The sequence below is a fragment of the Kribbella sp. NBC_01484 genome (assembly GCF_036227145.1).
Classification (GTDB): Bacteria; Actinomycetota; Actinomycetes; order Propionibacteriales; family Kribbellaceae; genus Kribbella.
Genome location: NZ_CP109437.1, coordinates 5255709 through 5366626, shown reverse-complemented (window position 1 = coordinate 5366626; position 110918 = coordinate 5255709). Strand labels below are relative to the sequence as shown.

General features: G+C 67.7%; 119 protein-coding genes, 1 tRNA gene and 2 pseudogenes (2 of these 122 cut by a window edge). 45 read left to right on the top strand and 77 right to left on the bottom strand.

Going from position 1 to position 110918, the window contains the following annotated elements; all coding sequences use genetic code 11:
• Together OG555_RS26515 and leuS are read right to left on the bottom strand one after the other, a co-directional pair.
• Positions 1 to 602: the 5' portion of a class I SAM-dependent methyltransferase gene (locus tag OG555_RS26515; RefSeq protein WP_329475258.1), read on the bottom strand. Its footprint begins 178 nt before the window's first position; 602 of the gene's 780 nt are visible here — the first part of the coding sequence; it begins with the start codon at positions 600 to 602; its stop codon lies off the left edge, out of view.
• 26 nt (positions 603 to 628) lie between these two features.
• On the bottom strand, positions 629 to 3052 hold the full coding sequence (gene leuS / locus OG555_RS26510; protein ID WP_329484873.1) for a leucine--tRNA ligase: 2424 nt from the start codon (positions 3050 to 3052) through the stop codon (positions 629 to 631).
• A gap of 332 nt (positions 3053 to 3384) precedes the next feature.
• Here leuS and OG555_RS26505 point away from each other — a divergent pair, with 332 nt between their 5' ends.
• The gene (locus OG555_RS26505; protein WP_329475257.1) at positions 3385 to 3738 is read left to right on the top strand and encodes an iron chaperone; all 354 of its coding nucleotides are present in this window, start codon (positions 3385 to 3387) and stop codon (positions 3736 to 3738) included.
• Positions 3739 to 3774: 36 nt separating this feature from the next.
• Here the strand turns inward: OG555_RS26505 and OG555_RS26500 are convergent, their stop codons facing one another.
• The 3 genes from OG555_RS26500 to OG555_RS26490 all read right to left on the bottom strand — a co-directional run bounded on the left by OG555_RS26500 (position 3775) and on the right by OG555_RS26490 (position 6510).
• Positions 3775 to 4665, bottom strand: coding sequence for an AraC family transcriptional regulator (locus OG555_RS26500; protein ID WP_329475256.1), 891 nt, complete (start codon positions 4663 to 4665; stop codon positions 3775 to 3777).
• A complete protein-coding gene (locus OG555_RS26495) occupies positions 4662 to 5429 on the bottom strand; it encodes a phytanoyl-CoA dioxygenase family protein (RefSeq protein ID WP_329475255.1) in 768 nt (255 codons plus the stop codon). Before OG555_RS26495 ends, OG555_RS26500 begins: the two co-directional genes overlap by 4 nt.
• Positions 5430 to 5589: 160 nt before the next feature.
• Positions 5590 to 6510, bottom strand: a complete 921-nt coding sequence (locus OG555_RS26490) for an endonuclease/exonuclease/phosphatase family protein (RefSeq protein WP_329475254.1) — start codon at positions 6508 to 6510, stop codon at positions 5590 to 5592.
• A 232-nt stretch (positions 6511 to 6742) separates the two neighbouring features.
• Here OG555_RS26490 and OG555_RS26485 point away from each other — a divergent pair, with 232 nt between their 5' ends.
• Together OG555_RS26485 and OG555_RS26480 are read left to right on the top strand one after the other, a co-directional pair.
• Complete coding sequence (locus tag OG555_RS26485; RefSeq protein WP_329475253.1) at positions 6743 to 7354, top strand: hypothetical protein; 612 nt, start codon at positions 6743 to 6745, stop codon at positions 7352 to 7354.
• A gap of 69 nt (positions 7355 to 7423) precedes the next feature.
• The gene (locus tag OG555_RS26480) at positions 7424 to 7972 is read left to right on the top strand and encodes a dihydrofolate reductase family protein (protein ID WP_329475252.1); all 549 of its coding nucleotides are present in this window, start codon (positions 7424 to 7426) and stop codon (positions 7970 to 7972) included.
• On the opposite strand, the gene OG555_RS26475 is transcribed toward OG555_RS26480, so the two are convergent.
• The 6 genes from OG555_RS26475 to OG555_RS26450 form a co-directional block, all read right to left on the bottom strand.
• Positions 7969 to 8565, bottom strand: a complete 597-nt coding sequence (locus OG555_RS26475) for an iron-siderophore ABC transporter substrate-binding protein (protein ID WP_329475251.1) — start codon at positions 8563 to 8565, stop codon at positions 7969 to 7971. The genes OG555_RS26480 and OG555_RS26475 overlap by 4 nt on opposite strands.
• A 134-nt stretch (positions 8566 to 8699) precedes the next feature.
• On the bottom strand, positions 8700 to 11009 hold the full coding sequence (locus OG555_RS26470; protein WP_329475250.1) for a glycoside hydrolase family 95 protein: 2310 nt from the start codon (positions 11007 to 11009) through the stop codon (positions 8700 to 8702).
• A 116-nt stretch (positions 11010 to 11125) separates the two neighbouring features.
• Positions 11126 to 12787 carry an ABC transporter substrate-binding protein gene (locus OG555_RS26465; RefSeq protein WP_329475249.1) on the bottom strand — a complete coding sequence of 554 codons (1662 nt, stop codon included), beginning with the start codon at positions 12785 to 12787 and terminating at the stop codon, positions 11126 to 11128.
• 27 nt (positions 12788 to 12814) lie between these two features.
• Complete coding sequence (locus OG555_RS26460) at positions 12815 to 13759, bottom strand: carbohydrate ABC transporter permease (protein WP_329475248.1); 945 nt, start codon at positions 13757 to 13759, stop codon at positions 12815 to 12817.
• Positions 13756 to 14757, bottom strand: a complete 1002-nt coding sequence (locus OG555_RS26455) for an ABC transporter permease (protein ID WP_329475247.1) — start codon at positions 14755 to 14757, stop codon at positions 13756 to 13758. Before OG555_RS26455 ends, OG555_RS26460 begins: the two co-directional genes overlap by 4 nt.
• A 482-nt stretch (positions 14758 to 15239) precedes the next feature.
• Positions 15240 to 15563, bottom strand: coding sequence for an ArsR/SmtB family transcription factor (locus tag OG555_RS26450; RefSeq protein WP_329475246.1), 324 nt, complete (start codon positions 15561 to 15563; stop codon positions 15240 to 15242).
• 330 nt (positions 15564 to 15893) lie between these two features.
• On the opposite strand from OG555_RS26450, the gene OG555_RS26445 reads away from it, so the two are divergent.
• Positions 15894 to 17150: an MFS transporter gene (locus OG555_RS26445; protein ID WP_329475245.1), complete on the top strand. Its 1257-nt coding sequence runs from the start codon at positions 15894 to 15896 to the stop codon at positions 17148 to 17150.
• A 103-nt stretch (positions 17151 to 17253) separates the two neighbouring features.
• Here OG555_RS26445 and OG555_RS26440 read toward each other — a convergent pair whose 3' ends face one another.
• Positions 17254 to 18240 (bottom strand): TerC/Alx family metal homeostasis membrane protein, encoded by a 987-nt coding sequence (locus OG555_RS26440; RefSeq protein WP_329475244.1) that lies wholly within the window; start codon positions 18238 to 18240, stop codon positions 17254 to 17256.
• A gap of 601 nt (positions 18241 to 18841) precedes the next feature.
• Here OG555_RS26440 and OG555_RS26435 point away from each other — a divergent pair.
• The 3 genes from OG555_RS26435 to OG555_RS26425 are packed head-to-tail and all read left to right on the top strand — an operon-like array spanning position 18842 to position 20526.
• Positions 18842 to 19075 (top strand): hypothetical protein, encoded by a 234-nt coding sequence (locus OG555_RS26435; RefSeq protein WP_329475243.1) that lies wholly within the window; start codon positions 18842 to 18844, stop codon positions 19073 to 19075.
• Between the two features lie 13 nt (positions 19076 to 19088).
• Positions 19089 to 19691, top strand: coding sequence for a cell wall protein (locus OG555_RS26430; protein WP_329475242.1), 603 nt, complete (start codon positions 19089 to 19091; stop codon positions 19689 to 19691).
• A gap of 13 nt (positions 19692 to 19704) precedes the next feature.
• Positions 19705 to 20526 carry a MauE/DoxX family redox-associated membrane protein gene (locus OG555_RS26425; protein ID WP_329475241.1) on the top strand — a complete coding sequence of 274 codons (822 nt, stop codon included), beginning with the start codon at positions 19705 to 19707 and terminating at the stop codon, positions 20524 to 20526.
• Positions 20527 to 20598: 72 nt separating this feature from the next.
• Here the strand turns inward: OG555_RS26425 and OG555_RS26420 are convergent, their stop codons facing one another.
• The 4 genes from OG555_RS26420 to OG555_RS26405 form a co-directional block, all read right to left on the bottom strand.
• Positions 20599 to 21456, bottom strand: coding sequence for a haloalkane dehalogenase (locus OG555_RS26420; protein ID WP_329475240.1), 858 nt, complete (start codon positions 21454 to 21456; stop codon positions 20599 to 20601).
• Between the two features lie 11 nt (positions 21457 to 21467).
• Positions 21468 to 21914 carry a MarR family winged helix-turn-helix transcriptional regulator gene (locus tag OG555_RS26415; RefSeq protein ID WP_329475239.1) on the bottom strand — a complete coding sequence of 149 codons (447 nt, stop codon included), beginning with the start codon at positions 21912 to 21914 and terminating at the stop codon, positions 21468 to 21470.
• Positions 21915 to 21984: 70 nt separating this feature from the next.
• Positions 21985 to 22494 (bottom strand): NUDIX hydrolase, encoded by a 510-nt coding sequence (locus OG555_RS26410; protein WP_329475238.1) that lies wholly within the window; start codon positions 22492 to 22494, stop codon positions 21985 to 21987.
• 111 nt (positions 22495 to 22605) lie between these two features.
• The gene (locus tag OG555_RS26405) at positions 22606 to 23145 is read right to left on the bottom strand and encodes a GNAT family N-acetyltransferase (RefSeq protein WP_329475237.1); all 540 of its coding nucleotides are present in this window, start codon (positions 23143 to 23145) and stop codon (positions 22606 to 22608) included.
• Positions 23146 to 23276: 131 nt separating this feature from the next.
• Between OG555_RS26405 and OG555_RS26400 the strand changes: the two genes are divergently transcribed.
• On the top strand, positions 23277 to 23729 hold the full coding sequence (locus tag OG555_RS26400) for an iron chaperone (protein WP_329475236.1): 453 nt from the start codon (positions 23277 to 23279) through the stop codon (positions 23727 to 23729).
• Between the two features lie 82 nt (positions 23730 to 23811).
• Here OG555_RS26400 and OG555_RS26395 read toward each other — a convergent pair whose 3' ends face one another.
• The 9 genes from OG555_RS26395 to OG555_RS26355 form a co-directional block, all read right to left on the bottom strand.
• Positions 23812 to 24357 carry a GNAT family N-acetyltransferase gene (locus OG555_RS26395; RefSeq protein ID WP_329475235.1) on the bottom strand — a complete coding sequence of 182 codons (546 nt, stop codon included), beginning with the start codon at positions 24355 to 24357 and terminating at the stop codon, positions 23812 to 23814.
• A gap of 66 nt (positions 24358 to 24423) precedes the next feature.
• The gene (locus OG555_RS26390; RefSeq protein WP_329475234.1) at positions 24424 to 24912 is read right to left on the bottom strand and encodes a DUF1269 domain-containing protein; all 489 of its coding nucleotides are present in this window, start codon (positions 24910 to 24912) and stop codon (positions 24424 to 24426) included.
• A gap of 193 nt (positions 24913 to 25105) precedes the next feature.
• The gene (locus OG555_RS26385; protein ID WP_329475233.1) at positions 25106 to 25654 is read right to left on the bottom strand and encodes an SRPBCC family protein; all 549 of its coding nucleotides are present in this window, start codon (positions 25652 to 25654) and stop codon (positions 25106 to 25108) included.
• Positions 25655 to 25657: 3 nt separating this feature from the next.
• On the bottom strand, positions 25658 to 25972 hold the full coding sequence (locus OG555_RS26380; RefSeq protein WP_329475232.1) for an ArsR/SmtB family transcription factor: 315 nt from the start codon (positions 25970 to 25972) through the stop codon (positions 25658 to 25660).
• A 182-nt stretch (positions 25973 to 26154) separates the two neighbouring features.
• Positions 26155 to 26889 (bottom strand): Type 1 glutamine amidotransferase-like domain-containing protein, encoded by a 735-nt coding sequence (locus OG555_RS26375; protein ID WP_329475230.1) that lies wholly within the window; start codon positions 26887 to 26889, stop codon positions 26155 to 26157.
• An 80-nt stretch (positions 26890 to 26969) separates the two neighbouring features.
• A complete protein-coding gene (locus tag OG555_RS26370) occupies positions 26970 to 27317 on the bottom strand; it encodes a YciI family protein (protein ID WP_329475229.1) in 348 nt (115 codons plus the stop codon).
• Between the two features lie 164 nt (positions 27318 to 27481).
• The gene (locus tag OG555_RS26365; RefSeq protein ID WP_329475228.1) at positions 27482 to 28030 is read right to left on the bottom strand and encodes a GNAT family N-acetyltransferase; all 549 of its coding nucleotides are present in this window, start codon (positions 28028 to 28030) and stop codon (positions 27482 to 27484) included.
• A 92-nt stretch (positions 28031 to 28122) separates the two neighbouring features.
• Positions 28123 to 28644: a nucleotidyltransferase domain-containing protein gene (locus tag OG555_RS26360; protein ID WP_329475227.1), complete on the bottom strand. Its 522-nt coding sequence runs from the start codon at positions 28642 to 28644 to the stop codon at positions 28123 to 28125.
• Between the two features lie 142 nt (positions 28645 to 28786).
• A complete protein-coding gene (locus OG555_RS26355) occupies positions 28787 to 29266 on the bottom strand; it encodes a VOC family protein (protein WP_329475225.1) in 480 nt (159 codons plus the stop codon).
• 456 nt (positions 29267 to 29722) lie between these two features.
• On the opposite strand from OG555_RS26355, the gene OG555_RS26350 reads away from it, so the two are divergent.
• Both OG555_RS26350 and OG555_RS26345 read left to right on the top strand, forming a co-directional pair.
• Positions 29723 to 30649: a patatin-like phospholipase family protein gene (locus tag OG555_RS26350; protein WP_329475224.1), complete on the top strand. Its 927-nt coding sequence runs from the start codon at positions 29723 to 29725 to the stop codon at positions 30647 to 30649.
• Positions 30650 to 30915: 266 nt separating this feature from the next.
• A complete protein-coding gene (locus OG555_RS26345; RefSeq protein ID WP_329475223.1) occupies positions 30916 to 31185 on the top strand; it encodes a hypothetical protein in 270 nt (89 codons plus the stop codon).
• Positions 31186 to 31446: 261 nt separating this feature from the next.
• Here the strand turns inward: OG555_RS26345 and OG555_RS26340 are convergent, their stop codons facing one another.
• The gene (locus OG555_RS26340; RefSeq protein ID WP_329475222.1) at positions 31447 to 32400 is read right to left on the bottom strand and encodes a cyclase family protein; all 954 of its coding nucleotides are present in this window, start codon (positions 32398 to 32400) and stop codon (positions 31447 to 31449) included.
• A 483-nt stretch (positions 32401 to 32883) separates the two neighbouring features.
• A complete protein-coding gene (locus OG555_RS26335; protein WP_329475221.1) occupies positions 32884 to 33261 on the bottom strand; it encodes a winged helix-turn-helix transcriptional regulator in 378 nt (125 codons plus the stop codon).
• 341 nt (positions 33262 to 33602) lie between these two features.
• Here OG555_RS26335 and OG555_RS26330 point away from each other — a divergent pair, with 341 nt between their 5' ends.
• On the top strand, positions 33603 to 34049 hold the full coding sequence (locus OG555_RS26330; RefSeq protein ID WP_329475220.1) for a hypothetical protein: 447 nt from the start codon (positions 33603 to 33605) through the stop codon (positions 34047 to 34049).
• 76 nt (positions 34050 to 34125) lie between these two features.
• Positions 34126 to 34248: a hypothetical protein gene (locus OG555_RS26325; RefSeq protein ID WP_329475219.1), complete on the top strand. Its 123-nt coding sequence runs from the start codon at positions 34126 to 34128 to the stop codon at positions 34246 to 34248.
• Between the two features lie 251 nt (positions 34249 to 34499).
• On the opposite strand, the gene OG555_RS26320 is transcribed toward OG555_RS26325, so the two are convergent.
• Positions 34500 to 35171, bottom strand: coding sequence for a DUF998 domain-containing protein (locus OG555_RS26320; protein WP_329475218.1), 672 nt, complete (start codon positions 35169 to 35171; stop codon positions 34500 to 34502).
• Positions 35172 to 35345: 174 nt separating this feature from the next.
• Positions 35346 to 35729 (bottom strand): VOC family protein, encoded by a 384-nt coding sequence (locus OG555_RS26315; protein ID WP_329475217.1) that lies wholly within the window; start codon positions 35727 to 35729, stop codon positions 35346 to 35348.
• A 272-nt stretch (positions 35730 to 36001) separates the two neighbouring features.
• Between OG555_RS26315 and OG555_RS26310 the strand changes: the two genes are divergently transcribed.
• Together OG555_RS26310 and OG555_RS26305 are read left to right on the top strand one after the other, a co-directional pair.
• The gene (locus tag OG555_RS26310; RefSeq protein WP_329475216.1) at positions 36002 to 36976 is read left to right on the top strand and encodes an NAD(P)-dependent alcohol dehydrogenase; all 975 of its coding nucleotides are present in this window, start codon (positions 36002 to 36004) and stop codon (positions 36974 to 36976) included.
• Positions 36977 to 37155: 179 nt separating this feature from the next.
• Positions 37156 to 37644 carry a WapI family immunity protein gene (locus OG555_RS26305; protein ID WP_329475215.1) on the top strand — a complete coding sequence of 163 codons (489 nt, stop codon included), beginning with the start codon at positions 37156 to 37158 and terminating at the stop codon, positions 37642 to 37644.
• Positions 37645 to 37959: 315 nt separating this feature from the next.
• Here the strand turns inward: OG555_RS26305 and OG555_RS26300 are convergent, their stop codons facing one another.
• From OG555_RS26300 to OG555_RS26290, 3 genes are all read right to left on the bottom strand, one after another.
• On the bottom strand, positions 37960 to 38625 hold the full coding sequence (locus OG555_RS26300) for a Type 1 glutamine amidotransferase-like domain-containing protein (protein WP_329475214.1): 666 nt from the start codon (positions 38623 to 38625) through the stop codon (positions 37960 to 37962).
• Between the two features lie 655 nt (positions 38626 to 39280).
• The gene (locus OG555_RS26295; RefSeq protein WP_329475213.1) at positions 39281 to 39640 is read right to left on the bottom strand and encodes an alpha/beta fold hydrolase; all 360 of its coding nucleotides are present in this window, start codon (positions 39638 to 39640) and stop codon (positions 39281 to 39283) included.
• A gap of 3 nt (positions 39641 to 39643) precedes the next feature.
• Positions 39644 to 40072 (bottom strand): hypothetical protein, encoded by a 429-nt coding sequence (locus tag OG555_RS26290; protein WP_329475212.1) that lies wholly within the window; start codon positions 40070 to 40072, stop codon positions 39644 to 39646.
• Positions 40073 to 40640: 568 nt separating this feature from the next.
• Here OG555_RS26290 and OG555_RS26285 point away from each other — a divergent pair.
• Both OG555_RS26285 and OG555_RS26280 read left to right on the top strand, forming a co-directional pair.
• Positions 40641 to 41126 (top strand): hypothetical protein, encoded by a 486-nt coding sequence (locus OG555_RS26285; protein WP_329475211.1) that lies wholly within the window; start codon positions 40641 to 40643, stop codon positions 41124 to 41126.
• A 564-nt stretch (positions 41127 to 41690) separates the two neighbouring features.
• A complete protein-coding gene (locus OG555_RS26280; protein WP_329475209.1) occupies positions 41691 to 42104 on the top strand; it encodes a nitroreductase family deazaflavin-dependent oxidoreductase in 414 nt (137 codons plus the stop codon).
• Between the two features lie 470 nt (positions 42105 to 42574).
• Here the strand turns inward: OG555_RS26280 and OG555_RS26275 are convergent, their stop codons facing one another.
• The 4 genes from OG555_RS26275 to OG555_RS26260 all read right to left on the bottom strand — a co-directional run bounded on the left by OG555_RS26275 (position 42575) and on the right by OG555_RS26260 (position 47187).
• Positions 42575 to 43594, bottom strand: coding sequence for an SRPBCC family protein (locus OG555_RS26275; protein WP_329475208.1), 1020 nt, complete (start codon positions 43592 to 43594; stop codon positions 42575 to 42577).
• Positions 43575 to 44498: a hypothetical protein gene (locus OG555_RS26270; protein WP_329475207.1), complete on the bottom strand. Its 924-nt coding sequence runs from the start codon at positions 44496 to 44498 to the stop codon at positions 43575 to 43577. Before OG555_RS26270 ends, OG555_RS26275 begins: the two co-directional genes overlap by 20 nt.
• 410 nt (positions 44499 to 44908) lie before the next feature.
• The gene (locus OG555_RS26265; RefSeq protein ID WP_329475206.1) at positions 44909 to 46261 is read right to left on the bottom strand and encodes an IS110 family transposase; all 1353 of its coding nucleotides are present in this window, start codon (positions 46259 to 46261) and stop codon (positions 44909 to 44911) included.
• A gap of 533 nt (positions 46262 to 46794) precedes the next feature.
• Positions 46795 to 47187: a hypothetical protein gene (locus OG555_RS26260; RefSeq protein WP_329475205.1), complete on the bottom strand. Its 393-nt coding sequence runs from the start codon at positions 47185 to 47187 to the stop codon at positions 46795 to 46797.
• A gap of 254 nt (positions 47188 to 47441) precedes the next feature.
• Here OG555_RS26260 and OG555_RS26255 point away from each other — a divergent pair, with 254 nt between their 5' ends.
• Positions 47442 to 48161, top strand: a complete 720-nt coding sequence (locus tag OG555_RS26255; protein WP_329475204.1) for an HNH endonuclease family protein — start codon at positions 47442 to 47444, stop codon at positions 48159 to 48161.
• Between the two features lie 22 nt (positions 48162 to 48183).
• Here OG555_RS26255 and OG555_RS26250 read toward each other — a convergent pair whose 3' ends face one another.
• A complete protein-coding gene (locus OG555_RS26250; RefSeq protein WP_329475203.1) occupies positions 48184 to 48324 on the bottom strand; it encodes a hypothetical protein in 141 nt (46 codons plus the stop codon).
• A 500-nt stretch (positions 48325 to 48824) separates the two neighbouring features.
• Here OG555_RS26250 and OG555_RS26245 point away from each other — a divergent pair, with 500 nt between their 5' ends.
• Entirely contained in the window at positions 48825 to 49514 is a 690-nt protein-coding gene (locus OG555_RS26245) for a hypothetical protein (RefSeq protein ID WP_329475202.1), read from the top strand.
• 225 nt (positions 49515 to 49739) lie between these two features.
• A complete protein-coding gene (locus OG555_RS26240; RefSeq protein WP_329475201.1) occupies positions 49740 to 50333 on the top strand; it encodes a hypothetical protein in 594 nt (197 codons plus the stop codon).
• Between the two features lie 225 nt (positions 50334 to 50558).
• Here the strand turns inward: OG555_RS26240 and OG555_RS26235 are convergent.
• Positions 50559 to 51916: pseudogene (locus tag OG555_RS26235) on the bottom strand (IS3 family transposase); the annotation flags it as partial.
• Positions 51917 to 52454: 538 nt separating this feature from the next.
• Positions 52455 to 52733, bottom strand: coding sequence for a hypothetical protein (locus OG555_RS26230; RefSeq protein ID WP_329475200.1), 279 nt, complete (start codon positions 52731 to 52733; stop codon positions 52455 to 52457).
• Between the two features lie 34 nt (positions 52734 to 52767).
• Between OG555_RS26230 and OG555_RS26225 the strand changes: the two genes are divergently transcribed.
• The 3 genes and pseudogenes from OG555_RS26225 (at position 52768) to OG555_RS26215 (ending at position 53901) form a co-directional block, all read left to right on the top strand.
• Positions 52768 to 52956 carry a site-specific integrase gene (locus tag OG555_RS26225; protein ID WP_329475199.1) on the top strand — a complete coding sequence of 63 codons (189 nt, stop codon included), beginning with the start codon at positions 52768 to 52770 and terminating at the stop codon, positions 52954 to 52956.
• 116 nt (positions 52957 to 53072) lie between these two features.
• A pseudogene (locus tag OG555_RS26220) lies at positions 53073 to 53255 on the top strand (ArsR/SmtB family transcription factor); the annotation flags it as partial.
• Positions 53256 to 53265: 10 nt separating this feature from the next.
• Positions 53266 to 53901: an SRPBCC domain-containing protein gene (locus OG555_RS26215; RefSeq protein WP_329475198.1), complete on the top strand. Its 636-nt coding sequence runs from the start codon at positions 53266 to 53268 to the stop codon at positions 53899 to 53901.
• Between the two features lie 62 nt (positions 53902 to 53963).
• Here the strand turns inward: OG555_RS26215 and OG555_RS26210 are convergent, their stop codons facing one another.
• The gene (locus tag OG555_RS26210; RefSeq protein ID WP_329475197.1) at positions 53964 to 54497 is read right to left on the bottom strand and encodes a hypothetical protein; all 534 of its coding nucleotides are present in this window, start codon (positions 54495 to 54497) and stop codon (positions 53964 to 53966) included.
• Between the two features lie 276 nt (positions 54498 to 54773).
• Between OG555_RS26210 and OG555_RS26205 the strand changes: the two genes are divergently transcribed.
• Positions 54774 to 55616 carry a tyrosine-type recombinase/integrase gene (locus tag OG555_RS26205; protein WP_329475196.1) on the top strand — a complete coding sequence of 281 codons (843 nt, stop codon included), beginning with the start codon at positions 54774 to 54776 and terminating at the stop codon, positions 55614 to 55616.
• Between the two features lie 14 nt (positions 55617 to 55630).
• Here the strand turns inward: OG555_RS26205 and OG555_RS26200 are convergent.
• From OG555_RS26200 to OG555_RS26175, 6 genes are all read right to left on the bottom strand, one after another.
• A tRNA-Ala gene (locus OG555_RS26200) sits at positions 55631 to 55706 on the bottom strand.
• A 483-nt stretch (positions 55707 to 56189) separates the two neighbouring features.
• Positions 56190 to 56834, bottom strand: a complete 645-nt coding sequence (locus tag OG555_RS26195; RefSeq protein ID WP_329475195.1) for a histidine phosphatase family protein — start codon at positions 56832 to 56834, stop codon at positions 56190 to 56192.
• Positions 56831 to 57214 (bottom strand): ribosome silencing factor, encoded by a 384-nt coding sequence (gene rsfS / locus OG555_RS26190; RefSeq protein WP_328522431.1) that lies wholly within the window; start codon positions 57212 to 57214, stop codon positions 56831 to 56833. Before rsfS ends, OG555_RS26195 begins: the two co-directional genes overlap by 4 nt.
• A 7-nt stretch (positions 57215 to 57221) precedes the next feature.
• Positions 57222 to 57797 (bottom strand): nicotinate-nucleotide adenylyltransferase, encoded by a 576-nt coding sequence (gene nadD / locus OG555_RS26185; protein ID WP_328527030.1) that lies wholly within the window; start codon positions 57795 to 57797, stop codon positions 57222 to 57224.
• 56 nt (positions 57798 to 57853) lie between these two features.
• On the bottom strand, positions 57854 to 58009 hold the full coding sequence (locus OG555_RS26180; protein WP_329475194.1) for a hypothetical protein: 156 nt from the start codon (positions 58007 to 58009) through the stop codon (positions 57854 to 57856).
• 89 nt (positions 58010 to 58098) lie between these two features.
• Positions 58099 to 58227: a hypothetical protein gene (locus tag OG555_RS26175; protein WP_329475193.1), complete on the bottom strand. Its 129-nt coding sequence runs from the start codon at positions 58225 to 58227 to the stop codon at positions 58099 to 58101.
• Between the two features lie 144 nt (positions 58228 to 58371).
• Here OG555_RS26175 and OG555_RS26170 point away from each other — a divergent pair, with 144 nt between their 5' ends.
• Positions 58372 to 58821: an Lrp/AsnC family transcriptional regulator gene (locus OG555_RS26170; protein ID WP_329475192.1), complete on the top strand. Its 450-nt coding sequence runs from the start codon at positions 58372 to 58374 to the stop codon at positions 58819 to 58821.
• On the opposite strand, the gene OG555_RS26165 is transcribed toward OG555_RS26170, so the two are convergent.
• The gene (locus OG555_RS26165) at positions 58754 to 59953 is read right to left on the bottom strand and encodes an MFS transporter (protein ID WP_329475191.1); all 1200 of its coding nucleotides are present in this window, start codon (positions 59951 to 59953) and stop codon (positions 58754 to 58756) included. The genes OG555_RS26170 and OG555_RS26165 overlap by 68 nt on opposite strands.
• A 56-nt stretch (positions 59954 to 60009) precedes the next feature.
• On the opposite strand from OG555_RS26165, the gene OG555_RS26160 reads away from it, so the two are divergent.
• The gene (locus tag OG555_RS26160; protein ID WP_329475190.1) at positions 60010 to 60897 is read left to right on the top strand and encodes a winged helix-turn-helix transcriptional regulator; all 888 of its coding nucleotides are present in this window, start codon (positions 60010 to 60012) and stop codon (positions 60895 to 60897) included.
• Here OG555_RS26160 and OG555_RS26155 read toward each other — a convergent pair.
• A complete protein-coding gene (locus OG555_RS26155; RefSeq protein ID WP_329475189.1) occupies positions 60884 to 61771 on the bottom strand; it encodes an alpha/beta fold hydrolase in 888 nt (295 codons plus the stop codon). The two genes, OG555_RS26160 and OG555_RS26155, sit on opposite strands and share 14 nt — an antisense overlap.
• 67 nt (positions 61772 to 61838) lie before the next feature.
• On the opposite strand from OG555_RS26155, the gene OG555_RS26150 reads away from it, so the two are divergent.
• Both OG555_RS26150 and OG555_RS26145 read left to right on the top strand, forming a co-directional pair.
• Entirely contained in the window at positions 61839 to 62411 is a 573-nt protein-coding gene (locus tag OG555_RS26150; protein WP_329475188.1) for a PadR family transcriptional regulator, read from the top strand.
• Positions 62408 to 63082 carry a 4'-phosphopantetheinyl transferase family protein gene (locus tag OG555_RS26145; protein ID WP_329475187.1) on the top strand — a complete coding sequence of 225 codons (675 nt, stop codon included), beginning with the start codon at positions 62408 to 62410 and terminating at the stop codon, positions 63080 to 63082. Before OG555_RS26150 ends, OG555_RS26145 begins: the two co-directional genes overlap by 4 nt.
• On the opposite strand, the gene OG555_RS26140 is transcribed toward OG555_RS26145, so the two are convergent.
• The 11 genes from OG555_RS26140 to OG555_RS26090 form a co-directional block, all read right to left on the bottom strand.
• Positions 63067 to 64311, bottom strand: coding sequence for a glutamate-5-semialdehyde dehydrogenase (locus tag OG555_RS26140; RefSeq protein ID WP_329475186.1), 1245 nt, complete (start codon positions 64309 to 64311; stop codon positions 63067 to 63069). The genes OG555_RS26145 and OG555_RS26140 overlap by 16 nt on opposite strands.
• Positions 64312 to 64375: 64 nt before the next feature.
• Positions 64376 to 64783 carry a spore germination protein GerW family protein gene (locus OG555_RS26135; protein ID WP_329475185.1) on the bottom strand — a complete coding sequence of 136 codons (408 nt, stop codon included), beginning with the start codon at positions 64781 to 64783 and terminating at the stop codon, positions 64376 to 64378.
• 29 nt (positions 64784 to 64812) lie between these two features.
• Positions 64813 to 64998: a hypothetical protein gene (locus tag OG555_RS26130; protein WP_329475184.1), complete on the bottom strand. Its 186-nt coding sequence runs from the start codon at positions 64996 to 64998 to the stop codon at positions 64813 to 64815.
• Positions 64999 to 65068: 70 nt separating this feature from the next.
• A complete protein-coding gene (gene proB, locus OG555_RS26125) occupies positions 65069 to 66181 on the bottom strand; it encodes a glutamate 5-kinase (RefSeq protein WP_329475183.1) in 1113 nt (370 codons plus the stop codon).
• A complete protein-coding gene (obgE, locus tag OG555_RS26120) occupies positions 66181 to 67752 on the bottom strand; it encodes a GTPase ObgE (protein ID WP_329475182.1) in 1572 nt (523 codons plus the stop codon). Before obgE ends, proB begins: the two co-directional genes overlap by 1 nt.
• Positions 67753 to 67951: 199 nt before the next feature.
• A complete protein-coding gene (gene rpmA / locus OG555_RS26115) occupies positions 67952 to 68212 on the bottom strand; it encodes a 50S ribosomal protein L27 (protein WP_328522445.1) in 261 nt (86 codons plus the stop codon).
• Between the two features lie 11 nt (positions 68213 to 68223).
• Positions 68224 to 68541: a 50S ribosomal protein L21 gene (gene rplU / locus OG555_RS26110; protein WP_329484872.1), complete on the bottom strand. Its 318-nt coding sequence runs from the start codon at positions 68539 to 68541 to the stop codon at positions 68224 to 68226.
• 174 nt (positions 68542 to 68715) lie between these two features.
• Positions 68716 to 72225 (bottom strand): Rne/Rng family ribonuclease, encoded by a 3510-nt coding sequence (locus OG555_RS26105; protein ID WP_329475181.1) that lies wholly within the window; start codon positions 72223 to 72225, stop codon positions 68716 to 68718.
• 148 nt (positions 72226 to 72373) lie between these two features.
• Complete coding sequence (locus tag OG555_RS26100) at positions 72374 to 73201, bottom strand: TIGR03936 family radical SAM-associated protein (RefSeq protein ID WP_329475180.1); 828 nt, start codon at positions 73199 to 73201, stop codon at positions 72374 to 72376.
• 12 nt (positions 73202 to 73213) lie between these two features.
• Positions 73214 to 73708, bottom strand: a complete 495-nt coding sequence (locus OG555_RS26095) for an anthrone oxygenase family protein (protein ID WP_329475179.1) — start codon at positions 73706 to 73708, stop codon at positions 73214 to 73216.
• Positions 73709 to 73809: 101 nt separating this feature from the next.
• The gene (locus OG555_RS26090; protein ID WP_329475178.1) at positions 73810 to 76080 is read right to left on the bottom strand and encodes a M64 family metallopeptidase; all 2271 of its coding nucleotides are present in this window, start codon (positions 76078 to 76080) and stop codon (positions 73810 to 73812) included.
• 148 nt (positions 76081 to 76228) lie between these two features.
• Here OG555_RS26090 and OG555_RS26085 point away from each other — a divergent pair, with 148 nt between their 5' ends.
• The 7 genes from OG555_RS26085 (at position 76229) to OG555_RS26055 (ending at position 84928) form a co-directional block, all read left to right on the top strand.
• Entirely contained in the window at positions 76229 to 77032 is an 804-nt protein-coding gene (locus OG555_RS26085; RefSeq protein WP_329475177.1) for a lysophospholipid acyltransferase family protein, read from the top strand.
• Positions 77033 to 77071: 39 nt separating this feature from the next.
• On the top strand, positions 77072 to 77950 hold the full coding sequence (locus OG555_RS26080) for a prephenate dehydratase (RefSeq protein WP_329475176.1): 879 nt from the start codon (positions 77072 to 77074) through the stop codon (positions 77948 to 77950).
• 1280 nt (positions 77951 to 79230) lie between these two features.
• Complete coding sequence (locus tag OG555_RS26075; protein WP_329475175.1) at positions 79231 to 81552, top strand: M43 family zinc metalloprotease; 2322 nt, start codon at positions 79231 to 79233, stop codon at positions 81550 to 81552.
• Positions 81553 to 81662: 110 nt separating this feature from the next.
• Positions 81663 to 81839, top strand: a complete 177-nt coding sequence (locus OG555_RS26070; RefSeq protein ID WP_329475174.1) for a hypothetical protein — start codon at positions 81663 to 81665, stop codon at positions 81837 to 81839.
• Between the two features lies 1 nt (position 81840).
• A complete protein-coding gene (locus tag OG555_RS26065) occupies positions 81841 to 83163 on the top strand; it encodes a M28 family metallopeptidase (protein ID WP_329475173.1) in 1323 nt (440 codons plus the stop codon).
• Between the two features lie 5 nt (positions 83164 to 83168).
• Positions 83169 to 84503, top strand: coding sequence for an HAD-IA family hydrolase (locus OG555_RS26060; protein WP_329475172.1), 1335 nt, complete (start codon positions 83169 to 83171; stop codon positions 84501 to 84503).
• A 47-nt stretch (positions 84504 to 84550) separates the two neighbouring features.
• Positions 84551 to 84928 carry a hypothetical protein gene (locus tag OG555_RS26055; protein WP_329475171.1) on the top strand — a complete coding sequence of 126 codons (378 nt, stop codon included), beginning with the start codon at positions 84551 to 84553 and terminating at the stop codon, positions 84926 to 84928.
• Positions 84929 to 84962: 34 nt separating this feature from the next.
• Here the strand turns inward: OG555_RS26055 and OG555_RS26050 are convergent, their stop codons facing one another.
• Both OG555_RS26050 and pcaD read right to left on the bottom strand, forming a co-directional pair.
• Positions 84963 to 86894: a TIGR03960 family B12-binding radical SAM protein gene (locus tag OG555_RS26050; protein WP_329475170.1), complete on the bottom strand. Its 1932-nt coding sequence runs from the start codon at positions 86892 to 86894 to the stop codon at positions 84963 to 84965.
• A gap of 73 nt (positions 86895 to 86967) precedes the next feature.
• Positions 86968 to 87711: a 3-oxoadipate enol-lactonase gene (pcaD, locus tag OG555_RS26045; RefSeq protein ID WP_329475169.1), complete on the bottom strand. Its 744-nt coding sequence runs from the start codon at positions 87709 to 87711 to the stop codon at positions 86968 to 86970.
• Positions 87712 to 87794: 83 nt separating this feature from the next.
• Here pcaD and OG555_RS26040 point away from each other — a divergent pair, with 83 nt between their 5' ends.
• Positions 87795 to 88733: an LLM class F420-dependent oxidoreductase gene (locus tag OG555_RS26040; RefSeq protein ID WP_329475168.1), complete on the top strand. Its 939-nt coding sequence runs from the start codon at positions 87795 to 87797 to the stop codon at positions 88731 to 88733.
• 14 nt (positions 88734 to 88747) lie between these two features.
• Here OG555_RS26040 and OG555_RS26035 read toward each other — a convergent pair whose 3' ends face one another.
• A complete protein-coding gene (locus OG555_RS26035) occupies positions 88748 to 89161 on the bottom strand; it encodes a DUF2000 domain-containing protein (RefSeq protein ID WP_329475167.1) in 414 nt (137 codons plus the stop codon).
• 79 nt (positions 89162 to 89240) lie between these two features.
• Here OG555_RS26035 and OG555_RS26030 point away from each other — a divergent pair, with 79 nt between their 5' ends.
• Positions 89241 to 89699, top strand: a complete 459-nt coding sequence (locus OG555_RS26030) for an Lrp/AsnC family transcriptional regulator (protein ID WP_328522462.1) — start codon at positions 89241 to 89243, stop codon at positions 89697 to 89699.
• A 33-nt stretch (positions 89700 to 89732) separates the two neighbouring features.
• Here the strand turns inward: OG555_RS26030 and OG555_RS26025 are convergent, their stop codons facing one another.
• The 9 genes from OG555_RS26025 to OG555_RS25985 all read right to left on the bottom strand — a co-directional run bounded on the left by OG555_RS26025 (position 89733) and on the right by OG555_RS25985 (position 98915).
• Positions 89733 to 90473, bottom strand: coding sequence for a hypothetical protein (locus OG555_RS26025; RefSeq protein WP_329475166.1), 741 nt, complete (start codon positions 90471 to 90473; stop codon positions 89733 to 89735).
• Between the two features lie 409 nt (positions 90474 to 90882).
• Entirely contained in the window at positions 90883 to 92049 is a 1167-nt protein-coding gene (gene rodA, locus OG555_RS26020; RefSeq protein ID WP_329475165.1) for a rod shape-determining protein RodA, read from the bottom strand.
• A gap of 10 nt (positions 92050 to 92059) precedes the next feature.
• A complete protein-coding gene (gene mrdA / locus OG555_RS26015; RefSeq protein WP_329475164.1) occupies positions 92060 to 94114 on the bottom strand; it encodes a penicillin-binding protein 2 in 2055 nt (684 codons plus the stop codon).
• Complete coding sequence (gene mreD / locus OG555_RS26010) at positions 94111 to 94647, bottom strand: rod shape-determining protein MreD (RefSeq protein WP_329475163.1); 537 nt, start codon at positions 94645 to 94647, stop codon at positions 94111 to 94113. The genes mrdA and mreD overlap by 4 nt, the downstream gene beginning before the upstream one ends.
• Before the next feature lies 1 nt (position 94648).
• A complete protein-coding gene (mreC, locus tag OG555_RS26005) occupies positions 94649 to 95596 on the bottom strand; it encodes a rod shape-determining protein MreC (protein WP_329475162.1) in 948 nt (315 codons plus the stop codon).
• Positions 95597 to 95606: 10 nt separating this feature from the next.
• The gene (locus OG555_RS26000; protein ID WP_442914065.1) at positions 95607 to 96635 is read right to left on the bottom strand and encodes a rod shape-determining protein; all 1029 of its coding nucleotides are present in this window, start codon (positions 96633 to 96635) and stop codon (positions 95607 to 95609) included.
• A gap of 140 nt (positions 96636 to 96775) precedes the next feature.
• Positions 96776 to 97186 (bottom strand): nucleoside-diphosphate kinase, encoded by a 411-nt coding sequence (gene ndk, locus OG555_RS25995; RefSeq protein WP_329475161.1) that lies wholly within the window; start codon positions 97184 to 97186, stop codon positions 96776 to 96778.
• A gap of 38 nt (positions 97187 to 97224) precedes the next feature.
• Positions 97225 to 97560, bottom strand: coding sequence for a DUF4233 domain-containing protein (locus OG555_RS25990; protein WP_329475160.1), 336 nt, complete (start codon positions 97558 to 97560; stop codon positions 97225 to 97227).
• Positions 97557 to 98915: a bifunctional folylpolyglutamate synthase/dihydrofolate synthase gene (locus OG555_RS25985; protein WP_329475159.1), complete on the bottom strand. Its 1359-nt coding sequence runs from the start codon at positions 98913 to 98915 to the stop codon at positions 97557 to 97559. The genes OG555_RS25990 and OG555_RS25985 overlap by 4 nt, the downstream gene beginning before the upstream one ends.
• A gap of 73 nt (positions 98916 to 98988) precedes the next feature.
• Here OG555_RS25985 and valS point away from each other — a divergent pair, with 73 nt between their 5' ends.
• On the top strand, positions 98989 to 101529 hold the full coding sequence (gene valS, locus OG555_RS25980) for a valine--tRNA ligase (protein WP_329475158.1): 2541 nt from the start codon (positions 98989 to 98991) through the stop codon (positions 101527 to 101529).
• 208 nt (positions 101530 to 101737) lie between these two features.
• Positions 101738 to 102613, top strand: coding sequence for a hypothetical protein (locus tag OG555_RS25975; protein ID WP_329475157.1), 876 nt, complete (start codon positions 101738 to 101740; stop codon positions 102611 to 102613).
• Position 102614: 1 nt separating this feature from the next.
• Here OG555_RS25975 and OG555_RS25970 read toward each other — a convergent pair whose 3' ends face one another.
• A complete protein-coding gene (locus tag OG555_RS25970; protein WP_329475156.1) occupies positions 102615 to 103541 on the bottom strand; it encodes an AEC family transporter in 927 nt (308 codons plus the stop codon).
• Between the two features lie 85 nt (positions 103542 to 103626).
• Complete coding sequence (locus OG555_RS25965; protein ID WP_329475155.1) at positions 103627 to 104154, bottom strand: MarR family winged helix-turn-helix transcriptional regulator; 528 nt, start codon at positions 104152 to 104154, stop codon at positions 103627 to 103629.
• 72 nt (positions 104155 to 104226) lie between these two features.
• Between OG555_RS25965 and OG555_RS25960 the strand changes: the two genes are divergently transcribed.
• The gene (locus OG555_RS25960; RefSeq protein WP_329475154.1) at positions 104227 to 104655 is read left to right on the top strand and encodes a PPOX class F420-dependent oxidoreductase; all 429 of its coding nucleotides are present in this window, start codon (positions 104227 to 104229) and stop codon (positions 104653 to 104655) included.
• 62 nt (positions 104656 to 104717) lie between these two features.
• Complete coding sequence (locus OG555_RS25955) at positions 104718 to 105110, top strand: nitroreductase/quinone reductase family protein (protein ID WP_329475153.1); 393 nt, start codon at positions 104718 to 104720, stop codon at positions 105108 to 105110.
• Positions 105111 to 105259: 149 nt separating this feature from the next.
• Here OG555_RS25955 and OG555_RS25950 read toward each other — a convergent pair whose 3' ends face one another.
• The gene (locus OG555_RS25950; protein WP_329475152.1) at positions 105260 to 105679 is read right to left on the bottom strand and encodes a hypothetical protein; all 420 of its coding nucleotides are present in this window, start codon (positions 105677 to 105679) and stop codon (positions 105260 to 105262) included.
• Positions 105680 to 105896: 217 nt separating this feature from the next.
• Here OG555_RS25950 and OG555_RS25945 point away from each other — a divergent pair, with 217 nt between their 5' ends.
• From OG555_RS25945 to OG555_RS25935, 3 genes are all read left to right on the top strand, one after another.
• Entirely contained in the window at positions 105897 to 106394 is a 498-nt protein-coding gene (locus tag OG555_RS25945) for a hypothetical protein (RefSeq protein ID WP_329475151.1), read from the top strand.
• Positions 106395 to 106459: 65 nt separating this feature from the next.
• Positions 106460 to 107200, top strand: coding sequence for a phosphodiester glycosidase family protein (locus tag OG555_RS25940; RefSeq protein WP_329475150.1), 741 nt, complete (start codon positions 106460 to 106462; stop codon positions 107198 to 107200).
• Positions 107201 to 107218: 18 nt separating this feature from the next.
• Positions 107219 to 107755, top strand: a complete 537-nt coding sequence (locus OG555_RS25935; protein WP_329475149.1) for a YbhB/YbcL family Raf kinase inhibitor-like protein — start codon at positions 107219 to 107221, stop codon at positions 107753 to 107755.
• On the opposite strand, the gene OG555_RS25930 is transcribed toward OG555_RS25935, so the two are convergent.
• Positions 107752 to 108261: a COG4315 family predicted lipoprotein gene (locus OG555_RS25930; RefSeq protein ID WP_329475148.1), complete on the bottom strand. Its 510-nt coding sequence runs from the start codon at positions 108259 to 108261 to the stop codon at positions 107752 to 107754. The two genes, OG555_RS25935 and OG555_RS25930, sit on opposite strands and share 4 nt — an antisense overlap.
• A 90-nt stretch (positions 108262 to 108351) precedes the next feature.
• On the opposite strand from OG555_RS25930, the gene OG555_RS25925 reads away from it, so the two are divergent.
• Complete coding sequence (locus OG555_RS25925) at positions 108352 to 108855, top strand: sigma-70 family RNA polymerase sigma factor (RefSeq protein ID WP_329475147.1); 504 nt, start codon at positions 108352 to 108354, stop codon at positions 108853 to 108855.
• Positions 108852 to 109457, top strand: a complete 606-nt coding sequence (locus tag OG555_RS25920; protein ID WP_329475146.1) for an anti-sigma factor family protein — start codon at positions 108852 to 108854, stop codon at positions 109455 to 109457. Before OG555_RS25925 ends, OG555_RS25920 begins: the two co-directional genes overlap by 4 nt.
• A 1-nt stretch (position 109458) precedes the next feature.
• Here OG555_RS25920 and OG555_RS25915 read toward each other — a convergent pair whose 3' ends face one another.
• Both OG555_RS25915 and OG555_RS25910 read right to left on the bottom strand, forming a co-directional pair.
• On the bottom strand, positions 109459 to 110715 hold the full coding sequence (locus OG555_RS25915) for a hypothetical protein (protein ID WP_329475145.1): 1257 nt from the start codon (positions 110713 to 110715) through the stop codon (positions 109459 to 109461).
• 4 nt (positions 110716 to 110719) lie between these two features.
• On the bottom strand, positions 110720 to 110918 hold the end of the coding sequence (locus OG555_RS25910) for an alkaline phosphatase D family protein (RefSeq protein WP_329475144.1). Its footprint extends 1337 nt past the window's final position; 199 of the gene's 1536 nt are visible here — the last part of the coding sequence; its start codon lies beyond the right edge, outside the window; it ends in the stop codon at positions 110720 to 110722.

The window sequence follows — 110918 nt, the reverse complement described above, 5'->3', positions numbered from 1 at the left end:
GTGCGGCGCTGCCCGTGCGGGAACTCGGCCTGCTCCGGCGAGCCGAATCGGGCGGCCGCACCGGTCTTCGGAAGGTGCGCGCCGGCCGTCTCGGCGCGCCAACTGGCGGGCGTGTCGCGCGGGCCGACGGCCACGCTCCCGCTGACCCGCGCGAGCCCGGCGACCCACTCGACCCGGTCGTCCATGACGTTCCACAGGCCGGCCAGGATGCCGCTGGGTGCGAGGACCCTGGCGATCTCGGGTCCCGCGACAGCCATGTCGAACCAATGCATCGCGTTGCCGGCCAGCACGGCATCGACGGACGCGTCCGGCAGCGGTATCGCCTCGGCGCTACCCGGCAAGGCCCGGACAGCCGGCAGCGAGCGGTGCAGCTCGGTCAGCATCGCTGGGTCGGGCTCGACTGCGACGACTTCGGCGCCCAACGCGACCAGCGTGGCAGTCAGCTTGCCGGTTCCAGCGCCGAGGTCGAGCACGCGCGGGCCGGGTGCGGGCTCGAGCGCCCAGCGCACCGCGGCCTGCGCGTAGTCCGGACGGTGCTCGGCGTACGCGACCGCCGCGGCGCCGAACGATGACGCGTGAAGCAACCGTTCATCCTGGTTCACGCCGTCACCGTATCGGTACTCGAGTTCTAGGCGGGGACGATGTTGACCAGCTTCGGCGCGCGGACGATGACCTTGCGGGTGCCGCGGCCGTCCAGGGCCTTCTGGACCGCGTCGGACGCCAGCGCCAGCTGCTCCAGGTCGGCGTCGGAGATGTCCGGTGAGACCTCCAGCCGGTCCTTCACCTTGCCGGCGATCTGGACGACGCAGGTGACCGTGTCCTGGACCAGCAGCGCCGGATCAACCTTCGGCCAGCCGGCCTTCGCGACCGTCGGCTCGTGGCCCAGCTCCTCCCACATCTCCTCGGCCGTGTACGGCGCGACCAGGCTCAGCAGGACGGCCACCGTCTCGACCGCCTCGCGGACGGCCGGGTCAGCCGCGCCCGGGCCGGCGTCGATCGCCTTCCGGGTCGCGTTCACCAGCTCCATGATCCGGGCCACCATCACGTTGAACCGCATCGAGTCGATCAGCTCGGCCGCGTCCGCTACCGTCCGGTGGGTGATCTTGCGCAGCGCGACGTCACCGGTCGACGGATCCGAGCCCACCGGCGCCTCGACCGATCCCGCCAGCCGCCAGGCCCGCTGCAGGAACTTCAGCGAGCCGCCCGGCGACATGTCGGCCCAGTCGATGTCGTCCGACGGCGGACCGGCGAACACCATGGTCAGCCGGACCGCGTCCACGCCGTACTCGTCCAGCTGGTCGCCCAGGTTCACACCGTTGCCCAGCGACTTGCTCATCGCCTTGCCCTGGTTGATCACCTGGCCCTGGTTCAGCAGCCGGGTGAACGGCTCGACCACGGTCAGCAGGCCCATGTCGTGCAGCGCCTTGACGAAGAACCGCGCGTACAGGAGATGCAGTACGGCGTGTTCCTTGCCGCCGACGTACTGGTACACCGACATCCAGCGCTCGGCCGCGGCCGGGTCGAACGGGCCCTCGACGAACTCCGGCGACAGGTAGCGCAGGAAGTACCAGGACGAGTCGACGAAGGTGTCCATCGTGTCCGTGTCGCGCTCGGCCTTGCCACCGCACTTCGGGCAGTCGACCTCGACCCACTCGCGGTCGGCCGCCAGCGGCGAGACACCCTTCGGCTGCAGGTCCGCGCCGCGCAGGTCGGGCAGCTCCATCGGCAGCTGGTCGTCCGGGACCGGCACCTCGCCACAGGACGGGCAGTGGATGATCGGGATCGGGCAGCCCCAGTACCGCTGCCGGCTCAGCAGCCAGTCGCGCAGCCGGTAGTTGATCGTCCGCTCGCCCAGCCCCTTGCCCTCCAGCCAGTCGATGATCCGCGACTTGGCGTCGGCGACGTCCAGCCCGTCCAGGCTGATCTCGTCGTTGGCGCTGTTGATGGCCGGGCCCTCACCCGTGTACGCCTTGCCGTCGAAGTCTGCCGAAGGCTCGACGGTCCGCACGATCGGCAGCTCGAACTTCTCCGCGAACTCCCAGTCCCGGGTGTCCTGGCCGGGGACCGCCATGATCGCGCCGGTGCCGTAGTCGGCCAGCACGTAGTCGGCCGCCCAGATCGGGATCCGCTGCCCGGTCACCGGGTTGATCGCGTACGAGCCCAGGAAGACGCCGGTCTTGTCCCGCTCGGTGCTCAGCCGCTCGATCTCGGTGGTCGCCTTCACGGCGGCCAGGTACTCGTCGAAGGCGGCCTGCTGGTCCGGCGTGACCAGTTCAGCGGCCAGCTTGGCGTCCGGCGCGACCACCATGAAGGTGGCGCCGAACAGCGTGTCCGGACGGGTGGTGAAGACCTTGATCGGCTCGTCGCGGCCCTCGACCTGGAAGTTCGCGAACGCGCCCTCGGACCGGCCGATCCAGTTGCGCTGCATCAGCAGGATCTCTTCCGGCCACTGCAGCAGCTCCATGTCGTCCAGCAGCCGCTGGGCGTACTCCGTGGTCTTGAAGTACCACTGGGTCAGCTCGCGCTTGGTGACCTCGTGCCCGCACCGCTCGCACCGGCCCTGGATGACCTGCTCGTTGGCCAGCACGGTCTGGTCGTGCGGGCACCAGTTCACGTACGACGCCTTGCGGTAAGCCAGCCCGCGTTCGTAGAACCGCAGGAACAGCCACTGCGTCCACCGGTAGTACTCCGGGTCGGACGTGTGCAGCCGGCGAGACCAGTCGAAGCTGATCGCGTACCGGCGGATCGACTCGGCCTGGGTCTCGATGTTGGCGTAGGTGAACGTGGCCGGGTGCTCGTTGCGCTTGATCGCCGCGTTCTCTGCGGGCAGCCCGAAGGAGTCCCAGCCGATCGGGTTCAGGACGTCGTACCCCTGCTGGAACCAGTAGCGCGACAGCACGTCGTGCAGCGCGAACACCTCGGCGTGCCCCATGTGCAGGTCGCCGGAGGGGTAGGAGAACATCGTGAGCGCGTAGCGCCGCTCCGCCGTGCCGTCGTCACGCGCCTTGAACGGGTCCAGCTTCTCCCAGACCGGGCGCCACTTGGCCTGCATGGCGTTGAAGTCGTATCCGCCCCGGTCGATCGGGGCGTCATCCACCTGCTCGCTCACGGTACTACTCCCACATTCGTGTGTTGTTGAGCCTAAATGTGCCAGAAGGCGTCCCAGGACATGAAAAAGCCCCTCGCGCAGGAGGGGCTGCCGCACTGACCGGCGCATCGACGCCTCGATGCCAGTACGGCTAACTAAGGAGCAGGCTCACTCGCATGGTCCCAGGATAGCACCGGCTGTCAGGACCAACGGGCAGTCCTCCGCAGGGACAGCGCGCAGCAGGTGTCCTTCTGGACGGGCTGGTGGCTCTGGGCCGGCAGTCGTACCGTCTGGGCATGGCGGCGGTGGATGACTACTTCGACAGTCTTGATGCAGACCGGCGCGCTGCCTTCGAGCGAATCCGTGCGCTGGCACTGGATGAGGCACCAACCGCCGAGCAGGGGACGGGTTACGGCATGGCAGCGCTCAAGTACCGCGGGAAGCCACTGCTCGGCTTCCGCGCCGCCGAGCACCACCTCAGTATCTTTCCGTTCAGTCCGGCGGCGATCGATGCTGTGCGCGAGCAACTGACGGCCTTCGACGTGTCCAAGGGGACGATCCGCTTCACCGTCGGAACCTCGCTTCCGGACGACGCTGTGCGTGGCCTCATCCGTTGCCGGATGGCCGAGATCGCCGGCTCCGGCCGCTGAGCCGACGGCCGGCGCAGGTCGAAGCCTCCCTCAGCCCTAAACGAACTCAGTGCCGCCGGTACGCCGGTGTTCCCCCGGTGTGCGCCCGTAGTGTCGCCGGAACGCGGTGGAGAACGGGCGTACGTCGGAATAGCCACAGGACCGGGCTACCTCGGTCACTGTGACGGCGGGGTCGAGTAGGAGCTGTGCGGCGAGTTCCAGCCGCAGCCGGCGCAGGGTCGACATGATCGACGCGCCGGTCTGGTGCTGGAACAGCCGCTCGGCATGGCGTTCGGACAGGTGTGCCACCGCTGCGACGTCCCGGACCGTGATCGGTCGGGACAGGTTGTCCCGCAGATGCCGCTGCATGGCCTCGACCACCACGAGGCCGCGGTCGCGCACCACTGGTTCGACAGCGAGATCATCGTCGAGAGCGAACGCGCGAGCGGTCTCCATCACCAGGGTGGAACCGAGAGCAGCCAGTGCAGTGCTGTAGCCGGACACAGGTGCCGCTGCCTCGGCCGCGAGTGCTGTGATCAGGGCGGGAAGTGAGCCAGTCCGCTCCGATATGACGGGTCCGTCCGGACGGGTCAGCCCCGACCACCATCCAGGTTCGTCGGTGCCGGGACGGAACGTGAAACCCCAGAAGGCGATGCCGAGGGGTGCATCGCGGCTCGACTCGATCTCGTGGACATCGCCCGGTCGGGCGATGAAGACCGAGCCGGGCTGTATGTCGTACTGCGAGGATCCGGAGTTGAAGCGGCCCTCGCCCGAGTACCCGAGGCAGACCTCGTGGAACGAGTGGCTGTGCCAGTAGTTGCGCCAGTACTCCGGCCGGTAGTGACCCCAGCTGAGGAAGTCCGCGCGGAACCCGTCGACCTCGCAGGACTCCAGCAGTCCGGCGAGGTCGACGAAGCGGTCCGCAGCAGCGACGTCCGCGAGGGTCAAACAGCACTCCTGCCGGTTGGGTCGACTCCTCGCAGCATCATGCCCTGCCCGAGCGACCAGTCGTGCGTCTTCACCATCGGCGGGTCCGCCGGGTCGCGGTACTGGATCAGCCAGGTCGTCCGGGCCTCGTCGCTCACGTTCACCCCGGACCCGTGCACGGTCAGATAGGTGAAGAAGAGTACGTCGCCCGCCTCGGCCGGCTGCGGTGTCGCGGTGTCGAACGGTACGTCGGTCAGGTGGTACGAGCCCTCCGGGTCGTGCTCCCGCGGACCGCTCTTGTGGCTGCCCGGAATCACCCGGACGCAGCCCTTCTCGACCGGCGCGTCGTCGAAGTGGAAGATCGCCGCACCGACCCGGTGGTACGTGTGCGGGAAGAACGGGTGGTCCTGGTGCAGCGGGAACGGCGAACCGTTCTCCGGCGGCTTCACGAACAGCTTGGTGTGGTGCAGTTGCACGTTGTCGACGCCCATCACCGCGGCGGCCACGTCGGTGAAGCGCGGGTCCACCAGCAGCTTGGCGAACTCGGCGTCGTAGAACTGCGCGTCGTGCAGATGCTGCAGCCGGGTCGCGCCGTCGGCCAGCCCCATCGCCGACTTCCAGGTGGGGTCGTCGTGGCGGTTCAGCTGCGCCAGCAGGTCGTGGCTGCGCTGCCGGTACTGCGCCGCTTCTTCCTTGCTGAGCAGGCCTTTCACCAGCACGAAACCCTCGTCGGCGTACTGCCGGGCCAGGGACGACAACTCGGGCTTGTCAGAGGTGATCGTCATCTCGAAGTTCCTCCTGATCGGGTACTTCGAGCGTAGGAAAATCGGCGCCCGGACGGCAGGACCGCGCCGGACGCCGATGTTCGCGAAACGGACAGGGACGATGTCAGTTACGTCCGAAGATTCGAGGCCCATGACCCACGCATCTTCGGACGCTACGCACTCAGATCCGGACCTCCGCGACGACCGGGCGGTGGTCGCTGCCGGTGGGCTTCATCACCCAGGCCTTGGTCGGGGTCACGCCGCGCACCATGATGTGGTCGATCCGCGCCATCGGGAACTTGGCCGGCCAGGTGAACCCGAACCCGTGCCCGGCGGCCCCTTGAGCCGAGCGCAATCCGGCGGTCAACGGGGCCAGGCTGCGGTCGTTCGCCGTACCGTTGAAGTCGCCCATCACGATCACGCCGGCCAGCTTCTCGTCGGCGATCTGCCGGCCCAGCGCCTTGATGGTGTCGTTGCGCTGGTTCGAGGTGAAGCCGCTGGTGCCGACCCGCACCGACGCGAGGTGGGCGACGTACACCGCGACCTTGCCCTCCGGCGTGCTGACCTCGGCCCGGAGCGCTCGGGTCCACTTGAAGCCGACGTCGACGGACTCACTCTGCGCCACCGGGTACTTCGACCACAGGGCGACCGTGTCCCGGGAGACCTCGTACGGATACTTCTTGGCGAACTCGGCCTTGTAGACCTTCATGTCCGCCGTGGTGATCTCCTCCAGCGCCATCACGTCCGCGTCGGCGGCGATGAGATCCTCGGCGGTCGTCTTCGGGTCCGGGTTGGCCGCGTCGACGTTGTGGGACAGGACCCGCAGGTCGTACGCGCCGCCACCACCCTTGCCGGGGATCAGCAGATCGCCGAACATCAGTCCCCACACCACCACGGGGACCAGCAGCGCGACTCCCGCGATGGCGGAACGTCGTACCACTGCGGCCACGGCGAGGATCGGTACGGCGACGCCGACCCAGGGCAGGAAGGTGTCGAGCAGGCTGCCGAGGTTGCCGACGGAGTTCGGGACGTAGCGGTGGAAGAGCAACGGGAGCGCGGTCAGGATCGCGAGGACGGCGATCAGCCAGCCGCGACGCCACATACTGCCCTTCCGACGGCGTCGGGAAGCACCGCGCCGAGGCGACGGCGTGCGAGTGGCGACTGCGGTCTGGCGGTCCGGCATGCAGCGATTGTTGCGGACACTTGGCCCGGACCAAAGTCCATGCCGGGTCGAACGGGCCGATTTCATCCGTCCGAAGGACCGATCGGACCGTAATGATGAGGATTCCGTGAGATAGCTGGTGCCTTCGTGGTACAGCGCCGACAATGCCGGTATGCCGCCTGTGCAGACCACTGAGCCGTTCGTCGTGAAGCGACATGGGCTCGGCACGACGAAGACCTTGCTGTACCTCGGCACGCTGGTGTTCGGCCTGATGGTGCTGCTCACGCTGGGCATCGTCGTGATCCAGCTCATTCGCGGCGCATCGGTCCGCGCGCCACTCGAGGCGGTCTGGCTGTCCTGGGGCGGCATGCCGCTGATCTTCGCGGTCGGACTGCCGATCCTGCTGCTGGTCGGCGCGATCACCGCCCTCGAGGAACGCCGGGAGGCCGACGAAGAGGACGTTCTCCTGACGGTCGACGACACCGGGATCTACCTCGGCGGCGAGCAGCCGCAGGCCATCCCATGGTCCGAGGTGCACGGCATCTGCCGGGTCGAGCGGCACTTCGACGGCGACGGCGGCGAGTCCTGGCATCCGTATCTGATCGTTCTCCGGTACGACGACGACGCGTTGCCCCGCAGCTCGAAGGCGTGGGGCCCGGGCCGCCCCTGGCCGGGCACCTTCGAGATCCTCGGCCGCCCGCTCCCCTTCGACGAGCTGGCCGCGGCCGTCAGCCGGTGTGCTCCGGCCGTCACGGTCACCGACCGCGGTCGCGTCCTCGACTGATCCCTCCCCCTGGGTTAGCGTCGCGACCACGACCGCCGACCGCGGACTGCGCCACGGAAGGACAGTGAGATGGCCAACCTGATCTATTCGGCGATCACCTCCCTCGACGGGTACGTCGAGGATGCCGACGGAGGGTTCGAGTGGGCGGCACCGGACGAGGAGGTGCACGCGTTCGTCAACGAGCTGGAGCGTCCGATCGCGACGTACCTGTATGGCCGGCGGATGTACGACACGATGGTCTACTGGGAGACCGCGACCGATCACTCGGGAGCGTCGCGGGAGTACGCCGAGATCTGGCGAGCGGCGGAGAAGGTCGTGTACTCACGAACACTGCATGCGGTGACGAGCGCCAGGACGCGCATCTGGCGCACCTTCGAACCCGATGCGATCCAGCGCCTCAAGGAATCCTCCGCGGCCGACCTCAGCATCGGCGGCGCCGACCTCGCCGGCCAGGCCCTGAACGGCGGCCTCGTCGACGAGTGCCACCTGTTCATCGCTCCGATCATGGTCGGCGGCGGCAAACAAGCCCTGCCGAACGACCTCCGCCTGCGCCTGGAACTCCTGGACGAACGCCGCTTCACCAGCGGCTTCGTCCACCTCCACTACCGCATCCTCTAACCCTTCGGACCCAGCAACCTCTCCAGGTCGGTCAGGACGTCCATCGCGCCGAGCGGGCCGAGGCCGAGGAACCAGACCTCGTCGTCGACGCGCGCCACCTGGCGGTTCTTGACCGCGGGCAAGGCTTTCCAGAGGTTGCCGTTGACAACGGTGTTCTCGGCGGTGGTGTCCGGCTTGCCGTAGCTGGAGTAGAAGATCCAGTCGCCGACGGCCTGCCCGATGTTCTCCTGCGACACCTCGACGGCCAGATCCTGCACATCCTGGATCTTCGGCCGCGGCAGCCCGATGTCCTTCAGGATCACGCCGATGAACGACAGGTTGCCGTACAGCCGGATCTCGCCCGGCCGGAACCGCACCAGCGAGATCGCCGGCGACCCCTGCACCTTGGACTTCACGTCGTCGGCGCGCTTCTGGTAGTCGTTCAGGATCCCGGTGGCCTTGTCCTCCTCGCCGACCGAGTCCGCGACCAGCAGGAAGTTCTCCTTCCACGGGAACCCGGGCCGGATGCTGAAGACCGTCGGCGCGATCGCGCTGACCTTGTCGTACAGATCGTTCGCCCGCAGCTTGCTGCCCAGGATCAGGTCCGGCTTCAACGCGGCGATCGCCTCGAGGTTCAGCTCACTGATCCCGCCGACGGTTGGTTAGGCATCCCTAACTAGGCCTACCTTGTGCACGGCTCAACCATCAGAGCGCCGCGAAAATGGTCAAGCCGTGCTCAAAGTGGGGTTTAGGGGATGAGGGGGCGTTGGTCGCCGGGGGCCAGGGTGACGGTGCGGATGTCGTCGGGGGTGAGGGCGATGCGGTGAGTGCCGGCGTGGGTCGCCCGCACCGTCGCCGCCGTCAGTACGCCGTCCTGCCAGGTCACGTCGAAAGTCAGGCCGCCGCGGGCACGCAGACCGTGGAACGACCCGTCCGGCCAGTCAGCCGGCAAGGCCGGCAGCACGCGGATGACGTCGGTGTGGCTCTGCAACAGAAGTTCCGGAATGCAGCCGGTCATGCCGAAGTTCGCGTCGATCTGGAAGATGTCGCCGTCGCGGTGCAACAGGTTGTCCGAGACCAGTCGGCTCAGATAGTCCTGGATGACCGCAGACGCCTTCTCCGGCTCGAACAGACGCGCCCAGAGCGCCACCAGCCAGGCCGCCGTCCAGCCGCCGTTCGTCGCGCCCGCGGTCCGCAACTCGAGCGAGGCACGGGCGGCCGCTGCCCAGTCCGGCGTACGCGTGGGATCGATCTCGGCGCCCGGGTAAAGACCGTAGAGATGCGATTGGTGCCGGTGCTGCGGCTCGGATGGCTGCCAGTCCGTCGGCCATTCGAGCAACCGGCCGTCGGGCGTCGTACCGATCTTCGGCAGTCGTTCCCGGGCGGCCGTCGTCCGGGCGGCGAGGTCGGAGGTGATCCCCAGGACGCCTTCCGCTTCGGCCAGGTTGGCGAACAGCTCCCGGATCAGCCAGATGTCGTACGTCGAGGTCAGGTCGACCGACGCCTTCTCACCGGTCGGCAGGATGAAGTGGTGCTCGGGCGCGGTCGACGGGATGAACTGCAGCGTGCCGTCACCGTCGTCGACGAGCATCGACAGCACGAACTCCGCGGCGCCCGCGATCAGTGGGTACGCACGGTCCCGCAGCCAATCCACGTCCAGGCCGAAGCGGTAGTGCTCCATCAGATGCGCGGTCAGCCAGACACCACAGGTCGCACACATCGACCAGACGGGATCGTCGCCACCTTCACCCACCGGCCAGGTCGCGCGCCAGATGTCCGCGTTGTGATGCGACACCCAGCCGGGAGCGTCGTACAGGATCCGCGCGGTCTCCGCCCCCGACTCCGCCAGGCCCTCGAGGAGATCGGTGAGCGGATCGAAGCACTCCCCCAGCCCGGTCAGGTCGGCGGGCCAGTAGTTCATCTGGGTGTTGATGTTGTTGGTCCAGTCGCTGGCCCACATCGGCCGGCGGTCCTGGTTCCAGATGCCTTGCAGGTTGGCGGCCTGGGTCCCCGGCCGCGACGACGCCATCAGCAGATAGCGACCGAAGTTGAACGTCAGGGCGACCAGGTCCGGGTCGTTGCCGCCGGCAGCGACCGCCTTGATCCGCTCGTCGGTCGGCAGCTCCACCGCGTCGCCCAGGTGCAGCTCGGCGCGTTCGTACAGACGCAGGTGATCTTCGAGGTGCCGCTCCCGAAGCTTGTCGAGGGCAACCGCATCCAGCAGGGCGGTTGCCTCGCGCAACGCCACGCGCGGGTCGCGACCGGGCGGCACCGACCAGCCTTCGAACGTACTTGCCGCCGACACCAAAACGGTCAGACTGTTGGCACCACGGACGGCGACGCCGGCTTCCGTCACCGACACGCTGCCACCGTCGTTCATCGCGCGGAGCGCGACACCGAACCCGATGCCGCGCCCTTCCTCGTACCGGATCGGGTCCGGGCTCTGCCGGTACTCGATGGTGAGATCCGACGGCGCGTGCCCGACGACACCATACAATTCCTTCCCCACCCCACCGCCCCGGTCGATGCCGTCGGCCACGTCCACGCGGACCGGATGCGCCCCGGCCAACCGCAGGTCGAGGTCGATCGCACCCGGCCGATCCGCGCTGATCGTCCACACCATCACCTGGTCCGGCGCGGACACGTAGGTCTCGCGCCGGAACCGTACGCCGTCGAGGGTGTACTCGACGGCGACGATTCCGGTGCGGAGATCCAGACTCCTGCGGTACTCCTGTGGTTCCCCGGCCGAGCTGATCAAGAGGTCGGCGAGCGGCTGGTACGACTCGACGAGTGGACCCTGCAGGGCCCGGGTCCGCTCCGTCGCCGCCAGCCGATCACCGTCGGTCAGCAACAGCCGCCGTACGTCGGCCAGCACGGCCGGACCGTCCGTCACCTCGAGCTCGCGAGGACCGTCGCCCGACCAGACATCGTCGAGGTTGAGGGCGATCCGTTCCTCGCCGACCCGGCCGAACACCTTGGCACCGAGGTGACCGTTGCCCACCGGCAACGCCTCGAACCAGTCCGGCGCAGGCCTACGGAACCACAGTTCATGTGTCATGGGGCCTCCCGGCCTGGACTGAGGAGTGGAGGGAGCGAAGCGACCGGAACGACGAGGGAAGGCCGGGACCAAGGCCCCATGACACGCCGGCGCCGGAGGCCCGGCCAAAAGCACCGCTACTTGCTCCCGGACTTGTACTTGTCGTAGGCCTGCTGGTTGATCTCCAGGTACCGCGGCATGCCGGTGCTGTCGAGACCCTTCACGAAGGCGTCCCAGTCGGTGTCGATGTTCTTCGAGCCGGTGATGAAGGCCAACTGGTTCTGGTTCACGTAGCTGTTCAGGTTGGTCTGCAGCGTGGCCAGCTCACCACTGAGGCTCGGGTCCGGCCATACGAAGGACTGCGGGAACCACTGCGACTTGTCCTCGTGGCCCTCGTACTGCTTGGTCGCCTCGAACAGCCGGCGCTCGAGACCCGCACCGGTGTAGATGTCCTTCGGCACGACCTGCGCGTTCCGGTAGGCCAGCGTGTTGTTGTACTGCGCCAGCGCGCCCCAGTTGATGTTCTTCGGCGCGTTCTGCACCGGGTTGTACATCGGCTTGGTGCTCGCGTCGAGCGCGATCTCACCGGCCTTGGGCTTGTTCCAGCCGACACCCTCCGGACCCATGGTGGCGGTCATCTGGCCCTCGTCGGTGAAGATGTAGTCCAGCATCTTGATCGCCGCGACCTGGGCCTCCTTGCTGGCCTTGTTGGTCAGCATGAACGTGTAGCCGGTGGAGGTCGGGTGGTTGTACCCGGTGTAGCTCTTACCCTCCGGACCGGTCAGCGGCGGCACGGAGTCGTACTGCTTGTCCCGGCCGTCCTTCGAGTCCAGCTGAACGAAGATGCCCGGCCAGAGCACCGGCACCGAGCCGAGCACGACCGCCTTCGGGTTGTTGCCCTGGGCCTGCAGCGCCTGCGCGTTCTGGGTGAACGCGGCCTGGTCGATCAGACCCTCCTTGTAGAGGGAGGCGATGTACTTCAGGCCTTCCTTCCACTGCGGCGAGGTCACCGGGGTGACCACCTTGTCGCCGTTCAGCGTGAGCAGCGAGCGGACGCCGTTGTTCGCGCCGACCGGGTCGTAGGCGAACGCGTTCATCAGGTACGCGATCAGGCTGCTGTCCTGCGGGTCGGTCGTCATCGGGATCTCGTCGGCCTTGCCGTTGCCGTTCGGGTCCTTGGTCTTGAACGCCTCGAGCACCTTGCGCAGGTCCTCGGTCGTCTTCGGCACCTGCAGGCCGAGCTTCTTCAGCCAGGCGCTGTTGATCCACAGCTTGTCCGGGTAGGTGCAGTGGTAGCAGTCGGCCCACTCGGGGAGCGCGTAGATGTGACCGTCCGGTGCGGTCGCCATCTCCTTGTACTCCTTGTTGGAGTCCAGCACCTTCTGGATGTTCGGCGCGTTCTCCTTGATCAGGTCTTCCAGCGGTACGGCGACGCCCTGCTGGCCGAGCTTGAGCACCTCGGCCTGGGTGAATGCGTCGATCCACGGGATCAGGAAGAACAGGTCCGGGTAGTCGCCACTGGCCAGCGCGATCTGCCGCTTCTCCTTGGCCGGCCCGCCGTCGTACGTCGTGGTCTGCCAGCGGAACTGGATCTTGAACTTGTCGCTGATGATCTTGGTCACCGCGTTGGTGTCCAGGTTGGTGTTCTGGTCGGCCGGGGTGAAGGTGTCGATGATCACCTTGCCGTCGGACGAGGTCTCGTTCGCCGCCCCCTTGGCCGACTTGTCCGAACTGCACGCCGCCAGGGCGAGCGCACCGGCCGCGGCCAGCGCAACGACCTTGCTCACGGATGAGCGCATTGCTGTGTTCCTCTCTGAAGTGGGCTTTCAGCCCTTGACCGCGCCGACCATCACGCCCTTGGTGAAGTGGCGGGCGACGAACGGGTAGATGATCAGTACGGGCAGACTCGAGATGACGATGAGCGCGTACTTGAGGACGTTGGCCAGCTGTTGCTGGTCGAGCTGCTGGGCCAGATTCTGGGTGGTCGAGCCACCCGCGACGGTGTTCAGGATCAGCACGTTGCGCAGCACGATCTGCAACGGATAGAGGCTGGGGTCCTTGAGGTAGACGAGTGCGTCGAAGTAGCTGTTCCACTGGAAGATCGCGTACATCAGCGCGATCACCGCGATCACCGGCTTGGACAGCGGCAGCACGATCGACCAGAGGAAGCGCAGGTCGCTGGCCCCGTCGATGGTGGCCGCCTCGTACAGCTCGTCCGGGATGGTCGAGCGGAAGAACGTCCGCGCGATGATCACCTGCCAGACCCCGATCGCACTCGGGATCACCATCGCCCACCGGGTGTTCAGCATGCCCAGGTCCTGCACCACCAGGTACGTCGGAATCAGGCCGCCCGAGAACAGCATGGTGAAAATCAGCACGCTCATGATCACGTTGCGGCCGAAGAAGGTCCGGCGGGACAACGGGTAGGCGATCGCGATCGTCAGCGTGACGCTGATCAGCGTGCCGCCGATCGCGTAGATGAAGGAGTTCAGGTAGCCATGCATGATCTGCGGGTCGCCGAAGGCCACCTTGTACGCCTTGAGGCTCGGCTCGATCGGCCAGAGCAGCACCCGGCCGCCACTCACCGCCGAGGCGCTGCTGAACGAGTTGGCGATGATGTAGATCAGCGGGACGGTGACGACGATCAGCGCGATCCAGAGCATGATCTTGACGCCGATCAGGAAGATCCGGTCGGTCGTCGTCTCCTCGATCGTGGTGCGCTCCGACCGCTTCTCCGCCGTACGCCGGAATCCTTGCAACGTGATGCTCATGACCACAGTCCGTTCCCTGTGATGCGCTTGGCCGCGAAGTTCACGCCAAGCAGGAGGAAGAGGTTGATCACCGAGTTGAACAGCCCGATCGCCGTCGCCATGCTGAAGTCGGCGTTCAGCAGGCCGGTCTTGTAGACGTAGGTCGCGATGATCTCCGACTGGGCCAGGTTCAGCGGGTTCTGCAGCAGGAAGGCCTTCTCGAACCCGATCGACATGATGTTGCCGACGCCGAGCACCAGGATGATCACCGCGGTCGGCATGATCCCGGGCAGGTCGACGTGCCGGATCCGCTGCAGCCGGCTGGCCCCGTCGATCCGGGCCGACTCGTGCAGCGCCGGGTCGATGCCGGACAGCGCGGCCAGGTAGATGACCGCCGAGTACCCGGTGGTCTGCCACACGTCCGACCAGACGTAGATGTGGCGGAAGTAGTTCGGGTTGCCGAGGAAGTCGACCGCGGGTACGCCGAACAGGCCGATCGCGTCGTTGACGAACCCCAACCGGGGCGACAGCACCAGGATCGTCATCGAGACGACCACCACGGTGGAAATGAAGTACGGCGCGTAGGTGACCAGCTGGGTGACCTTCTTGAACCGGCCGTTGCGGATCTCGTTCAGCGCGATGGCCAGCACGATCGGGATCGGGAAGCTGGCCAGCACGGTATAGGCGGCCAGGAAGAACGTGTTCTTCACCAGGGTCCAGAACACCGGGTTCTGGAAGAACAGTTCGAAGTTGCGGAACCCGACCCAGTCACTGCCCCACGGGCCCTTGATGGGGCTGTAGTCCTTGAAGGCGATCACGGCGTTGGTGATCGGGATGTACTTGAAGATGACGAAGTACGCGAGCGGTACGACGATCAGCAGGTAGAGCTGCCAGTGCCGGCGCAGGCTGCGGCGGGCCGCGGTCCGGCGGCTGGTCCTGGGGATGTTCCGGGCGGTTTTCACCGCCTCCCGGGGTGCCGGTGCCGGCGGCGCCGGTTTGACCTCGTAGGTTGCGCTCACTCCGCATCCTTTCCCTCACGCGCTGGAGTGGAACCGATATCCGATAGGATCTCGGGTTTCGCTACCCCGGAGGATGACACAGAACCCCCGGCAGCGGAAGACTCTCCGGCCCCGTCGATACCGGACGGTGACCGATCGGCTCAGATCCCTTCAGTACAAGGGATCTCCCGCATTGCCATGGGCAACCAAGCGTCGGAAAACGCCGAATGATCCGATGGCACGCCACCGGATCCAGGCACATACCGACTCCGCCCGGGGTCGCTCTGAGCCACCGACACCGGACCGAACCAGAATTTATTTCCTCTGTGAACTATGTTGCAGTCAACCCGGCGGAACCCGTCCATGTCAAGACCCGACATGCCCGAGCCGGCGGTCGATCGCCGGCTCGTCGAAGCGACCACTCCGCTGCCCGGTCCACAGCCTCTGTGTGCAGCAGCCGCGGTAGCGCAAGATGTTCCAGGCGTCGAAGGCGTGCAGGCCGATCAAAAGGCTGGTGGTCCTGCTCCAGGGGTACGGCGCAGTGGCGGCGCCTTCTCGTGACGGGCGGCCACGTCGATGGCCCAGTGCGCCAGCGCATGGAGTGCGTCGGGATTGAGTTCGTGCCAGCGATGCCGGCCGACCAGGGTGGTCCGCACGAGGTCCGCGGTCTGCAGGATCTTCAGGTGCTGCGAGACGGCGGGCCGGCTGATCGGGAACAGTTCGGCCAGTTGCCCGGTCGTCGCCGGCCCCTGCGCCAGCCGCGCCACGATCCGCCGCCGCGACCCGTCCGCCACCGCGGTCAGTACGGCGCCCACCTCGATCGTCATGCCGCCCCCATCGACCCGTAAGCCAGACCTTACGCGTAAGAATCTACTTACGCAATCAGGCGAAAACCTGACCCGACCATCACGGGGGAACGGCCGGGCCAGGCACTACCGATGGTACTCCTGATCACCAGCAGTGGTCGGGTAATTCGGAGGCGGACGCGCCGGGTCTTCGCCTACGCTGAGCGCCATGCAAACCCGCTCCTGAAAGCGCACCTCCGCAGCTCGACCGCAGCATCGCCGGTGAGTCGCCGTCGTGCGTAACGTCAAGCGTTTGACCCACCCCGGGGTCGCGCTTCGTCATGCCACGCACGCTTTCGGGAGCAACCCACGATGTCTCTGCCTGCCTACCGGTCCGCCGACCCGGCGCGGACCTATTTCGCCTACAACGGCGCCTGGGCGTTTCTCTCCGCGCTCACCTTCACGCTCAGCATGGTGTACTACGTCCGCGACGCCGGTCTGGACCCACTCCAGATGGTCCTGGTCGGGACCACCCTCGAGCTCGCCTGCTTCCTGTTCGAGATCCCGACCGGCCTGGTCGCCGACCTGTACAGCCGCCGGCTGTCCGTCATCATCGGCGTCGCCCTGATCGGCGCCGGCTTCCTGCTGCAGGGACTGGTGCCGGCGTTCCTCGCGATCCTCGCCGCCCAGGTGCTCTGGGGCCTCGGCTACACCTTCACCTCCGGCGCCGACCAGGCCTGGATCACCGACGAGATCGGGACCGAACGCGCCTCGACGGTGTTCGTCCGCAGCCAGCAGATCAGCCTGGCCGCGAAGATCGCCGGTACGGTCACGGCCGGTGCGCTCGGCCTGATCAACCTGCCGCTCCCGATGACGCTGTCCGGTGCCGGGATGATCCTGCTCGCCCTGACCCTGGCTGTCTTCATGCCGGAGCAGAACTTCCGCCGGACCCCACCCGAGGAACGCGAGACCTTCCGGCAGATGGCCGAGACGTTCAAGCACGGACTCGCGGTCGCCCGGCGGCGTCCCGTCGTACGGACGCTGGTGGTGATCAGCCTGATCTCCGGACTGTCCAGCGAGGCGTTCGACCGGCTGTGGTCGGTGAAGATCCTGAATTTCGACTTCCCGACCGTGTTCGGCACGTCGGATCCGGCGTTCTGGTTCACGGTCCTGGCCCTGATCGGCACGCTGCTGTCCTTGGTCAGCTCGGTCGCGCTCAACCGGCTGTCGCCGGATCGCATGAGCGCCACGCATCCGAACGGCGTACTCGCGCTGCTCTCCGGCTTGCAGGTGGTCGGAGTGATCGCGTTCGCGCTGCTCGGTCACCTCTGGCTGGCCCTGGGTGCGATGTGGCTCAACACGATCGCCGGCACCCTCGCCTACCCGATCGAGTCCGCCTGGCTCAACCGGCACGTCGACTCCCGGTCCCGCGCGACCGTGATCTCGATGGTGTCCCAGTCGAACGCCATCGGCCAGGTCGTCGGCGGTCCGCCACTGGGTGCCCTGGCCGGCCGTACGTCGCTCCGCACCGCTCTGCTGGCATCGGGTCTGATCCTGACCCCGATCCCGGCGCTCTACCTCCGCCTCCGCCCGGCCCCCTCCGAGCGAAGGCAGCCGGATCGGGTGTGAGGCGGACCGCCAGCACTCATCAATGTGGCTCCGGCGAGCGGCGCCCCGCTCATGACCGGCAATCTGCCGACTTTGATGAGTGCTGGCGGTCCGAGCCGACCCGTCAGTCGTCGATGCGGACCTTGACCTCGACTTGGCGGCGGTCGTACGACGACTTGATCAGGCTGGCGATCGTGGTGACGAAGAGGGTGCCGACGATGAAGCCGAGCGACGTCAGGATGCCGATGTGCGGCAGGTGGATCGCGCCGAGGTCGTCGATGTGCGAACCGTGCAGCGCCTCGATGATCAGCTTCACGCCGATGAACGCGAGGATCACCGAGAGGCCGACGTTCAGGTAGATGATCCGCTCCAGCAGGCCACCGATCAGGAAGTACAGCTGGCGCAGACCCATCAGCGCGAAGGCGTTCGCGGTCAGCACGATGTAGGCGTCCTGGGTGAGCCCGAAGATCGCCGGGATCGAGTCGAGCGCGAAGATCACGTTCGCCATCCCGATCGCCGCGATCACGATCACCAGCGGCGTCACCAGCCGGCGGCCGTCGATCCGGGTGGCCAGCTTGGGGCCGTCGTAGTCGTGCGACAGCGGCAGGATCCGGCGCAGCGCGCGCAGGGCGGCGTTCTCCTGGAAGTCGGCCTCGTCGTTCTCGCCCTCGAGCGCCAGCCGGACCGCGGTGTAGACCAGGAACGCGCCGAAGATGTAGAAGACCCAACTGGCCGCCGAGATCGCCGCCGCGCCGGCCAGGATGAAGATCGCCCGCAGGATCATCGACACCACGATGCCGATGTAGAGCACCTTGTCCTGCGCCAGGCTCGGTACTGCGAACCGCGCCATGATGATCACGAACACGAACAGGTTGTCGACACTCAGGCTGTACTCGGTGATGTACCCGGCGACGAACTCACCGCCGCTCTGCCCCGGACTGAACACGAACAGCCCGACGGCGAACAGCCCGGCCAGGCCGACGTAGAACAGCACCCAGCGGGTCGCGTCCTTGATCGTCACCGTGCGGTTGCGCCGGGCGATCACGACCAGGTCGAAGGCGACGATCGCGAGCAGCCCGATGATCGTGAGTATCCACACGGCAGGGGACATGGCTGAAACCACGATAAACCTCCGGACGACGGCGTACAGCTCGGTCCGGAGGTCTCTTCCACCCGGAATCTCCGGGCCGGCAGCACCGGTTCGGCCGCCCAGGCCTCCCGTGATGACGACACTGCCGTGGTCGGGCCGGCGGTAGCCGTGGCCCGAGAGGAATACTCCCCTCCACAAACGCACCCGAGTGTATCCGGATCCGATGACTCCCACCGTGCACCAGGTCACAACCGGCGCGCTCGCCTAAATCGTATACCGCATACAGACCCACCGCTAGAGCCCAACCCTCGCAGCCACCTGCGCGGGGATGAACTGGTGGTGAGAAAGTTTCTGGTTTGGCTGAGGGCTGGGAGATTTCTGATCTTCGGAGTACAAAGAGGTGCTGTAGGTCTTACCGCCCCTAGACCTGGAGGAAATCGTCATGGCCGGACTCAACGGCGAAGTCTCATGGTTCTGTTGCGGAAACGCATGGGGACCCTGCGCGAGCACCGGGCACGGTGCGTGCGGCACCTGTAATTCGGGGAACTTCCAGCACGCATGGCCGAACACCTCGGACGCGTGCTTCGCCATCACTCACCCCGACACCTGCGGGGTCACCGGGATGTCCCGGCGTACCTGCGGCTTCCGGCACGCCACGACCAACCGGTGCAACGGCGCACGGGTGGTCACGTCGATCGCGGACTGCGGTCCGCAGACCGACCTGTTCTGTGGTGAACGCTCCTGCTGCGGCGGGACGTGCTCATCCAACCGGATCCTCGACCTGACGCCGGCCGCGTTCTCCGCGATCGCGAGCCTCAGCGCGGGTCTGATCCCCGGTGCGATCGACGTCGGCTGAGAGGAGAGCTGAGATGACTTCCACGATGGACCGCCGCTCCCTGCTCACCCGCGCCGCACTCGGTGCCACGGGCCTGGTCGCCGCGACGGCGATGGGCTCACTCGCCCCGGAGACCGCGTTCGCCGCGGCCTCGCAGTTCCCCGAACCCGGACAACCGGACCCGAACTTCGCCGAAGGCCTGATCACCGGCCGGAACTCCGATCTCCTGCAGGTCAAGGGATCCGACGGCCGGCTGCACCGGATCCAGCTGACCGGCGTGACCAGTGTCTGGAAGCTCCGGCCGACCACGATCGACCAGGCCCGGATCGGCGACGGCCTGTACGCGCGCGGCGTAATGATGCCGGACCGCACCCTGGCCGCCGAGTCGGTCTGGATCAACATCGTCAACCTCACCGTGAGCATCACCTCGATCGGGCGCTCGGCACTGCAGCTCGACCACCACGGCGAGAAGGTCGTCGGGTACGTGCAACCCGGGTTCACCGCCGCCGCCTACAACGGAACCCCCGCGGTGTCGGACCTGTCGATGCTCAAGGTCGACCGGCACGCCCAGGTGATCGGCGCCTGGCGACCCGGGACGAACGCGATCGACATCGCGACGATCTACACGTCGAACTGAGCGGGAGGTCGCGATGTTCGCACAGCAGGTGGCGGCTGCCCAGCCGCTACTGATCGGATTACTCCTGCTCTGGTCGGCGTACGGCAAGTTCGCGGGCGCGGAGCAGGCACGTCGTACGGCGTTGCCGCGCTTGGTCGGCGAGTCACGCGCGGTCCCGGCGTACCGCTTGGTCGGTGTCGCCGAGGCCGTGATCGGTACGGCGCTGTTGGTGCCGCCGGCGTGGACCGTCGAGGCGGTCGCGGCGGTTGCGCTGGCCGTCGGCTTCACCGGGTACCTGGTCTACGCCAAGATCGTCGTCCCCGAGGCGTCCTGCGGCTGCATCGGAACGTCGGCCAAACCCGTTGGCCGGCGGGCGATCGGTCGCGCTTTGTTGCTACTAGCAACGGCCTTGGTGGCAACCACCGCCAGTGCCGGGTGGTGGTCGGCCGGGCCCGCGACGGCCGTGCTGGTGCTGGAGGCTGCCGTGTTCGTCATGCTGTCCGCCGAGCTGGATAGGTACTGGCTACTGCCGTTGCGTCGGCTGCGGGTGCGGATCTCGCATCCACTGGCCGGTACGGCGACTGACGGCGTACCGCTGGCGGCCACGCAACGGCGGCTGCTGCTCAGCCCGGCGTACCGCGCGGTCGATGGGCTGCTGCGGTCCGATATCCGTGACTACTGGGACGACGAGGACTGGCGGTTCGTCAGCTACACCGCCAGGTATGACGGCCGCTCGGCGACCGCCGTGTTCGCCGTACCGCATCACGACTCCACGCCGGAATCCGTCCGGGTCGCCGTCGTCGACGAGACGTCGGGTCAGACCCTCTACCGTCCCACGGTGCTCGCCACCGCCTAGGACGCACGCGAAGCCCTCGCGGAGCGGTCGCTCCGCGAGGGCCCTCGCGTATCCCGCGGGTGGCGGCCTTTGTCAGCGCAGGGCGTGCCGGTCCACCCAGGCGGAGATCTCGGTGCCGATCTCCTTGGGACGGTCTTCCGGCGCATGGTGACCGGCCTCGCCACCATCGACGATCTCGAGCGCGGCAATGTTGGCGGCGCACCACTCGGCCAGCTTCGCGCCGATCAGCAAGGTCGGTGAACCCTCGAAGGTGATCAGCAGCTTGGGTACGTCGGCGCTGCGGCCGAGCCAGTCGTCGTACCGGTTGATGCGCGTGATGAGTTCGGCCGGTTCCCCGCCGAGCGGCAGTTGGCGGGCCCAGGCGAGGAGCGGCCGGCGGGACTCGGGCGTCGGGTACGGCGCTAGGTAGGTCTGCAGATCCACGTCGCCGACCGGGGTGAGGACGCCGCCGGTGAAGGCTTGGCGGACGAAGAGGTTCTGCTCGAGGACGAGATCCTCACCGGCTCCCGGCGTACGGATCAGCTGGGATCGCTCCCGGGCCTGCGGCGTCACGTCCTCCCAGGCCATCGGCTTGACGATGCTTTCCAGGAAGGCGATCCCCAGGACGCGTTCCGGATGCCGCGACGCCCAGTCGAAGGCGAGCGCGCCACCCCAGTCGTGGCCGACCAGGATGACCCGATCGAGACCGAGCGCGTCGAACCACGCGTCCAGGTAGCGCGCGTGATCGGCGAAGCTGTAGTCGAGCTCGGGCTTGCCGGAGCGGCCCATGCCGATGAGGTCGGGGGTGAGCAGTCGCCCGCTGCCGACGTACGGCAGGACGTTGCGCCAGATGTGGGACGAGGCGGGATTGCCGTGCAGGAAGACGATCGGCGTGCCGCTGCCGGTGTCGCCGTAGTGGATGGTCGAGTCGAGTACTTCGATATCGGGCATGGTCGTCCCTTTCAGAGTTCGGTGTCTAGCAGCTCGGTGAGATCCGCGACGAAGCCCTTGGTGCGCGCGCCGCGGCGACCACCGAGCGGCGCCAGGAGCTTGTCGAGCAGTGCGGCGACTTCCGCGATGGCGGGCTGGATGGTCTCGCGCCCCTTGTCGGTCAGCTCGAGGCGCATCGTGCGGGTGTCGGCGGTATCGCGGGTGCGCTGGATCAGGCCGTCGGCGTCGAGACTGCGAGCCAGCTTGGAGACATACAGCGCTTCGAGCCCGGTGTGGTCGGCCAACTCCCGCTGACTCGGGACGCGCCCGGCCCGCTCCATCCCATAAACGGACGCCAGCATCACGTACTGCGCGTGCGTCAACCCAACCGGCGCCAACGCCCGATCAACCGCCACCCGCCACTTCATGGACAACCGCCACACCAAATGCCCCGGCGTCGGCTCACTCGTCTTGCTCACACCAAATACTGTACATGGCTATTAAGTACATGGCTACTATCTGCCCCGGCCTGCCTGGCGACGGGTGGGATCACGAGTCGCGGCCGAAGTCGGCGTACGACGGGTGGCCGGTGGTCAGGGCTTGTTGGGCCAGGGCCAGGCGGCGGGTCATGGAGGGGCGGAGGCGCGGCGTTGCCTCGGTGAGGGTGAGGAACTGTGCGGTGCGGACCTCGGTGGGGTCGAGGGTGAGCTGGTCGTCGTCGAGGATGCCGCCGTCGAAGATGAACGCGAGGGCGTCGGTCCAGGGACCCAGGACGGGGACCCAGTCGACGACGAGGAGGGCGCCGATCTCGCGGTCGAGGCCGATCTCCTCCTGCACCTCGCGGCGACAGGCGTCGTACGGCGATTCGTCGTACTCGGCGATCCCGCCGGGGATGTCGAGGGTCGGCTTGTAGGTGGGTTCGAGGAAGAGGATGCGGCCGGCGGGGTCGCGGATCAGGGCGCCTCCGGCGACGGTCTTGCGCGGGAGGCGGGCCGCGATCCCGGGGTTGAACTCCTTCTCGGGCTCACCTTCGGCGACGAGATCATCCTGTCGGTTCACGCGCCTAGTCTCGTACAACCACTGCGAGGAGGCTGGAATGCTCCGAGGACGTTCGGCGAAGACCCGGCCGGTCAGCCCTTCCGCCTCTACGCCAACGGCTGAGCAGTCGCTCTATACCTGACCGAGGTCGCGCGTCATCCAGATCGTGTCGCCGCGCTCGGGATCCGCGGTGACACGATCGCTGCGGTAGAAGTCGAGCTTCTCCAGCACGCGGAACGACGCCGCGTTCCAGTCCCGCACCGTCGCCCAGAGCCTTTCGCGTCCCGTGTTCGCCGCCGCCTCGACGACGGCCCGGGCGGCTTCGGTGGCGTACCCGTGACCGTGGGCACGTTGGGCGAGCTCGTACGCGATCTCCGGTTCGTCGAACGATGCGCGGCCGACGATCAGTCCGCAGTACCCGATGAACTCGCCGTTGTCCCGCCGCTCGATCGGAAGCAGCCCCAGCCCGGGCTCGGCCGCCAGTGGGTTGTCCGCCAGCCAGCCGCGGATCTCCTCCACCGTCGGGCGTCCGTCCGCGTCGATCCGGCGTAACGCACGTGGATCCCGCTCGGTCCAGAGCCCGCGATACTCCCCCGCGTCCGATGGGCGCCACCTGCGCAGCCGCAGCCGTTCGGTCTCCAGTTCCGCCGGGAACGCTCCGAAGCTCGACACCACCTCAACCTAGCCCAGCCGGCCCTCACCAACTGACGCGGATCCAATCGATCAGTTTCGAGAAGCGGAAGCAGTGGGCGGGTCGTAGCGTGAGGATTGTTCACACCGGAGCTCATAGACAGGACCCTCCAATGGCTGCCACGCGGAAGACCACGACAACGTCGAAGCAGAAGTCGTACGACGGCTTCACCGCCGAGGAGCGGGATGCGATGAAGGAGCGCGCCAAGGAACTCAAGGCCGCCCGCGGCAAGGCGGAAGACGAGACCGCCGTACTGGAGAAGATCGCCGAGATGAGCGACGCGGACCGCGCGATCGCCGAACGCATCCACGCCATCGTCAGGGCCAACGCTCCCCAACTCAGTCCGAAGCTCTGGTACGGCCAGCCCGCCTACGCCAAAGCCGGCAAGGTCGTCTGCTTCTTCCAGCCGGCCGACAAGTTCGGCACCCGCTACTCCACCTTCGGCTTCAACGACTCCGCCCACCTCGACGACGGCACCATGTGGCCCACCGCCTACGCCCTCACCAAGCTCACCCCCACCACCGAGAAGCAACTCACCACCCTGATCAAGAAGGCCGTCAGCTGAGCCAGTTGACCCGGTGGTAACCAGAGGACGCCACGAAGCCGTTCTGCCCTCGTCGCCCGGCCCTGAGGGACGAACGCGACGTCTAGCTCGGGCCGGTCTTCAGCCAGACGCCGAACCACTGTTCTGCGTCGAACTCCTTGAAGCGCTCGACTTCGGCAAAGCCCAGGCGCTCGGCCAGCCGAACCGAGGGTTCGTTGGCGGACTGGGTACAGAGCACGACGGGCTCGCCGGGCAGAACCTCCGTCACCCACTCCAGCGCAGCGCCCACGGCCTCAGTCGCATAGCCGCGACCCCAGAACTGAGGGAGGAACGTGTAGCCGACCTCCACTTCCCCACCGTCGGCCCGCACGTGCCCGGGCCGGGTTGGGTCGCGCCGGTTGATGGTGATGGCACCGATGAAGCTGTCGTCGGTTTGGACGGCGAAGGTCCTGACGTACCTGCCCGGCACCTCGGGGACGGCCTCCTCGAGTTCGGACCGTGACCGCGCTCCGCCGAGGTAGCGCCGTACGTCGTCCGACGCGAACAGGTCGATGAAGCCGGGGCGGTCGCGGGCCCCGGTCTCGCGGAGCAGCAACCGCGCTGTCCGGATCGGCGTCGGCGGCCACGGAACGTCTGCCAGCTCAGTCACGGCGTAAACCTTAGACGCCGACCTCCCGCCGCAACCTCCTGAGGCAGCTCAGTCTGGTACCCGGTGTCACTTGCCGCCGAAGGTCTCCAAGAGCTCCTGACGCTCGGCATCGGTGAGGTTCGTGTCGATGAGCTTGCTGTGCATGCCGTGGAATCGTTCGCCCACCCGGTCGAGATCGCCGTGCTCGGTGACCACGAAGAGGGCCGAGGTTCCCGGTGTCACCTCGGTGCGGATCTTCTGGAGCTGCTCCTTGGTGATGCCGCTGTCCTGGGTCATTTTGCTGATCGCGCCGATCGCGGCCCCGGCAACGCCACCGATCACGGGCACGAAGAAGAGGGCGCCGAGGAGGACTCCCCAGAAAGCTCCCCACCCGGTCCCGCGCCACGTCTCTTCGTGCGATTGCTTGGTGGTCGGGTGCGAATCCTCCTTCGGCCACGAGACGACCGCGTGGTCGAGGATCTTCACCAGCCCGTCCCGCTCGCAGCCCTTGAGGACATCAGCGGCGTGCCCGGCTCCATCCGGCCCATCGAACTTCCACACCGTAAAGGCGGTCATGGTGCACTCCTTGCCTTGTCAACCTGGCGCCCCTCGACTCAGGCACCCCAGTTCCTGCCTTGTTCTCGTCCAACCCGGCCGCTCACCCGCAGCCGAAGTGCGCACCCGCGGCACCGCTCCCATGGTGTCCGCCAGAACGCACGGCAACGTCACCCCACCAGGATGAATCTGACAACCACCCGCCCTCGTCGGTTCAGCGGATGGTCGAGGCCAACTGTCGGTAGGTGGTGACGAGTTCGGACCAGCGGGACTCGGTCTCGGTGGACTCCTGGTGGGCGAGGTAGGCAGCGAGATTCTCGGCGTGGATCTGCCAGCCCGCGCCGAAGTACTCGATCTTGTCGAGGGGCAGGCCGCGGATCTCGATGGTCAGGACGGTCTGTGGGCCGGCGGCGGTGAGTGTGGCTTCGACGGTTTGCTCGAAGGGTGGTGGGCCGTTGCCTCGTCGCGCCGACTCGTCCGACTCCCTGGTGGTGATCCGGAGTCGCCGCGGTGGTTCGCAGGTGTCGACGCGCCCGATGCTGTTCAGGTCGGCGGACTCGAGGTACAGGGTGAAGGCCCCGCCGAGGCGCAGGTCACCTTCGACCTTGCCGTACCACCGGGCCAGTCGCTCGGGGTCGGTGATCGACGACCACAGGTCGTCGATGTCGGTGTCGTACCGGTCCTCGACGCGTACGACGCCCGTACCGTCGGCCACTCCCAGGCGGCCCAGGACGCGACTGCCCGGACCTGCATTGCTCGTCATCTGTTACTCCCTTCGCTTACCCCTGGCGATCTCGGTGTGGAGGGCGTCCAGCCGCTGCTCCCAGAGACTGCGATAACGCCCCAGCCATTCGTCGAGCTCGGCCAACGGCTCGGACCGCAAGCTGTAAACCCGCCGCTGCGCCTCCTGCCGACTGTCCACCAGCCCGGCCTCCCGCAACACCCGCAGATGCCGCGAAACCCCGGGCCGAGCAATCGGCAGGAGCGCCGCCAACTCCCCCGCGGTAGCCGGCCCCGAAGCCAAGGCCTCTACCAAGGTCCGTCGCCCGTCATCAGCCAGCGCCCGCAAAACAGCTTCCACCCGTTGAATGTAACCACTGGCGTACGTAACCGTCAAGGTACATAAGGGCGCGGTTGTGTCCTCTGACAGCTCCGGCTACTCGACGAACCTCCTCAGGGCACGCAAGAGGCCGGTCTCCCACTGGGAAACCGGCCTCTGCGGTCGTGATGTGCCAGCACCTTGGTGCCGCTCGTTCGGCCCCCTTAGGGCTGGAACAGTTTCCATTGCCCCTCGGAGACGACCTCGACGGCGCCGTCGACCACCTTGACGGCGGTCTGGTCGTCGATCGCGTACGTCGGCGACGGAATCCGGGCCGCCCACTTCTCGGCGTTGGCCAAGGAAGCGTCGAGATGGTGCTCGTGCTCAAGGTGCGGGATCACCGCGAAGTCGACGAGTCCTGCTCCCTGTCCCGTGACCAGGATTCTGTCGACGTCACCCTGGGGCGTGGCGAAGACGACGTCCTCCGACTTCAGCGGTCCATCGGTCCCGCGGGGCGGTTCGGTGAAGGTCTCGACGAAGGTGGAGGCAGCAGCGATGCTCCCGGCGCTCACCCCCACGTAGACCGCCTCGGAGCGCAGCGTGGGCAGGAGATCGGTCAGACCGGAGCGCCGCATCCAGTTGGCGAGAAACAGAGGGTCGCCGCCCCATACCAGCAGGGCGTCGGCGTCCCGGACCGTTGGCACCCAGGCAGCCTCCTCGATGCTCGGCAGCACCGACAACTCGAGGAGCCCCAACGACTTCCAACCCAATGCAGCCAACGGCGATGGCCCCTTGCCGGAGATCGCCCGCCACGCCATGCCGGCGCCGCCGGGGAAGGGGTAGATGGCGGTGGGGATGAAGAGGGCGTTGGACTCGGCGATCGGTTTGCCCAGCAGGTCAACCAGTGCGTCGTGGATGCTGCTGTTCGTGATCCCGCCCGATGTGAGGAGAGCTCGCATGTTCTACCTTCCTGAGTTGCCATCTCGTGATGCCTGAAAGTGGCGGGGCCGTGCGTACCGCGTCAACACGTCTCCGTGGATCAGATCTCCGGGTCGTACATCAACTCGCGAACATCCTGCGCACAGCGGCAGGCGACCGCGAACTTCGCGGCCCACTCCAGCGCCGCCTCCCGGGCCGGTACGTCGACGATCGCAAAGCCGCCGATGAGCTCCTTGCTCTCCGGGTAGGGGCCGTCGGTGACCACCCCGTCCGTGCCCACCACGGCGGGCTTCATGGTGCCGTAGTCGAGCCCGCCGGCGAAGATGAACACCCCGGCGTCCTTCGCCTCCTGGACCACCGCGTGAGCGGCCTTGCCCACCTCGGGGACGTCCTCCTCGCGGATGTGGTCCATCGAACCGTTCTCGAACGTGATCAGGTACCGCGCCATTTGGCCACTCCTTGTCCGGCGGCCACCTCCGGCCGCCCCTCACCCCTGCAACGAACGACTCGCCCCGGATCCGACAGGCTGCCGGCAGAAACTTCTCACGCCACGTCGATCTCTCGGCCCACCGACCAGTGAACCCGTGGATCCGCGGCGGAGTCGAGCACGAGTCAACCGGCTGGCGCAACCGAGGACCACACGCCGAACCACTGCTCAGCGCCGTACTTCTCGAACCGCTCCACCTCGGTGAACCCCAGCTTCACCGCGAGGCGCATCGAACGGTCGTTGGCGGTCTGGGTGTACAGGACCACCGGCTCGCTGGGAAGCGCGCCTGCAAACCAGTCGAGGGCCGCCGCGCACGCTTCGCCGGCGTACCCGCATCCCCACGCCTCCGGCAGGAACATGTAGCCGAGCGCGACCTCCCCGGAATCCGGACGGACGTGACCGGGACGCTCTCCGTCGCGCCGATCGAGCGTGACCATGCCGATCATCGCTCCGTCGAGATCGACCACGAAGAGGCCAGGACGCCGCCTGGGCACCTCAGGCACCGCGCGCTCGAACTCATCACGCGGTCGAGCGCCACCGATGTAGGTGCCCACCTCCGGCGAGACGAACAGTTCGATAATCGCCGGACGATCACGGGCCTCGGGCTCCCGGAGCAGGAGCCGCTCGGTCCTGATCGCGGCCGGCGGCCAGGCGACGGCTCCAAGCTCCATCATGGCGCGCAACCTACCAACTGATCGGCTCGCCCGCCCTCGGCGCGCTGGAGCAACTCCCGCTCATGCCGGTGGCCGCGCACCGGCCAGGCTCCCTAGCGGAAGTTCTCGGGTGGCTGGAGTCCGAAGCGTTCGCACAGCACAGCGACATCGTGTCGGTCGATCTCGCGCGGCTCGTATCCGGTGTGGTTCTGCAGGGCGAACTCGGGACGTTCGCAGTGAACTGAGATACCTGCAATCTCACCCTCACCGGAAAGATCATCGCGGGTGAACATGAACGGCGCTTTGAGACTGCCATAGTGGAGTCGGCCGTCGCTCAGAGTCTCGTACAGGTGCAGATCTACGCGACGACTGTGGCCGTCATGCAAGACGAAGTTCCAGGGACGGTCGCCGGGCCAGGGGTAGATCCGATCGACTCCTTGGTCGGCGAAGGCTGCGACGAGACCTTCGAAGTCGTCCGCGTCTACCCAGACGTCGAGATCCAGATGTTCCCGAGTCTGTTTCCCGACCAGCGCGTCGACAGCCCAACCCCCGCCGACGCATGCTGCGACTCCGTACCTTTGCAAGGCAGTAATCAACGTGCGCACCGTTTCCGGCGGCATAGCGTATTCGGTCACGCCCCAGGGTCTCAGGCGAGGCAACTCCGTTACCGCCGTCGCACCCATCCGGTCGTGCCGCGTTTGGGAACGCTCGGCCTCTCCCGAGTCATTGCCCGCCGCAACATCTAGCCCAGCATGCTGCCCTGAGGACGGCACGGGGTCAGCCCGGGAGGTCCTCCGGGCGCTTTGCGGCGAGCTCGCCGTGCAGCAGTCCGGTGGACTGGCCGACCTCGATCAGGTATCCGTCCGGGTCCCGCATGTAGCAGCGGATCTCTGCTCCGCGGTCTATCGGTGGCGTGACAAACTCTGCGCCCTTGGCCTTCCACTCCTCGTAGCGGGCCTGGATATCAGCGACCCGCAGGTTGAGGAAGATCGAGGTCGTGTCGCCGGGCTGGTAGTCGACCACCGAGATCCCTGGCTTGTCGGGGGTGGGCGGCCCGCCGGGGTTCATGATGATCCACGAGTTGGCCAGCTTGACCATGCACGGATTCTCCTCGAGGACGACGGTGCCGCCGAGGACCCGCGAGTAGAAGTCCCTCGACCGCGCGACCTCGCGGACGGTGATGAACAACGTCATCACGATGCCCTCGTCTGGCGCGGGGAGATTGGCGAAGTCGATCCGGTCCGCGGGGTCCGTCATGATTCCTCCATTCCGGCGCCATCGACTTGCCGGACGCCGGTCCTGAACACAACCCTCCCCTTGATGATCGCTGAGGCTGACGGGTTTCGGTATCTCACCGTCCTTCCAGGTTCTAGCCGACGTGCTGCCTAGGCCGCGTCACGCAGGCGGTGTAGCGTTCGACAGAGACGTGGCAACCGGCTTGATGTCGATTGCCCGCCGCCGCGGGTGTGCGATCACCCTCGGTGATCGTGCTCCAACGTCAGGAGGTGAGACCCATGGACGCAGTATCCGTAATGGGTGCTCCCCTGCGAGGCACGACCGCGCGACTGCGGTAGTCGTAGCTGGGAGCGCCCGCCAGGCAATCGGCGAAAGGCGACTCCCATGAACACAACACCTTCTTCGACTCAGCGAAGCACAACGACCACTTCCGATGGCATCGACGTGAGCCGTACGCCGGGGCACGGGAATTGGCCCATGCCCGACCAGCAGGTCGATGCCACAGGACAGGCGGGCAACTCGAACAAGCGAGCCTTGGTTCTCGCCGGCGGCGGAGCGGCAGGCAATGCGTGGGAGCTCGGTCTCATCGCCGGCCTGTCCGATGCCGGGGTCGATGTCACCGAGGCCGATCTCATCATCGGTACGTCGGCAGGATCGACGGTGGCTGCCCAGATCACCAGCGGGACACGGCCGGCCGAACTCTATGCCGCCATCATCGCCGAGGTGCCTCCGCCACACGCCGGATCGGACCGGGGACGCGCTCCGAATCTCTCGGCGCTGAACTATCTGGAGTGGTCGAACGGAGTCATCGGTTCTGCTGAGGATGCGTCCGACATGCGCCGCAGGATGGGCGCCGCGGCGCTCGAAATGGACGCTACCGACGGCTCTGGCCAGACGCGCTGGCGCGACATCGTCGCGGCCCGGCTTCCCAGCCGGCACTGGCCGCAACAGCCTGTACTTATCACGGCGGTCGATGCGCATACCGGGGAACCGGCCGTGTTCGACCGCCACAGCGGAATCGATCTGGTGGACGCCGTCGCCGCCAGCACCAGCAACGGCTTCGGTGCCGTCCCTCCCTACCGCATCGGCGAGAACCGATACATCAACGGCGGCTATCGACGCAGTGAGAACGCCGACCTGGCGGCTGGATACGGGCTGGTGCTGGTGCTGTCACCGTTCGGCGGCAGGTCGCGGATGCCGCTGGAGTGGGGCATGGATCTCGCAACCCAGGTCGACGAGCTGCGCGCAGCGGGCAGCAGGGTAGAGACCGTCTTTCCGGATGGCGACGCGGGTGATGTGTTCGACGCCAAGGCGACGGATCCGTCAACGCGCCCGCAAGCCGCGCGAGGAGGCTACGCCCAAGGCCAAGCCCTCGCCGAGCAGCTCGCCGAAGCCTGGCGCTGACGCCCGAAACCCTCGGAAACACTGCGGGAAGGCGTTATGTTCGGGCGGCCGTTGAGAAAGATGATCGAAGGTATGGAGGTTCGCATCACCGCGTGATTCCTCCCGCAGTCAGACGGGCGGCGTGGGCAGCCGGGCGACAGTCGTGAGGCCTCGTTGTCTCTGGGAGTGGCCGCTTGGGCCCTTCTGCCTACGCGGCGCCTGACCTCCGGCTCTACCGGCGGGTTTAGCAACCGGATCAGACTAGAAGTGGACCTTAGGAGGCAGTCATGACAACAACGATGCAAGATCAGTCTTCAGTCCGGTCCCCTCGTGGAGGCTGGGCTTCACGGATCCTTGTTCGCGAAATGTGGGCCACGCTGGCGATCGTCACGATGTGGGTGGCCGTGCTGTTCGTTGGCGTGTATGGAGGCGATGCGACCTTCCACAGCGTCGATTCGAGTTTCAGCACCATTCCCTCAGGGGTCTTTGTCGCCCTGTTCGCCGCTATCGGCACCGGCTCCGTCGCCAAGCGTGTATTCGGGCGCAAGTCGGAGTAGCGGCCAAGGCAGACGCAAACCGAGGCACCCGTCAGTTGGCGGTGGCTGAGTCGTCCAGCAGACCGAAGTGGTGAATCGCCCTGCGTTTCGTCGAGGCTCGGTTAGTTGCTTCCGGCCCCGGTGAGGGCGGGGTTCTCAGGGTAGTTGTTGAGGTCGTCCACTGGGAGTAGGTGTCGGAGCTTCGGCGCACCGGCTCGTGGTGAATCGCCACACAACACTGGGATTCACCCCGGCCGGGAGGCGCCGGCGCGGGTCCCGGGGTCAGAATGTGGCGATCGGGTTGACCGGGCTGCCGGACGTACCGGCGAAGCGGACCGGCGCGACTGCGAGGTGGAAGTCCCACTGGCCGAGCTCGGCGGCTGTCGTCGCGCACGCCTCCAGGTCGCAATTGTCGAGCAGCCATAGACCCATCGCGACGAGGCTCACGGCGTGAACCGGCATCAGTACGTCGTCGTACCCCGACGGCTGAACGTCCTGGGGGGTGTCAGCGCCGATCAGCGCGACCTCCCGTTCCTGCAGCCACGGCAGGCAGGACGCGTGCCAGCCCGCCTGCGTGAAACCGCCGGCCGCACCGTCCTCGAGCCGAGCGCGACCGTAGCCGGTCCGCAGGAGTACCGCGTCGCCGGATCGCACCCGCACACCCTGGCGACGCTCGGCCTCCTCGAGATCGTCGGGAAACACGCCCTGCCCCGGTTCCAGCCACGGCACATCGCGGACCCTCGCAATGTCCAGGAGGACACCGCGCGTGATGATCCCGTTCGCCGCCGCCGTGACGGCCGCCCACGCCGATCCCGTTGCGGCGTCGACCAACGAGTGCGACCGCCCGTTGTACATCGTGCCGTCCCAGAAGATGTGGCACGGCGAGTCGACGTGGGTGATCGTGTTGCCGTGGAAGAAGATGCCGAGCCGTTCGTTCGAAAAGCCCCAGCGCCGATCGTTGCGGAATGCGGCCGGCATGTTCTCGGCGCCCGGCATGTCGGCGGCACACGGGCACGTCGTCGTCGACCGCTCCATTTCTTCCGGTACGGCGACCTCCCATCCGCACGACACGCTCCGGCCGTGGCGCACGGCCCGCGCCGCCGCCAGCCGGACGTCGTCTGTGATGTGGTTCAGAGTGCCGAGCTCGTCGTCGTCGCCCCACCGTCCCCAGTTCGACAGCGTGTCGAAGTACCCGAGAACTTCGTCCTGTGTGGGCATCGGTCGCCCTGCCGTCATCCCAGCATCGACTCCTCCAGTCACGCGGTTCGACGCACCGCAGGGCAGGGCATCCCGCCCTCCCCTTTGACAGGCCAAGGCCCGCTGAACGGGCATGACACTACATCGATAGGCAAGCAGCCGGTCACGAGGTAGGTGCGGCACCTCTGACCTGCGGTGGAGCTTAGGGGATTCGAAATCCTGACCTCCTCCATTCCACAGGCGAGGGTCATTGTCCCGCTCGTCGCCGTGAGCCTCGTATGCCTTGTAGCGCAAGGGATTGCCGCTCCCCGGTTGGCGCTAGTCGGGCCTCGTTGAGGACCGTTGTTGCGCGTGTTCGGCTCCCAAATCTCTCCCACTTGGCTGGACGGTCCGGTGTCTTGCCGACACGGTTTCGAGTTTGGTGCGGTGGTGCGGTGGGCGGAGCGGCGGAGTTTGCGGTTGGTGAGTTCGGCGAACCATTTGTTCGACCAGGTTGAGCCGCGCCCGGCATGACTGGCCCATTCACACCGTGTCGGCGTACGTCTGGTCCTCGTGACGGGCCCGGGCGGCTTCGATGTCGGGGACATGTTGTTCGGCCCAGTGTCGTACGGCGCGGAGCGGGACGAGGAGGGAGCGTCCTAGTGGTGTCAAGGCGTATTCGACATGCGGCGGGTTTTCGTCGTACTCGTGCCGGTTGATCAGGCCGTCGACTTCGAGGGAGCGGAGGGTCTCGGTCAGGACCTTCGGGGTGATGCCTTGGATGTGTGCTTTGAGGTCGGTGAAGCGGCGGGGGCCGTCGGCGAGGGCGTTGACGACGAACACGGTCCACCGGGCGCCGATGCGGTGCAGCACGGTTCGGCTCGGACAGGTCGCCGCCATCACGTTGTACGCCTTGCCCATGGGTGCTCCCAGTTCCGTTGAAGATACCGGTATCGAATCCATACCGTGAGATCCGATCCTACGAGAGGGAGTGACGAGAGTGGAACGGATCCTGCCTGCACGGTGATCATGTGCCGGATCGCCGCCGCCGACATCACCTTGCGGTGCCGGTAAGGACGCGTCCCGGCTGGACCGCCCACCTTGACGCCGATTCGGGCTCTGATAGGCGCCACCACTGCTCTCGCACACCTCCCAGATTGGGTCGCCGCCCGTCTATCTAGTGCCGCACAGGAGCTCCGAGGCAGTAGCGATCCGCGGGTTGGCTTGACATGGCAGAACAGGTTAGACAAAGGAGAACCGTAATGACCAGAACGAGGAGAATCGTCGCTACGCTCGCGGCCGCGGCCTCGCTCACCGCAGCAGCGACGACGCTCGGGAGTAGCCCCGCGAGTGCGGCAACGGACTTCTACACCGTATGCAGGCACGATGACGACAAGAATGTGTGGCAAGCCATCGCTTACGAACAAGACGACCACTACGTCGGCCTGGCCATGTTCTACACAGACCCCTACGGCCGCAATCCGGGCGACGCCCTGTATGCGACAGACTCGTATGCCGACGGCTGGGGCGTAGTAGCGCACCTCAGTACGGGCCGCACCGCCAGCACGCTGGGACACAGCGCCGGGTACACGACTCCACCCGTCACGGGGGATTTGCCGGAAGACCACAAGTACGGCCTGTGGGTCGAGATGGTCCATGCGGGGGGCGACACGAGGATAACCTTGCCAAGCTGCGAGGCATGGTCGTAACGACTCCCACTGCATCCCTGCGCTCGCCAGGCTGACCATCCTTGGCCCGCGAGGAACTGACCGCGCAACTCCGCTGGTGTATCCACGGATCGCGCAGCAGCCCGCGGACTGGCAGTCCGACGGGAGCAGAGCCGCGCAGTTGCTGCGGGTACCGGACTACGGCGGTGGCGTCGATCGCGGTGAGCAGCTCGTACCGTGACACGGCGGCACCGGCGAACACCAGCACGCCACCATCGGCCGCTGGCCAATTTCGACGTGGGCCTGCGTTGCCAGCTCGGGATCGGCCGCATAGTTCCGCAGCTCGAGTGGGTGTAGCTGTGTTCGGTGCGCAGATCGTCCAGCGCGCGCTGGACGACGCGGGGTGTGGTCCGGTACCCGCACTGGGCATACCGCGCGTTACTCGGGGGCGTTGGCAGCGGACCGGGCCGAGATCGCGCTTGTTCGGGGGAATCAGGTTGCGGGCTCGGCTGACTGGGTCCGGGAGAGTCGGATCAGGCGGGCGCCGAGAACTGCGATCCAGAGGAACAGCACCGTCACGAACACCCGTTGCAGCAGTCCGTTCCACGAGCCGGCGACACCGGTGATGAACAGAACCAGCAACACGAGGCCCAGTACCGCGGTGATGAGGCAGTAGGTACGCAGGTCGCGCCACGACTGGTCGCCGCGGAAGGCACGGGCGAACACCAGAGCTGCGGCCACAAGGGCGAGGAACACCACGAGGCTGACCAGGTCGTGGGTGACGTGATGCCAAGACGCTTCGCCGGCGTCGACGCGGTCGGCGCACGCCGCTAGCTGGCTGCTGCAGTCGTTGCGGGCCAGGCCGGCGACGATGATACCGACGCCGGCGACTGCAATGAGGATCGAGCCGACCGCCGCGGGCCTGCCGTTCAACGCGCCTGCAAGTCCGGCCCCCAGCGCGACGATCCCGACGCCGAGCAGCAGAAAACCCGTGACCATGATCCATGCGTTCTGGGCGTCCAAAGCCGCTAGCGCGCTGATGTCCTCCCGCCGGAGGCTGTATTCGTCCTGCACTACAGCGCCAACTATCCACGCGATGGTGAAAGCGATCGGGCCCATCACGGCAAGCCGCCCCAACAACAGACGACTACCCACACTCCTCATGCACCGAACGCTACGCGCCTCGTATCCCCACGGCGCCCTATTGTCCGTGGCCGATCCGGTCAACCGAGGCCGACAATCCAGGGCGGGCGCGCATGGGGCGGAATGATGCAGATCATCCAGGCCGTGCCGCGGTATCCGTGTGGCTGGCCGGAGGGGTATGCGGCGGCCCGGGGATCAGCCGCCGCTGCCGTACGGACGGGTGATGATCTCCAGCCAGTGCCCGTCAGGACCCTGCCAGTAGAGGCCGCGGCCACCGTCCGCGTGATTGATCTCTTGCGGTTGGCGCTTGAAGGGATCGGCCCACCACTGGCGGCCGTCGTCCCGCAAGCGACCGAGGATGAGATCGAACTCCTCCTCACTGACAAGGAAGGCGTAGTGCTGGCCGTGGATCTCGCCCTCGGTGTCCATGAAGTCCAGGCTCGCCGCGTTGTCCAACTTCAGCTCGGCGAACGGGCCGTACGCTCTCGCCTCCGGCAGACCGAGTACCTCGCTCACATCGCGAGCAGCAGCCCATCGGTCCTTCACGTGCACGATCGTGTGGTTCAGCTCGATACTCATCGGGCTCTCCTGGGGTGCCGGTCCTCAGCTGGCGCGTGCTCACCACTCTGCACCCCGAACCAGTTCTCGTGAAGACCTCCACGTTCCACGCCTCCGCAGGAGCCATGGCCCTGCCACATCGAGCGAAACTGGCCAGGACCTCTGGGGGCGACAATGGTCTGCGGAGAACGGGAGGCGATCCGGGGTTCCGTCACTCGCCGGAATCCGGATCCGCGTTCGACAGGTCCGTGTCGTTCGAGCGTCCGGGCTTGCTACGTTGCCACCATGACCAGGTGGGCCGCGGGGCGGGCGTGAAGGCGGTCGTCTACGACCGGTACGGGTCCCCCGATGTGCTGCAGGTCGAGGACATCCCGGTACCGTCGCCCGCCGCCGGCCAGGTGCGGGTGAAGATCGCCGCGACCTCGGTCAACCTCAGCGACTGGGAGTGCCTGCGCGGCTCGCCCGCGTACGCGCGGATCGGCGGGTTGCGTGTCCCGGCTCGCCGGACGCTCGGATCGGACATCGCCGGGCTGGTCGACGACGTGGGGGAAGGGGTGAACCGGTTCCGACCCGGAGACGAGGTGTACGGCGACAACCTCAGGCTGAAGGGTGGCTTCGCGGAGTACGCGCTCGCGCCGGAATCCGCACTCGCCCACAAGCCGGCCCAGCTCACGTTCGCTGAGGCGTCGACCATCCCGCAGGCGGGCGCGATCGCCCTGCAGGGCACGGATCGGGCCGCGCCGGGTCGCCGAGTGCTGATCAACGGCGCCGGCGGAGGGTCGGGATCGTTCGCGATCCAGCTCGCCAAGCGGCTCGGTGCCCACGTCACCGGGGTCGACAACGCCGCCAAGCTGGACTTCATGCGGTCGGTCGGCGCGGACGACGTGATCGACTACCACCGCGACGACTTCACCCGGACCACCCAGCCGTACGACCTGATCCTCGACCTGGTCGCGCACCGATCGGTGTTCGCCTACCGGCGTGCGCTGGCACCCGGCGGCACCTATCGGTGCGTGGGCGGGTCGGTGCCGACGCTGCTACGCGTACTCACCGCCGGCTGGCTGGTTGGGCGGCTCACCGGTCGCGCCATCGGGTTCCTCGCCGTCCAGGAGGGTCCGGCCCAGTTCGACCCGCTGGCCGCCCTCTGCGCCACCGGGGACATAAGGATCCACATCCACCGCACCTTCGCACTGGAAGAGGTTCCCGCCGCGCTTGCTCACGTCGGCGAGGGACGCGCCCTCGGCAAAGTGGTTGTCGACCTCTCCTGACGCACCTCGAACGCATCCGTACCCCGGCGCCTCGCCCGCACGTCCGCCCACCCGCCCACCCGCCCACCGGCCCACCGGCCCACCGGCCCACCGGCATGATCGCAAATCACCGTCAGCGGCAAATGAATGCGTCACAAGCGACGACCCAGCGACGCTCGTTCTGACCTAGCATCGACCACTTGAGACTCGAATCCCTGAACGGCCACTACGTCGACCTGGCTGTGACCGGCTATCAGTTCGCTAGCGGCCAGTCGAGGTCGGAGCAGGCCGACTGGGACGCCAACTGGCTGATGATCCGCGGCAAGGTCTGGGACGGTGACCAGTCGTGGGAGTTCCACGACCCCTACATGACCACGTGGGAAGCGCGAGAGCTCGCGTCCTGGCTGCGCGGTCTGGGCGACGCGAATCCAGCGACGGTCGCAGCCGCTGATCGCGAGGAACCGCAACTCTGCCTTACGGAACCGAATCTGATGTTCACCCTGAACGGGACGTCTCAAGGCATCACCACGCTGGACACCTACTTCAACGCAGAATCGCGCCCGCCGTCGGGCTCGAACGACCATGACGACGGACTCGGACACCAGGTTCGGCTAACCATCCCGCAGGCCGACATCGCGGCATCCGTGAGCGGCTGGGAAGAGGACCTCACCCACTTCCCCGTGCGGTGACGTGGCCGCGCCACTCCGTACCAGATGATGTCGGCGGCCATCCCGAAGTGCACTCATTTCGGCATGACCGTGCGGCCTGCTCGGTGGCGGAGAGCACCGGATCCTCAGTCGCCGACGAACCACAGGTAACGATGAACGCGCTCCATTGTGATGGTGACTAGTCGTTCGAGTTCGTCGAGCATGGCCAGTTCCGCGTCGCTGCGAAGGTGACGGCGCGGATCGCAGCCTGAGCGGTCAGGCTATGCTGTCGGCCGGCGGCGTGACCCAGCACGACGCACAGGAGGGGCGCTGGGACACTCCGATATCAGCCGTCGGCTATGCGGGGAAGGCCTTCCAGTGTCCTTCGGAGATGACCTCGACGGTGCCGTCGGTCACCTTGATGGCGGTCTGGTCGTCGATGGCGTATGCCGGACCTCCGATGTCAGCGGCCCATCTCTCTGCATCGGCCATGGTGTTCTGCGGCATCTGCTCGTGGTCCAGATGCGGGTAGATCGAGAAGTCGACGACCCCGAGCGTGCGGTCGTCCAGGGCAGAAGGCCAGTTGACGAAGTCGTCACCGATCCGCGGTGTCATCACCATGCTGCCGGCGCTCAGCCCCACCCAGACCGTCTCGGGTAGCGACGAGATGACGTCCGACAGCCTTGACTGCCGCATCCAGTGGCACAGGTACGACGCGTCGCCGCCGTCCACCAGGAGCACGTCGGCCTCGCGGACCCACGGCACCCACCGCTCCTCGCCGATGCTGGGCAGCGCGGTGAGTTCGAGGACGCCCACGGATTCCCAGCCCAGGCTGGTCATGAGCCGCGGAGGCTCGCCGGTGACGAAGCCCCGCACCGAGGCGGGCCCCAACATCGGGTGGCCCCACTGCGCCGTAGGGATGCAGAGCGCACGGGACTCGGAGATCGGCTTGCCCAGCAGATCGACCAGCGCATCGCGGATGCTCCCGTTCGTAACGCCTCCGGATGTGAGAAGGAGCTTCACAACACCTCCCGAGTTGAGTGCGACGGATTCGGGTGGCATAGAGACCGTGGACGCGTCATCGCCTGACTCCTTGTCTTGCCTTGTCTTGTTGTCTTGCCCTGTCGTGGCGCCTCGAGTGTTCGCCTTTCACCTGTTCCACGAACGCTGCGCTCCGGATCCGACACCCTACTGTCGGATATGGGTCGCGAATCTGTTGGCAGATCACAGGAGCCACAGACTGGAACCACGCCTCGGGCCGGTACCCGGCACCGCTGAACTGGCAAGGCGCTGGCCCGGGCAGCCGTCCGGGGCAGCGCCCACCCAGGCTCCCGTTCGGGCTGTGGTGACGACACCCGATCAGATGCCGGGAGAGGACCGTGCACGAGGCCCCATCAGGGTGACGGGAGGCGATCGGTCTTCCCACCAACGGAAACAGGTCAGGAAGCGAAGTGCTTCCTGACCTGCGATTGCTGCTGGTGGAGCTTAGGGGATTCGAACCCCTGACCTCTTCCATGCCATTCACACATAACCCCTGGAGGGCCACGGCTGCGGGCCCGGCGACCGTCCGTCAACGTCCATGGATGTCCGGCCGCATGCCGCCCCATTGTCACTCAGTTGGTCAGATTGTGATCCGCCAGTGGATCCGCGACATGTGTCCACTTCGCGGCGTACGTCCTCACGGACCCGGAACGTGTGCGCGATCCAGCAGATTGTGCAGATCGGTGGCGATCTGCGCACCATCGGGCGGACTCGCGGCAGGATCACTCCAGCCACGCCCCGCCCGGTCGTACACGCACACTCTGCTGTCGCGGGCCACAGCGGGTGCGATCAGCCCCATCGAGGCCGCGGAGCCGCCGCCACCCGGTTCAAGAATCACGATCGGGCCGCGTGAGCCAGTGCACTCCAGGTGGAGTCGGTACGGTCCCACATCCACGAGCTGACCGCGCATGGCGACCGCAGGTCCGGTCGACTGGCGGATCGTCTCGTACGCCCCGCCGAGAGCAAAGATCACCAAGATGACCAGCACCGGGTTCAACAGTCACACCCTGGTCCGGCTGTGCAGCGCGCGCCTGGCGCGGGTCCAGGCCCAGACCACCAAGACCACCAGCGCCGGCGGCCAGACCCACCCCAGCGCATCCACCACCGCGTCCGGGGCCAACAGCACCAGCGCCCCGGACAACGCCATGAAGATCGCCGGCGCCACAGCCCAGCGTTGTGGCTGATCGGTGAACCGAGTAGACAAAACCGCCACCAGCGCCCACCCGAGCGCAAAACCGAACAGCACCATCGCGGTGGCGAAGTCCACATCTACCCTGCCCACTGGCAGGAACGGCAGGATCACCGCCGCAACGAAACCCGCGGCCAGCGATCCGGCCACGACCCCGCCAACGTGCGAGCGCCCTCGCCCCGGGCCGGCGGGCGCGGCCTGGTCGCCGCTCGTGGGCGCGGTCTTGCGTCGCAACCTCATGACGGGCCACCTCGCCTTCCAGGTGTACACGCACCCGCCATCGAGCATGCGCGCGACAGCGCGGTGACGAAGAAGCCAGGCCGGATGCCCCGCATTGCCATCCGACCCTGAGCGGCCATGCCCAACCTTGCTCGAACGCATGCGAACTGCGGCAGACGGGGCCGCGTGACCGGGCGCGACTATGCGACCCGGGTGTGGGCGTTCGGCACCCGAGATGGACTCGTCGTTGCGCTGCTCTACGGCGCAAACTCCGACTGGGTGAGCGTGGCCGGGCTGACACCGACCCCCCAAAAGTTCCCCCGGCCGATGACCGGTGACAGGGCCGAACGCCCCCTCCTCGACGCGCCGCGCATGCCGTTCCGAGCCGTAGAGCGGCAGCAGGTTCGGACACTGCCCGGTACCAGAAACGGTCGGCTGCCCGGAGGGGGTCCATAGCCCTGACCGCTGGAGACGTTGGACCCTTCGTACGCCCGAGAGCGGAGCGGATGATGGCAGAAAAGACGTCCTGCCCCATGCGCTACTGGGGGGAAGACTCCCGGCGGCCAGGGGCCAACCGAGGGAGGTTCCCATGCGAGTACTACACACCCCGAGATCCCCGCAGAAGGCTCCGGCCCGCGACGGGCCGATCTCACGGACCGCGAAGTCGACCAGCCGGTTTGGCTTCCACTTCCTGGAAATGTGCGCGGTCATGTGCCTCGGAGGAGGCGTCTTGATTGCCGTGTTCTTCGGCGTCGCGGCGCTTCTCGGGTTCACCGACCTGACACAGGAAGCTCCCGCATTGTCAGCGCTCATCTGCTCCGTCATCCTGGCGGGTGCGATGGTTGCCTGGATGCGGTTCCGGCGCATGGAATGGCGGCCCACCTTGGAGATGGCCGGGTCGTCCGTGGCAGCCGGCGTGCTGCTGATCGCCGGGTACTGGATCGGCATCGTGTCGCAGCAGGCACTGGTTCCGAGCGTGTGCGGTCTGGCATGCGTGGCCATGGTCGCCGTCATGCTGTTCCGCCTGCCGCTCTACTCATCTGGCCACGCCGGCCACCATGGCGGTACGACCTGAGCGACCGCGGGAGGCAGGTCCGGAAAGCGCTGACCGTCTCGGTGTTGGCGGCCAGGACAACTTCGCCGACGTACGTGCCAACGAGCTTCCACCACAGATCGTGTCGATCCGCGTTGAGCGGGCCTGCACTCAGAAGGTGCGCGCACACCTCGTCGAGAGTCTCAAGGCTCTCAAGACGCCAGTCGAGGTTCCTGTCGAACTCGGCGGTGACGAGTTTCACGCACTCTGCGGCGATAGCGCGCAGGCCGGCCGCGTCGACAGTCATGGCTGATAGTCCCCCCCGCCTCGCATCCCTCTTCAGCAGCGAGTCAGCGCGCTCCGTCAGTCCTTCAACATCCAACCGGCCATCAGTCAGGGGAACATCCTCAAGTAGCCGCGATCCGCGCGCTCATGCCGATGACAGGAATCGCTCCTCGTACATGCGGGGCCGAGCAATCGCGGTACTGATTCAGGTCTGCTCGCCCTGGCGGGTGCGCTGACGCCCAGGACGCCGGGACCTTAGCCTCTGGTGGCGGCGAGCCTCTGGGCGAACCGTAGAACCGCCACCCATGGGGAGGTCCAGTGATGGTGTACTTGAAGCCGCCGGGGTTCACCCGGCATGTGGTCAACCCGGTGGTCAGCAAGCTCAGAACCGGCGGTGTCGAGCAGTTGACCGTGACCGGCCGACGTACCGGCCAGCCACGGCACGTCCCGGTCATTCCCGTCCAGGTCGGGCCACGGCGCTATCTGGTGGCGCCGTTCGGGGAGTCGGACTGGGTGCAGAATTTGCGCGCCGCGGGCGAGGGCGAACTCCACGGCCACGGAGGGCCAGAGCGATTCGTCGCCCGCGAGGTCCCCGTCGACCAACGAGCCCAGATCATTGCTGACTACCGCAAGATCGCCGGCCGTAGCGTCAAGCGGTGCTTCCGTTCACTCCCCGACCCGCACGACCATCCTGTCTTTGAGGTCCAGCCCCGCCTCCAAGCGACACAAAGGTGATCCCCGGGAGAGCCGCCGCATCCTTGAGTTTTCCGTACCGCTAGGTCTCTGCCCCGCTTACGACGCCGAGGGAGCCCCGATGAGCAGTGAGCGGGTGCCGGGAGATGCGGCACCGTCGACTCGAGAAGGGTCTTGACCGCGGGCCCGAGCCGAACACGATGTCAGGATGGCCTGAACCGGCACGAACTCTCAACGAGACGCAAGGAGCCGCCGCTCAGGGCAGCGGCAGCGTTGGGGTATGGGATGGCTGCGCGGTCCCGGGCTTGTCTGGAACTTCGTGAGAGGCGGTGTGCAGATACCAGGCCAGCACGGCGAGGCAGACCGCGCTGATGACCAGATGCACGATGACGACGGACCAGTCGGTGTGGAGGCCGGCCGCGAGGTTGTCGATAGCGGCTGCTGACGCGAACGCGACTCCAGGGAGGCAATGGAAGCCGGCTTCAGGCCTCGCTTGATCGGCAGTGTGGTGATCAAGCGTCGCCCTTTTGGCCAGATGCTTGTTGGTTGTCCTCGAGGTAGCGCTTCAGTTCGCCCCAGATAGCCCGCTCCTGCCGCCGGCCCACCGCCACGACGAGCGGGTGGATCAGTGCCGCTGCGCCATGGGGATGCAAGTTCCAGGCCCAGCTCATGCGCGTGCCTTCGGAGGTCGGGTCGAAGGTCAAGGCGCCCTCGATGTCCATGGCCTGCATGTGGGTGACGGACCCGAGTCGGTGCGGACGCTGGAAGTCGGTGTACTCGATGGTCATGGGCACGCTGCGCCCCATCGTCGTGGTCTCCGCCCGGAACGTCGTCCCGACCCCAACGGGGCCGGGTGTCGCCTTTTCGACCCGGTGCAGCCGCGGGTTGAAGTGGGGCTCGTTGCGTTCGTCGGCCACGGTGTCGAACACGATGTCGGTAGGTCGCAAGATGTCGATCTCGCCTCGCACATCGGCGCGTGGAGCCGCGAGGTCTGCTGCGATCTGCCGGAACGCGAGGCGTCTGATCAACTCGCTGGCCGGGCGCACCATCCGCCAGTATCGGCGGAACCGGCGCCGGCTGTCGGCGTCGGTGAGCGCGACCCGAGTCTCCACGGTGAGAATCGCCGAGGCTGCCCCATAGGGGTCTGCCCGCAGGCTCAGCGCGATCTTGGCGAAACCTGGCCGGTCGAATGCAGCGAACTCCTCCGCCGTCCGAGGCTGCGTTGGGGATGCGGCGTCCGCCGCCCAGGGCCGCGAGAGCTGACCGAGGACTATCTCGCTGCCGGCGCCTTCGGCCAACGTGAGCCAGTTCAACGGTGGCCCAGCCATGTCGAGGACCCGCAGGCGTCGTGGCCGCTGGCTCGGTGTCGCCAGCGAGCGGGCCCTGATCAGGGTCCGCACCAGAGGGTTCCGGAGCACGTCGAGCTCGCATGCTGCGCGGAAGCACGCCTCCGGTGGGGTGTGGAAGACGCTCGCGTGCACGATGGCGTAGTCGTAGCTCGGGAGCACCTGGTCAATCAGCAGTGTCACCATGCGACACCTTCTCTCTGGTGAGGTGGGCGTCGTGGGTCAGGCCGGCACGTGCGAACGTGACGCTGAGCAGGACTCCCACGGTGATCAGCACGAGCCAGGTGACCAGCAGCGACATCACCTCGAACCGGTAGTCCAAGCCGGTGCCGTAGATGCCCGCAAAGACAACCAGGAGAAGAAGGGTCAATGCGCCACCAGCAACGAAGACCCACGCGGTCGCGCGAGCCAGCTTGGATCCCCGTGTCGCCAGGGCGATGCCAAGGAACACGAACGCCAAGTTCAGCGTCGCGTATCCGACGTTCTCCAACCCGATGAACATCCCGTGGGGGTTGTACTGGGACAAGACCGAGAGGTCCTCCGTTTCACCAGTACGTAGGCCGGCCTGCAAGACGGTGAGCTGAACCGCGTAGTCGACCACCAGCGCTCCCGCCGCCATCACCGTCAGGCACACACCGGCAGCGCTGAACAGCCTCCGACCGGGCGGCACCCAGTAGTGGATGCAGACCGACAGGACGACGCAGACAACGGCCATCAGCAGCGTCGGGTACATCCACAGGTAGTCCCGCGGCACGAACGCCGCAGCATCGGTGTACGGATACGCGACGCACCCGCCGTGGCAGTTCGGCCCCGACCGCGGTGGTGTCGTGATCCCGGTCGCAACAGAGACTGCCGCAACCACCGCCGTCGAGGCAGCGACCCAGAAACCGAACCCGACGACCGCTGGGACATCGATCGGAACGGTTAGGTCTGCGTCGGTTCCACTCCTCCTGCCGGTCGGCGGATCACCGGGGACTGCGGCACTGCTCGCCACTGGCCATGCAGCCGTGGGCATAACCTTGCGTGCCTCCGCAGATGCGCCATTGCCGGACCTCCGATCCAATCGATGTACTGGGTCGGTCTTCTTCACGCTCTGGCTTTCCGCGGACAGTCACAAGAGGCGGAGGTCCTACCGTCCCGGGGAGGTCAGGCCCTGGAGGCGGAGAACAGCCGTGATCTCCCAGAACCAGAGATTGCCGGGCAGACCCGACGGGACGATCACCGCGCGTCGCGCCACCCATGCTCCGGGTATCACTGCCAGCCTTGCCAACCGAACGCCCGGACATCAGCGTAAGGCGCTGTGTGTCAAGCCTTCCGGTCCGGTGCCTCGTCCGTCGTCTGTCCCTGCATAGCGGTGATGGGGTTGGGCCCGTCAGCGTGTAATCGGGTTGTTCAGACGACGGGCGGGGCTGCCCATGATGTCCGGCGAGGTGACTGGTGTTCCTCAATGCCGCGTGGGGCTTGCCCCGACCGTCTGCTTGAGTGGCCGCCTGAGCGGGGTTAGGCGGCCTTGGTGTTGGCTGCGTGGTGTCGGGTGCCGTGGGTTGCGATGACCGGGTCCCAAGCGACGCCGCTGGTGATTACGGCGTGCATGTGCCGCAGGATCGCGGCCGCGATCGCGGTCTGCGCTTGGGTCGGGGTCAGCTTGTTGGTCTCTCGGGTTGTCAGGTGCCGGTAGCGGGCGGCGTAGGCGGTGTTGGTTTGCAGGGCGCCCCACACCGCGCGCCAGGCGTTCAGCCGGAGTCTGGGTCTGCCTTGGCCGGTGAGCTTGGTGCGGCCGGTGAAGGTGCCCGAGAGCTTCTCTCGGGGGGCGAGGCCGGCGTGCTTGACCAGGGCGCGTGCGGTCGAGAACCGACGGGGGTCGCCGGTCTCGGCCAGGATCGCTGCGGCGCCGACGGCCGAGATCCCAGAGATCGAGGTGACCAGCGCGGTCAGCTCGAGCTCGTCGAGGACGGCGGTCATCCGGGCTTCGGTGTCGGCGAGCTTGCGCTGGTTCTCGGCCCAGTCCTCCAGCAGCAACTGGACCCGCTCGAGGGCGCCGCGGCGGTGGGCGATCACACCGGTCGGGTTATTGAGCGCGGCGAACAGCTTCCGGACGATGCGCAGGCAGGGCTTGTGCCCGCCCCGGTTGGTGATCTCGCGGCGCACGGCGGTCTCGAACCGAGCCAGGCCGAGGCGTCGGGTCCGGGTGAAGTCGGCGTTGTCCCGGTCCACGACGACCCACATCGCGGCCGCCCAGGTGCGGGACCGGAACGGGTAATTGGCCGTCTCCAACGCGGCGGGCCAGACGCATTCCAGCAGGTCTCGCATCTGCTGGACCTGCGAGACCGCCTCGCCGATCAGCCGCTCCCGGCGGGTTCCCAGATGCCGCAGCCGACCCCAGGTCTCCTCGACCGGCTCGGGAACGTAGCAGCGCAGCTGGGCGGTGAGCCGGGCGATCAGGATCGCGTCCTTGTCGTCGGTCTTGTCGAAGGTCAGGTCCTCGCTCCTGCGCGCCCAGGAGGTCTGCATCGGCTGCACGCACACGAACGGCATCGACCGGTCCGCGGCCAGTTGCCCAAGCACCCGCCAACGATGTCCGGTCGGCTCGCACGCCACCGTGACCCCGGCGAACCCCTTCGCCGTCGCACGCTCGGCAGCCCAATCCAACGCGATCCCGAGATCCCACGCCCGACAACGAAAGGTCCGTCGTGCCAACACCTTGGAGTCGTGATCGGTGACCACCACCACCTGCTTGTTGTCGGCCAGGTCGATCCCGACGATCGCACTGCTCAACGGCACCAGCACCCGCAGCCGAACAAGCCGCGCGTTACGGTTCCGGTCACCTCGAGACACACCACTACTGTTGGACATGAACGTCCTCCTCCTGCGATGGGACACCAAGCCCTACAAGCGCATCAGGAGGACGTTCCTTCGCCCGGATCGACACGCAGAACGTCTTTCTATGCCGCAGTTGGCGCATTGCGAGGTCAGTCTCCGGCAAGCTGAGATCGTGCTAGAACCGACGCACCCATGCTGCCGTTCCTCGTCGATCTAGAGCGCGAGTTCGACGCCGGACTCGAGCGGGACTACGACCCCACGGAGCTGGTCAGGTACGCCATCGGAGCCAGCGACTACTGGGCCGATCTGACACTTGGCTGGCTTGACCAGGGCGTGCCGCCCCAGCCGTTGGTGACCGAACTGGAGCAGCTAGAGGCGGACAAGAGCCCGACCACAGAACCTGCGACACCAAGCGCGCCGCCCTGCGAAAGTCAACCGGACAAACGCACTGACATAGCCGCGATCCGTGCCGGCCGCCTACCGCCTCGGCGAACGACCCGAGCCGCCCGTCTGCCCGTGAGATCCCGCATCCCCGGTGGACTGCCCGCGCGCTTGACGCGTAATCGTCAAGCGCCTGACGGCTGTGCCGCCCTCAGGCTCTCGGCGCATCGAAGGCCCGCGACGGTGATCGCACCTAGCGCTGTCATCATCGCGACACCGAACCATCCTGCGGCCTGTATCGATGAGTCAGCTCCATCAACCGCGGTGGTGCAGAAGAGCGACATGATGATGCCGAGCACGGTGAAGATCACGGCTACTCCCGGTACCCCAGTCGGCTCGCGCTGTCGTCTGGCCACGAGGAGCGGCAATCCGCGAAACGGCAGAACATAGCCAATTGCGACGAACGCCGCAGTCGCCCCAAAGGCGAGGTAGCCAGGCATGTCGAGAACAACCGCCATCACCGCCAAAACAACTGCACCGAGCACACCGGCGGCCAGGACCAGCATCTTCTTGGGCACAACGCGGACACTACGTGTCGACCCAGCATGCCGCCAAGGCCAGATACACGGTTTGCAATCGCCGTTGCAGGTCGATGCCGCACAGACCGGTTCGCGTCGTCCACGTTGCGATTGACTGGTCTCCGTTCCGCACCTGAAGGAGATCGATGCTGAACCGCTGAGCGTTGCCCAGCTCGCGCAGCTCGTGAGTCCGAGAAGAGCCCGAGCCATGACCTGAGGCGCGCGAGACCTCAGCCGTACTTTAAGGTCACGTGATGCGCAACCCCCTTGCCGCCTGGACCGTCCTCGCCGTCGTCATTACCGGGTGCGCCTATCCAGTCGCCGGGGCCAACCCGGCCAAATCTAACCCACCTCCGCCAGCCATCAGCAGTCCTGTCACCGTTCAGCCAGCGACCGGCACGGCCAAACTGATCTCTGCCGACCTCCGCGAGCTCCGAGTCATTGCCGCCCGGCCTGAGGTGCCGGGATACAAGCGAGACCAGTTCGGGCAGACCTGGACCGACGACCACGCTGGCCGCGGTGGCCACAACGGCTGCGACACCCGCAACGACGTACTCGCGGCCCAACTGACCGCGGTGCAGTACCGCAGCGGCTCCAGATGCGTGGTCATCGCTGGCACCCTCCCTGTCGAGCCCTACACAGGTCGCCGGGTCGAGTTCCGCAAGGCCGTCGCGACCAAGGTGCAGATCGACCACGTGTATCCGCTCGCCCGGGCGTGGGACATGGGCGCGGGTCGATGGCCGCTCGAGCGACGCGTCGACTTCGCGAACGACCAGGCAGCGAACCTGCTGGCTGTTGATGGACCGGCCAACGCGTCAAAGAACGACGCTGGGCCTGGCGAGTGGCTGCCGATCAACCGCAGCTACCGATGCACCTACGTCCTGCGGTACCTCCAGGTCGCCCGCAAATACGCGCTGCCGATCACCGCGGCCGATCGCAACGCCGCCCAGGCGATCACCCGAACCTGCCCCTAGAAGGCCAGGTGTGGCGACGGCGTCAGCCGTCCAGTTGCTTGACCACCACTATGCCGCCAGCGGTTTGATGGTGGTCGACGAACCCGGAGCCGAGGTACAGCCGCAGTGCGGCCACGTTGTCGCCATCCACGTACAAGCTAAAAACGCCGTAGCCGTCTCGCACTGCACGAGAAGCGACGCACGTGGACGATCGCCGCAACCTGGGGGTGGTCGACATGCATGACTCGTGGCACGAAACGACGGCTACGCATGGGGAATCTCGCGCTCGCTGCAGGAGGCCGTGTTGCTAGAAGCCCTGGTAGAGAGCAGATGCGACGCTGTCGTTCTTCCTCGTAATGAGAAGGTCGGCAGTCGCATTGTTGGCTTACCGGGCAGGCCCGCCCAGCACGATGTGATCCGCCAGCAGAGGCGCGATTCATGTTCGCCGATTGATTCGTTACCGGCTGGAATGCCTGGCGACCCTGGGCGCCGGCCAACGCACGCACATGCCGAATTCAGGAAGGGCTCGACGGGAAGGCCAACTGCGGATCATGGCAGGGCCTGGCGTTATCGGGTCGAGCGCTCGTGGAGCAAATGTGCCGCCGGGCCTGGCCTGGTTACCCTCGGCGCGGCGAGTGTGGCAGCGGGTTCCGCTGCCAGGCGTGTGCCTGCGATGATTCGCGTGTGAGCACAGAGCGTCGCGTGGGACCGCAGTTGGCTGACGGTGCGGTCGGCCGCTGTTGGCGGGTGGCCCTGTCCATCCGGCTCGGCACGGGAGCGGCAGTCGTCGCGACTGGCGCGATCGCCCTGATCTCCACCGCGATGCAAGACGACCACCCGATCAGCGACCCGCTCACGGCGATCGCGATATACGCGGCGCTGTGGTGGTTTGGCGTCGTACGGCCCGCGGTCTGGCTGTCACCCGACGAGCTGGTTGTGCGCAATCGGTTGCGGACTCACCGAATCGCCAGAGACAACGTCGTTTCAGCCAGGTCCGGCTCGCACGGAATCATCATCATTCGACGAGATGGTCGCCCTTGCACCGCCGTGGGCTTGTGGAAGCCCAAGCGCGCCGAGGAGCGCGCGGCCAGCCTGATCACCTACTGGGCGCAGACCCCGCGATCGAGCAATCAAGGCGAGGCTCCCGAGAGTTCTTACGCGGAGACTCAGGAAAGCCCGACCAGGCGGCGCGTTGTCGACATCTTGGCCGCCGCCGGTCTCGCCATCGCCCTCACCATTCCGGCCGTACTCGTGGCCTGGCCCCACAACCCTGAGTGGCTGTGGCCAATCGCCTGCCTCATCCTGGTCATCGCTTTGGTGCTGGCCATGACCTCGAGCTCTGTCACACACTCTTCCTCGCGCAGGCTGAAGTAGCGCTTCCACTCCTCGTCTATTCGCTGCCCGCTTCGAGCTTCAGCCATGTGCTGGTCAGAGGTACGGATCTCCGGGCCGAACGCCCGGATTTGCCGCAGGTAGTGAAGGCGTGGACCTGCTGGTACGACGACCGTCTCTCCCAGACCCTCCGCCCGTCCATTCGCGTGCCGGTGGTAGACCGCGGTCTTCGACGATGGCAGGCCCAGCGAAGAGCATGATGGCTGCATGCCCGATTTCATGTGGCTCCCGGCCAATCAAGCATCGACAGAGGACGTCGAGGCGGTCTTCGCCACGGGTGGAGCCCACAAGTGCCGTTGCCAAGCGCTGAAGGTGCCCGGCTGGATCTGGCGGGACACGACCCAGGAGCAGAGGGATGCCGCGCTGCTGGAGCAGACCGCCTGCGGTACCACCGGACCGACGTCGGGGCTGATCGGGTACGTCGACGGCGAGACGGCCGGCTGGGTCGCGGTCGAGCCGCGGGAGAACTACCCGAGGCTGTGGAGCCGGAAGCAGGCGTGGATGCGGATGGACCCCGAGCTTGAGGGCGTCTGGTCAGTCACCTGCTTCGTCGTGCGCAAGGGCCGGCGTCAGTCGGGGCTGACCTACGAGCTCGCCGCCGCCGCCGTTGAGTACGGCGAGCAGGTCGGCGCCCGCGTCCTGGAGGGGTACCCGATCGAGCCGCCGCCGGGCAAGACCGTGATCTGGGACGAGGCGTCGGTCGGGCTGGTGCAGGTCTTCCTCGAGGCTGGTTACGAGGTGGTGGCCTCGCCCACCCTGCGGCGGCGTGTGGTGCGGCGACGACTGGGCAACCATTCATGACCGTCGCCCGACGAAGGGACCATGTCGCTCGGACGTGCCGCAGATGGCGTGCGCTGCGGCAACCGGATCTGCCGCAGATGGTGCATGTGTGAGCGGTTGACGTGACTGGCACGTTCTTGGGCACCGGGGACTGGAGATCCGGAATTTGTCAAGGTGGTTGAGGCCAGCGGGAGTTACGCGGCGGTCTGTTGAACCGTCTTGTTTTGTTGGGTTTCGTGGGTGGGTGGGTGGGTTGATCCAGGCTGCGTCGGGCAGGCTGAGAATGGCCGGTGTCGCGGTGGTGGTGAACCGTTCGGGGTTCGCGGTCCGGGCTGCGGCCAGGGCGTGGTGGCGGCGTTGGTCGGTGGCCGCGGCGAGGCCGTAGTGGACGTCGGCGGGGGTGTGCAGCCCGATGCCGGTGTGGTGGTGGTCATGGTTGTAGAACTGGGTGAACTCGTCGATGAAGGTCCTGGCGTGTTGCAGCGATCCGAACCGGTCGGGGAACACCGGCGCGTACTTCAGGGTCTTGAACCACGCCTCGGAGAACGGGTTGTCGTTGGACACGCGGGGTCGTGAATGAGAGCGGGTGACGCCGAGGTCGGCGAGCAGGGCCGCGACGGTTTTGGAGGTCATCGAGGTGCCCCGGTCGGCGTGCACGACCTGCGGGATCCCGTGGATCGTGAACACCTCACGCATCATTTCTTCCGCCAGGACAGCGGTTTCGGTGGCATGGACGTGCGCGCCGACGATGTAGCGGGAGTAGATGTCGATCATGACGTAGGCGTCGTAGTAGATGCCCTTGGCCGGGCCGGGCAGCTTCGTGATGTCCCAGGTGAACACCTGGCCCGGGCCGGTCGCGATCAGCTCGGGACGGGCCCTGGCCGGATGGCGGGCAAGACGGCGGCGGTCTTTCACCTGCGCGTTCGCGGCGAGGATCCGGTACATCGTGGACACCGAGCACAGATACTGCCCGCGCTCGAGCAGCACGGCATACACCTGCACCGGGGTCCGGTCGATGAACTCGGCGCCGTTCAAGACGGCCAGAACGTGGGCCTGTTCGGCCGGGGTGAGCTGGTTGGCCGGCGCCACCCGGGCTGTCACCAGCCCTGCCGGCGGCGTGGGTCGCCCGGCGGTGGCCCGGGAGATGCCCGTCAGGCTCGCGGCGTCCCGGGTCGTGACGCCGGCCGCGGTCAGCTCCCGGAACGCGCCCATCAGCGCCGCCTGGACGACTGCTCGTCCGGCGCGCTCTCGGAGATGTCCTCCAAGAGCGCGTGTGCTTTTCCCATGATCTCCAACGCCACCTCGGTCCGAGCCAGCCGCCGCTCGGCCTTGGACAGCTGGGCCCGCAACCGAGCGATCTCGGCCTGCTCGGCGCTGAGCCGCCCGGCCCTCGCGCCGGGCTCGCGCTCTTCCAGCACGCCACCGTCGCGCAGCTTGCGCCACTCGGTGATCTGCGACGAGTACAGGCCCTCACGCCGCAGATACCCACCACCCCGGCCGTCTTGGCAGGCCACCTCATACGCCGCCAGATGCCGAAGCTTCTCCACCGGGGTGAACGTCCGTCGAGGCCTCGGACCACCAGCCCTCGGACCCGATTCACTCATCACACCATCATCGACTACCGGTGCAAGAACAGAACCAGCCATATCTCTCGATCATCCTGAATCTCGCCCTGCAGGAGCGGACTTCCTACGAGCCGCCGGCCTCAACTCACCCTGACACGCAGGGATCTCACAGCCAGGGCCGGCCGTTTCCGGTGTCGTTGTCGTCATGTCTGGCGTGCTGCGGTTAGCTGTCGCTGCCTACTTGGCTCGGTTCAAGGGCCAGTCCCGCATCCACACCGAGTCGGACCTGCGGGGGTATCTGGTGTGGTGCGAGCGGCGGGGCCTGGACCCGCTGACAGCGGGCCGGCCACACGTTGAGCTGTATGTCCGGTGGTTACAGGAGGTGCGCCGGCACCAGTCGTCGACGGTGTCGCGCCGGTTGTCGGTCGTTGCGGGCTTCTACCGGACCTGCGTGATCGACGGCGTTCTCGAGCACTCCCCGGCCGAGTACGTGCGACGCCCGCACGTGCCGGCCCAATCGCCGACCCTCGGGTTGAGTCACCTGCAGTTCGAGGCCATGTTGTCCGTGGCCAGGCAATCACCCAGTCGGTTCGACTTCGCCCTGGTAACGATGCTGGGTCTGCTCGGGCTGCGGATCTTCGAGGCCACCGGCAGCGACATCGAAGACCTCGGCGAACAACATGGCCACCGGGTTCTGCGCGTGTACGGCAAGGGCGACAAGATCGCCCTGGTTCCGCTTCCCCCAGCCGTGGGCCGGGCCATCGAACGCGCCGACGACCGGGCGGCTGGACCGATCCTGCTGACGGCTCGCGGCACCCGGATGGACCGGCACTGCGCCACCCGCAGACTGCGGCACCTCGCCGAAACAAGCGGGGGTCAAGCTGCCGCGGATGCACCCGCACATGCTCAGGCACACCTTCGTCACCACCATGCTCGACGCCGGCGTCGACCTACGCGACGTCCAGATCGCCGCCCGCCACGCCGACCCGAGAACCACCATGCGCTACGACCGCGCCCGCACCAACCTCGACCGCCACCCCAACTACATCCTCGCCGCCTACATGGCCTCCGCCACCTGACAGAACCTTCCGGCCGCCATCCGAGCTCACTGACATGCCGATGAGCGGTTGCCCACCGGGGAGCGCTTCGGCGTCCGAAGTGTTGACAGATATCCATATGGAGATATGTTCGAACGGTGGCCCGCGCCTCGACAACTTCGGATGTCTTCAACGCAGTCGGTGACGTCCACCGCCGCGCGATCCTCGATGTGCTGCTCACAGGCGAGAAGCCGGTTGGGGCGATAGTCCGCGACGTCTCGATGTCTCAGCCCCAGGTCTCCAGGCACCTACGGGTACTCGGTGAGGTGGGACTCGTCAGGTGCCGGGCCGATGGCCGCCGCCGGCTCTACCGCCTGGCTCCAGAGCACCTTCAACCCTTGCACGACTGGGTGGCCAAGTACGAGCGGGCGATCAACGACCGACTGGATCGGATCGAGGACTACCTCGAAGAGTTGCAACGACAAGGAGAAGACAGTGGCACCTGATCGGCACGGCTCTGCAGTCATCACGTTCCCAAACGAGCTCGAGGTTGTCATCACCCGAGAGTTCGACGCTCCGATCGCTCTCGTCTTCGACGTGTTGACGAAGCCCGAGCACGTGAGCAGGTGGGGTGCGACACCCCCGGACCGGATGACGGAGTGCTCGATCGACTTGCGGGTCGGGGGCAATTACCACTCCTCCTTCGTGACCGGAGACGGAACCGTGTTCTCGTTCAGCGGGACATACCTGGAGGTCGAGCCGCCGGTCCGAACCGTGGAGACGTGGCACTTCAACTGTTGGCCGGATGTTGAGGCAGTCGAAACGATGGAGCTGCAGGAACGTGACGGAGTAACGACGTTCACCTGGAGACTCGCGTTCCGCGACAAGGCCGGACGCGACCACATGACCCGTTTCGACGGCCGGCAAGACAGCCTCGACGAGATGGAAAACATCCTCAGGTCACTTCTCAACCCCAGCCGCGCCTAACAAGGGAAACGCACTCTCATGCCGCGAAGGGTGAAAGCTCGATACTACCGATGAGCGCACGCTCAGCGAGGCCCGCGTCCGAAGAGTCGCGCCCACAGCCCGTGGGGCAGTTCCGATCGGGGTGCACGGTCAGCCGGTTCAGAGGCGGCGTGCCTATGGATAACCGATGTGTGGATGCGGTCGAGCGTCCGGGCTGCGCCATACTCACCTTCGCCCAGGAATGGGGCTTCGGCTTGAGGGTCGTATGCGGTGAGTCCGGTCGCTTGCTCGATCGCCGCGGCGACTTCATGGAGGATGCCTACGATCCGCTCGGCGTCGGGCCCCGTGTACCAATACGGAACCGTCAGGCTGAGTTCGCCCGGAACCATCGAGATCTGGATACCCGTCGCATCATCGTTGAGTTGGCGGCTGGTCGACACCGCGAACTCGCTGGCGTCGGCCAAGACTGGTCCCACAGCAGCCTTGACTCGATCCCAGGCCGCGACTGCTTCATCGTCCAAGGGCACGTCTTCCGAGTCGTCGCCCTCAAGTTGCGACATGACGTCTTCCCAGGACTGCCCAGGCTGACGCGTGAGGAAGTACAGGTCGTAGCTCACACGTGGAGGCTAGTGGATCCCCGAACTCATCTGCCGCGATTCGTGCCTCCACTGTCGCAGATCAGCTGGCGGACGAGCGTCGCCCATCAGTCGACAGAGGACACGAGAGTCTGGCCCTGGCCCACCGACGAAGCCCTACTTGGGGAGTGTCATCTCGTCCAAACCCGTGCTCGGGCATTCGGGTGACCAACGGTGAGTGGGAGTCGGAGAAGTACGTCGCAACGCCGCTCCAACTACTCCGAGCGAGCATGCGGCTCTACGAAGAACGAGCTCGGCTTGAGCGGACTGATGCTGGGTCTTCTCGACGGCTACACCGGTGGACGATGGGGCGAATTGGCCGGCCAGACTCCTGCGGAGTACGACGCGTTGAGGCAAGCCACCGCAGTGTTCGAACCGCTCAAGGAGGTCGACGGCCGGTTGCTCAAGAGCGGTGCTGACGTTACGGACCGAGTGACGCCAGGTTTCGGCCCCGGAGCCCGTCGCCCTCGACGGATCAAGCGGAACGCCCGCACGAAGTCCCCGGCCGGTGAGCGTTGGGTTCAACTTGCACCCACTCTCGCGATGATGTACGAGCTACTCCTCGCGACCAGACCAGCCGGATCTTCGATTGTGTTCACTTCATTGCAGGGCAAGCCCTGGTACCGGTCCAACTTCCGGCAGCGGTTCTGGCGACCAGCATGGGACGGTGTCGACGCGGACAACTCCGCATCGAAGCGGCATGTCCCGGCGATCCTGCCTGGCTTCACCTTCCACGAAGGTCGGCACACGCACTCCACATGGTTGACCGAGGACGGCATCGTGGAGGTCGCCCGACGTGCACGTCTCGGCCACAAGATGAAGGGTATGGGACGCGTCTACGACCATGTGACGCCCGAGATGGAGCGCCAGATTCTGGAGGCGCTAGAGGACCGCTTCGTCACCTCCGTCCTCGCCCCCCTGGACGATGCCGAGCAGGAGAAGCTGCTCACTTGGGTGCCCGTGATCAGGGTCACCATCGACAAAGCTCGTTCGGAAGCCGAGATCCTGGCAGCCAAGGTGGTGGGAGTGGATCTCCGCTCCCAAATCGCTCCCACGGGACGCGCTAACCAAAACAGGCCAGGGGGCAAAAGTGCCTCCTGACCTGCGGTTACTACTGGTGGAGCTTAGGGGATTCGAACCCCTGACCTCTTCCATGCCATGGAAGCGCGCTACCAACTGCGCCAAAGCCCCGCGGTGTCTTGCGACTCCGGAAGTTTAGCGGATGAGTGGCATCGAAGAAAAATCGGGTCGGGTACGTGGGTGGCAGCCGCCGAGGGCACCTGGTAGACGGCCAGACTTGCCTGCAGTCACGTCCGTCCAGGCCGCCCATCCCGCCCCACACGCACGCCCATCCCACGCACTAGACCTCACCCGCCAACCACAGCAAGCCGGACAGCGATCCGCGGCCGAAGGATGCCAATAGGCCTACCGCGAAGCGGTTTTGTTTGCACACCCGACCAGGCTCCATCACGCGCCGGCCACAGCACAGCGGACGAGGCTCAGCAGCCGCAGCCGCCGCAGGCGGCCAACAGACAGCTGCCGCGAGCGGTGTCGCTTGCGCACACAACCGCGCCTCTCCGCGCCGAGCACAGCACACCCAACACCAGTCCGCGCCGACCGCCGGAGGCAGCCAACAGTCAGCGACCGCGAAGCGGTGTCCTGGGGGTGGTCCGCTCAGCGTTGGGGGTCGTCGCTCATTACTGGTTCGGGGAGGGAGCCGGCGTTCCATTCTTCGATTCGCCAGCCGAGGCGGCCGGGGAGCAGGGAGACCCAGTTGCAGTTGGCGAGGCCGCCGAAGGCGGGCCAGTGGGCTTGGGGGATGCCGAGGAAGAGGCAGATGCCGACGCGGGCGGCGAGGCCGTGGGTGGCGATGACGATGGTGTCTTCCGCGGTGCCCTCGGCGGCGACCCGGCCCAGGGCGTCGCTGAAGCGTTGGGCGACTTCTTCGACGGTTTCGCCGGCGGTGCCGCGGCGTTGGGGTTCGCCGGAGCGGATGCGGGCGGCCGCTTCGGGGTTGATGGCGGCGAGTTCGGCCATGGTGAGGCCGGCCCAGTCGTCGACGTCGATCTCGCGGAGGGCTTCGTCGTACTCGATCTTCAGACCGGTCAGCAAGGCCAGTTCACCTGCGGTGGCGGCAGCGCGCTGAAGGTCGCTGGCGAACAACCGGGTCGGCGCCAGCGACGCCAACCGCAAGGCCGCCTCACGGGCCTGCGTCAGGCCGACATCATCCAAAGGAATGTCGGCTTGGCCCTGGATCTTGTCCTGCAGGTTCCACTCGGTCCGGCCGTGCCGCCAGACGATCAGCCGTCCCGCCGTCATTCTGAGGCAGCCCCCGGTACCGGCGACGGCAGCGGGATGACCGGGCAGTCGCGCCAGAGGCGCTCGAGGGAGTAGAAGCTGCGCTCCTCGTCGTGCTGGACGTGGATGACGATCTCCAGGTAGTCGAGCAGCACCCAGCGGCCTTCCCGGGCGCCCTCGCGGCGGACCGGCTTGGCGTCGAAGTCGACCCGGAGCTTCTCCTCGACGGCGTCGACGATCGCGCGGACCTGGCGGTCGTTGGAGGCGGACGCGACCAGGAACGCGTCGGTGATGGCGAGTTGCTCGGAGACGTCGAAGGCGAGGACGTTCTCCGCCTTCTTGTCGTGGGCCGCCTCCGCGGCCGCGGTGAGCAGCTCGATGGCGCGTTCGCTGGCTGGCATGTGGTTCCTAACGGTTGGTGTAGAGCTCACGCTTGGCGATGTACTGGACGATGCCGTCCGGGACGAGGTACCAGGTCGGGTTCCCCTTGGCGACCCGCGCGCGGCACTCGGTCGACGAGATCGCCAGCGCCGGCACTTCGAGCAGGGTGATCCGATCCATCGGCAGCTGGTCCAGCGGCAACTCGAGACCCTCGGTCCCGGGTCTGGTGCAGCCGACGAACTGGGCCAGTTTGAACATCTCGTCCACGTCGCGCCAGGTGAGAATCTGGGCGAGCGCGTCGGCGCCGGTGATGAAGAACAGTTCGGCGTCCGGATAGAGCTCGGACAGGTCGCGCAGGGTGTCGATCGTGTACGTCGGACCCGGCCGGTCGATGTCGACCCGGCTGACCGAGAACCGCGGGTTGGACGCGGTCGCGATCACGGTCATCAGGTACCGGTCCTCGGCCGCGGACACCACCCGGTCGGATTTCTGCCACGGCTGGCCGGTCGGGACGAAGATCACCTCGTCCAGATCGAAGTACGCCTGCACCTCGCTGGCCGCGACCAGGTGGCCATGATGGATCGGGTCGAACGTGCCACCCATCACGCCCAGGCGCCGGACCCGCTCGACAGAAGCCATGTCAGCCAGTATTCAGCCGCTCAGCTGTGCGGCCGGCCCTTGCCCATGATGACGGTGACGAGCAGCAGCAGGACGAGCACGGTCAGGGCGAACCCGCCGTACCACCACGGCGAGATGTGCGAAGCCTGAACGGCTTCTTCGAGAGCCGCCACCTGCGGCACGAGGAGCGAGAGCATGAGGCAGAGCCTATCTCGTGACCACCTGGAGAACAGCGACCGGTGGCCTCAGGAATGACACTGGAGGCACACCGGCCGCATTGTTGAGGTCAGCTGTGGCGGATGTGACGGGTCAGCAGCCGGCGCCAGACGGACGGCCCGGCGTGGGCGCGCCGGGACTGCGCGGCGACGCGGTGCAGCTCGTCGATGTGGGCACGGGCAACATCGGGGGTGATCATGATTCCTTCACTGGGTTGGTACGTCGAGGTCGGGGCGGGCTGTCCCCGACACTTGAAATTATACGGTTTGCCTTACGCTCTTACAAACGAATTAAAGGTCCACAAGATTCCCAGCCTTCGAATCTGTGGCAAACGGGAGGATTCATGGACGCGATCGATCGGCAGCTGATCGAGGCACTCCGGCTGAACGGACGCTCGAGCTGGGCCGAGCTCGGCCGGGTGGTCGGGCTGTCCGGGCCGAGCGTCCAGGAACGGGTGAGACGGCTGGAGGAGCGCGGCGTACTGCTCGGCTACCGCGCGGTGGTCGCGCCGGCGCAGGTCGGGCTCGGCACCAGCGCGCTGATCGGGCTGTTCCAGCGCGACGATGTGGAGACCGACGACATCGTCGAGCAGGTGCGGGAGATCGTCGCGGTCGAGGACTGCTGGTTCGTCGCCGGCGATCAGGAGCTCGTGGTGAAGGTCCGGGTCGCCGACGTCACCCAGCTCGAGGCGGTGGTCGGCTCGCTGCGCCGGGTGAACGGCGTGGTCAGGACGCGGACGACTGTCGTGCTGTCGACTCGCTGGGAAGGCCGGCCCGCTCCCCTGCCGGACTGATCACGAGTACGGCGCCTGCCGCGAGGGCGAGCGCGGCCGCTACGGGGAAGAGCAGCCCCGGGGTGTGCTCATACGCGGCGCCACCCAGGGCTGGAGCGAGGAACATCCCGCTGATCGACGCGGCGGCGTACAGGCTGGAGTAGCGCCCGACCATGCCGGCTGGGGCTGCGTCGGCGACATATGCGGTGGCGGTCGGCTTGTAGAGCATCTCCCCCGCCGTGATGACCACGATCGCCAGCGTCGCCCCCACGAGCGCCGGCCAGATGCCGAGGACGGCCAGTCCCACGCCCACCAGCGCGAACCCGACCGCGATCACCCGGGTCGCGCTGTGACCTCGCAGGCGGACGGCGAGCGGGGCCTCACAACACACGATGACCACGGAGCTCAGCCCGATCAGTACGCCGTACGCGACCGCCGGCGAACCGGCGTCCCGCAAGAGCAACGGCATGGTCGCGAACACCTGGCGGTACACGGTGTCGACGACCACGATCGTTGCCAGCAACACCAGCACGGTCCGGTCCCGGAGCAGCACGCGCCAGACGCCCACGCCCGTGGGTGACGACGTACGGCGAACGCCCGGCACCCACCGCCAGATGACGGCCGCGAGGACCAGGCTGGAGACCGCGTCCACCACGAAGACGAGCGAGAAGTCGTACGCCGCGAGCAGTCCACCGAGCGGCGGCCCGATGGTGAAGCCGGCGTTGCTCGCAGTTCGAGACAGGGCGATCCCTTCGCGGCGGCGCTCGGACGGGAGTGCGGTAGCGACGAGAGCGCTCAGGTTCGGGCGACTCGCGCCACCACAGAGTCCGGCGAGTGCAGCGACCACACCGATCCATCCAGCGGGGACGAGCGGCAGGGTCAGACAGGTCACGGCCCAGGCCAGTTGGCTCGCGACGGCGGCCATACGCAGGCCGAAGCGGTCGCCGAACCACCCACCGCCCAGATTGCCGCCCAGCAGACCCACGCCGTACGCCGCTGCCGCGAAGCCGGCCTGTTGCGCCGACATCCCGCGATCCTCGACCAGGTACAGCGTGAGGTAGATCCACGCCAGCGCGCCGGCCGAGCTGACCACCTGGCCGACCATCACCGCCTTGAGCCACCCGGGCAGTTCGGCGATGCGACGCCAGTACATGTCAGCCCCCAGGTAGAGTGAGTTCCTATTAGGAACTTATAAGCCCGGCTAGCGTGGTGGCAACCGGATTGGGGGGCGACGTGCGGCGGAGCAGCTTCTCACCCGAGCCGGACTGTGCGATCGCGCAATCCCTCGGCGTCATCGGCGACGGCTGGGAACTGCTGATCGTCCGCGACCTGGCCCGCGGCCTCGACCGGTTCGATCAGCTCGCGGATTCGTTGCACATCTCCCGCAAGGTCCTGACCGAGCGACTGACCGGCCTGGTCGACACCGGGATCGTCGAGCGATCGGCGTACCAGGACCGCCCGACCCGCTATGCCTACCGCCTCACCCCGCGTGGCCGGGCGCTGCTGCCGGTCCTCGTCGCGCTCCAGGACTGGGGCGACCGCTGGCTGCTCGGCGACGGCTCACTCACCGGCACGAACGACGCCGACGAGCCACCCGCTCACCGGATCCACGAGCTCGTCGGACAGCGCGTCCCCCAGCTCAGCCTGCCTTCGATCGCGGGTACGGCGCTCGACGTGATCGACCCGGATTCCCGCGCGACCGTCCTGTTCGGGTACCCGGCGACCGGCCGGCCGACGCCGCTGCCGGACGGCTGGAGCGAGATCGCCGGCGCCAGCGGCTGCACGCTGGAGAACCGCCTCTTCGCCGCCCGGTACGACGAATTCGCTGCCAACGGAGTCGCGGTCCGCGGGGTCAGCACGCAACGCACGGACGAACAGCAGGCGTTCGCCAACGCCGAGGAGATCCCACACCCGCTGCTGTCCGACCTCGAACTGGAGCTGACCGCCGCGCTGCGGCTGCCCACCTTCCGCGCCGGTGGGTACGAGCGACTCAAACGCGTCGTACTCGTGATCGGCGACGACCGCGTCGTCAAAGCCGTGCGGTATCCGGTCACGGACATCGCGGACGCGGTCGACTGGGCACTCAAGACTGCCTGAAGAACGCCTTGACCTCGGCCGCCACCCGCTCGACCGCCTTGGCGCTGCCGCTCAGATTGATTCCACCCGGGTCGCTGGACGAGCCGTGGTCGAGGCCGTCGAACTCGATCCGCCGGCAATGCGGAAGCACCTTCTCCAGGGCGTCCCGCCACGGCTTCAACGCCGGCAACCCCTTGCTCCCACCCATCAACAGCACATCCGCGGACACCGAGCGGAAATCCTCGAAGGTCCCGGCGAGTTCGGCGATCAGCGTGCCCTCGTAGTGGATGGTCGGCGCGAGCTTGCGCATCGTGATGGCATCCGCGCCGGCCTGCCGCTCATCCTTCACCAGCATCTTCTCGGTGATCCGCGTCATCAGCGGCCGCGGGATCACCTTCAGGAACGCCGGCGCCAGCTGCAGCCCGTACATGCTGGTCACCATCGCGCCGGCAAGGTTGCCCTCGGCAACCTCACGGTCGAACCGGGCGAGCCACTCGCGATGCGGCGTCGGATTGTCGACAATCGCAGGCTCATACAGTGCGATCCTCTGCAGGCTCGGCAGCGTGCGAGCCGCTTCCAGCACGACCGCGCCACCTGCGCTCACGCCGAACGCCAGCTCGGCGCCGGCGGCAGTCAGCACTGCCTCGAGGTCTTCCACCTCGGTCCGCACGGTGTGATCCGGCCGATGCGGACCGGACAGGCCGCGGCCGCGCCGATCCGGGAGGTAGACGGTGAAGTCGCCGGCCAGCGCCTCGGCGAACAACGTGTGGCTGCGCGCCGACTCCATGCTGCCGTGCAGTACGACGACCGCCGGTCCGTGCCCCGTCTTCCAGTAGCCGATCTCGGTGCCGTCGCGGGACTCCACCGCACCCTGGCTCAGTTCTGCTGTTCTCATGAGATCGATAGTCACACATCATCTAGTTTCATTGCAACTAGTATCTCTGAACCCGTATGCTGACACCATGACCATCCGACGCTCACCACTCGCCCTCGCGATCCTCGGACTGCTCGAGAACGGGCCGATGCATCCCTACGGGATCCAGCGGCTGATCAAGCAGTGGGGCAAGGACCAGGTGGTCAACGTGGGCCAGCGGACCAGCCTGTACCGGATGATCGTGCGCCTCGAGGAGGAGGGCATGATCACCGCCGGCGCGACCGAGCGGGACGAACGCTACCCGGAGCGCACCGTCTACCACCTGACCGAGGACGGGCGGACGATCTGCCGGGAGTGGCTGGCGGAGATCCTCACCACGCCGCGCAACGAGTTCCCCGAGTTCCCGGCGGCGCTGTCGTTCGTGATGCTGGTGACGCCGGAGACGGCCGGTGAACTGCTCGGCGAGCGCCGCGATCACCTGTCCGAGCGGATCGCCGTGCTCGACGCCGAGCTGGTCCTGGAGGGCGAGCCCATCCCCCGGTTCGCCCTGCTCGAGACCGAGTACCAACGGGCGATCGCCATGGCCGAAGCGGAGTGGATCGATCGGATTGTCGACGATCTGACCACTGGAACGTTGACCTGGAAGCCCGGACCGGTGTGACCGTCGAGGTGTGGTGGGCTGGGATCGATCAGGCCCGCGACGAGTTCGCCGTTGATCTCGACGAGGACGAGCAGCGGCGGCTGGCGGCGTACCGGCGGGACGAGGACAAGGCGCGGTTCCTGCTCGGCTGCACGATGGTGCGGCGGTTGCTGGCGGCACGGTTTTCGTTGCCTGCGGCAAAGGTACGGCTGGATCGGAGCTGCCCGGACTGCGGGAAGCCGCACGGGAAGATCCGCGCGGACGGCGTCGAGCTGTCGGTGACGCATTCCGGCGAGCTGGTCGGCGTCGCGATCGGCGATCACCCCGTCGGACTCGATGTGGAGAAGGTCGACCCGGACCTCGACATCGACGCGGTCGGTCGCCTATGCCTGGCTCCTGAGGAAATGCGGGGGCTGGCCCGGTACGACGGGATCGCACGAGCGAAGGCGTTCACGCGGGTGTGGACGCGGAAAGAAGCAGTGGTCAAGGCGACCGGAGTCGGGGTCCGGGCGGACCTACAGACAGTTGTCGTCGGTCCGCTGGACCAGCCGGCGGAGGTGTGGGAGTGGGCCCAGCACACTGGGCAGCTGACCGACCTCGAGGTCGGCGCCGACTACGCTGCGGCGCTGGCAGTACTTCGCGCCGAGCCGCTCGTTGTCCGGGTGAACGACGCGACTCAGGTCCTGATCTGACCTTCGCCGGTGACGACGTACTTGGTCGACGTCATCTCCGGGAGGCCCATCGGACCGCGGGCGTGAAGCTTCTGGGTCGAGATGCCGATCTCGGCGCCGAAGCCGAACTCACCGCCGTCGGTGAAGCGCGTGCTGGCGTTGACCACGACCGCGGCCGAGTCCACCGCCTGCACGAACCGGCGGGCGGCAGCCTGCGAGCGGGTGATGATCGCGTCGGTGTGACCCGAGCTGTAGCGGCGGATGTGCTGCACCGCGGCTTCCAGCGAGTCGACCACTGCCGCGGACAGGTCCAGCGAGTTGTACTCCAGGCCGAAGTCGTCCTCCGTCGCGGCGACCACATCCTTGCCAGCGGCAACTACCGCCGGGTCACCGTGCACGGTCACGCCGGCCGCGGTCAGCGCCGGCAACGCGGTGGCCAGGAACTCGTCGGCCACGGACGCATGCACCAGAAGGGATTCGGCCGCGTTGCAGACACTCGGCCGCTGGGTCTTGGAGTTCAGCAAGATCTCCAGCGCGAGCCCCAGATCCGCGTCGGCGTCCACATAGACATGGCAGTTGCCGACGCCGGTCTCGATCACCGGCACGGTCGACTCGGTGACCACGGTCTGGATCAGCCCGGCACCACCGCGCGGAATCAGTACGTCGACCAGCCCGCGCGCCTGCATGAGCTCCTTCACCGCGGCCCGATCCGTCGGCACGCCCTGAATCACATCGGCCGGCAGACCAGCTTCGGTCGCAGCGTCCCGCAGTACGGCGACGATCGCCTCGTTGGACGCGGCGGCGGAGGATGAACCGCGGAGCAGGACCGCGTTGCCGGACTTCAGGCAGATGCCGGCTGCGTCGGCGGTCACGTTCGGGCGGGCCTCGTAGATGATGCCGATCACGCCGAACGGGACGCGGACCTGGCGGAGCTCCAGACCGTTCGGCAGGGTGTAGCCGCGGACGACCTCACCGACCGGGTCGGTCAGCCCGGCCAGCTGCTCGAGTCCGGCAGCCATTCCGTCAACCCTGGCAGGGTTCAGCGCCAGGCGGTCCACCGTGGACTCCGGCGTACCGGCTTCCCGGGCCGCTGCGACGTCCTTCGCGTTTGCCGCCACGATCGTGTCGGTGTTCGCTCGCAGGGCTGCCGCCATCGCGTGCAGCGCCGCGTCCTTGGTCGCCCGCGAAGCGTCCGCCAACGCGTACGACGCCTCCCGCGCCCGCCGGGCCAGCTCGATGATCTCACTCACACCCTCATCGTATGGCCCCGGCCGTCGTCGCTGCCCCGACCTCGCCAGATAGCGGACTCCCGCGTCAGGGCTGTTTCGGGACCGTCGGGCCGGCCTCGCGGCGGGCCATCCGGCGGCCGATGATCTTGAACAGGGCACGGAGGGTCAGGAGCGCGACCACGCCGACCAGTTGTCCGCCCAGGATGACTCTGGTGACGTCGACGGCCGGGGACCAGGAGACTTTGCCATCACGGATGACGTACACCCCGACCGGCCGGGCCGACAGACCGAGGCCGCCACCGGCGCCTTCGGCTTCACGCCCGCCGGCGTCCTGGCCCTTGCCACCGCCTCCGCCGCCGCTGATGCGCGCTACCGGCAGCACCGTCACGCCATCCTTCTCGATCGGCTGGCCGAAGACCGTTCCGGCTTTGACTCCGTCGATCACTCCTTGCAGGATTTCGAGGACACCGGTGTTCTCGGCCGATTTGGCCATGTCGTCCACCTCCAAGCGGGACAGCTGCTTCAGCGGTGCAAGAACTTGAGTAGGTCGTAGAAGACGAAGGCCGGCCAGACCAGGGCCTGGAGGATGCCGACGATGACTCCCCAGAAGCTGTCGGCTTGTTGGATGTAGTACACGAGGGCGCCGATCAGACCGAGTCCGTACACCGCGTCTCCGCCACCGGCGCCCCGATTGCCTTTTCCGCTCATACGATCGAGCTTTGTGAACATCTGCCCGCCGGGCCAGGGTCGACCGTCACAAATGGGCAGGACCTTTGGGCTACAGCAGGACCAGGTCGTCTCGGTGGACGACCTCGCGTTCGTAGGCGGCGCCCAGTTCGCGGGCCAGGTCTCGGGTGGAGCGGCCGAGGAGGTCGGGGAGTTCGGCCGCGTCGTAGTTGACCAGGCCGCGAGCGATGACGGCGCCGGACGGGGAGACCAGGTCGACCGGGTCACCGGCGGAGAAGGTGCCTTCGACGGCGGAGATTCCGGCCGGGAGGAGCGACGTACGGCGTTCTGTCACGGCTCGGACCGCTCCTTCGTCCAGGCGCAGTACGCCCTGGCCGGAAGTGGCGTGGGCCAGCCAGAGCAGGCGGGTCTTGCGGCGGCGGCCGGTCGGGTGGAACAAGGTGCCGACGGGCTCGCCACGCAAGGCCTCGCCGACGCGAGCGGCCGACGTCAGGACAACCGGAATGCCTGCCTCGGTGGCGATCGCGGCCGCCTCGACCTTCGTCTGCATGCCGCCGGTGCCCACTCCGGACGACCCGTTCCGGCCGATCCGCAGCGGCGCAAGGTCCGCGGGACCACGGACCTCGGCGACCATCGACGTACCGGGCTTGCGCGGATCCCCGTCGTACAGTCCGTCGACATCCGACAGCAGCAACAACAGATCGGCGTGGACGAGGTGACTCGTGAGCGCCGCCAACCGGTCGTTGTCGCCGAAGCGGATCTCCGTGGTGGCGACCGTGTCGTTCTCGTTGACGATCGGTACGACGCCCAGCTCGAGCAACCGCGCGAAGGTCCGATAGGCGTTGCGGTAATGGCTCCGCCGCGTCACATCGTCGACCGTGAGCAGCACCTGACCGACACGCAGACCATGCTCCGCGAAGGCATCGCTGTACCGCGCCATCAGCAGGCCCTGGCCGACGGATGCCGCCGCCTGTTGCGTCGCCAGGTCGCGCGGCCGCGACCGAAGACCCATCGGAGCCATGCCGGCGGCGATCGCGCCGGATGAGACGAGGACGACCTCGGTGCCCTCCACCCGCCGCGCCGCGACGGCGTCGACGAGCAACTGGAGCCGCACAAGGTCGATCCTGCCGCGCTGGGTCAGCGACGACGAGCCGACCTTCACGACGATCCGCGTGGCCTTCACGGCCTCCGCGCGAGGTTTCATCAGGCGTCCTGATCTATGTCCCTGGCTTCGAGCTCGCGTGCTTCCTTGCGCGCCAGCTTCGCCGCCTTCTCCGCTGCTCGTTTCGCCTCGGCCGGGGACAGGTCGACCTCGTCCTCGACCCAGCCCTGCCCGTACTCGGACCGATCCCCCGACGCCCGGTGGGCATGGTATTCGGTGTCCTTCGCCCGCCGCCGCTGCACCGCGGGACGGGGCTCCTCCAGCCGGTGGTCCTCACCGCGCCGGGCCAGGATCTCCGCCCCGGCCTGGACCTCGGGCGCGAAGTCGAACACGATCGCGTTCGGTCCGTCACCGATGACGACCGCGTCACCCTCCATCGCGCCGAGCTCGAGCAACTCCTTCTCCACGCCGAGCCGGTTCAGCCGGTCGGCCAGGTAGCCGGTCGCCTCCGCGTTCGCGAAGTCGGTCTGCCGGACCCAGCGGTCGGGCTTCTCGCCCTGCACCAGCCAGCCGCCGTCCTCCGGCAGCTTCTTCACCTTGAACTCGGGTCCGCCCTGCACCTGCGGCCGGATCACGATCCGCGTGGTGTCGGGCTTCTCCTCCTCCGCACGCCGCCGTACGACGATCTCCGCCATCGCGAACTTCAAGGCCTCCAGGCCTTCGTGCGAAGCGGTCGAGATCGGGAACACCCGCAGCCCGCGCTGCTCCAGCTCGGCCTGCACCATCTCGGCGATGTCCCGTGCGTCGGGTACGTCGATCTTGTTCAGGGCAACGAGTCGCGGCCGGTCCTCGAGCCCACCGTGCGCCTGCAACTCGGCCTCGATCGTGTCCAGGTCGCTGAGCGGGTCGCGGCCCGGCTCGTACGTCGCGCAGTCGATGACATGTACGAGCGCCGCACACCGCTCCACGTGCCGCAGGAAGTCGTACCCGAGCCCGCGTCCCTCGCTCGCCCCTTCGATCAGGCCGGGTACGTCGGCCACCGTGAAGGTGACGTCACCCGCGACCACGACGCCGAGGTTCGGGATCAGGGTGGTGAACGGGTAGTCGGCGATCTTCGGCCGGGCCCGGCTGATCGACGCGACCAGCGACGACTTGCCGGCACTCGGAAACCCGACCAGGCCGATGTCGGCGACCACCTTGAGCTCCAGGACGAGCGTGCGCTCCTCGCCGTCCTCACCGAGCAGGGCGAAACCGGGGGCCTTCCGGGCGCTGCTGGCCAGGGCCGCATTACCGAGGCCGCCCTTGCCGCCCTGCGCCGCGACGAACTCCGCGCCGGGTCCGACGAGGTCCGCGAGTACGACGCCGTCCGCCGTACCGATGACCGTGCCGTCGGGGACGCCGAGTACGACGTCGCCGCCGTTGCTGCCGGCCTGGTGATCACCCTTGCCCTGGGCACCGTTCGTGGCGGTGCGGTGGCTGGAGCGGTGGTAGTCGACGAGTGTTGTGACGTCGGGGTCGACGCGCAGGATCACGCTGCCGCCGTCACCGCCGTTCCCGCCGTCCGGACCGCCGAGAGGCTTGAACTTCTCCCGGTGCACCGAGGCGCAGCCGTTTCCGCCGCGGCCCGCGGTGACGTGCACCGTGACCCGGTCGACAAAGCTGGGAATCGCCATCGGTGTTCTCTACTTCCTGTAGGGGCCGGACCGCCAGGCCATCACAATCGCCGCCATTCGCGGCGACTCACGCTCACGCATCGGCCGAGGGGCCGGTTGTGATGCTGTGGGGGTCCGTAGTGACAGCAACGCAAAGGGCGGGCCGCGTCATTCCGCGACCCGCCCTGTGCAGAGCTTTTGTTCCGTCCGGGTGGCGGTGTTACTCCGCCGGGGCCGGGACGATGTTGACGACGCGACGACCGCGCCGGGTGCCGAACTCCACCCGGCCCTCGGCGAGCGCGAACAGCGTGTCGTCGCCGCCACGGCCGACCAGGTCGCCCGGGTGGAAGTGCGTGCCGCGCTGACGGACGATGATCTCGCCGGCGTTCACCAGCTGGCCGCCGTACCGCTTGACGCCGAGCCGCTGCGCGTTGGAGTCGCGCCCGTTACGGGTGGACGCGGCGCCCTTCTTGTGTGCCATTTCTGATCAGCTCACTTCTTCTTCGCGTCGATCGCGGTGACCTTGACCTGGGTGTAGTGCTGACGGTGACCCTGGCGCTTGCGGTAACCGGTCTTGTTCTTGTACTTGAGGATGTGGATCTTGGGACCCTTGGTACGGCCCAGGACCTCGGCCGACACGGCCACCTTGGACAGCGCCGCGGCGTCGGTCGTCACGGTGTCGCCATCGACGACCAGGACCGCCGGCAGGGACACGGTGTCGCCCACCGCGTCCGTCAGGCTGTCGATCTCGATGACATCGCCGACGGCGACCTTCTGCTGGGTGCCGCCACTGCGCACGATCGCGTACACCGTGGATCTCACTCTCTGCTGGTTCGGAAGTTCTTACGGGGGCCTGCACAGACCTGCTCGCGGCCCACACAAACATGGCACGCGGAACGCGCGCCGAAGCTCAAGTTTACGGGTCCCCTCACAGGCGGGTCAAACCGGGTCATCCGCCTGCGTGGGGACTCGTGTCACATCTGGTCAGCTACTGGTCGAGACGAGTTCCGGAGCGTCGGCTCCGGGGCTGCCGGCGTCACCCTCGCCGGCGGACTCGCCGCCGGCCGCCTGGGCGCCCTTGCCCCGGCCGCGGCTGCTGCGGCGCCGCCGCGTGCTGCCGGACTTGGCGGACCCGTTCGGGGCCGCCTCGGCGGGCTCTGCCGCGTCGGTGGAGACAGTCGTGGCCGTGTCGGCGGCCGCCGGGAAGCCGGTTGCCTCCGGGCTGACCTGCTCATCGGCCCTGGCGGACACCGGGTAACCGGTCGGCTCCGGCGTACCTGCTCCGGCTTCGGCCACCGCGCCCTCGTCGGTCCCGGTCGCGTCTTCGTCCTTCTTGGCGGAGGCGGCAGCGATCTGGGCGAGGCGGTGGGCGGCGTCGCCGTTGTGCTGCGACGCCTCCTCGGTGTGCTCGTCCTCGGCGCGGCCCTTGCCACGGCCGCGGCGGCGGGACGACTTGCGGGGCTCCTCGGCCTGCGCGGCGGGCTTGTTGTTGTCCTGGCCGTTGCGGCTGTCGCGGCGGCGGGACTCCTTCGGCTCGTCGTGCAGGATCAGGCCGCGGCCACCACAGTGGTCGCAGTTCTCGCTGAACGCCTCGAGCAGACCGGTGCCGATCCGCTTCCGGGTCATCTGGACCAGGCCGAGCGAGGTGACCTCGGCCACCTGGTGCTTGGTCCGGTCGCGGCCCAGGCACTCGACCAGCCGGCGCAGCACCAGGTCGCGGTTCGACTCCAGCACCATGTCGATGAAGTCGATCACGATGATGCCGCCGATGTCGCGGAGCCGGAGCTGCCGGACGATCTCCTCGGCCGCTTCCAGGTTGTTCTTGGTGACGGTCTCCTCGAGGTTGCCGCCGGAGCCGGTGAACTTGCCGGTGTTCACGTCGACGACCGTCATTGCCTCGGTCCGGTCGATGATCAGCGAACCACCCGACGGCAGCCAGACCTTGCGGTCCAGCGCCTTCTTGATCTGCTCGTCGATGCGGAAGTTCGAGAAGACGTCCCCGTCGCCCGACCACTTCTCGACCCGGTCGGCCAGGTGCGGCGCGACGTCCGAGACGTACTCGCGCACCTGGTCGTACGCGTCGTCACCGGAGATCACCAGCTTGGTGAAGTCCTCGGTGAACAGGTCGCGGACCACCCGGATCAGCAGGTCCGGCTCACCGTGCAGCAGCTGCGGGGCCTGGCCGCTCTTCGACTTCTTGTCGATGTCGGTCCAGTACTTCTGCAGCCGGCTGACGTCGGCGGTCAGCTCTTCCTCCGACGCGCCCTCGGCCGCGGTCCGGACGATCACGCCCGCCTCGTCGGGGACGATGTCCTTGAGGATGCCCTTCAGGCGGCTCCGCTCGGTGTCGGGCAGCTTGCGGCTGATGCCGCCGTTGCCGCCGCGCGGCACGTAGACGACGTACCGGCCGGGCAGGCTGATCTGGTTGGTCAGCCGGGCGCCCTTGTGGCCGATCGGGTCCTTGGTCACCTGGACCAGCACGGCCTGGCCGGACTTCAGCACCTGCTCGATCTTGCGCGGCCCGTTGGCCCCGCCGAGCGTGGCCCAGTCGACCTCACCGGCGTACAGGACCGCGTTGCGGCCCTTGCCGATATCGATGAACGCGGCCTCCATGCTGGGGAGCACGTTCTGCACCCGGCCGAGGTACACGTTGCCGATCAGCGAGACCTGCTCCTCCTGGGCGACGTAGTGCTCGACCAGGACGTTGTCCTCGGAGACGGCAATCTGGGTCAGGTCGCCACGCGCGCGGATCACCATGGTCCGCTCGACCGACTCGCGCCGGGCCAGGAACTCGGCCTCGGTGACGATCGGCGCCCGGCGGCGTCCGGCGGCGCGACCCTCGCGGCGGCGCTGCTTCTTCGCCTCCAGGCGGGTCGAGCCCTCGACCGCGGTGATCTCGTTGACGGTGTTCTTGCTGCGCGGCTCGCGGACCCGTACGACGGTCTCGTCGGGGTCGTCCGCGGCTCCGGCGCCCTCCTCGCCCTTGCGGCGGCGACGACGCCGACGGCGCCGGGACGAGCTGCCGCTGGCGTCGCCGTCCTCGTCGGAGTCGGCGGAGCCGTCGTGCTCGTCATCCGAGCCGGCCTCGGCCTCGGGCTCGTCCTGGTCGTCCTCGTCGGACTGCTCGTCGGCGGTGTCCTCGGCGTCGGTGTCACCGGACTTGCGACGGCGACGACCACCACGGCGCCGGCGGCGACGACGTGTGCCCTCGCCACCGTCCTCGCCGTCCTCGGACTGCGCGTCGGCGTGCTCGTCGGTCTGTCCGGCCTCGGCGGTCTCGTCCTCGTCGGCGACCTCGACCGGCCGCTGACCCGAACCGGTTGCCGCGCTGCCCGCGCGGGAACGCCGGCTCGGCTCGGCGGGAGCCTGGTCGCCCTCGCGGGGCTCGTCACCCTGCGCTTCGGCGTCGCGGGCCTCGGTGTCGCGGGCCTCGGTGTCGCGGCCACGCCGGCTGCGGCGACGGCGAGTCGTCGTCGGCTGCTCGTCGGCGCTCGGCTCGGCACCGGTGGTCTCCACAACCTCCGGCGTTGCCTCGACCGGGCTGGTCGCGGCGGCCTGCGCGGGGGCCTGAGCCGGCACGTCGACCGGCGCCTGGAACAGCACCGGAGCAGCGGCCGGCGCGCGGCGGCGCGTACGGCGGGTGGTCGGCTCGTCGGCCTGGTTGGTGTCCTGGCCGGCGGTGTTGTCGGTGGACGGGGTGCTCGGGGCCTCGTCGGTGGAGGCGGACGGGGCGTTCGAGCCGCGACGCCTGGAGCCCGACCGCGTCGCGCCGGACTCAGCATTGATGTCAGCGTGCGCAGTGTCCGTGCCAGCGGTCGCGTTGGTCTCACCGGCGGCAGAGCCGGCGCCCGTGTCGGCCTGGCCGTCGGCCGTGCCGGTCTGGCCGGAGGCTGTCGTGGTCTGGCCGGAGGCTGTGGTGTCGGTGGAACGTCCGCGGGAGCGCGTGCGCCGGGAGGAGCGGGACTCGGTCGGCGCGGAGGCTGCGGCCGGGGTTTCCGCGTCGACGACCGGGCCGTCGGTGACAGGGCTGTTCTCAGTCCGGAGATCGGCCTGCGCGGCCTTCTTCGCGGTGCGCTTGCGGGTGGTCCTCTGCGCGGTCGCCGGGGCGTTCTCGACGATCGGGCCGCCGTCGGCCAGGATGGTCTCCGGCGCGTCGGTCTCGATCAGCTCCGGGAACGCGTCCTGCGCGGTCGCCTTCTTGGCCGGACGCTTGGTGGCGGTCTTCTTGGCAGCGGTCTTCGCCGCGGCCTTCTTGACCGTGGTCTTCTTCGCGACAGCCTTCTTGGCAGCCGTCTTCCTGGCCGTGGCGGGCGCCGGATCGGCGACCTCGCCGTCGGACTGGGTGGGGACCTCCGCGGCGGCGGTCTTCTTGACGGTGCGCTTCGCGGTGGTCTTCTTCGCAGTGACCTTCTTCGCGGTCTTGCGCGCTCCTGGCTGCTGCTGGGCGGTGGCAGCCGTACCGGCTGCTTCGGTAGTCGGCTCGTTGTCGAGCATGTAGTGCGGGTCTCCTCAAGCCCTCCGGCGCATCCTGCGACCCCTGTCACGGGTCCGGCGCGGCCACAGAGCGGTCACGGTTCGCCGTCCGGCACAGTTTTCTCGGTGCCGGCGCGGCGGAAGCCTGCTGGATCCGCTCCGCCCGTGCTCAGGGCTCGGAGGGAGCGGCGGCGTCGCCCTCCGCTGTGTGCGTCTGGTGGTCTTCCGCCTGGCCGGTCGCGGTCGCCTGGGTGGCGTCGCGGTCACGAGCGAGCGGGTCGTCCACCGTGCCGGAGGCCGCGATGAGCGGGCCCTGGGCGAGCCTGGTCAAAAGAGCCGGGCCCGTCACCGGGAGCGTCGCTACGTCGAGCACGCCGGCGAGAACGTCGTCGGGTCTCACGGCCGGGGTTCCGTGCCGTAACACCACTTGCAGTATCGCACACGTCGCAACCGACCCCGGTTCGTGCGCGACGGTGAGTCGCAGAACGGCGTCCCGACAGTCGAACGAGCGAAGCCCGCGTTTGGTCATGCGCTCGACCAGAATTTCCTCCCGGGCCAGGAACGCCGCCACCGCCTCGGCAGCCGCCTCCGGATCCACACCGGGCAACGCGATCAGCCACTCGCTCGCCTCCAGCCGGTCGGCCAGCGACCCGGGGCCGGCGACAACCACCTCGAGGACGTCGAGACCGGGTGGCAGCGCCTCGTCCAGGGCGGCCCGGACCTGCTCGGCGTCCCGCTCCTGTGTGAGCGAGATCTCCAGATACTCTGCCTCGGACGCGGCTCCGGTCGGCGCGGCACCGGCGTACGAGATCTTCGGGTGCGGGCTGAAGCCGTGCGAGAACGCCACCGGCAGCTCCGCCCGGCGGACGGCGCGCTCGAACGCCCGCTGGAAATCGCGGTGTGAGGTGAATCGCAGCCGTCCGCGCTTGGCGAACCGGACCCGCAGTTTCTGGACCGCGGGGAGCTGGTGCGACGGCGGAGCTTGAACAGGTGGCACCCGGGCATTGTCTCAGGCGGCGGATGTGCCGGTGAGGTAGAGGGCCCAGCCGAGGAGGCCGAAGGAGAAGGTGGCGAGGATGGCGCGGATCAGGTTGAACATGCGCCACTTGGACTCGTCGAAGGCCGCCCGAGCGGCGGCCACATCGATGGTGTTCGGGTCACCGGCCGCCCTGAGCGCGTCATTGAGCGGGACGTTGACCGCGATCGTCAGGATCATCGTGATCAGGTAGAGGACGAAGGCGACCGCGATCCACGGCAGCGCCTTCTCCTTCAGGCTGAGCAGACCGGCCAGCAGCGTGAACAGCAACGCGCCGACGAACCCGAGCCCGAGGAACAGCGGATTGACGATGGCCCGGTCGACCGCCTGGAACGCGCCGACGAAGGTCTTGTCGTCGGTCTTCGCCAGCCCGGGCATGAAGGCGTTCGCGTAGATCGCGTACACCCCGGCCACCAGCCCGGTCGTCATCGTGGCCAGCAGCAGGGACGCCACCCGCAGTCCGTTCATCTCGCTCCTTCCAGTACGGCGGGACCTCCCCGCACCGGAAACCTAAGGGACCGAAACGTGCACGGACATGTCAGCGAAACTCACGCCCATGTCCGCGCAACTCACAACCCCACACACTGACCGGACCGCGGTCCGGATACCTGGTTTTGCGCCTGCAAATCAACCGGCGCAGGCGTGTTGCCAGAGCAACTCAGCGGTCCCGTCACCGCGTTCCCGGCCAGTACGGCGGCCTCCGTCGTACTGGACCTGGTCACGGACACCAGGCCCTGGACCGTGGTCCCGACGACCACGACGCTCCGGGTCACGCCGTCGATGCTGACCGGTCCACCGATCGTGCTCCGCAACAACTGGAGGTCGGCTGCTTGATCCGCCCGGACCTGGCCGACGACACGAGAGTCGGTGGCTATCACCGACGCGCCGGCACCGACTAGGACCGGGCCGCTGATCGTGGCACCGGCCAGGCAGGTGACCCCGGATCGCACGTACAGCGGCTCGTTCCGGACACCCGTCACGGTCGTCGTGCATTTAGGGGCCGGGCGCAACAACGTGACCGCGAACCGGCGCGGTGTCCCGATGTTGCCGGAGGCATCGATCGCCCGGTACTCGACCTGGTGCCGGCCATATCCGGGCGGTACGTCGTCCCACGGCACCACCCGCGGTACGCCGAGCTTGCCGTAGACGAGCTGGTCGATCTCGGTCCCCTCGGCGGTGAACCGGAACAGCGCGGACGCATCGGTCGGCCAGCCGTAGTAGTTGTACCAACCGTCCCCGTCCACCCGGAACTCGGGAACGACGTACCCCGGGCTGTCGTCTGTCGCGGCCAGGCCCATGGTGAACGCGTCGTTGTAGATGTACTCCGGGCCGGTCGCCTTCTGCACAGTCAGGAGCGGTTTGGACATCGTCGACTGCACCACCGGCTCGACCCCGTCAACCTGCCACGTCAGGGTCTCCGCACCCACCTGGGCCGTGAGCGTGTGGCGGCCGGTCAGCTTCAACGACTCCAGATCGAGGTCCCGGTCATTGCCAGCGCCGGCCAACTCAACCCCGTCAAGCAGCCATACGATCCCGGGCTGCGCGGTGTCGGACTGCGTCGTCTCGGCGTACACCACCTCGTCGGCGCTGACCGGGTGATCGGTCGACGTCGACCCGGTGAACCGCACCGGCTCGGTGGACGGCTTGGCGGACAGCGTCGTGTTGACGGTCCACGAGCGAGCGGCCGTCGGGCGTACGGCGGGATCTCGTATGAACGTCGTATTGTCGACAACCGACGCCGTCAGCGTGTGCAGGCCCGGTGCGAGCTCGAGAGTCGAGAGGTCGACCGCACGGCGGTTCGCGGTCGGGAGCGCCGTACCGTCCAAGGTCCAGGTCACGTCGAGCTCGTGGTCCACCGGATGCAGGGTCTGCAGCCAGACGACCTGGTCGGCGGCGACCTGCCCGACCGGCGTACTGCTTTGGAAGAGCGACGCACGGGCCGAGATCCGCTGCGTCATCCGTTCCCGGGAGACCTGGTCGAAGTAGTACCCGAGTGCCTTCATCATCGAGTGCGCGCTGGGTCGCCACACCCTGGAGCCGGCGTACATGCCGCCCTCGTAGCGACCGATTGTGCCGCCGGACTCGGACGGCTCGCCGAGCCACCGGAACCACTTCTGCTGCTGGTCCCGCATCTGCTGCTCGGTCAGCAGAGTGTGATGGATCGAGGCAGGCTCAAGCCCTTCGTACGGCGCTCCGCGCGCACCGCGGGCGTAGTAGTCGTACTCGTCCTGCAGGCCGCCGAGCGAGTGGCCGAGCTCGTGCGGCGTGATCAGAGCGGACAATGCGTTGCCGCCGGACGCCGTGGCATACGTCCCGCCGGCGCCGCCGTACGTGTTGCTGTTGCCGATAGCAAGGATCTGCCGGTTGGCGGACGTGGTGCCGGGGACGAGATCGGCGTACTGCGTCGCCGCGGCCGAGCTGACCGTGAGCAGTCGCTGGACACTGCCCGGGTTGCAACCGCCCCAGAAGCCCATCTGCAACGGGGTGTCGACCTTGGGCGAGGTGAGGCCGGGATCGCAGTCGACGCCGCTCTCCGGGGAGGTGATCTCGACGGCGTACACATTGACGTAGTTGCGGTACGACTTGAACGGCTCGATGCTCCAGAGGATGTTCAGGTGCTTGCCCACCTGCTCGTGGAACTTCGGCAGCTCGGCCGCGGTGTAGCCGTCGCCCATCACGACCAGGTTGAACCTGGCCGCCGGGCCGGTCACCTGGATCGGGACCACGGTCGCCGCCGGGGCGTCCGCCGTACCGGATTCTTGCGCGGCTGCCGTCGTACCGGGGCCGGCGAACACCGCCGCCAGCAGCCCGAGCATCGCTGTCAAAGCCTTGGTCCGCACAAGTCCTCCCCAGCCGGGCGACGCTGCCGTCAGCAGCTTACGAAGGTCGGCCGCCGGGTGTGAGGAGTTCCCGCGTGGCGACCAGCGAGCCAACCGTGCCGTTGTGCGGCATCATGAAGGCTCGGGGAACTGTGAGGAGAGGACATCGATGACGGAACCGGCGCAGTCGCCGCGGCCCGAGCCGGGCCGGGTCCACCCGGTGGACGACTCCGGTGAGGGCGACGGCAAGGGCATCTACTTCCTGCTGAAGAACGTGCTGCTCGGCCCGCCGGTCAGGCGCATCTTCCGGCCGATCGTGGTCGGCGCCGCGAACGTCCCGGAGACCGGCCCGGCGATCATCGCCAGCAACCACCTTTCGTACTCCGACTGGATCTTCATGCCGCTGGTGGTCCGGCGCCGGGTCACCTTCGTGGCGAAGTCCGACTACTTCACCGGCGCCGGGATCAAGGGCCGGTTCCAGCGCGGGTTCTTCAAGGGCACCGGCCAGGTGCCGATCGACCGGTCCGGCGGGTCCGCGTCCGAGGGCGCGATGCGGGCCGGGATGAAGGTGCTGGAGCGCGGCGAGCTGTTCGGCATCTACCCCGAGGGCACCCGGTCGCACGACGGCCGCCTCTACAAGGGACGTACGGGCGTCGCCCGGCTCGCGCTCGAGGCCAAGGTGCCGGTGATCCCGTGCGGCGTGATCGGCACCGACGTGGTCGCCCCACCCGGCAAGGTGGTCGCCTCGTTCGCCTCCCCCACGATCAAATTCGGCGAGCCGCTGGACTTCTCTCGCTATGAGGGGATGGAGAGCGATCGGCTGATTCTGCGGGCCGTCACCGACGAGATCATGTACAAGATCATGGAGCTGTCCGGCCAGGAGTACATCGACATGTATGCCACCAAGGCCAAGTTGCTGGAGGGTCGGGCGGTCACCGGAGCACCGAAGAAGGTCCGCAAGACGGACACCTGATCCGTCTGCTGAGATGTCCGGGGTCTAGGCTGGTAGACCGTGGACGGACCGATCGCATACCAGGGTGAGCCAGGCGCCAACTCGGCGATGGCGTGCACCGAGATGTTCCCCGACCGCGAGCAGCTGCCGTGCACGACGTTCGAGGACGCGCTCGAGGCGGTCAGCAGCGGTCGCGCCGGGCTCGCGATGATCCCGGTGGACAACTCGATCGCCGGCCGGGTGGCGGACATCCACCACCTGCTGCCGGAGTCCGGGCTGCACATCGTCGGCGAGCACTTCCTGCCGATCCACTTCCAGCTCCTGGCCGTCCCGGGTACGTCGCTCGACCAGATCCGGACCGTCCGCAGCCACGTGCACGCGCTCGGCCAGTGCCGCAAGATCATCCGCGAACACGGCTGGTCCACAGTGGTCGCCGACGACACCGCCGGCGCCGCCCGCGAGGTCGCCGAACTGGCCGACCCGACCGTCGCGTCGCTGTCGCCCCGGGCTGCCGCGGAGCTGTACGGCCTCGAGACGCTGGCCTCCGACGTGGAGGACGAACACCACAACACGACGCGATTCCTGGTGTTGTCGCGGGAGCCGGAGATTCCGCCGGTCGGCTCAGGCCCGATCATCACCAGCTTCGTCTACCGCGTCCGCAACGTGTCGGCCGCGCTGTACAAGGCGCTCGGTGGGTTCGCCACCAACGGCGTCAACATGACCAAGCTGGAGTCATATCAGCTCGGCGGCATGTTCTTCGCGACGCAGTTCTACGCCGACATCGAAGGGCACCCGCAAGAGCCGAACGTGGCTCTCGCGCTGGAGGAACTCGCGTTCTTCTCGGTCGAGGTCCGGATCCTCGGCGTCTACCCCTCCCACCCCTTCCGCGCCCAAATCGCCGAACCCGCCGCCAACCGCGCCCTCCGCCCCCACCACTAAGCCTGCTGGTTTCCTTCCCACGCGCGCGGCGGCTGGGAGTGCGGCATAGGGTGCGCGGGTGCAGATCGTCAGCGTGGATGGGCGTAATCCTGAGGTCTTCCGGCGGTTCTTCGAGGTGCGGGACGCCGTACGGCGGGAGGAGCTCGAGTTTCCGGTAGGGCTCGGGCTACAGGAAGCCCGGGGCCTCTTCACCGGTGATCACTCGGCCGCGCGGTCGGACGGGTTGGGGCTGGTCGACGGTCCCAAGGCACCACGCGGGAACGCACGCTCGAGGCGTACCCGGCCAGAGGTTAGTAGCGCCAGCCGGCGGATCAGCCGAGGTCTTGTGCGCCAACTGCCCGAAATCCACCGAAAAGCGAACTGCCCTGGCACAAGGACTGCCGACTCCCGGGGGTTGGGACACCTCCCCGGGGGCGTGAACACGAAATAACCTGTGCCGGCCCACCACGTCTTGTCCGAGGCCCCGGCAGTTGGCTAGCGACTGGCCCAACCCCATCCCAGCGGACACCACCCGCCAGCGGACACCACCGCCCAGCTTGACAGCAGCCCGGCCGCACAGCAGCCCGGCTGCCACACCTCGTCCGGGCCGATCACTTTGTGCACCAGATCCGTACGGCGACCGCCTCGGCGTACGGATCCGGTGCACAAAGACGATCCCGCCGTCGACCACAGCTCCGATCCACCCCGGCCGAGAATCGCGCCGGCGAGGGCAGCGCACGGAACCGACGTCACCACCACGGGGCGGTTCGGATCCGTGGCGCGGATCTGGGCCACTCACCAAGCAGACACCGCCCCGACCGGTCACGCTCAAACCTGCACCCGTGATGACGCGGCAGTGGGGTTGGTGAGTGCCCCAGGTCCGCACCAGCAACGATCCGGGCACACCGGTCTCCAACACCGCCAGGACCAGTCGCCCACGGAAACGACACGAGAGCCGAAATAACCTGTCGCAGCCCACCACCACCTGTCCCAACCCCCGACGACAGCCCCTCGGGGCGGCCACCGCGTAGGTCCTCGGGCTCCCCTTGAGGATTCAAGCAAATCTTCAACGCTCACAGGGGTTTTGACGGATTTCACTGTCCGCAGCGCGAAGGGGTTGTGCGCGGGCGGTGAGGAGAGCAAGGTAAATAGTGAGCAGTGACTTGGGGGCCGACTGCTCGGTGGGGGGAGGCGGGACGTGCCGCCTTCGATCGAAAGGGCGGGCTGGGGGAAGAACCTCTTCGGTCCGGGACCGTGCGCGGTTCCGACCCGCTCGTGCGCCCCCGCTGGAAGGGGGAGAGATGCCGAGAAAGGCCAACGGGCGAGCGGACAAGCACCGCGATGACGACCACCGGATGCCGGGTGAGGTGCCGGCCGCCGAGCAGGTCGCGAACGGACAGCCCGCGGCGAACGGCATGCCGATGTCCGGAATGACCGGAGCACCGGCCTCGGGCGCCGCCGACATGAGCGGCGGCCAGCCCAGTGGAGCAGGAATGTCGGGCGGCGGCCAACCGGCCGGCGACGGCATGAGTGGCGGCGGCAAGGCCGGTGGTGCCGGCATGAGTGGCGGCGGCAAGGCCGGTGGTGCCGGTATGAGCGGCGCGGACGGGCGCACCGAGTTCCCGACCCAGCGGCAGTGCGGTGTGATGGATGTGCACCGGCGGCTGCTGACGACGTCACCGGGGTACGCCGCGGCCCGGTCGGCCATCGAGACCGCGACGATCGGCTACGTCTCCGGACCGGACCGCTTCAGCGGGATCGCCCGCATCCCGTGTGTCGTGCACGTGGTCTGGAACACTGCGGCCCAGAACATCTCGCAAGCCCAGATCGACAGCCAGATCGACGTCCTGAACCGCGACTACCGGGCCACCAACCCCGACACGAGCATCGTGCCGCCGGTCTTCAGCGGCCTGATCGCGGACACCCGGGTCGAGTTCTTCCTGGCGACCGAGGACCCGAACGGGAACCCGACCACCGGTGTCACCCGGACCCAGACCAGTTCGACGAGTTTCGGCACCGACGACAAGGTGAAGTCGTCGGCGACCGGCGGCATCGACCCGTGGCCGACCGACCGGTACCTGAACCTCTGGGTCTGCCCGCTCGGCGGCGGCCTGCTCGGGTACGCCCAGTTCCCGGGCGGTCCGGCGAACACCGACGGCGTGGTCATCCTGCACAGCGGGTTCGGCACCAACGGTACGGCGGCCGCACCGTTCGACCTGGGCCGGAGCGCGACCCACGAGGTCGGCCACTACCTGAACCTGTTCCACATCTGGGGCGACGACGGCAGTGGCTGCAGCGGCAGCGACGAGTGCGCAGACACCCCGAACGCGGCCGGCCCGAACTTCGGCGTACCGACGTTCCCGCACGTGACCTGCAGCAACGGGCCGAACGGCGACCTGTTCTACGACTACATGGACTACACGGACGACCGCGGCATGGTGATGTTCACCAACGACCAGGTGGCCCGGATGCAGGCCTGCCTGGACACCGTGCGCAAGGGTCTGCCGATCTTCGGCAGTGGCTCCAGTACGCCGGAACCGGCCGGCTCGGTGGTGGCGTGGGGCGCGAACCGGCTCGACGCGTTCGTCCTCGGCACCGACCTGGCGATGTATCACAAGTGGTGGAACGGATCGGCCTGGGGACCGTCCGTCGCCGGTTACGAGTACATGGGTGGTATCTGTATGAGTGCTCCTGAAGTCGCGTCCTGGGCGCCGAACCGGCTGGACGCCTTCGTCCTCGGCACCGATCACGCGCTGTACCACAAGTGGTGGGACGGCTCGAACTGGGGACCGAGCGTCACCGGCTACGAGTATCTCGGCGGCGTCTGCATGAGCCCGCCGCGGCTGGCCACCTGGGGCCCGAACCGGCTGGATGCCTTCGTCCTCGGCACCGACCGCGCGCTGTACCACAAGTGGTGGGACGGCTCGAACTGGGGACCGAGTGTCACCGGCTACGAGTACATGGGCGGCATCTGCATGAGCCCGCCCGAAGTCGTTGCCTGGGGCAAAGACAGGCTGGATGTCTTCGTGCTCGGCACCGACAACGCGGTCTACCACAAGTGGTGGGACGGGGCGAACTGGGGACCGTCGGTCACCGGCTACGAGTACCTCGGTGGCGTCTGCGCTTCGCCACCGCGGGTCGTCGCCTGGGGCGAGAACCGGCTCGACATGTTCGTCATCGGCACCGATTCCGCGCTGTACCACAAGTGGTGGGACGGCTCGGCCTGGTCGGGCTGGGAGTACATGGGCGGCGTGTGCACGACGGCGCCGACGGTCGTCTCGTGGGGCTCGGACCGGCTGGACGTGTTCCTGCTCGGCACCGACTCCGCGCTGTACCACAAGTGGTGGGACGGGTCCGCGTGGGGACCGTCGGTCACCGGCTACGAGTACATGGGCGGTGTCTGCACCGACGAGCCACGTGTGGTCTCGTGGGACCAGAACCGGCTGGACGTCTTCGTCACCGGCACCGACAAGCAGCTCTGGCACAAGTGGTGGGACGGCTCGAACTGGGGACCGTCGGTCACCGGGTACGAACCGCTCGGCGGCGTCATCAGCGACTTCAGGGTGACCATCCCCGAGTCGATGCCGGCGACGACACCCAGCGGACAGGCGGTGGGAGTCTGAGCACCGAACCGGTCGGGCGGTGGACGCACTCGTTCGAGGAGGACCACGACGGGATCAGCGTCTATCGCCGCGACGACTTCGCCTTCCCGCCGGCCCGCGGCCGGCGGGGGGTGGAGTTCGGCCCCGACGGCACGCTGATCGAGTACGCGATCGGCCGGGGCGACGCCCCCGAAGCCCGCCCGGCCGGCCGCTGGGACGCCAGCGGCCGGCTGGACCGAGGCTCCGGGAGCACCGGCCAAATCGTCAAGTCCGAGCCCGACCGCCTAGAGATCAACTGGCAGAACTGACATGACTACAGCACCTGTGCGATATCTCGTCGTACCGACTGCCGATGCCGCCGATGGGGCGCAGTCGGCGCGGTTCGGCGACAAGACCATCCTCTGGGTGCCGGCCGACCAACGCCTCGGCCGGGCCTCCCGGACCGCACCCGGCCTGCTGCTCGTCACGCAGGTGGGCCGGAGCTTCCAGGACGACTACCCCGATGTCACGCCGCTGCTCGACCGCGGCCGGCACCTGGTGATCTCGTCCGCCGACAAACCCCGCCGCCGGTCGAACCACTGCTGGCGGGTCGAACACCTCCGCGCCGGTACGACGATTGTCGACAATCCGATCGTCTCCGCGGCCCGGGCCGATCCGGCCGTCGCGGCGCTCGTCGGTGAACTGTCGCCCGCGTCGTACCAGTCGGACCTGACCTGGTTGGCGAGTCTGCCGACCCGGCACTCGCTGAGTACGACGTTCACGCAGGCGATGGACTTCGCAGCGGACCGAATGGTTGCCCTCGGCTACACCGTGAGCCGGATGCCGATCACCGTGGGCGCGGGCCATTCGGCGAACCTGATCGGCGATCGGGCCGGGGCCGGATCCACCCGTGGACTCGTGATCGTCACGGCCCACCTGGACTCGATCAACATCGCCGGCGGTCCGGCCGCGGCCGCCCCTGGCGCGGACGACAACGGGAGCGGCTCGGCCGGCGTGCTCGAGCTCGGCCGGCTGTTGTCGACGCGGTCGTGGCAGCACGACGTACGACTGATCCTCTTCGGTGGCGAGGAGGAGGGACTGTTCGGCAGCAAGCAGTACGTCGCCGCGCTGCCGCCGGCCGAGCGATCCCGCGTCCGGGCCGTGCTGAACATGGACATGATCGCGACCCGGAACACCGCGATGCCGACCGTGTTGCTCGAAGGTGCGCCCGTGTCGTCGAGTCAGATGACGGCCCTGGCGACGGCGGCCGCGACGTACACCGGGCTGAAGGTGGACACGTCGCTGAACCCGTTCGCCAGCGACCATGTGCCGTTCATCAACGCCGGGGTCCCGGCCGTGCTGACGATCGAAGGCGCGGACAGCGCGAACGGCCACATCCACTCGGCGAACGACACGCTGAACTTCATCGACTGGTCGCTGGCCGCCGAGATCCTCCGGATGAACATCGCCGCGTTGGCCGGCTGGCTCGAACTGGCGGTTGCGGTTCGGCCCAGACCGGCCGGCTCAGTGGTCTCCTGGGGCCCGGACCGACTCGACGTCTTCGCGGTCGGGATGGACTCGGCCCTGTACCACAAGGCATACGACGGTAGCTGGCACGACTACGAGTCCCTAGGAGGTGTTGTCCTAAGCTGACACGCGTGTGGAGTCCGAATGCGCGTGACCTTGGCGGCCTTCCGACCCGATACGGCGTACCGACCCGCGAGCGGGCGCTGTTCCGTTCGGAATCGCTCGACGACCTGGAGGCCGACGGTCGGGCTGCTTTCGATGCCGTAGGTGCCGGACTGGTTCTCGATCTGCGCTCCGATGGGGAGATCAGGCAACCACATCTGCTCGACGGCTCATCGTCGTACCAGCGCATTCCCTGGATCGATCCGGTCGCCGATGCGGCCCGCGACGCGTCCGCCGAGGCGGGCATCGCGGACATCTACCGCGGCAGCCTCACGCGCAACAAGGAGCACATCGCACGGGCCTTCCGGGCCGTTGCGGAGGCGCCGGCCGACCGGCCGGTCGTGGTGCATTGCCGCGCGGGCAAGGACCGCACCGGCTTGATGATCGCCATCCTGCTCGACCTGGTCGGCGTGGCGCGGGCCGTCATCGCCGAGGACTACGCGCTCAGTGAAGCCCGGCTCGGTCTGCAGAACGGCCCCGAGATGTCCCGCTCCCGGCCGGAGACCATTCTGGCCTCGCTCGACCACCTCGATCGCGCGTACGGCGACGTCCGCGGGTATCTGACCTGGTGCGGGCTGACCGAGGCCGAGATCCACCGGCTCGCGACCCGCCTGGTGCCGGTCGACGTTCGGGCTGTGGTGTTCGACTTCGACGGGCTGTTGATGGACACCGAGACCACGATGGTGGAGAGCTGGCGGGCCGAGTGGGCGCATCACGGGCTCGAGCTGGAGCTCGACGAGTTCTGGCCCGGGCATGGCGGTGACATCACCGAGGATCGGTACGCCGTCCTGGCGGCCGCGGTCGGCTCCGGCTTCGATCGTGCCGCGAGCCACGCCCGCCGCACCGCCCACCGGAAGGCGATGCACCAGGACCTCGACTTCCGGCCCGGGATCCGCGCGTGGGTGATGACGGCGCGGGAGCTGGGTCTGAAGGTCGCGATCGCGAGCAGCTCACCGCGTCCGTGGGTGCAGGGTCATCTGGAGCGCGTGGACGCGGTCGAGCTCTTCGATCTGGTCGTCACCGGGGACGAGGTCGAGGCCCACAAACCCGATCCGGCGATCTATCTGCTGGCCTTGCGTCGTCTCGGCGTACCGGGTGACGAGGCGATCGCGGTCGAGGACACCGCGCACGGGGTCGCGGCGGCGCAGGCGGCCGGGATGGTGGCGGTCGCGATCCCCAACCCGTTCGTGGATGCGGTCGCCGTCGCGGCGGCCGACCTGGTTCTGGGCAGCGCTGACGAGGTGTTGCTCAGCGAGCTGCTTCTTTCCGTGGGATCGAAAGGGTCGACCGCGGTAACCGAGTGACCTATTCTGCTGACCCTCTGTAAATTTCCAACCGGAGGGATATACGGATGCGGAAGCTTGTTGGGGCTGTGGCAGCCACGGCGGCGGTTGCGGCCGGGATGGTGATGGGGACGCCGGCCCAGGCGTCGACCGCGGGGACGCAGGCTTGTGACCTGGTGACGGCGCAGTCCGTCGGGTACAGCGCGCTGATGCTGTACGTCGCGGTCGGGCTGGAGGGCTGTTCGAACAGCGTCACCGAGGTCCGGGTCGAGCTGCAGAAGGGCCCGAGCGCCACCGGCCCGTTCACCACGGTCGCCGAGACGTATGCGTACTCGGGTGGCGGCGCCTGGTTCGACGAGGGCACCGGCTGCGGCTACTACGTCGGCGTAGCCCACTGGCAAGACCAGACCGAGACGACGCCCACTCCGGCGTACTACTGCAACTGACGGCTCGGGGCCCGCGCCGACCGCGGGCCCCAAGTCAGACCACAGACAGGGGCAGGAGCTTCTTGCCGGTGGGGCCGATCTGAATCTCGGTGCCCATCTGCGGGCAGACGCCGCAGTCGAAGCACGGAGTCCAGCGGCAGTCCTCGACCTCGATCGCGCCGTCCTCCTCGAGCGAGTCCTGCCAGTCCTCCCACAGCCAGTCGCGGTCCAGGCCCGAGTCAAGGTGGTCCCAGGGCAGGACTTCGGCGTACTCGCGCTCTCGCGTGGTGTACCAGGTCAGGTCGACCGGCTCGTCGGCCAGCGCCTTCTCGGCGGACTCGACCCAGCGCTCGTACGAGAAGTGCTCGCTCCAGCCGTCGAACCGGCCGCCGTCGCGCCAGACCGCCTCGATGATCCGGCCGACCCGGCGGTCGCCGCGGGACAGCAGGCCCTCGATGATGCCGGGCTTGCCGTCGTGGTAGCGGAAGCCGATCGCCTTCGCGTACTTCCGGTCCGACCGGATCGCCGCGCCCAGCTTGGCCAGCCGGGCGTCGGTCTCCTCGACGCCGAGCTGCGAGGCCCACTGGAACGGCGTGTGCGGCTTCGGCACGAACCCACCGATCGACACGGTGCAGCGGATGTCGTTGCGGCCGGAGACCTTACGGCCGGTGGCGATCACCCGCTTGGCCAGGTCGGCGATCGCCAGCACGTCCTCGTCGGTCTCGGTCGGCAGGCCGCACATGAAGTACAGCTTCACCTGCCGCCAGCCGTGGCTGTACGCCGCCGCGACCGTGCGGATCAGGTCCTCCTCGCTGACCATCTTGTTGATCACCTTGCGCATCCGGTCCGACCCGCCCTCGGGCGCGAAGGTCAGGCCGCTGCGCCGGCCGTTGCGGGAGAACTCGTTCGCCAGCGTGATGTTGAACGCGTCGACCCTTGTCGAAGGCAACGACAACGAGACGTTGCTGCCCTCGTACCGGTCGCCCAGCCCCTTCGCCACTTCGGCGATCTCGCTGTGGTCGGCCGAGGACAGGCTGAGCAGGCCAACCTCCTCGAACCCGGACTGCTTCAGCCCGTTCTCCACCATGTCGCCGATCGTGGTGATGCTGCGCTCGCGCACCGGCCGGGTGATCATGCCGGCCTGGCAGAACCGGCAGCCGCGGGTGCAGCCGCGGAAGATCTCCACCGAGTACCGCTCGTGCACGGTCTCGGCCAGCGGAACCAGCGGCTTCTTCGGGTACGGCCAAGCGTCGAGGTCCATCACGGTGTGCTTGGCCGTCCGCCACGGGACGCCGTGACGGTTCGGGGCGACCCGCTTGATCCGGCCATCGGTCAGGTACTCGACCGTGAAGAACTTCGGGATGTAGACGCCACCGGACGCGGCCAGCCGCATCAGCACCTCGTCGCGTCCGCCCGGGCTGCCCTCGTCCTTCCACTCCCGGATCACGTCCGAGATGGCCAGCACGATCTCCTCGCCGTCACCGAGGACTGCGGCGTCGATGAAGTCGGCGATCGGCTCGGGGTTGAACGCGGCGTGCCCACCGGCCAGCACGATCGGGTCCTCGTCGGTCCGGTCGACGGCGTACAGCGGGATCCCGGCCAGGTCGAGCGCGGTCAGCATGTTGGTGTAGCCGAGCTCGGTCGAGAACGACAGCCCGAACACGTCGAACGCCCGGACCGGCCGGTGACTGTCCAGCGTGAACTGCGGGATCTTGTGGTCCCGCATCACCTGCTCCATGTCCGGCCAGACGGAGTACGTCCGCTCGGCCAGGATGTGGTCGCGCTCGTTCAGCACCTCGTAGAGGATCTGGACGCCCTGGTTCGGCAGGCCGACCTCGTACGCGTCCGGGTACATCAGCGCCCAGCGCACGCTGACCGCGTCCCAGTCCTTGCTGACCGAGTTCAGCTCACCTCCGACGTACTGGATCGGCTTCTGCACGCTAGGCAGTAACGCCTCCAGGCGCGGGAACAGCGATTCGACAGTCATCGGGCACTTCCGGTCGAGGAGCAGAGCGCCTACCAGACTAACGCCGCCCCTCCCGTACGCCGGAATCGCGCGCTCAGCCGAGGTGAGTGAGCAGCAGCGGGTTGATGACGACCGGGTGGGAGTAGGTGACGAGGTGGGCGGCGTTCTCGATGATCTCGAGGTGGGCGCCGGGGATCTGCGTGGCGAGGGGTACGACGGTCTCCGGCGGGATGGACGTGTCGGAGTCGGTCGTGATGAGGAGGACCGGAGCCGTGATGTCGGCCAGGCCCGGCAGGAGGTTGGTCGACCCCAGTGCCTCGCAGCAGGCGGCGTACCCCTCATCAGGAGTGTCGAGCAGCATCTGGCGGACGGGGGCGAGGTCGGCGAACTCGGGCAGGAACCACCGCCCCAGCGTCGCGTCGGTGATCGACTTCGTCCCCTCGGCCCGGACCTGCGCCGCACGGTCGGTCCACATCTGCGCGTTCGCGGCCGGGTTCGCCGGCGGGCACAACAGCACGAACCGATGGAACCGCTCGGGCGCGTTCTGCGCGAGCCACAGCCCCACCGCGCCGCCCAGCGAGATCCCGACGTACGACGCCTGCTCGACCTCGAGGCCGTCGAGTAACTCGATCACGTCGCCACCGAGATCGTCGATCGTGTACGGCCCAGTCGGCACCTCGGACTTGCCGTGCCCGCGGTGGTCGAACGCCACCACCCGGAATCGCTGTGACAGGACCTCGAGCTGCGGCGCCCACATCGCGGTCGTCGCCCCGAGTGACGGTCCCAGCAGGACCACCGGTGTGTCGGCGGGGCCTGTCGCCTCGTAGTTGAGTCGCATACCCCCACCTTACGGAGGATGGACCGATTCCTTTCCGCATCCCGACCGGTCGATACACGCAAACCGTTCACGGAAAGGCTGCCATGACCAGCTTCAGTGTGTTCCTGCCCTCCGGATTCGCCGGCGAGCTCGCCGGCCTCGACCCCGCCGACGCATTCCGCCGGATCACCGCGGTGGCCCAGGCCGCGGACGAGCTCGGGTTCCACGCCGTCTACGTTCCCGACCACCTGCATCCGATCCCGCCCTCGCAGGCACCGGTGTTCGAGGCCTGGACGATGATCACCGCGCTCGCGGCCGCGACCGACCGGATCCGGCTCGGCCCGTTGGTGACCTCGAACAGCTACCGCAACCCCGCGCTGCAGGCGAAGATCGCGTCCACGATCGACATCGTCAGCAACGGACGGGTGATCTTCGGGATCGGCGCCGGCTGGTACGAGCCGGACTACCTCGGCTACGGGTACGACTTCGGCTCAGCCGGCGACCGGTTGCGCCGGTTGGACGAGGCGGTGCAGTTGATCCGCCGGTTCTGGACCGAGGAGTCGGTCGACTTCGAGGGCAGGTACTACCGCGCCTCCGGCGGACTCAATCAGCCGAAGGGGATCCAGCAACCGCACATCCCGGTACTGGTCGCGGGCGCCGGTGAGCAGAAGACCCTACGGACCGTGGCACGCTGGGCCGACGCGTCGAACATCATCGACTCCCCCAAGGTCCTGCGGCACAAGTACGACGTACTGCGCAAGCACTGCGCCGACGTCGGACGCCCGTACGACGACATCCGGCGGACCGCGACGACGTCGTACATCCTGGGCGCCTCGGACGCGGAGGCCCGGGCGAGAGTCCCCGCCGGAGCCGAGTTCGCGTTCCCCGGCGATCTCGCCTCGTACGGCCTGATCGGCACCGAGTCGACGATCCGGGAACGGATCGCCGCCTTCGAGGACGCCGGGGTCCACGAACTCGTCGTGGGGTTCGAGCACGGCTTGGACGTGGAAGAACTACGGCGCTTCGCCGACCTCTTCTTCTGAGTCGGCCGAGTCCGCTAGCGATAAAGCGACAGCGCGCCCGTGAGGGAGTCGACGACCGGGCGCGCTCCGTACAGGGCGACGCCGAGGTACTCGATGTCTTCAGGCTTGGTGCCACTGAGGGTGGTGGACATCTGGTCGTAGGTGCGCGCTTGCTGGGCGATCTGGTGCATGTCGTGCACGGTGACCCCGTCGCGCGCGGCTGCTTGGGTGCGGAGTTCGTGGAGTTGCTCGGCGGAGGCCCGCAGTACGGGGATCGGGTGGGCGCACATCCCGGAGTGCAGCTCGCCGGAGGCGTCCGCGGTGTCCGAGCCGACCACGTTGTCGTGGTGGTGGTGGCCGAGGCCGACCCCGAGCAGGGCGGCGGTGTTGAGGGCGACGCCAACCGGTGCTTCGGCCGCGATCACCACGACCATCTTGTTCGTCTGCACGGCGGTAAAGCTAGCCTGCCGCACGGGCATCCGCTCGCTGCTCCGAACATCGTTCGGCAGATCTGGGAAACTTCCCCCCATGGACGAACTTGATACGGCGCTGCTGCGGATGCTGCAGAACGACGCCCGCCGGACCAACCGCGACATGGCGGCCGAGCTCGGGATCGCGCCGTCGACCTGTCTGGAGCGGATCCGCGGCCTGCGCGACCGCGGCGTGATCAGCGGGTACCACGCGGAGGTCGATCTGACTGCGATCGACCGGTCCACCCAGGCGATCATCTCGATCAAGCTGCGCCCGCAGGCGATGGCCGTCGCCGTCGCCTTCCAGGACTACGTCAACGAACTGCCCGAGACGCTGGCGATGTTCATGGTGTCCGGCGCCTCCGACTTCCTCGCCCACGTCGCGGTCAAGGACACCCAGGCACTGCGCGACCTCGTCCTCGCGCTGGCCAAACGCCAGGAGATCGCCGACATCCGCAGCTCGGTGGTCTTCGAACATCACCGCCGTACGACGATCATGCCGCTGCCCGACCGGTGACGCTTGTCCGGGTGAGAGACGGCGTGGTGGCGGTCAGGCGGCCTTGAGGACCTGTTGGGCCTTGGTGACGGCGGCTTCGGTGGCGGCGTCCAGTTCACCTTGGCCGGCCAGGACGCCGACTGAGACGACGACGTCGTTGACGCCGGTGGTGGCGACCGTGTACTCGAGACCGCGCTTCGGGCCGCTGGTGCCGGTCAGGCGGAACGCGAACGGGCCGGTGCCGAACTGGGGCGCGCTGATCTTCTCGACCTTCATCGACGTACTGCCCACGCCCTCGGTCTTGAGCGTGACCTTCGAGCAGGAGTCCACGCCATCCTCGTAGGTGCCCTGAAGGTCGGCGACCTTGTCCGCGGTGCCCATCGAATCCAGTCCGAAGTCGATGTACGGGCCTTCCTGGCTGCCGGAGAACGACCGGGTCACGCTGGCTTTCGACCCGGGGGCCTTGGTGGCGTTCAGGTATTTGATCAGGGTCTTGCAGCGGCTGCTCGGCGACGAGAACGGTTTCGCGTTGTCGTCCCGCTCGTCCTTCTGCTGCGTGAACCCGGTCGGGAGATCGCTCAGCACGAGCAGGGCCTTGGTGAGCTCGGCAGCCGTCCGGGTGACCGACTCGCCGGGCGTACCGCTCGGTGCCGACGGGGTCACACTCGGTGCCGGTGTCGTCCCGGCCGGAGTCGAGGCGGCCGATCCGCTCTTCTTGTCAGCTCCACCGCAGGCGGTGAGGGACAGGGCGAGGGCGGCAGCCAGAGCGAGCGGGAACGACACAAACCTGGTCATGGGGCCTCTCGGACTGGACTGAGGAGTGCAGGGAGCGAAGCGACCGGAGCGACGAGGGAAGGCCGAGAGGCAAAGCCCCATGACCCGCCGCGCCGGAGGCGCGGCATTCAGCAGAGTCATGGGGCCTCTCGGACTGGACTGAGGAGTGCAGGGAGCGAAGCGACCGGAGCGACGAGGGAAGGCCGAGAGGCAAAGCCCCATGACCCGCCGCGCCGGAGGCGCGGCATTCAGCAGAGTCATGGGGCCTCTCGGACTGGACTGAGGAGCGCAGGGAGCGAAGCGACCGGAGCGACGAGCGAAGGCCGAGAGGCAAAGCCCCATGACCGCGCCGGCGCCGAAGGCCCGGCCATCAGCAGAGTCGGGCAGGCAGCAGAGTATCTGACATGTCAGCTCTGTCTGAAGAGACTGGTCAGAAGCGGTGTGAGCGGAGGTGAATGTTCTGCAACAGGCCGACGGCCAGCAGGCAGGCGAACATCGACGAACCGCCGTACGAGACGAACGGCAGCGGCAGACCGGTAACCGGCATGATCCCGAGCGTCATCCCAATGTTCTCGAACGCCTGGAACGCGAACCAGCAGACGATCCCGGTCGCCACCAGCCGGCCGAACGCGTCCCGCGCGTTGGTCGCGATTCGCAGCCCGCGGAACAGGATCACCGCGAACAGCACGATGATGGTGCCGGCACCGATCAGCCCGAGCTCCTCCCCTGCGACCGTGAAGACGAAGTCGGTGTGCTGCTCGGGGACGAACGCGTTCTGCGTCTGGCTGCCGTGGAACAGCCCCTGGCCGAAGACCCCGCCGTTGCCGATCGCGATCCGGGCCTGGTTCACGTTGTACCCGATCCCCTGCGGGTCCGAGGACGGGTTCGCGAACGCGATGAACCGGGACAGCTGGTACTGCTTCAGCACCTGCAGCTTGATCGCGATCGCCGCGACCACCACCCCCGCGGTGAGCAGGCCGAGCATCCATCGCTTCGGTACGCCGGACACCGCGACGATCCCGAACACGATCGAGCCCAGCACCATCACCGTGCCGAGGTCGGGCTGCAGCATCACCAGGACCACCGGCACGGCGGCGACCGCGATCGCCTGCGCGACGTCGATCGTCCGGGCGGTCTCGTTGCGGTCGGTCTCCCCCTTCTCCGCGATCAGCAGTGCCATCCCGACGATCACCGCGAGCTTGGCGAACTCGCTCGGCTGGATCGACATCCACGGCAATTGGATCCACGACCGCGATCCGTTGATCACCGCGCCGACCCCGGGCACCAGGACCAGGACCAGGCCGACGATCGAGGCGGCGTACAGGACCGGGGCGAGGATGCGGACCCGGCGGTGGTCGGTGATCGCGGCGCCGATCGCGAGCATCAGGCCGATCGCGAAGTTCATCGCGTGCCGGACCAGGAACGCGTACTGGTTCCCGTCGGTGAGCGACGTGCGGGCGTGCGTCGCGGACCAGATCAGCATCGCGCCGATGAACGACAGCGCGACGACACCGAGCACGAGGACCCAGTCCACCTGCCAAAACGTCGACCGTCGATCCATCCGCGGCCGGGTCCGGATCGGGCTCAGCATTGCCATGCTCGGGCCCTCACTGCTTCGGCTTGGTCTGGCCGGCGGGCGGCACCGGCTTGATGTTGTACAGGGTCTCGTAGATCTTGCGGACCGCGTCACCGCCGGCGCCCGAACCGGTGCCGGCCTGGCTGATCATCATCACCACGGCATAGCGATCCGTGTACGACGCCAGCCACGAGGTGGTCTGCTTGCCGTAGACCTCCGCCGTACCGGTCTTGGCCCGGACCGGCACCTGGTCGACCGGGAAGCCGACGAACTTCCACGCCGCCGTACCGGTCTTGACCGTCTGCTGCAGCGCGCGGTCGATGTAGGTCAGCGTGCTCTTCGGGACCGGCAGCTTCGTCTTCACCGTCGGCTTGATCTCGTGTGACTTGCCGTTCGCGCCGATCCAGGACTGGACCACGCGCGGCTCGTACACGGTGCCGCCGTTCGAGAGGGCCGCGTAGACCGTCGCGAGTTGCAGCGGGGTGACCGTGGTGTCGCCCTGACCGATCGCGAAGTTCACCGCGTCACCGGCGCGATACTTGTAGCCGTCGACACAGAACTCGCGGGAGAACTGCTTCAGGAACGCCGACGTCCCGGCCGGCGGTTTGCTCGCCAGCTTGCAGTAGTAGTCCTTCTGCGAGTCGTAGTAGGTCTTCTTCCATTTCCGGTCCGCGATCCGGCCGCTCACCTCCCCGGGCAGGTCGACCCCGGTCGGCTTACCGAGGCCGAACTTCTGCGCCATCTCGACCAGCGGGTCGTGCGTGCTGATGTCGCTCGAGTTGCCGCCCTCTTTGAGCCAGAGCGCGTAGGCGATCCGGTAGAAGAACGTGTCGCACGACAGCGCGAGCGCCTGGTCGAAGCCGATCATCCCGTACGACGCGGACTCGTAGTTCTTGAAGCGGCGGTTGCCGACCTCGAAGTACGGCGAGCAGTCGAGCCGGGTCTTCGGGCTGTACCCGGCGCCGAGTGCGGCCGAGGTGGTGATCGGCTTGAACGTCGACCCCGGGGCGAGCTGAGCCTGCAGTGCGCGGGAGACCAACGGCGTGCCCGACTTGGTTGAATACAGCGCATCCAGCTCGCGCTGGCTGATGCCGCCGACCCAGACTCCCGGGTCGTAGCTCGGGTAGCTCGCCATCGAGACGATCCGGCCGGTCTTGGTGTCCATCACGACCGCGGCACCGGAGTCGGCGACGTACTTCTTCTTGGTGATCGGGTCGTACTGCTTCCGCGCGGTCATGATCGCGTTCTTCAACTGGGTCTCGACGGACGCCTGGATCCGCGCGTCGATCGTGGTCACCAGGGTCGCGCCCGGCACCGGAGCGGTCTGCTTCTGGATGCCGGTGGTGTATCCGACCGCGTCGACGATGACGTCCTTCACGCCCGGCGTCCCGCGGAGCAGCTGGTCGTACGTGCGCTCGACACCGGCCCGGCCGACGAGGTCCGAGCGGTGCGGGACCGAGTCCTGTCCGGCCTTGTCCAGGTCCTCGAGCTCTTCGGTCGTGATCGGCGAGAGATAGCCGAGGATGTGGGCCGCGTTCACGTGGTACGGCGCCGGGTACGCGCGCAGTGTCTGCGACTCGGCGGCGATCCCGGGGAAGTCCTCGCGGCGTTCCATCACCTCGATCGCGATCTGCTCGCTGACGTCCTTCGCCACCGGAATCGGCTGGTACGGCGTCCCGTTCCAGCAGGCGGGTGGTTTCGACGCGCGGGGCTCACCGCACAGCATGGTGCGTGCTTTGAGGTCCTTCGGCTTCTGCCTGAGCACTTTCGCGAGCCGCGTGATCACGACGTTCTGCTGGCTGTCCGGGAGTTTTGCGAGCACCGAGCGGTCGACGGTGATGACCAGCGACACCCGGTTGCCGACCAGCGTCCGGCCCTGCGAGTCAACGATCGTGCCGCGCGGCGCCGGCACCAGCACCTGGCGGGTGTGGTTCTGCGTCGCCGCCTGGCTGTAGTCCGCGTTGGACATCACCTGCATGTACCAGAGCCGCCCGAACAGCGTGCACAGCAAGGAGAAAACCAGCACTCCGATCACGAACAACCGCAGCCGTGCCTTGAGCGGAGCCTCGAACCCGTCCCAACTCATGGCACCACTCGTCTGCTGCGTTCGCGCGCTGGAACCACGCGACCCAGGACCCACATGACGAGCGGGATCACCACGATCGCGCCGACCACGTCGTACCCCGCGGCGATGCCGAGGCGGACGCCGAACTCGCCCCAGACGACGGACGGGTCATGCAGCAGCGAACCCGTGGCCGAGTACAGGAACAGGGAGACCGCGGTGCCGAGTACGACGGTCAGCGCGACGGCGAGCGGCCCGACCGGACCGGTGGACGTCTCACGGCGGATCAGACCCGCGACGTACCCGGCGATCGCGAGGGACAACGCCCAGCGCCCCGCCGTGTGATCGGCCGGTGGTACGACGTCCAGCAGCAGACCCCCGGCGAAGCCGGCGATCGCTCCCCATTCCGGCCCACGCGACAACCCCAGCGCGATCACGACGATCAGCGTGAGGTCGCAGGTGACGCCGGCGACCGCGATGTTGGACAGCACCGAGGTCTGCACGGTCACGGCCAGCATCAGGAAGAGGGCGGCCAACCCGATACGTACAGCGATCACGTCAGTTCCCCTTTCCTGCTGGAGGTTTGAGTTGGGTGCGCGGTGCCCGGGCCGGTGGTCCGGTCACCACGCCGACCGTGTCGATCCGGGTCGGATCGACGTACGGCTTGATCGTCGCGGTGGACCCGAGGGAGCCCTCGTTCGGCGTGACGGAGGTGACGACACCGATCGGGACCCCCGGCACGTACGGCGCGTTGCCGCTGGAGCCCCAGGTGACGATCCGGTCGCCGACCTTCGGCCGCGCTTTCAGGTCGACCAGCTTGTAGTCGAGGGTGCCCGCCACCTCGCCGCGGCCGGAGACGAAGCCGAGCGCCATCGTCGCGTTCAGCCGGCCGCCCACGGTCGAGTTGCGGTCGCCGATCAGCAGCACGGTCGCGGTCCCCTGGGTGGTCCGCACCACCCGGCCGACCAGACCGGTCCCGTTCAGCACGGTCATGTCGACGTGCACGCCGTCCGCCGTACCGGCGTCGATCGTGACCGTGTGGTTGAAGCTCTGGGCACTGCCGATCCCGATCACCCGGGCCGGCGTCATCGCGTACGCCGGCGCGAGCTTGAGCAGCTGGTCCAGCTCCGTGGCCCGGTTGCGGGCGTAGTCGGAGGTGTTCAGCTCCCGGGTCAGGTCCTCGTTGTCCTTCTTCAGTTTTTCGTTCTCTGCTTTCAACCTATCCATTTCCGCGAACCGGTCGCGGAGGTTGTCCACAGGCTGCCGGGCCGAGGTCGCGGTCGACTCGAGCGGGCCGAACACGCCCGCCGCGGCCTCGCGCAGCGGCTCCACCGGCGAGCCGGCCGAGCGCCGGGCGTCCAGCACGATCAACGTGAAGCAGGCCAGTACGACCAGGACCAGCACGGTCCGGCGGCGGCGGACCCCGCGCGGCGTGCCGGCTGAGCGGAGCGGTGCACCGGCCGAACGGAACGCGCTCCGGGCCGGAGTACCGAGGTCTTTGAGCATCGGTGGAACCTCAGCGCCGGTTGTCAGTTACCAGAATGCGGTTCAGCGTCTCGATGTTGTCGACGCACTTGCCGGCGCCGAGCACGACGGCGTCCAACGGGTTCTCCGCCACGTGGATCGGGATACCGGTCTCGTGCCGCAGCCGCTCGTCCATGCCCTTCAGCAGCGCGCCGCCGCCGGTCAGCACGATGCCGCGGTCGACGATGTCGCCGGCCAGCTCCGGCGGGGTCTTGTCCAGGGTGGCCTTGACCGCGTCGACGATCGCGGTGATCGGCTCCTCGATCGCCTGCCGGATGTTCGACGACGAGACCTTCACGGTCCGCGGCAGGCCGGACACCATGTCCCGGCCGCGGATCTCGCTGTCCGGCCCGTCGGTGGTCGGGAACGCCGACCCGATCGTCATCTTGATCTGCTCGGAGGTCGCCTCGCCGAGCATCAGCGAGTACTCCTTCTTGCAGTAGTTCACAACTGCCTTGTCGATGGCGTCACCGGCCACCCGGATCGACTGACTGGTGACGATGCCGCCGAACGAGATGACCGCGACCTCCGTCGTACCGCCGCCGATGTCGACCACCATGTTGCCGGTGGCGTCGCGGACCTCGAGGTTGGAGCCGAGCGCGGCGGCCATCGGCTCCTCGATGATGTAGACCTTGCGGGCCCCGGCCATGTATCCGGCGTCGCGGACCGCGCGCTGCTCGACCGCGGTGATCCCGGACGGCACGCAGACCACGATCCGCGGCTTGGCGAAGTACCGGCGCCGGTGCACCCGCTGGATGAAGTAGCGCAGCATCTGCTCGGCGGCGTCGAAGTCGGCGATCACGCCGTCCTTCAGGGGGCGGATCGCGGTGATGTTGCCGGGCGTCCGGCCGATCATCTTCTTCGCCTCGTGCCCGAACGCGACCGCCTCGCGCGGTTCGTCGGTCCGGGTGGCCACCACCGAGGGCTCGTTCAGTACGACGCCCCGACCACGGACGTAGACGAGTGTGTTCGCCGTCCCGAGATCGACCGCCATGTCGCGGCCGAGCATGCTGTTCGCCACCGCGGCACCTCCCACTCGGTCCCCGATCAGGCTAAGCGCCGCCCGCGCCCAGCCCATGGACCGACACGACCCGTCCGCCCAGGCACGTATCGTATCCGTTTCTTCACCAGCAGTCCCCAGCGGGCCGCGGACCCCTTAGATCATGGGAGGTCGGGGAACCAGATCTTGATTTCGCGGGCGGCGGACTCCTCGGAGTCGGAGCCGTGCACGAGGTTCTCGCGGTTGGACAGCGAGAGGTCGCCCCGGATGGTGCCGGGGGCGGCCTTGCGGCCGTCGGTGGCGCCGTTCAGCGCGCGGACCACCTCGACCGCCTCGTCTCCTTCGAGGACCAGAGCGACCAGCGGGCCGCTGATGACGAAGTCGCGCAGCGGCGGGTAGAACGCCTTCTCGACGTGCTCGGCGTAGTGCTGGTCGGCCAGCTCAGCGTCGATCGTGCGCTGGTCCATCGCGACGATCCGGAGCCCTTTGGCCTCGAACCGGCCCAGCACCTCGCCCACCAGGCCACGGCGGACCGTGTCGGGCTTCAGCAGGACCAGGGTGCGCTGCGACATCTGTCAACTCTTTCTCGAAGTAGGTCGGGGCGCCGAGCCTAACCGCTCTGTGCTTCCTGTGCCTTCTTGGCTTCCTCGATGCGGCGGCCGAGGACGATGGCGGCCACCCAGAAGCCCGCGAACGCGAGCCCGAGCACGAACATCACCGGTACGACGAAGCCGAGGCCGACCGCGCCGACCTGGACCACCGACCCGAGGATGTAGCCGAGCTGGAAACGCAGCAGACCGGCGGCGATGATCGCCAGTACGGCGAGCCCGATGCAGACCGGCACCGCCACCCCGGGCCGGACGTCGGCAACCGAGATCATCACCGGCGTCACCAACGCGAGCAGCAACGCCTCGAAACCGAGCACGATCGAGGCGAGCGACCTCATTGCTCGTCCTTCGGTTTGCGGACCAGCAGGGTGCGCGCTTCGCCGGCGGTGATGACGGATCCGGTGATCAGTACGCCGCCCGTCCCCATGGCGATCGCGTTCTCCTCGGCCAGCCGGATCGCGTCGTCGATCGCGTCGATCAGATGCGGCCGGACCAGCACCCGATCCTCACCGAAGATCTCCATCGCCAGCTCTCCCAGCTCCTCGGCCGGCATCGAACGTTCGACGAAGCTGTTCCGGGTGCACACGACCGTCTCCATGATCGGCTCGAACGCCTCGAGAACGCCGTACACGTCCTTGTCCTTCATGCAGCCGAGGACGCCGATCAGTGGCTGGAACGCGAACGCCTCGGAGACCGTGGCCGCGGTCGCCTCGGCGCCATGCGGGTTGTGCGCGGCGTCGACGATGATCGTCGGGCTGGTCCGGACGACCTCCATCCGGCCGGGGCTGGTGACCTGGGCGAAGCCGGCCTGGAGCAGTTCGGTGCTGACCCGCCCCTCGGCCTGCGGGCCTGCGCCCAGCAGCGCTTCGACGGCAGCGACCGCGGTAGCCGCATTGTGCGCCTGGTACTCACCGTGCAGGGGGACGTAGATCTCGTCGTACTCTCCGCCCAGGCCCTTGATATCGATCAGCTGGCCACCGACCGCGACCGAGCGGCCCGTGACGCCGAACTCGATCCCTTCGCGGGCGACCTGCGAACCGACCTCGGCGGCCTTGGCCAGCAGCACCTCGAAGACGTCCAGGCTCTGCTGCGACATCACCGTCGTACCGCCGGGCTTGATGATGCCGGCCTTGTCCCGGGCGATGGTGACCGGATCCGCGCCGAGGATGTGCGCGTGGTCGACCGCCACCGGGGTGATCACCGAGACGGTCCCGTCGGCGACGTTGGTGGAGTCCCAGGTGCCGCCGAGGCCGACCTCGATGACGGCCACGTCGACGGGCGCGTCCGCGAAGACCGCGAACGCCATCGCGGTCATCACCTCGAAGAACGACAGCGGATGTTCCTGCTCGGCGTCGACCACGTCCAGGTACGGCGCGATCTCGGCGTACGCGTCGACGAAGAGTTGCTCGCTGATCGGTTCGCCGTCCAGGGTGATCCGCTCCCGGACCGACTCCAGGTGCGGGCTGGTGAACCGGCCGGTGCGCAGGCCCGCCTCGCGGAGCAGGGTGTCGATCATCCGCGCGGTCGAGGTCTTGCCGTTGGTCCCGGTCAGATGCACCACGGGGTAGGCCTTCTGCGGGTCGCCGAGCAGCTCGACCAGCCGTTGGATCCGGTCCAGCGTGGGCTCGATCTTGTGCTCCGGCCATCTTTGCTGAAGCCGTGCCGATACCTCGGCGTAGGAAAGGTCGCTCATCAGAACACCGAGTCTAGTGAGCGCTGTGGATAACCGGTCGGAGCACCCCTTGACAACCACTACGATTGTGCGCATGAGCCTGACGTCCCGTGTTCCAGACAAGCCCAGCCTCGAAGGTCTCGAGGAGAAGTGGGCTGCCGTATGGAAGGAACAGCAGACCTACGCCTTCGACCGCACCGCCGAGCGCGCCGATGTGTACTCCATCGACACGCCCCCGCCGACGGTCTCCGGGTCGCTGCACGTCGGCCACATCTTCAGCTACACCCACACCGATCTGGTCGCCCGCTTCCAGCGGATGCGCGGCAAGAAGGTCTTCTACCCGATCGGCTGGGACGACAACGGCCTGCCCACCGAGCGCCGGGTCCAGAACTACTACGGCGTCCGGTGCGACCCGTCGCTGCCGTACGACCCCGACTTCACCCCGCCGGCGAAGCCGGACCCGAAGCGTCAGCTGCCGATCTCCCGGCAGAACTTCGTCGACCTGTGCGGTGAGCTGACCCACATCGACGAGCAGGCGTTCGAGGCGATGTGGCGGAAGGTCGGCCTCAGCGTCGACTGGTCGTACCTTTACACCACGATCTCCGAGGACTCACGTCGTACGTCCCAGCGGGCGTTCCTGCGGAACTTCGCCCGCGGCGAGGCGTACCTGTCCGAGGCGCCGACAATGTGGGACGTCACGTTCCAGACCGCGGTCGCGCAGGCCGAGCTGGAGGCGCGGAACTATCCCGGCTTCTTCCACCGGATCGCATTCCACGCGCCGCACGGGCCGGTCTATATCGAGACGACCAGGCCGGAGCTGATCCCGGCCTGTGTCGCGCTGATCGCGCACCCGGACGACGAGCGGTACCAGGGCTTGTTCGGCAAGACCGTGACGTCGCCACTGTTCGGCGTCGAGCTGCCGGTCCTCGCACACGAGGCGGCCGAGCCGGACAAGGGAGCCGGCATCGCGATGTGCTGCACGTTCGGCGACCTGACCGACGTCCAGTGGTGGCGCGAGCTGCAGCTTCCGACCCGCACGGTCATCGGCCGCGACGGCCGACTGCTCCGCGAGACGCCGCAGTGGCTGGAAGGCTCGGAGCTGTACGGCGAACTGGCCGGCAAGACCGTGTTCAGCGCGCGTGAGCTGATCGTCGCGAAGCTGCGCGAGAGCGGCGACCTGGACGGTGAGCCGATGCCGACCCAGCGGATGGCGAACTTCTACGAGAAGGGCGACAAGCCGCTGGAGATCGTCTCGACCCGCCAGTGGTACATCAAGAACGGCGGCCGGGACGCCGAGCTCAAGCAGGAGTTCATCGACCGGGGCAACGAACTGGCCTGGGTCCCGGACCACATGCGGCACCGATACCTGAACTGGGTCGAGGGGCTGAATGGTGACTGGCTGATCTCCCGCCAGCGCTTCTTCGGCGTCCCCTTCCCGGTCTGGTATCCGCTCGACGCCGAGGGCGAGCCGGACTACGACCACCCGCTGATGCCTTCAGAGGCGGAGCTCCCGATCGACCCGACCTCGCAGGCACCGCGTGGGTACGACGAATCCCGGCGCGGCAAGGCCGGTGGGTTCGTGGCGGACCCGGATGTGATGGACACATGGGCCACGTCGTCGCTGACGCCGCACATCGTCTGTGGCTGGGAGCGGGACGAGGACTTGTTCCGCCGGACGTTCCCGATGGACCTGAACACGCATGCGCACGAGATCATCCGTACCTGGCTGTTCTCCCGCGTCGTCCGGGCCCACTTCGAGAACGGCACGCTGCCGTGGGCGCGGTCGATGATCTCCGGTTTCGTTGTCGACCCGGACCGCAAGAAGTTCAGCAAGTCCAAGGGCAACGCGATCATCCCGGACGAGATCCTGACCAAATTCGGCTCGGACGCGGTCCGGTGGCGGGCCGCGATGACCCGGCCGGGGCTGGACTCGCCGTTCGACGAGTCGCAGATGAAGGTCGGGCGGCGGCTGGCGATCAAGGTCCTGAACGCATCGAAGTTCGTTCTCGGGTTCGGGGCGTCGACGGTCGATCCGGCGGCGGTCACGGAGCCCGTCGACCTGGCGATGCTGCAGCGACTGCGGTCGGTCGTCGCGGACGCGACGGCTGCCTTCGAGCGGTACGACTACACAGGTGCTCTCGAGGTCAGTGAGCGGTTCTTCTGGACGTTCTGCGACGACTACGTCGAACTGGTGAAGGAGCGCGCATACGGCGGTCAGGGCGACGCCGGCGCTGCTTCGGCGAAGGCGGCGTTGGCAGTTGCGTTGTCGGTCCAGTTGCGGCTGCTGGCGCCGTACCTGCCGTATGCGACCGAGGAGGTCTGGTCGTGGTGGCAGGAGGGTTCGATCCACCTGACCAGCTGGCCGACGCCGGACGCCGACCTCGCGGTCGCCGACCAGGAGCCCGAGGTCCTGGATGCGGTCTCCGAAGTGCTCGCGGGGATCCGTGGCGCCAAGTCGGAGGCGCAGGTCTCGATGAAGACCGAGGTCAGCAAGGTCGAGGTCACCGGACCTGCCGCCCGGCTGACGCTGGCCGAGCGGGCCGAGCCCGATCTGCGGGCGGCCGGCCGGATCACCGGCGAGATCATCTGGCACCCGGACAGCACCGACGCGATCAAGGTCGTCGCCGCCCTCTGAACGCATCCGTTTCGCCCGGTGCCCGCCCCCTTCCGGGGAGGCGGGCACCGGCCGTTCGGCGCCACGAGAGATGCTGGACTAGTCCCCTGCTCTTGAAGAGCCAGGGCCGAAGACCGCGAACCGAACGACTACGCTACGGAGCGGATTTGTCTCGATGTGGAACCATCGGGTCCGAACCGCGCGACCGCACGTCCGAGGAGCCAGCCCCATGAGCGACCCCACCACCCCGGCCCGCCCAACCCCCGAGGCTCCCGCCACCCCTGCTTCCGAACCCGCGGACAGCACCACAACGAACGCGAAGCCGGCAGACGAGACCACCGCGACGGCTGCGGATGACAGCACCGCGACGGCTGCGGAGACCACGACCGAGCTGGCGCCGGTGGGCGCGGACGACACGGCACCGGCCGAGCCTGCCGGGAAGGCACCGGCGGCTGCGGCCACGGCGACCACCGGCGCCGCGACTGCAACCGCCACCGCCACCGCCACCGCCAAGAAGTGGTGGCAGCGAACTCCAGCAACCGACGCTTCGGATTCTGGTGTGAAGAAGAAGTGGTATCGGCGGATTCGGCTGCGAGGGCCTTGGCTGACGGTCGGTGTCGCGCTGGTCGCGATCATCGTGCTGGCATTGCTGGGGTACGTGTGGGGCCTGGGGCCGCTCAACCGGCTGAACACGGCGCGCGGGATCACCCCGCCGGCGAAGCTCGCGGGGCTGGACCGGATCACCGATCAGGAGATCCGCGGCCAGTTGCAGCTGGATCAGACCCGGCAGGCGTTGAGCCGGATCAACGACGGGAAGCAGGCGACGGTCGAGGCGTACGGGACCATCGACGGCAACCGGATGTTCGTGGTGATCGCGCTCCGCGGCAAGGTCGACATCAACAAGACCGTCGCGGACTCCGGCGCGACCCCGGACAAGGTCAAGAAGGTCGGCAACTCCACCTGCGTCGAATCCACCGGCAACCTCCCCACCCAGTGCTACCGCGGTTCGAACACCCTGACCGTCATCGCCCAGTCCGCCAACGAGGGCGTCGCCGTGGATCAGGTCGCCCCGGTGGCCGAGGAAGCCTTCGACGCGATGAAGTGAGTCAGCCCAGCAGGCCTGCGATGGCGATCATGATCGGGATGGACAGCAGCGTGCTCAACAGGACCACACTCCGTGCGAGCGTGCGGCTGCTGCGGTAGTGAACGGCGTACACATAGACGTTCTGCGCGGTCGGTAGCGCGGCAAGCAAGGTCGGCGCCAGCAGGGCCGCGCCGTGGAGGTCGAGCACCCAGCGCCCAACGGCGTACGCCGCAAGCGGCTGCACCATCGTCTTCAGGAGCACGGCCAGTACGACGTCCCGCTGCAGCGTGATCGAGTCCTTGGTGCCGGCGCTCAGGCTGAGTCCGTAGGCGACCAGAGCGACAGGCACGGCCGCAGCGGCGATGAGGTCGATCGGGCGCATCACGAGGGTCGGGAGGTGCACCCCCAGCGCGGCGCAGAGCAGCCCGAGCAGGGACGCAACAGTCAGCGGATTGCGGAACGGACGGGCCACCACGGTCCGCAACGACACCCGCCGGCCGGTCCCCTGCCGATCACCATCGAGTACGGCGAACGCGATCGGCGCCATCACCAGCAACTGGAACAACAGGATCGGCGCGACCACCGCGCCCACCCCGAGCACGTACGCCGCCACCGGTACGCCGAGGTTGCCCGCGTTCACGTACGACGACGCGAGTACGCCGATCGTCGCCTCGGATCTCGTCCGTCGCCAGATCAGCGCGGCCGCCAGCAGGAAGATCACCTGGACCACGAACAGGCTGGCCACGTTGGTCACCAAGACGACCGAGAAGATCGAATGCAGGTCCGCGCGGGCGACGGTCGTGAACAGCAACGCCGGCGTCGCCACGAAGAACGCCAGCCGGGACAGCACCAGCTCGTCCTGAGCCCGCAGTACGCCGATCAGCCCGACGACATACCCGAGCACGGCCACCGAGACCAGCGCAACGAAGGCACCGACGACGGCGGACACTTCAGGCGCTCAACGGCTTCGGCACGGCTGGATCGTATAGGAACGGTTCACCCCGAACCCGGGGCCGGTTTCACCGGTTGGACGCTCAGCACGCACCGTGTGCGGACCGGCACGTGTCGATGATGCCGGCCATGGTCGCGCGGAAGTGTTCACGGTCGGGAGCCCCGAGTGGCTCGAGCAGCTGGTTCAGCGCGTCGCTGACGTCGGCATGGAAGGCCGTCGCCGCTCGGTGGCCGGCGTCGGTGAGCGTCACCTGAACGGCCCGCCGGTCGCCGGGAACCCGCGAACGCTCGGCCAGCCCACGCTTCTCGGCCCTGTCCATCAAGCCGGTCAGCGCGGCCTTCTCGACGCCGAAGCACTGCGCCAGCTCGGCCATTCCCTTCGGACCACCGAGCAGGACGCAGAGCAACCTGGCCTGGACCGGCGTCAGGTCGTGCCGTTCGGAGAGGCTCGCGTAGATGCCCTGTACCACGCCCGTGAGCTGCAGCAGCCCCGCCGCGGCATCCATCCGGTCCGCATCCAGGTCGACCGCGTGCAGCAGCGGCGCAGCCGGGCGCAGGTCCCTCGCGGCGCGAGCCCGCACCGGACCGCCGGGCGTCTCCGTCTCACTCACATCCACTAAGGTACATGGCATGTATAGTTAACATTGCGTACAGTACGTGGCGTTAACTATCGAGGAGAAGCGATGTCTTTCAGCGACGAGGAGCTCGCCTACCTGCGATCCCAGCAGCTGGCCCGGATCACGACCGTCTCCAGCGACGGCCAGCCGGACGCCGTACCGGTCGGGTTCGAGTACGACGGGACGCACCTGTTCATCGGCGGCATGGACCCCGCCAGGACCCGCAAGTTCCGCAATGTCCGCGACGGGAACACCAAGGTCGCGGTCATCCTGGACGACCTGGCGTCCGTCACCCCGTGGGTCCCGCGCTACCTGCGCATCTACGGCAACGCCGAACTCGTCGAACGCGACGGCCGCTTCGGCCCCGGCGCCTACCTGCGCATCACGCCGACGGTGTCGTGGAGCTTCAACCTCGAAGCCAAGCCGTTCACTCACGACAACCGCGTCACCACCACCCGCACCGTCCACGCAGCCGAGGCGGTGAACGGGCGATGAGCTTCGACACCCAACCAGGCACGCGAGGCGCCCGCCAGCCGAAGGGGCGCATGATGAGCTGGATGAACCGCCTGATGGCTCGGCGTGTCCGTCGGCGCGGCGCCAAGTTCCTGGGCTTCAACGCGATGGCCCTGACCACAGTCGGTCGCAAGAGCGGTCTCGAGCGGACGACGCCGGTCGGCTGGTTCCCCGGGACCGACGGGAGCTGGCTGGTGGTGGCCTCCGCGGCCGGCGCACCAGGCAACCCTGACTGGTACTACAACCTCGCCGCCCACCCCGACCAGGTCCGGATCGACGTCGACGGCAAGACCGTGGACGTACGCGCGGAACAGTTGCACGGACCGGAGCGCGCGCAAGCGTGGGACCAGATCACGACCGCCGCACCGCGGTTCGCGCAGTACCAGGTGAAGACCGACCGCGAGCTTCCGGTCATCCGGCTGGTTCCGCGGCACTGATCCATCGCCTGGCACGATCCGACGAGTCCATGAGGAACTCCGGGGGCGGCCGAGGTTGACAACGAGGGCGAAGCGCCGTGCCTGCAAGGAATTCTGCACCTTTGAGGCCCGCTGGTCCTATCGGCACGGCACTTCGTTGCCGCCGAGGCTCAAACAGCGTAGGTGCAGTGTTCGGCCGCGCCTGCGAAGTTCAGATGGAAGCATGCCCGCGCGAGATAACCGGGTCCGTCCCAGTATTCGCCGGTACTGGCCAGGTCCGCGGCCCCGGACAGGTTTTGGAGGATGGCGGTTCCCGCCACCGACGACCAGGTCGCGCCGTTGTTGGTCGAACGCTCGAGCAGCATGGTGCAGTTCCAGCCCGCGTGGTCGTTGTAGTAGAACGCTCGAGCATAGTTGTTGGAATACAGCTGCACCTCTGCGCGGCAATAGCCGGCAGCAGTGTCCTGCTGAACCTCTTGCCACGTGCTGGTGCCGCCGCGAGTCTCAGCCTGGGCAGCGGTCTGGGTGCCGACCAGGATGGCTGTCACGCCGACGGCGACGGACAAGGTGCGAAGTACTCGTCTGCGCATGCGGTACGAACTCCGTTTCTCTGACGTCCATCGTCTCTCTCCCACGAGAGAAACTTTGAGATTCGGATTGTACGGATCCCGTAGGGTCACCCGACTGGCCGGGTTCGAGGACACATCGTCCGGCTCACGCCGAGGCACTGAACCGTAACCTGTCAGATGCTGCCCAGTCAGCGGCTGGAGTGGAAAGATTCCACCACCGGACCCGACGATGGTCGGCATGACTACTTCCGCTCGAGTATTCCGGGCTGCGCTGGGCGCGGCCGCGGTGTTGGGTGTGCTGACGGCCGCGATGACGCCGTCCGCCGGTGCGGCTCCGATCGATGGGGTTGGTACGGCGGCTGTGCTGGTGCCGGCCGGACAGGGGCTGCCGATCGGGGACGCGGATCTGGTGGAGACCCGGACCAGCCAGGTGCTGGCTCGCGGGGTCACGCTGACGCAGATCGTGCGTGGGACCGACCCGGCGCCGGCCGACCAGATCAACACCACGCCACGCGGCCCGTGGGTCGTCAATGTGCTCACCATCGACCCGGCGAAGTCGAAGGGCCACCTCAAGACGACGTACGGTCCCGACCTGGCCCGCGTCGAGAAGACCTCGGACCTGGTGAAGTCGGCGGGCGCGCTCGCCGGGGTGAACGCGTCCTTCTTCACCTTCACGGCGGACCCGCTGTACCCGGGTGACCCGGTCGGCCTCGTATCTCCGACGGCAAACTGCTGAGCGAGCCCCTGACCGACCCGACCGAGGCCAACCTTCTGATCGATGCCAAAAGCAACAAGATGGTCATGGGCCACCTGAGCTGGTCCGGCGCGATCCGGAACCGCTCCACCGGCGCCGAACTCCCACTCGAGTTCGTCAACCACCCGCCGGTGATCCCGGCCGCCTGCGCCACGCTGCCCGACCAGACCACGTGCACCACACCGGGTGACGTCGTACTGTTCACCCCCGAATTCGCTGCGGCGACTCCGGCCGGCGCTGGCGTCGAGGTGGTGCTGGATCGGCGTGGATGCGTCCTACGGACGGCGACCACGCGCGGCACGACCCTGACTCCGAGCCAGACCTCACTCCAGGCGACCGGCCAGGAGACGGTCGCGCTCCTGAAGGTCAAGGGCTGCGTCCACACCGACCTGAAGGTGTCGAACGAGAACGGCGACAAGGTCCCGCTCCACAGCGGCCTGTACGGCGTGACCGGTCGCTACCGCTTGACGGCGAACGGCGAGATCGTCGTACCGGGCGGCACCGGCAGCTTCTTCGACCGCAACCCGCGCACGATCGCCGGTACCACGTGGGACGGCAAGGTCGTGCTCGCGACGATCGACGGCCGGCAGACGACGAGCGTCGGTACGACGATGAACGAGACGGCCGCGGTCGCGAAGGCGCTCGGTCTGCGGAACTCGATCAACCTGGACGGCGGCGGCTCCACCGCGATGGCGCTGCAGGACGGGACGGTGGTCAACCACCCGAGCGGCACCGGTGGCGCCGAACGCGCCGTCGGCGACGCGATCGTCTTCGTCCCCGGCCGGTAACACCAGTACGTTGAAGGGGTGCGACTACGGCTCGGCCTGTGGACGACCGTCCTCTTCCTGACGGCCGGGTGCGGTGGTGGGCAGGCGAAGGAGCCCGCCACCACCGCCCCGGCCAGCATCACCGTGACCAGTACGGCGTTCCGCGACGGCGGCCCGATCCCGCGCAAGTACACGTGCGACGGCGACGGTGTCTCACCACCGCTGACGTGGACCGGTCTGCCCGCCGGCACCGGCGCGCTGGCGATCGTGGTCGACGATCCGGATGCACCACGCGGCACCTTCACCCATTGGGTCGTGCTCGACCTCCAGCCCACGACCGCGTCGATCGCCGAAGGACAGCTACCGCCGACCGCGAAGCAGGCCGCCAACTCAGCCGGCAAGTCCGCGTACTACGGTCCCTGCCCACCGAGTGGAACTCATCATTACCGCTTCACGATCTACGCGCTGTCCCAGGCAACCGGACTGCCCGATGGCACCAAGCTCGACGAGGCGCTCAAGGCGATCGACTCCAAATCCATCGCCCGCGGCCGCCTCACCGCGCTGTTCGCCCGCTAGTAGCCGTAGCCCCCACCACCCGTGGATGACGGCGCCTGCGTCGGCGCTGCGGCCGTGGTGGTCGCCGCGTGCCAGGTGAAGGCGGTGCCGGCGAACGCGTCCTGCACGTTGTTCCCCTTGCCTTGCCCCGGCCCGTTGTCCAGGTTGAACGTGTACAGCGGCTTGCCTTGGTACGTGAGCTGGTCGTTCCCAGTGTCGGTCCGCTTGACCACTCCCAGTCCGGGCATCTCCTTCGCCGCATCAGCGGATCCAGCGACCGGCATCCAGAAGCTCAAGCAGCCCGCCGTGCATCTGATCGTGCCGCCGGCCTCCTGGTCGGCGAAGTACAGCGTCTTTCCGGCCGAGTCGACCAGGGTCTGACCGACGCCGTCGACCGCCCGCACGGAGACGGCGCCGCTCTCGGCGGGCGGCGGGTTCCCGGCCGCCTGGTTCGCGCCGCCACCCCCGCACGCGGTCAGCGTCGCCAGTCCGACTATTGCTCCAAGCAACAATTTCCCAGATTTCATCCGAGGTCACTCCTCTCCCTGACGAGTACGCATTCGAGGGCCGGGAGGTTCAGTTGAACCCTTGACGGCTTTTCCGCGTATCTGTCGGGTGTGGATGACGACACGGTGATCCGCGCGCTGTACGACAGGTACCGGCGTCCGTTGTTCGGCTACGTCCTGCGTTCGGTGGGCGGAGATCGCCAGTACGCCGAGGACATCGTGCAGGAGACGATGACGCGGGCGTGGAAGCACTCGGCCGACCTGGATCCTGAGCGGGCCGGCCGCTGGCTGTTCACGGTCGCGCGCAACCTGGTCATCTCCGGACAGCGCAAACGCGTCGCCCGGGTGACCGAGGTACCGATCGAGGACCGCGAGTTCCCGGCGCTCGGTGACGACATCGACCGCGTGCTGCAGGTCTGGCAGGTGGTCGAGGTCCTGCACGGCCTCAGCCACGACCACCGGCAGGTGATCATCGAACTGTTCTACCGGCGGCGCACCGTCGCCGAGGCGGCGGTCGTCCTCGGGGTTCCGCCCGGGACGGTGAAGTCGAGGAGCTACTACGCGCTGCACGCGTTGCGCGCCGCCCTGGAGGAGCGAGGAGTGACCGGCCCATGACGTGCCCGGAGACCATCACGATCGGCGCCTACGTCCTCGGTGCACTCGATGCGGCGGAACGGCGTACCACCGAGCAGCACCTCGAGACCTGCGCCGCTTGTCGCCAGGCCCTCCTCCAGTTCGCCCAGCTGCCCGGACTGCTGCACGTCGTACCTGTCGAAGACATCGAGTCGCACGAGCCGGAGCCGCCACCACTGCAACTGCGGAAGCGGCCGGTCCGTCGCAGGTGGCTGCTGGCGGCCGCAGCCGCGGTGATCGTCGGCGGTGCGCTCGGATGGCAGGTGATCGACCACCCGGACTCGACGACCTGGACGGCGACGAACGGCGTCGGCGGCATCGACACCACGGCCGAGCTGACCAGTCATGGCTGGGGCACCGACATCGAACTCCGGATGACCCACCTCAAGCCCGGTGAACACTGCATGCTGATCGTGCACGGCCGGGACGGGACCGTCGAGACGGCCGGCTGGTGGGCGGCCCCGAGCAACTACCGGGCCGACGTGCCGGCCAGTACGTCGATCCCGCTGCACGACATCGACCGGCTCGAGGTGGTCACGGCCGGGGACGCCGTGCTGAGCACGGTATCCCCGGCGACGCGGTGATTCACCAACTGTTGTTGGAGATTCCAGTGCCCAGGACGACCTGGTCGTAGGTGTTGCCGTCGTTGTCGTCGGTGTAGGCGACAGCCACTTCGGCGTACGGCGAGACCGCAACCGTCATCTGTTCCTGGCGGCCGGCCGTGACGGAGCTGAGCTGCTGGGACGACAAGCGGCCCGTGTCAGTACCGTCCGTACCGAAACCGCGAACCCAGACATCGAGGTCGGCGGCCTGGATGGTCCAGCCGACGACCGACTGCGACTGATCGTCGATGCCGACCGACGGCGCCTCGCCGCCGACCGCCACTTCGACATCGGCGTACCGAGCGGCGCCGGTGGAGTCGAAGGAGCGTGTCCACACCCCCGCCGTACCGGTGTGGTCCGACTCCCACGCGACCGCGAAGTCGCCGTTGAAGTTGGCCGCCACCGCAGCGTGCGTCTGCTGGCCACCGCCGTTGAAGTTCGCGATCCGGCGCGACAGGGTGGCCGCACCGTTGGTCCGTCCCAGCCGGATCAGCCCGATGTTGTACGCCGCATTGGCGTCCCCGTCCTCGTCCCACACCACAACCGCGTCACCGGACGCCGACACGGCCACGTCCGGGTTGTGATGCTGTCCGGTCGTCTGCGATGCCGTGACCTCCCAGGCCCGGGTTGTCGGCCCGGTGTACCCGGCCGCCTTGACCATGGCCTGCGCACCAGTCTGGATGTCCTCCCACACCACGGTGAACGCGACCGCGGCACTGGTCGGCGCACCATCAGGGTCGACAGCGACGCGCGGGTTGATCTGTTGACCATCGGCGCTGGTGTTGGCGTTGCCGGTTGCGGTCACCGTGCCAGCGGTATTCACGACGCGGTACGGGATGTTGTAGAAGCCGTTGCCGTCCGGGTCGTCCTGCCACACCACGACTGCGTTGCCTTTGTCATCCAGTCCGACGTCGGGATGCAAGTGACGCCAGTTGGTCACACCACTACTGCCTCCGGCCGACAGCTTGACCTCGTACAGCGACGTCCCGTTGTGGAACACGCGAAGGAATATCTCGCTGTGTACGTTGTCGGTCGCGTTGTCGGTGTCGCGGTCGTCCTCCCACGCCACGGCCACGTAGCCGTTGCGGTTGGTCGCAACCGACGGAGCGTCCTGGTCGCCGATGGCCACGCTGTTGGCGGTCACCCAGGTCGGTGTGGCGATGTGGGCGTCCGCAGTGGTGGCGGTGAAGGTGAGAGTCGTCGCCGCCAGCGCGGTGATGGCCAGTGTCTTCTTCATCATCGCCTCACACCGCCTGCAGGCCGGGCTGGCCCTCTTGGACGACGAACGACTTGAGCGTCGAGGCCACGGCGCCGTGCTCCGACACCTTCGCCACTGCACGGAAGTCGGCGTTCAGCTGCGTCGGGCTGACCGTCGCACGAATGTAGCCGCGCCGGTTGCTGTAGAACTTCAACCACGGGTTCGTCCCCACGTCCGGGATCGCG

Coding starts and splice junctions, on each gene's coding strand:
- leuS (WP_329484873.1), bottom strand. CDS start 3,052: ATGCAGGCCAAGTGGCGCCCGGTCTGGGAGAAGCTGGACCCGTTCAAG.
- OG555_RS26505 (WP_329475257.1), top strand. CDS start 3,385: ATGGCGGCGGTGGATGACTACTTCGACAGTCTTGATGCAGACCGGCGC.
- OG555_RS26495 (WP_329475255.1), bottom strand. CDS start 5,429: ATGACGATCACCTCTGACAAGCCCGAGTTGTCGTCCCTGGCCCGGCAG.
- OG555_RS26490 (WP_329475254.1), bottom strand. CDS start 6,510: ATGTGGCGTCGCGGCTGGCTGATCGCCGTCCTCGCGATCCTGACCGCG.
- OG555_RS26485 (WP_329475253.1), top strand. CDS start 6,743: ATGCCGCCTGTGCAGACCACTGAGCCGTTCGTCGTGAAGCGACATGGG.
- OG555_RS26480 (WP_329475252.1), top strand. CDS start 7,424: ATGGCCAACCTGATCTATTCGGCGATCACCTCCCTCGACGGGTACGTC.
- OG555_RS26470 (WP_329475250.1), bottom strand. CDS start 11,009: ATGACACATGAACTGTGGTTCCGTAGGCCTGCGCCGGACTGGTTCGAG.
- OG555_RS26465 (WP_329475249.1), bottom strand. CDS start 12,787: ATGCGCTCATCCGTGAGCAAGGTCGTTGCGCTGGCCGCGGCCGGTGCG.
- OG555_RS26460 (WP_329475248.1), bottom strand. CDS start 13,759: ATGAGCATCACGTTGCAAGGATTCCGGCGTACGGCGGAGAAGCGGTCG.
- OG555_RS26450 (WP_329475246.1), bottom strand. CDS start 15,563: ATGACGATCGAGGTGGGCGCCGTACTGACCGCGGTGGCGGACGGGTCG.
- OG555_RS26445 (WP_329475245.1), top strand. CDS start 15,894: ATGTCTCTGCCTGCCTACCGGTCCGCCGACCCGGCGCGGACCTATTTC.
- OG555_RS26440 (WP_329475244.1), bottom strand. CDS start 18,240: ATGTCCCCTGCCGTGTGGATACTCACGATCATCGGGCTGCTCGCGATC.
- OG555_RS26435 (WP_329475243.1), top strand. CDS start 18,842: ATGTCCCGGCGTACCTGCGGCTTCCGGCACGCCACGACCAACCGGTGC.
- OG555_RS26430 (WP_329475242.1), top strand. CDS start 19,089: ATGACTTCCACGATGGACCGCCGCTCCCTGCTCACCCGCGCCGCACTC.
- OG555_RS26425 (WP_329475241.1), top strand. CDS start 19,705: ATGTTCGCACAGCAGGTGGCGGCTGCCCAGCCGCTACTGATCGGATTA.
- OG555_RS26420 (WP_329475240.1), bottom strand. CDS start 21,456: ATGCCCGATATCGAAGTACTCGACTCGACCATCCACTACGGCGACACC.
- OG555_RS26400 (WP_329475236.1), top strand. CDS start 23,277: ATGGCTGCCACGCGGAAGACCACGACAACGTCGAAGCAGAAGTCGTAC.
- OG555_RS26390 (WP_329475234.1), bottom strand. CDS start 24,912: ATGACCGCCTTTACGGTGTGGAAGTTCGATGGGCCGGATGGAGCCGGG.
- OG555_RS26385 (WP_329475233.1), bottom strand. CDS start 25,654: ATGACGAGCAATGCAGGTCCGGGCAGTCGCGTCCTGGGCCGCCTGGGA.
- OG555_RS26375 (WP_329475230.1), bottom strand. CDS start 26,889: ATGCGAGCTCTCCTCACATCGGGCGGGATCACGAACAGCAGCATCCAC.
- OG555_RS26370 (WP_329475229.1), bottom strand. CDS start 27,317: ATGGCGCGGTACCTGATCACGTTCGAGAACGGTTCGATGGACCACATC.
- OG555_RS26365 (WP_329475228.1), bottom strand. CDS start 28,030: ATGATGGAGCTTGGAGCCGTCGCCTGGCCGCCGGCCGCGATCAGGACC.
- OG555_RS26355 (WP_329475225.1), bottom strand. CDS start 29,266: ATGACGGACCCCGCGGACCGGATCGACTTCGCCAATCTCCCCGCGCCA.
- OG555_RS26350 (WP_329475224.1), top strand. CDS start 29,723: ATGCCCGACCAGCAGGTCGATGCCACAGGACAGGCGGGCAACTCGAAC.
- OG555_RS26345 (WP_329475223.1), top strand. CDS start 30,916: ATGACAACAACGATGCAAGATCAGTCTTCAGTCCGGTCCCCTCGTGGA.
- OG555_RS26340 (WP_329475222.1), bottom strand. CDS start 32,400: ATGACGGCAGGGCGACCGATGCCCACACAGGACGAAGTTCTCGGGTAC.
- OG555_RS26335 (WP_329475221.1), bottom strand. CDS start 33,261: ATGGGCAAGGCGTACAACGTGATGGCGGCGACCTGTCCGAGCCGAACC.
- OG555_RS26330 (WP_329475220.1), top strand. CDS start 33,603: ATGACCAGAACGAGGAGAATCGTCGCTACGCTCGCGGCCGCGGCCTCG.
- OG555_RS26320 (WP_329475218.1), bottom strand. CDS start 35,171: ATGAGGAGTGTGGGTAGTCGTCTGTTGTTGGGGCGGCTTGCCGTGATG.
- OG555_RS26315 (WP_329475217.1), bottom strand. CDS start 35,729: ATGAGTATCGAGCTGAACCACACGATCGTGCACGTGAAGGACCGATGG.
- OG555_RS26290 (WP_329475212.1), bottom strand. CDS start 40,072: ATGAGGTTGCGACGCAAGACCGCGCCCACGAGCGGCGACCAGGCCGCG.
- OG555_RS26285 (WP_329475211.1), top strand. CDS start 40,641: ATGCGAGTACTACACACCCCGAGATCCCCGCAGAAGGCTCCGGCCCGC.
- OG555_RS26280 (WP_329475209.1), top strand. CDS start 41,691: ATGGTGTACTTGAAGCCGCCGGGGTTCACCCGGCATGTGGTCAACCCG.
- OG555_RS26275 (WP_329475208.1), bottom strand. CDS start 43,594: ATGGTGACACTGCTGATTGACCAGGTGCTCCCGAGCTACGACTACGCC.
- OG555_RS26265 (WP_329475206.1), bottom strand. CDS start 46,261: ATGTCCAACAGTAGTGGTGTGTCTCGAGGTGACCGGAACCGTAACGCG.
- OG555_RS26255 (WP_329475204.1), top strand. CDS start 47,442: ATGCGCAACCCCCTTGCCGCCTGGACCGTCCTCGCCGTCGTCATTACC.
- OG555_RS26240 (WP_329475201.1), top strand. CDS start 49,740: ATGCCCGATTTCATGTGGCTCCCGGCCAATCAAGCATCGACAGAGGAC.
- OG555_RS26225 (WP_329475199.1), top strand. CDS start 52,768: ATGCACCCGCACATGCTCAGGCACACCTTCGTCACCACCATGCTCGAC.
- OG555_RS26215 (WP_329475198.1), top strand. CDS start 53,266: ATGGCCGCCGCCGGCTCTACCGCCTGGCTCCAGAGCACCTTCAACCCT.
- OG555_RS26195 (WP_329475195.1), bottom strand. CDS start 56,834: ATGACGGCGGGACGGCTGATCGTCTGGCGGCACGGCCGGACCGAGTGG.
- rsfS (WP_328522431.1), bottom strand. CDS start 57,214: ATGCCAGCCAGCGAACGCGCCATCGAGCTGCTCACCGCGGCCGCGGAG.
- nadD (WP_328527030.1), bottom strand. CDS start 57,797: ATGGGTGGCACGTTCGACCCGATCCATCATGGCCACCTGGTCGCGGCC.
- OG555_RS26180 (WP_329475194.1), bottom strand. CDS start 58,009: ATGCTCTCGCTCCTCGTGCCGCAGGTGGCGGCTCTCGAAGAAGCCGTT.
- OG555_RS26175 (WP_329475193.1), bottom strand. CDS start 58,227: ATGATCACCCCCGATGTTGCCCGTGCCCACATCGACGAGCTGCACCGC.
- OG555_RS26170 (WP_329475192.1), top strand. CDS start 58,372: ATGGACGCGATCGATCGGCAGCTGATCGAGGCACTCCGGCTGAACGGA.
- OG555_RS26165 (WP_329475191.1), bottom strand. CDS start 59,953: ATGTACTGGCGTCGCATCGCCGAACTGCCCGGGTGGCTCAAGGCGGTG.
- OG555_RS26155 (WP_329475189.1), bottom strand. CDS start 61,771: ATGAGAACAGCAGAACTGAGCCAGGGTGCGGTGGAGTCCCGCGACGGC.
- OG555_RS26150 (WP_329475188.1), top strand. CDS start 61,839: ATGACCATCCGACGCTCACCACTCGCCCTCGCGATCCTCGGACTGCTC.
- OG555_RS26135 (WP_329475185.1), bottom strand. CDS start 64,783: ATGGCCAAATCGGCCGAGAACACCGGTGTCCTCGAAATCCTGCAAGGA.
- OG555_RS26130 (WP_329475184.1), bottom strand. CDS start 64,998: ATGAGCGGAAAAGGCAATCGGGGCGCCGGTGGCGGAGACGCGGTGTAC.
- proB (WP_329475183.1), bottom strand. CDS start 66,181: ATGAAACCTCGCGCGGAGGCCGTGAAGGCCACGCGGATCGTCGTGAAG.
- obgE (WP_329475182.1), bottom strand. CDS start 67,752: ATGGCGATTCCCAGCTTTGTCGACCGGGTCACGGTGCACGTCACCGCG.
- rpmA (WP_328522445.1), bottom strand. CDS start 68,212: ATGGCACACAAGAAGGGCGCCGCGTCCACCCGTAACGGGCGCGACTCC.
- OG555_RS26105 (WP_329475181.1), bottom strand. CDS start 72,225: ATGCTCGACAACGAGCCGACTACCGAAGCAGCCGGTACGGCTGCCACC.
- OG555_RS26095 (WP_329475179.1), bottom strand. CDS start 73,708: ATGAACGGACTGCGGGTGGCGTCCCTGCTGCTGGCCACGATGACGACC.
- OG555_RS26085 (WP_329475177.1), top strand. CDS start 76,229: ATGACGGAACCGGCGCAGTCGCCGCGGCCCGAGCCGGGCCGGGTCCAC.
- OG555_RS26075 (WP_329475175.1), top strand. CDS start 79,231: ATGCCGAGAAAGGCCAACGGGCGAGCGGACAAGCACCGCGATGACGAC.
- OG555_RS26065 (WP_329475173.1), top strand. CDS start 81,841: ATGACTACAGCACCTGTGCGATATCTCGTCGTACCGACTGCCGATGCC.
- OG555_RS26055 (WP_329475171.1), top strand. CDS start 84,551: ATGCGGAAGCTTGTTGGGGCTGTGGCAGCCACGGCGGCGGTTGCGGCC.
- OG555_RS26050 (WP_329475170.1), bottom strand. CDS start 86,894: ATGACTGTCGAATCGCTGTTCCCGCGCCTGGAGGCGTTACTGCCTAGC.
- pcaD (WP_329475169.1), bottom strand. CDS start 87,711: ATGCGACTCAACTACGAGGCGACAGGCCCCGCCGACACACCGGTGGTC.
- OG555_RS26040 (WP_329475168.1), top strand. CDS start 87,795: ATGACCAGCTTCAGTGTGTTCCTGCCCTCCGGATTCGCCGGCGAGCTC.
- OG555_RS26030 (WP_328522462.1), top strand. CDS start 89,241: ATGGACGAACTTGATACGGCGCTGCTGCGGATGCTGCAGAACGACGCC.
- OG555_RS26025 (WP_329475166.1), bottom strand. CDS start 90,473: ATGACCAGGTTTGTGTCGTTCCCGCTCGCTCTGGCTGCCGCCCTCGCC.
- rodA (WP_329475165.1), bottom strand. CDS start 92,049: ATGGCAATGCTGAGCCCGATCCGGACCCGGCCGCGGATGGATCGACGG.
- mrdA (WP_329475164.1), bottom strand. CDS start 94,114: ATGAGTTGGGACGGGTTCGAGGCTCCGCTCAAGGCACGGCTGCGGTTG.
- mreC (WP_329475162.1), bottom strand. CDS start 95,596: ATGCTCAAAGACCTCGGTACTCCGGCCCGGAGCGCGTTCCGTTCGGCC.
- ndk (WP_329475161.1), bottom strand. CDS start 97,186: ATGTCGCAGCGCACCCTGGTCCTGCTGAAGCCCGACACGGTCCGCCGT.
- OG555_RS25990 (WP_329475160.1), bottom strand. CDS start 97,560: ATGAGGTCGCTCGCCTCGATCGTGCTCGGTTTCGAGGCGTTGCTGCTC.
- OG555_RS25985 (WP_329475159.1), bottom strand. CDS start 98,915: ATGAGCGACCTTTCCTACGCCGAGGTATCGGCACGGCTTCAGCAAAGA.
- valS (WP_329475158.1), top strand. CDS start 98,989: ATGAGCCTGACGTCCCGTGTTCCAGACAAGCCCAGCCTCGAAGGTCTC.
- OG555_RS25975 (WP_329475157.1), top strand. CDS start 101,738: ATGAGCGACCCCACCACCCCGGCCCGCCCAACCCCCGAGGCTCCCGCC.
- OG555_RS25960 (WP_329475154.1), top strand. CDS start 104,227: ATGTCTTTCAGCGACGAGGAGCTCGCCTACCTGCGATCCCAGCAGCTG.
- OG555_RS25955 (WP_329475153.1), top strand. CDS start 104,718: ATGAACCGCCTGATGGCTCGGCGTGTCCGTCGGCGCGGCGCCAAGTTC.
- OG555_RS25950 (WP_329475152.1), bottom strand. CDS start 105,679: ATGCGCAGACGAGTACTTCGCACCTTGTCCGTCGCCGTCGGCGTGACA.
- OG555_RS25945 (WP_329475151.1), top strand. CDS start 105,897: ATGACTACTTCCGCTCGAGTATTCCGGGCTGCGCTGGGCGCGGCCGCG.
- OG555_RS25940 (WP_329475150.1), top strand. CDS start 106,460: ATGGGCCACCTGAGCTGGTCCGGCGCGATCCGGAACCGCTCCACCGGC.
- OG555_RS25930 (WP_329475148.1), bottom strand. CDS start 108,261: ATGAAATCTGGGAAATTGTTGCTTGGAGCAATAGTCGGACTGGCGACG.
- OG555_RS25920 (WP_329475146.1), top strand. CDS start 108,852: ATGACGTGCCCGGAGACCATCACGATCGGCGCCTACGTCCTCGGTGCA.
- OG555_RS25915 (WP_329475145.1), bottom strand. CDS start 110,715: ATGATGAAGAAGACACTGGCCATCACCGCGCTGGCGGCGACGACTCTC.